This is a genomic window from Burkholderia sp. BCC0419 (assembly GCF_902830285.1).
GTDB lineage: Bacteria > Pseudomonadota > Gammaproteobacteria > Burkholderiales > Burkholderiaceae > Burkholderia.
Genome location: NZ_CADESR010000011.1, coordinates 56,820 through 169,130, shown reverse-complemented (window position 1 = coordinate 169,130; position 112,311 = coordinate 56,820). Strand labels below are relative to the sequence as shown.

Here is a 112,311-nt window from a genome sequence, read left to right as displayed (position 1 = left end):
CATGTCGGGATCAATAACCGCTCTTCTTCTTGCATGCGAAGAGAAGATTTCGCACGGCGTCATCCGTCGATTGCTGGATCACGTCGAAATCTCCGTTGCACATGGCCCGGGCATTGTCCGTGCAATTGCTCCAGTCGCTGCCGGTGCATTGCACCTGAGTGGTCGGGCGCCCGTCCGAAGTGAACAGCGGAGCACTGCCGCCGCACCCGCCGAGCCCTGCAACCAGAGCCAACATCACGGCCGCCCGAGGCCACCGACAGACCGACGCAAGCATGTGTTTCATTGTTGTTCCCGTCAACCTTTTTTTGAATGTCGCGAGTATGCCATGGGTAGCCCTTCGGCCGTCAGTCCGGCGTGCGGTCGGGTTGCCCGCGCGCCTTGTACGGCAAGCGCTTGCGCGGATCGTCGGTGATGCGAACGAATACCTGCTCGACGTCCGGAAGCGCCTCGAATTCGCGTTGCAGCGCCTGGCGATCGAACGTCGTATCCGCGCATCCTTCGACGTAGATGAACCGTCGCTGCACGGTAATCCACAGGCTCGTGCCGCGCAGGTGATCGGAACCGGCGAAGTGCGCCTTCGCCGCATCGGCGATCGACGCGTCATACATATACGAGTTCGGCTTCGTGCAGCGATGGGCGAGCCAGCAGGTCGTGCCGCGTTCGGCGCGGTAGTGCGCATCGTCCGTCATCTCGGCGCGCGTCATCCACGGGCCGAGCGGCAACGGGCATTCGGCCACGTCCTGCGACAGCGCGACGAACGGATCGTTGTACCAGTTGCGCCGCGCCTCGGGCGCAGCGGCGTCGCCGGCCTGCGCGAGTGCGGCGCTCGCCAGCAACAGGGTCAGCCATCCTGCGATGCCGATCCGCTTCATCGTGATCTCCTGTTCGATGCGTTACATCGCGCCGCATCGGCATCGCCGATCGGCCTACCGGTCGATACCGAGCGCCGCCAGTTTCTTGTACAGCGTCGCGCGGCCGATGCCGATACGCGCGGCCGCTTCAACGACCTTCCCGTCACAGGCCGCCAGCGCATCGGTCAGGAACTGGCGCTCCCACACGGCCAGCGCATCGGCATACGAAGCGGCCGGCGCACCGGATGCCGTCAACGCATCGCCCGCGCGCTGCTCGGCCGGCACCGCGGCAACCCGCTGCGCCGGCGCCGCACCGTCCGGCGAGATGCGCACCGGCCCGAGAAACGGCGCGAGCGCGCGCGCATCGATCACCGAACGGTCCGACAGCATCAGCGCGCGTTCGAGCGTATTGCGCAACTCGCGCACGTTGCCGGGCCACGGATACCCGCACAGCATCCGCAGCGCATCGTCGGTCAGCTCGCAGTGCGCGGCGCGCCCGTGCTGCGCCGCCAGCTCCTCGAGCGTCGCGTAGACGAGCGCCGCGATGTCGGATGCGCGCTCGCGCAGCGGCGGCGCGTGGATCGTCAGCACGTTCAGCCGGTAATAGAGATCCGCGCGAAACCGCCCGGCTGCCACGAGCGCCGGCAGGTCGGCCGACGTGGCGGCGATGATGCGCACGTCTGCGCGCACGATCCGGTTCGAGCCAACCGGCTCGAACTCCTTGTCCTGCAGCACACGCAGCAGCTTGCCCTGCAACGGCAGCGGCATGTCGCCGATCTCGTCGAGAAACAGCGTGCCGCGATCGGCCAGCTCGAATTTGCCGACGCGCCCCTTGCGATCGGCACCGGTGTACGCGCCGGGCGCCGCGCCGAAGAATTCGGTTTCGAGCAGCGTGTCGGGAATCGCCGCGACGTTGACGGTCACGAGCGGCTGGAGCGCACGCGCCGACGCCGCGTGAATCGCGTGGGCGAGCAGCTCCTTGCCGGTGCCCGTCTCGCCGAGCAGCAGCACCGGCGAATCGACCTGCGCCGCGCGGCGCGCCTGGCGCTTGGTCTCGAGGCTCGCGGCACTCGTGCCGACGAAGCTCGCGAACGTGTATTTCGCGCGGCGCGCCTGCGCGAGCGAGCGCTGCGTCGCGATCAGTTGCTGCTGAAGCTGCGCGTAGCGGGAAAAAATCGGCGTGAGCGTCTTCAGCTGGTCGAACAGCGCGAAGCCGATCGCGCCGACCGTCTCGCCGGCCTCGTTCTTCAACGGCAGGCGCGTGACGACGAGCGGCTCGCGGCCTGTCTCCATGATGTCGAGCAGGATCGGCTGCCCGGTCGACACGACCTCGCGCATCAGGCTGTTCGGGATCACGGCCTCGCAATCGAGGCCGACGGCCTGCTGCGGATCGGCGAAACCGAAGCGTGCCGCGTAACGCTCGTTCATCCACACGACGCGCGCGTCGCGATCGACGACCACCGTGCCCGCACTCGAATCCTCGAAGGTCCGGAACAGCGACTCGGCGGCGCGCCGCAGCACGTCGCCGTAGTTGACGGGCAGGCGGGCCCAGTCGTTCATCATCGTGTCGTCGTCTCCGTGTATCGTCGGCCGGATGTCTCCGGAACGAGACGGATTATCCCATTCTGGAGACACGCCGCAATGCGTTGTCCGGGAAAGCCCTGCACGATTTCGAGGGTTGACCGGATGGCCAAAACGTCTCCGGATGGAGACGTTTTATGTAGAATCGTCAGACCTACACCGGCGCGGGCCCGCCGGCGGCCGGCGGACCCATGTCCGGCGGCGCAATCCGGCCGATGGCACGAAACCTGCACGAACCTGAGCTGGTCCGCGGCGCGCCGCGCGATCGAACAACAACCAAAGCCATTAGGAGACTCCCTTGTCTTTCGTGATCGTCCTCGCCGCGCTGGCGTTCCTGATGTACGCCGCGTATCGCGGCTACAGCGTGATCCTGTTCGCGCCCATCGCCGCGCTCGGCGCGGTGCTCCTGACCGAACCCGCCGCCGTCGCACCGGTCTTCTCCGGCATCTTCATGGAGAAGATGGTCGGCTTCGTCAAACTGTATTTCCCGGTATTCATGCTCGGCGCGGTGTTCGGCAAGGTGATCGAACTGTCCGGTTTCTCCGAGTCGATCGTCCATGCCGCGATCCGCTACATCGGCCGCTCGCGCGCGAATGCGGTGATCGTCGCGGTGTGCGCGCTGCTCACCTATGGCGGCGTGTCGCTGTTCGTCGTGGTGTTCGCGGTCTATCCGTTCGCGGCCGAACTCTATCGCCAGAGCAACATCCCGAAACGGCTGATGCCCGGCGCGATCGCGCTCGGCGCGTTCTCGTTCACGATGGATTCGCTGCCCGGCACGCCGCAGATCCAGAACATCATCCCGACCACGTTCTTCAAGACGACCGCCTGGGCCGCGCCCGTGCTCGGCACGATCGGCTCGCTGTTCATCGTCGTCGTTGGCCTCACGTATCTGGAATGGCGCCGCCGCTCGGCAATGGCGAAGGGCGAAGGCTACGGCACGTCGCTCGTCAACGAGCCGGAGCGCGTCGAGGCGACGTCGCTGCCGCACCCGGCGCTGGCGATCCTGCCGCTGGTCCTCGTCGGCGTGTCGAACTTCGCGTTCACGAAGCTGGTCCCGCAGTGGTACGGCGCCGCGTCGTACACGGTCGCGCCGGACGTGCTGCCGGGCGTGCACACGCCGGTGACGACGTCGATCAAGACCGTCGTCGCGATCTGGTCGGTCGAGGCCGCGCTGCTGCTCGGCATCGTGCTGGTCGTGCTGACCGCGTTCAAGCGCGTCAGCGACCGCTTCGCGGCCGGCTCGAAAGCCGCCGTCGGCGGCGCGCTGCTCGCCGCGATGAACACCGCGTCGGAATACGGCTTCGGTGGCGTGATCGCAGCACTGCCCGGCTTTCTCGTCGTCGGCGATGCGCTGAAGAGCATCCCGAACCCGCTCGTCAACGCAGCCGTGTCGGTCAGCTCGCTCGCCGGCATCACGGGCTCGGCGTCGGGCGGCATGAGCATCGCGCTCGCCGCGATGTCGGACGTGTTCATCAAGGGCGCGCAGGCCGCCAACATCCCGATGGACGTATTGCACCGGGTCGTCGCGATGGCGAGCGGCGGCATGGATACGCTGCCGCACAACGGCGCGGTCATCACGCTGCTCGCGGTCACGGGCCTCACGCACCGCGAGTCGTATCGCGACATCTTCGCGGTCACCATCATCAAGACGCTCGCAGTGTTCTTCGTGATCGCCGTGTACTACGCGACGGGGCTCGTGTAAGCCTTGGCATCAGGGCGGCGTTTCGTACAAGCCGCCTTCCCGTCTTTCAAGATCGGACCGCATGCGCACCGGAACGGATTCCGGAATGCGCATCCGGTCCGATTTCATTTCCCTGCCCGCCGAATCAAGATCCAATCCACACGGCCGCGCTTGCACGCGCTTGCACGCGCGTGGGCCTGCCCGGGCCATTACGCGGCCTCCGCCCCAACCCATTGTTGCCGGCAGCAAAACACTGCGTTGGGCGCAATCGCATTTTTCGCGCGCCCGCCCCGGCCTACACTGGTTTCAACGTCGCGCGGCGCTTCAACGAACGAAGCGCCGCGATTCACCGGAATCGTGGAGGTCCCGATCATGAAGCGCCTGATCCAAACCGTTGCCATCGCCCTGGCCGTCTCGGCCCCGTTCGCCGCGCAGGCCCAGTCGAACCAGCCGCTTACGCGCGCGCAGGTCCACGCCGAAGTCAAGGCGCTCAAGCAGGCCGGCTTCCAGTCGAGCGACTGGTTCTATCCGGCCAGCATCGTATCCGCCGAAGCGAAGATCGCCGGCCAGCACGACGCCGGATACGGCAGCGAGCGCGGCGCGTCGTCGGAGTCGGGCCGGTAATCCATCGTCGGCCCGCTCGACGATCCCTCCCCGCGTCGTTACGCCTTCACGGGCTGGATCAGCTTCGCGCACGCCGCCGCCTGCGGATCGCCCGCCGGCAGCTTCCCGCACACGCCGTCGAACTGCTTCACGACCGACCTGACTGACGCATCGTGCGCGCCGCTGCCGCGCCAGCGGTTCAGTTGCGTGACGACCTTGGTCAGCGCGCGCAGGTTCGCGCCGTAGAACGCGTCCCGGGTCTTGTCGGCCTGCGCGAGCACGCTGGCGGCAATCCCTTCGATGCGCGCCGAATCGTTCGGCGCCAGTTCAACCGCATTCGCGAAGTAAGTCGCGCCCCAGCGCAGCTTCGTCGCCGGCCCGCTCGCCGAGTCGTATGCCTTGCGATACCAGTCGAGCGCGGCGGCCTTGTCGCCGCGCGCCTTCGCGTTCGCGGCCAGCCCCGACATGAAGTAGTACGGCGTGGACGAACGTGGCAACTCCGCCTTCAGCAACGCATCCGATTCGTCGTACAGCCCCGCGTCGGTCAGCGTGTCCGCGCCTTCGCTGACGAGCGCCTGCCGCTCGTACGCATTCGCCGCACCCTGCACCGACGCGGCGATCTGCTTGCGCGCGGTATCGGCCAGCGCCGGTGCGGCGGGCGGTGCGCCGTTGCGCGCGCCGCCGCGCGCGAGCAGCACGCGGCCATGCAGCGCCATCAGCCTGTCGATCGACGACAGCGTGCCGTCGGTCGACAGGCGCGCCAGCGCCGTGTCGTATGCGCCGCGCAGCTTCGTGCGCTGCGCGTCGTCGCCGCCGAGATACGCGACCACGCGCGCGGGCGCCGCGACCAGCACGTCCGAATCGGCCCGCGACAGCGCGGGATCGTGCAGCACCGTGCGCAGCGAATCGGCAAGCGCGGCCTTGTCGAGCGCACCGGCCTGCGTCGGGTCGTCCGATGCGGCGACCACCGCCGACTTCAGCGCGAAACGCGCCGATTCGGCTTTCGCACCGGCTGCCCGCGCGCGTTGCGCGAGCGACTGCAGCGTCTCGGCGACGCGATCGGCCGGCACCGGCAGCGCGCCGTCGGTATCCCATGAATAGTCGGCCAGCAGGCGCCATTCGTCCGGCGTCAGCGCAGCGCCGTTCTTCAGCGCCGTCGCGAGCGTCTGCCGCACCGGATGCGCGGCCGTCATCCCGAGCGACAGCGCCTGCATGTAGCGGTCGAGATCGGCTTCGCCGGGCAGCCGCGTCACTTCGGTGCCGTCGGGGCGGAACAGGATCATCGTCGGATAGCCGTGCACCTTGAAACGCTCGCCGAGCTTCTGCGCGCTTTCGGTATCGCCGTCGAGATACACGGGCACGAAGAACGACGAACGCGTCTTGAATGCCTGCTGGCTGAAGATCGTCGACTTCACCTGGTTGCACGACGGGCACCATACCGCGCCCCAGTACAGCAGCAGCGGCTTGCCCTCGCGCTTCGCGAGCGCGAACGCGGCATCGACGTCGCCGTGTTGCCACGCGATGCCGGGCGGCAGGTGCGCACCGTCGGGCGATGCGCTCGCCACCGGGGCGCCCGCGGGCGCGGCAGCGGCCAGCGCCGCACCGGCGGCAGCGAACAGGCAGGCGGCGGTGAGATTGCGGAGAACGGTTTTCATCGAAGCGGGTTCCGTTGAAAGAGACGGTTTCAGGGCGATGCCGCGCACGCAACGCGGGCCGTGATGCGATGACGATGAGGCCGGCCGACATGCCGCGTCGCGCATGCATCGATACGGAAAAACGAAGCCGGCCGCGGCGACCGGCAAATCGTTCGACGATACGACGGGTACAGCCGAAGGAAAACGAACGAATTCTCGATTGAATATGACGCGCGGCGGCGCGGGCGGGCGGGCGCGTGTGCCGTCACATCCGCGACGGCCGGCCGTTCACTGCCGCGCCTTGAGCCTGGCCATGTGATACACGGACGCATGCACGCCGTCGCGCAACGCGTAATCCGGCGATTCGCCTTCGATGCGGAAACCGTGTTTCTCGTAGAGCGCGATCGCCGCGCGGTTGTCGGTGAACACGGTCAGCTCGAGACGCGTGATGTTCAGCCAGTTCTCCGCGAGATCGATCGCGGCCGCGAGCAGCCGGCCGCCGATGCCGCGCCCGTGACGGGCCGCGTCGACCATCATGCCGAGCGCCGCCGCGTGGCGCCGGCGCGGATTCGGCTCGGGATGCAGGCCGAGATGGCCGACCACCGTGCCGTCGATTTCGGCGACGAGGCTCACGCCGTGCTCGTGCACGGTGTCGAGCCGCTTCTGCCATTTTTCGAGCGACGGAAACGGCTGCTGCAACGTATTCATGTACACCGCGGGATGCGCGGCGATCTGCCGGATCGCGTCGACGTCGTGCGTCTCGCTGTGCCGGATTCTGATATCGGTCATGGGTGGGCCGGTTCCGAAAAATCGCGCCGAAGGCGCGGACTGCGCAGGCGCGCAGCAATGCATCGAGCTTAGCCGATTTCACGCATTTGAAACACGGGTGTCACGCCGTCGCCCGTCAGGTTGCATCCGCAACGAAACGCGCTCGCGCCATCCACGCAAAATCCGGAAAATTCTGACCGGTCACGCCTGCGACGATCGGTAATTTCTTACCGTTTTCAGCCTCGCATTCGCGCTTGAACGAATCGTTGCGCACGCAACGTCACGCGCGCGACACGCGATGTCATTTCTTCATCACGTCGACGTCATGTCGCCTCCCTAGACTGGGCACCGCCCCAACCCGGCATGCGCCGGGCCGGCGTGTGCTGACACCTGCCCCGCGCATCACGAGCGCGCGGCGCGCGGGATCGCCACGACGAGGCCGCGGTATCCGCGCGACGTCGCGCGTCAGGCGTGTCAGGCGCGATGCGCGCACCGCCGCGATACGCATCCGATGCCCCGAACGTGCACGCATCGCGGACCGTCCGGGAGCGGGACGACGCCCGCGCACCCCCAGACGAATTCACGAACGCTTCCCCCCTCACAGGATCCGAACGCCATGACGTCACGCCGCAAATTCCTTCAGCAGACCGCCGGCTCCGGCCTCGCCGCCGCCGCGCTGTCCGCGTTTCCGCCGAGCATCCGCCGCGCGCTCGCCATTCCCGCCTTCCACGAAACGGGGACCATCCAGGACGTCAAGCACGTCGTGCTGCTGATGATGGAGAACCGTGCGTTCGACAGCTACTTCGGCACGTTCAAGGGCGTGCGCGGCTATGGCGACCGCTTCGCGGTGCCGTCGCCGAACGGCCGCGACGTGTTCTATCAGGCGTACACGAAGGCGACACCCGCCGCGACCGTGACGCCGTATCACCTCGACGCGCGCCAGGGCAACGCGCAGCGCGCGGGCGGCACGCCTCACACGTGGGCCGATTCGCAGGCCGCGTGGGACCACGGCCGGATGAACCGCTGGCCCGACGCGAAGACGCCGCTGTCGATGGGCTATTACGACGCGGCCGAAGTGCCGTTCCAGCGCGCGCTCGCCGATGCGTTCACGCTGTGCGACCACTACCACTGCGGGATGCACACGGGCACGATCGCGAACCGCCTGTTCTACTGGAGCGGCACCAACGGCCCGAACGGCATCAGCCCGGCCGACGGCAACCGCGTGAAGATCGCCGCGCTGAACAACCAGTTCAACGGCGGCAACGACATCGGCCCGTCGAGCCAGGGCTGGACCTGGACGACCTATGCCGACCGGCTGCAACAGGCGGGCGTGAACTGGAAGGTCTACCAGAGCCTGATCGACAACTTCGGCTGCAACGAGATGATGAGCTTCCGCCACTGGCGCGCGGCGATCGAGCAGATGCCGGCCGCGCGCCGGCCCGCGTACGTCGCGTCGACCGACATCACGCAGCCGGTGACGGCGGCCGGCGCGTTCTACGACCCCGCGATCGACGATCCGCTGAGCCCGCTCGCGAAGGGCTTCGGCAACACGATGCCGTACGGCTTTCTCGAAACGTTCCGCGACGACATCCGCAACGGCAAGCTGCCGGAAGTGTCGTGGATCATCCCGCCGTCCGCGTACAGCGAACACCCGGGGCCGTCGAGCCCCGCGCAGGGCGGCTGGTACGTGCAGGCCGTGCTCGACGCGCTGACGGCGAACCCGGAGGTCTGGAGCAAGACCGTGCTGCTGGTCAACTACGACGAGAACGACGGCTTCTTCGACCACATGCCGTCGCCGGCCGTGCCGTCGCGCAACGCCGACGGCACGCTCGCGGGCGGCCATACGCTGTCGGCCGCCGACGTCGCGGTCGAGTACCACGACTTCACGCCGGCCACGTCGAGCCAGCCGGCGGCCGACGGTCGTCCGTACGGCCCGGGCCCGCGCGTGCCGATGTGGATCGTGTCGCCGTGGAGCCGCGGCGGCTGGGTCAACTCGCAGGTGTTCGACCATACGTCGACGCTGCGCTTCCTCGAAAAGCGCTTCGGCGTCGCGGAACCGCAGATCAGCGCGTACCGCCGCGCGGTGTGCGGCGACCTGACGAGCGCGTTCAACTTCCGCACGCCGAACAACGAGCCGCTGCCGACGCTCGCGGGCCGGACGACGAAAAGCCAGGTCGACGCGCTGAGCGCCGCGCAGCAAACCGCGCCGAAGATCGTGCCGCCCGCCACGCCCGCGCTGCCGACGCAGGCCACCGGCGTGCGCCCGTCGCGCGCGTTGCCGTACGAACTGCACGCGAGCGCACGCACCGATGCCGGCGCCGGCACGGTCACGCTGAAGTTCGCGAACACCGGCCGCGCCGCCGCCGTGTTTCACGTCTATGACAAGCTGCACCTCGACCGGCTGCCGCAGCGCTACGTCGTCGAGCCGGGCAAGACGCTGCACGGCGACTGGGCCGCGCGCGCCGACAATGGCGGTAAATATGACCTGTGGGTGCTCGGCCCGAACGGCTATCACCGCCGCTTCACCGGCGACCTGAGCCGGCTGGCCGGCGCTCGTGCGCCGCATCCGGAAGTACGCGTCGGCTATGCGGGCGCGAGCGGCAACCTCCACCTGCGGCTGCGCAACGACGGCGGCGGCACGGTGCGCTTCACGGTGAAGTCGAACCAGGTCTACGGGCCGCTGTCCGGGCGCGGCTCGAACGACGATCGCGGTCATGGCCACGGCAACGAGGACGGCAATAGCCAGGGCCACTATTACGGCAATGGCAACGGCATGGGCACGGGCACGACTTGGACCGTCACGGTGCGCGCCGGCGACCAGTCCGAACTGCACTGGAAGCTCGACTCGACCGGCCACTGGTACGACTTCATCGTCACCGCCGACAGCGACGCGAGCTTCTCGCGCCGCGTGGCCGGCCGCGTGGAAACCGGCCGCCACTCGGTCAGCGACCCGGCGATGGGGCTTGCCGACCGCTTCTGACGCCGCCGCGGCGACGCGCGGCGCAGCGCGTGTCGCCACCCACGCCGGCGTGGCCGCGAACGTCGCTCGGGTACCGGTTTCAGCCGGTGCCCGATCCGGCGGAGACGCCCGCCCGGCGCGGCTCAAACATCAGAAGGATCGGTGGTGCAGCCCTCATTTCACCCTCACGAAAATGCTCCGTGTCGCGGCCCGTTCGCGTTAAACTGCGCCAAGCTGTATTCAACAAAGACATCCTTGCCGCCACGGCTCCACGACACGATACGAGGATAGGTTCGATGCGCACTACCGGCTCATCCGGGGCAATGACCCTGCTCACCGAACACGACGCGACCGACGGCCGCCAACTGCGCTCGCTCCGGCTCGAAGCAACGAGCGACGGCAAGAGCGTGCTGCTGATCGAGATCGACGAACGCAAACCCGGCATCCACCGCGAGGTCCGCTACGAGATCACCCCGGCCGAACTGATCGCGGCGATCCGCTCGCATGGCGCCGAGCTACCCGGCGAAAACCACGGCGCCGCATCGCTCGCCCGTACGTCCTCCTGATGATTCCGAACGGTGAGCCGCGTGCAATGCGCCGGCTCACCCACATCTCCCTGCCGCCGTCAGGCGCTTTGCGTCATTCCCGCCGCTGCATTGAAAAAGGCCGATAATCGGCCCATCTGCCTTTCCCGCCCACGCGTTTCCTTTTCGGCCAGCCGTCATGCTCCTACGTGACCTCGTCGCCCAGTACGGGCCGCTTCTCGTGTTCGCCAACGTGCTCGCGGCGGCCATCGGCCTGCCGGTGCCCGCGATGCCGACGCTCGTGCTGTTCGGCGCGATGTCCGCGATGCATCCGGCGATGATCGGCTCGCAGCTCGTGACGGTCGTGGTGCTGTCGGTGCTCGGCGCGCTGATCGGCGACACGGTCTGGTACGTCGCCGGGCGGCGTTACGGCGGCACGACGCTGAAGACGATCTGCCGGCTGTCGCTGTCGCGCGATACCTGCGTGAAAAAGACCGAACGCTTCTTCGGCCGCTACGGCGTGCGCGTGCTCGCGGTCGCGCGCTTCATTCCGGGGTTGTCGCTGGTGTCGGTGCCGATGGCCGGTGCGCTCGGCACGCGCTATCGCACGTTCGCCGGCTACGACGCACTCGGCGCCGCGCTGTGGACGATCGTCGGGCTGCTGGCCGGCCTCGTGTTCTACCGGCAGATCGACTGGCTGTTCGCCGGCGCGAGCCGTCTCGGCCGCGCGGTGCTGCTGGTGATCGTCGCGCTGCTCGCGGTCTATGCGGCCGTGCGGTGGATGCGCCGCCGCGCGCTGATCCGCCAGCTCGCGAACGCGCGGATCGGCGTCGACGAGCTCGACGTGCTGCTGCGCGACACCACCGCCCCGGTGGTGCTCGACGTCCGCTCGCCCGAGCATCGCAAGCTCGACCCGTTCACGATTCCCGGTGCGCAGTTCGCCGACGAGCGCCAGATCGGCGACATCGTCGCGCGCTATCCGCTCACACAGAAGTTCGTCGTGTTTTGCTCGTGCCCGAACGAGGTGACGGCCGCGCTGATGGCGAAGCGCCTGCTCGATGCAGGCTTCACCGATGCGCTCGCGCTGCGCGGCGGCCTCGACGCATGGCGCGATACGGGCCGCCAGCTCACGTCGCTGGTGGAAGAAACGCCCGCCGCGAACGATCCGGTCGCGGGCTGGCACAAGCCGGCCTGATCGCACCGATCGCAGGCCGGCCGTGCGAGACAGGGGGCGTTGCGCCCCCTTCGCTCAGAACGCGTGCAGCGGCAGGTTCACGACCAGACGATACTCGGTGTTCGTCGCGTCCGAGTAATGCGCCGAACCGGCGTGCCACATCGCGATGAACGTGACCTTCGTGTTCTTCAGCTTGCCGCTCTGGAACGTGTACGACGGGATGAAGCCGAACTCGTGGTGACGGCCCTGCACCGGCGCGCCGTTGCTCCAGTAGATGCTCGACTTGCTCGGGTCGTTCGCCGCGCCGGCGCTGCCGTCCGCACCCCAGCCCGTCACGCCCCACACCATCGCCTTGAAGCCCGGCAGGCCCGCTTCCTTGCCGTAGAACGTGTAACGCAGCTGCAGCGATTTTTCGTGCGGCGCGTTGTAGTCGACGTCCATCGAGTTGGTCAGGAAGATGCCGTTCGTTTCGTTCAGGTAGTCGAAGAACTGGTCGCCGAGCACCTGCTGGAAGCCGAGCAGCAGCTCGTGCGGGCCGTGCTGCGCGGCCAGCGACAGGCTGTACGCGTTGTTGTTGATCTTGCCCTGCAGCGCATCGCCCGTGTCGTGCGTCGAGTAGACGTTGCCGAAGCCGGTCCACTTGATCGTCTGCGGGCTGCCGATGCTGTGCTTCACCGACGCATAGTACTGGTGCCACACGTCGTCGGCCTGGTTCGCGTACAGCGCGACTTCGCCGTTCGGCGAGTAGTCCCACGTGCCGCCGACATACGACAGGCGATTGATGCGCGTGCCGCCATACTGCGTCGTCAGGTTGGTGAGCGTCGTATGGCCGCGTGCGTCGGTCTTCGTGAAGCTGCCGGCCTCGAGCATCACGTTCTTGAATTCATTGCTGACGAGCGTCGCGCCGAGGAACGTCGGCGGCAGCGCGCGGTTGTCGTGCTGCTCCATGAACGGGTTGTCGACGGCCTGCAGACCGTACTTGACCACCGTGTTCGAGATGCGCGCCTTGATGTCGTAGATGCCCGGATAGGCCCACGCCAGTTGGTTACCACCGCCGCCGCCCTTCGCGATGTGCACCATGCTGCCGGCGCCCTGGCCGCCGTCGAGCTTCAGCGCCGCATACAACGACGCATCGAAGCCGATCCCGATCAGGCCGGTCGTATAGCCCGACTCGAAGTTCGCCATCGCGCCCTGGACCCACGCATGGCGATGCGGCCCGCCCTTGTTGTCGAGCACGTCCGCATAGTTGCGGAACAGGAAGTCGAGATGGCTGTCGGCGATGAAGCCGTTCGATTTCGACTGCGCCGACGGCTCGTCGGGCGGCGTGACGGCCTGGGTCGCCTCGGCGTTGACAATGGCGTTCGGGGTCGTTGCCTGCGCAACCGATGTGCCCGATCCGGCAGCCGGTGCGGCCTGCGCGACCGTCAGCGGCGCGGGGGCCGCGTCGTCGGCGTGCGCGACGCCCGTCAGCGAGACGCCGGCGAGCGCCGGTAGTCCCCATGCAAGCAGCATCTTCGATGCCGTCCCGATCGTCTTCTGTTTTTTCATCGTCATTCTCGTCTTGTGTTGATATCGTCCACGCCGGTTGCGATCCGCTTCCAGCCCCCCGGCGAGCCCGGCTAAGGACGCGCCTGTACCCGCGGCGCGAAGATCGTTCGCGCCGCACCTACCCCTGTTGACCTGCCTTGGTTATGTTTGCTGCGTCACGTCACATCACGCCGCGCCCGCGCGGATGCACGCGACGCGCGCCGCCGACCCCTGCCGCACTTCCGGCAGCGGCACGTCCTGCGCGCACGCGTCGATCGCGACCGGGCAGCGCGTGCGGAACGCGCAGCCGGACGGCGGGTTGAGCGGCGAGGGCATCTCGCCCGCCAGCAGCATCGGGCGGCGAGCACGCTCGCGCGCCGGCTCCGGCGTCGGCGCCGCATCGAGCAGCGCCTTCGTGTACGGGTGTTGCGGCACGCCGTACACGTCATGCCGCGTGCCGAACTCCATCACGCGGCCGAGATACATCACGAGCACGCGCTGGCTGATGGCCTTCACCACCGCCAGGTCGTGCGCGACGAACAGATAGGACAACGACAGATCGCGCTGCAGGTCGCGTAGCAGGTTCACGATCTGCGCCTGGATCGACACGTCGAGCGCCGACACAGGCTCGTCGCAGATCACGAGCTTCGGCTCGCTGATCAGCGCACGCGCAATGCCGACGCGCTGGCACTGCCCGCCGGAGAATTCATGCGGATAACGCAGCAGGTGATGCGCGTTCAGGCCGACGCGTTCGAGCATCGAGATCACGCGGCGGCGCACTTCGGTACGGCCGAGGCCCGGCTGGTGCGTGACGAGCGGCTCCGCGACGACCTGCTCGATCGTCATGCGCGGATCGAGCGACGCGAGCGGATCCTGGAAGATCATCTGTACTTCGCGCCGCATCGCGGTGCCGCGCAGGTGATCGGGCGCCACGGCCTGGCCGCGCCATTTCACGGTGCCGGCCGTCATCGGCACGAGGCCGATCAACGCCCGCGCGAGCGTCGATTTCCCGCAGCCCGATTCGCCGACGAGCCCGACCGTCTCGCCGCGCTTGACGTCGAACGACACGCCGTCGACCGCGCGCAGCGTGCCCTTCGGCGACCACGGATAGCCGCCGAGCGGCACGCGGAAATGCACCTTCAGATTGTCGACGGACAGCAGCGTGTCGTCCGTCGCGCCGGCTTGGCGGCGTTCATCGACGCTCATCGCAGACCTCCGATCAAATCGGCCACGGGCCGGTGGCACGCGCGCACCGCGTCCGCGGCGCCATAGGTTTCGAGCGCCGGGCGCTCGGCGCCGCAGCGTTCTTCCGCATACGTGCAGCGCTTCGCGAACGCGCAGCCGGCCGGCGCGCTGCCGGGCATCGGCGGGTTGCCGGGAATCGCGACGAGCGGCGCGTCGACCGCGTCGGTCAGGCGCGGCAGCGCGTTGAGCAGCCCGATCGTGTACGGATGCGACGGCGCCGCGAAGATCGATTCGGCCGGCGCGTATTCGACGGTGCGGCCCGCGTACATGACCATCACGTCGTCGGCGAGGCCGGCGACCACGCCCATGTCGTGCGTGATCAGCACGATCGCGGTGCCGCGCTCGCGATTCAGCTCGCGCAGCAGGTCGATGATCTGCGCCTGCACGGTCACGTCGAGCGCGGTGGTCGGCTCGTCGGCGATCAGGATTTCCGGCTCGGACAAGAGCGCCATCGCGATCATCACGCGCTGGCGCATGCCGCCCGAGAACTCGTGCGGATACATGCGGATGCGGCGCGCCGCATCGGGAATGCGCACCGACTCGAGCGCCTCGATCGCGCGCTTGATGGCTGCCTTGCGCGACAGCTTGCGATGCAGCTGCAGCGTCTCGGTCATCTGCCGCTCGATCGTCAGGAACGGATTGAGCGACGTCATCGGATCCTGGAAGATCATCGCGATCCGGTCGCCGCGCACCGCGTTCAGCGCGCGCGTATTCATGTCGAGCAGGTTGTCGCCGCGGTAGCGCGCCGTGCCGGTCGTCGTGCCGTTGCCGGCCAGCAGGCCGAGCAGCGCCATCACGGTCTGGCTCTTGCCCGAGCCCGATTCGCCGACGATGCCGAGCGTCTTGCCGGCTTCGAGCGAGAACGACACGCCGTTCACGGCGTCGATCGGCGGTGCATCCTTGCGCGTGAAGCGCACGCCGAGGTTGTCAACTTCCAGTAGAGCTGCCATCTTCAGCGATCCTTCGGGTCGAGCGCGTCACGCAGGCCGTCGCCGACGAAGTTCACGCAGTAGAGCGTCACGCACAGCATGACGGCCGGGGCCAGCAGCAGCCACGGCATCGATTCCAGTTTCTGCGCGCCGTCCTGGATCAGCACGCCCCAGCTCGTCATCGGCTCCTGCACGCCGAGACCGAGGAACGACAGCACCGATTCGGTCAGCACGATGTTCGGCACCGAGACCGTCGCGTACACGACGACCACGCCGAGCAGGTTCGGCACGATGTGGCGCCGCACGATCGACGCCGGCGACACGCCGATCGCGCGCGCCGCATCGACGAACTCGCGATTGCGCAGCGACAGCGTCTGGCCACGCACGACGCGCGCCATGTCGATCCACGAGAACGCGCTGATGGTCAGCACGACCAGCATGAACGAGCGGCCGAACAGGGTCATCATCAGGATCGCGATCAGCAGGTACGGGATCGCGTACATCATGTCGACGACGCGCATCATCACGGAGTCGACGCGGCCGCCCGCGAAGCCCGCGGTCGCGCCCCACGCGACGCCGAACAGGCCCGACACGAGCGTGCCGAGCAGGCCGACCTCGATCGATACGCGGCCGCCGATCAGCGTGCGCACGAGCAGGTCGCGGCCGAGTTCGTCGGTGCCGAGCCAGTGCTGGTTCGCCCAGGTCGGCGGCAGGCTGATGGAGCCCCAGTCGCTCGCGGCGGGATCGGCCGCGAGCAGCCACGGGCCGACGAAACATGCGAGCGTGATCAGCACCAGCAGCGCGAGGCTGAACAGCGCCGCGCGGTTGTGAAGGAAGCGCGCGAACGCGAGCTCGAGCGGCGAGCGCGAACGCGGCGGCGAATCGGTCTGCACGGGCAGGCCGACGGCGGGAGTGGTCGGAGTCATCGCTGTGCCTCGCTCAATAACGGATGCGCGGATCGAGCCACGCGTACGCGAGGTCGACCAGCAGGTTGAACAGCACCGCGAAGACGGTCGTCATCACGACGAGGCCGAGCACCAGCGTGTAGTCGCGGTTGATCGCGCCGTTCACGACGAGCTGCCCGACGCCCGGCAGCGCGAACACCGATTCGGTGACGACGGCCGCCGTGATCGACGTGATGCAGACCGTGCCGAACAGCGACACGACCGGCATCAGCGCGGGTTTCAGCGCGTGGCGCAGCACGATCGTCGAGCCCGGCAGGCCCTTGGCACGCGCGGTGCGGATGTAGTTGCTCGACAGCGTCTCGATCATCGAGCCGCGCATCACGCGTGCGAGCAGCGACACGTTGATGAGGGTCAGCAGTGCGATCGGCAGCAGCCGGTACTGCCAGCCGCCGTCGCCCCAGCCGCCGGCCGGCAGCCAGCCGTTGCCGGCCGACGTCTTCAGCAGGATCGCGAAGATCCACACCATGACGGGGCCGAGCACGAACGGCGGCACGACGTTGCCGAAGTTGCCGATCAGCATCACGAAGCGGTCGATCACGCTGTCGCGGCGCACGGCCGCGACGGTGCCGAGCAGCACGCCGAGCACGATCGAGATCGGGATCGACACGCCGCCCACGCCGAGGCTCACGGGCAGCGCCTTCTTCACGAGATCGTTCACCGACCAGTCGACGTAGCGGAACGACGGGCCGAGATCGCCGTGCAGCAGCGAGCCGAGATACAGCAGGTACTGCTTCCACAGCGGCTCGTCGAGGTGGTACTTCGCGTTCAGGTTCGCGAGCGTCGCGGCGGACAGCTGCTTCTCCGTATCGAACGGGCCGCCGGGTGTGAAATGCAGCAGCAGGTAGCAGACGGTGATGACCGCGAGGATCGTCGGCACCGCCCACAACGTGCGCCTCAATGCGTAGGCCAGCATGATCGCTCCGCTCAGTGCTTGATCAGGTACATGTCCTGCGAAGCACGCATGTCGATCACGTTCTTCAGCGAATAGCCGCCCACGTAGGGCTTCACGAGACGGTCGGCCGAGTACTGGAACAGCGGCACCATCGGCGTGTCGTTCAGCGCCATGTCGTGCGCCTGCGTGAGCAGCGCGGCGCGCGCCTTGTCGTCGAGCTTCTGGTTGCCTTCCTCGACGAGCGCGTCGACCTGTTTGTTGCAGTAGCCGACGGTATTCTGCGAGCTGCCGCAGCGGATCAGGTCGAAGAAGGTCATCGCGTCGTTGTAGTCGGCGAACCAGCCGTCGCGCGCGATCTGCACCTTGCCGTCATGCCGCTGCTTCATCAGCACCTTGAACTCGACGTTCTCGAGCTTCGTGGTGATGCCGAGCTTCGTGCGCCATTCCGATGCGGTGAACAGCGCGACCTTCTTGTGCAGGTCGTTGGTGTTGTACGTGAGCGTGAACGACAGCGGCTTCGCGTCCGAATAGCCGGCCTGCTTCAGCAGGTCCTTCGCGGTCGCGATGCGCTTGGCCATCGGCCACGACGCCCATTCCGGCGTGAACGGCTGCACACCCTTCGTGCCGTTCGGCATCAGCCCGTACATCGGCTTCTCGCCGGCCTGCGTGAGCTTCGACGTGAGCACGTCGCGATCGATCACCATCGACAGCGCCTCACGCACGCGCTTGTCCTTCAGCGCCGCGTCGCTGTTGTTCAGGTAGTAGTAGTAGGTCGCGAGCTGCAGGCCCGGGCGCAGTTCGCCGCCGAACTGCTTGCTGACCTGCTGGAAGATGCCCGACGGAATCGAGTAGCTGTAGTCGATCTGGCCGGCCTGGTACATGCGCATCGCGGTTTCGTCGCTTTCGATCGGCAGGTACGTGACCTTGTTGATCACGACCTTCGACGCGTTCCAGTACTTCGCGTCCTTCGTCGCCACGATGCGGTTGTTCGGCTGCCAGTCGACGAGCTGGTACGCGCCGTTGCTGACGAGGTTGCCCGGACGCGTCCATGCGTCGCCGAACTTCGCGACCACGTCCTTGTTCACCGGCACGAGCGGCGCCATCGCGGTCAGTTCGGGGAAGAACGCGACCGGCACGTCGGTCGTCACTTCCAGCGTGTACGGATCGACGGCGCGCACGCCGAGCGTCGTCGGCGCGGCCTTGCCGGCGATGATGTCCTTCGAGTTCTTGATGAACTCGACGAGGATCGTGTACTTCGAGCCCGTCTTCGGATCGACGAGGCGCTGCCACGAATAGACGAAATCGGCGGCCGTCACCGGCTGGCCGTTGCTCCACTTCGCGTTGTGGCGAAGCTTGAAGATCCACGTCTGCGGCGTCTTGCGTTCCCACGACAGCGCGACGCCCGGCACGACCTGGCCGGCCGCATCGATGCGCGCGAGCCCTTCGAACAGGTCGAGGCCGATCGTGTTGCCGGTCCACGATTCGATGTGCGCCGGGTCGAGCGACTCGACTTCGGCCGGCACCTGTCGCGTCAGGTCCTGTTGGGGAGCGAGCGCGACGTTCGACGGAACGGTTACGGCGTGGGCGACGGGCGTCGTCAGGGCGAGCGCGGCCAGCACGGCCGACATGGCATGCAAGGATTTCATCGTGGCAGTCTTGAGAAGGTTGTTCGGTGGGCGTCGCGCGGCGAATGCCGCGGCTTACGCGTGAGACGCTGACGGGGGCAGCGATTGAGGAGGCCCGTGGTTCTCGTATTGCATGTTAGTATTCCTTACATTTCTTTCGACAGGCATTCCGTCGAAGAAACGAAGGAATACCCGTGCGTTAGAACAGTCGCGGCGTACCGACCCAGACCACCACCGACTCGATCTTCGCGGTGTTGACCCAGCTGTGCGGGACCGTCGACTGATAGTGCGAACTGTCGCCGGCCTGCAGGACGAACGTCTTGCCTTCCAGCGTCAGCGACACTTCCCCTTCAATCACGTACAGGAACTCCTCTCCTGCATGTGTCGTCACCTCGGACCGTTTCTGCCCCGGCGGCATCCTCACGAGGATCGCCTCCAGCTGGCGCCCTTCGGACACGTTCGTCAGCCTCGCGAACAGGTTCGCCGAATCGGCAAACCCGAAGAAGCGCAACTGATCGCCTCGGCAAACCGAGCGTTCTTCGCTCGGCGTATCCACGAAGTACTGCACCGTCACACCGAGCGCGTGGGCAATACCGGCCAGCGACGTCAGTGACGGCGACGCGAGCCCGCGCTCGACTTGAGACAGAAACGGCTTCGAAATCCCCGCGGCGGTAGCGGTGTCGTCGAGCGTGCGCTTCAGACGTTGGCGCAACGCGCGAATCTTGCTGCCAAGTGCGACAGCGTCTGCCGATCGCGAGTTTTCAGTGGGGGGAACCATAGCAGGCCGAAAAGTGGTCGTCAAAAAATGTTTGATGGAAAGTAACTAAGTTAATTGGAGATAGCTTAATCTTCAGGTTCGCACACGTCTTCGGCGTTGAGCCCGGTGCACTAAACAGGGCCCGAAGCGAGCGAAACGACGCGCTATCTTGCCAGACTCGCAGGCTTCACAGGCAAGCTGCAAGCGGCTCTCCGGGAATCTGCGGAGAACGGGCGTCAAGCTTACAAGTAGATGATGAGACAAATGTTCCTGAAAGCTGCTGCCATATCGGGAGTTTCCCTAAGTGGCGCGAACCTGACGCACCGGACCGGCGAACGTTACCACTCGCGCGCCGGTCGGGGCCGCGCTCCGCCGTGTCGGGCGGAGTCCGACCCCGGCCCGGGCTAACCGCCCGACTGCTCCATCGCCGACGCAAGCCTACCCGGCCACAGTGCTCCGGCGCCAGTTCGACCCCCAAGGCGACGCGCAATCCGCGCCGTCCGTTTCAAACGAGATTGATGATGCACGCACCTGTTTCACAGACCCGATCGTTTACGACGGTCTTCCTCATCGAAATGTGGGAGCGCTTCGGCTACTACGGCATGGCCGCGCTCCTGGTCCTCTTCATGGTCGACCGGCTCGGCTTCACCGACAGCCACGCGAACCTGACCTGGGGGGCGTTCACCGCACTCGTCTACGCCGCGCCGTCGATCGGCGGCTGGATCGGCGACAAGGTGCTCGGCGCGCGCCGCACGATGATCATCGGCGCGGCCGTGCTGTGCGCCGGCTACCTGATGCTCGCGGTGCCGAACGATCAGCTGACGTACATGTACGCGTCGCTCGGCGTGATCGTCGTCGGCAACGGCCTGTTCAAGGCCAACGCGGCGAACCTCGTGCGCCGCATCTACGAAGGCGACGACGCGCGCATCGACAGCGCGTTCACGATCTACTACATGGCGGTCAACATCGGTTCGACGGTGTCGATGCTCGCCACGCCGTGGATCAAGGATCACTGGGGCTGGCACACCGCGTTCGCGGTCTGCTGCGGCGGCATGCTGCTCGCGATCCTCAACTTCATGCTGATGCACCGCACGCTCGCGCACGTCGGCTCGCAGCCGGACGACCAGCCGATCCGCTGGAAGCGCCTCGGCGCGGTCGCGGCCGGCGGCGTCGCGCTCGCGCTGATCACGCTGTACGTGCTGCAGCACAAGCAGCTCGCGGTCGCCAGCGTGTGGGCGGCGGCGTTCGCGATCCTCGCGATCTTCGCGTACATGATCGCGAAGTCGGAGCGCTCGGAGCGCGCGGGCCTGATCGCGGCGCTCGTGCTGATCGGCCAGGTGATCCTGTTCTTCATCTTCTACGTGCAGATGTCGACGTCGCTGACGCTGTTCGCGCTGCGCAACGTCGACCCGCGCTTCATGCTGTTCGGCACGACGCTGTTCACGTGGAGCGCCGCGCAGTTCCAGGCGCTGAACCCGATCTGGATCATGCTGCTGAGCCCGGTGCTCGTGTGGGTCTACAACGCCGTCGCGAAGGGCGGCCGCGACCTGCCGGTCGCCGCGAAGTACGCGCTCGGTTTCGGCGCGGTCGCCGCGGGCTACCTGGTGTTCACGATCAGCGGGCGCTACGCGGTCGACGGCCGCGTGTCGTCGTGGTTCATGGTGTGGGGCTACGGCCTGTACTCGCTCGGCGAGCTGCTGGTGAGCGGCCTCGGCCTCGCGATGATCGCCCGCTACGTGCCGGCGCGCATGAGCGGCTTCATGATGGGTGCGTATTTCGTCGCGACGGGCGTGTCGCAGTATCTGGGCAGCGTCGTCGCGAACTTCGCGCAGATGCCGTCGCACGAACTGCCGGCTACCGAATCGCTGCCGCTCTACCTGTCGCTGTTCGAGAAGCTCGGCTGGCTCGCCGCGATCGGCATGCTGCTCGCGCTGCTGCTGCTGCCGCTGATGAACCGCCTGTCGCGCCAGCATCAGCGCTGCACGGAAGAGCGCCGCGAAGAAGCGCTGCAGGCGCAGGCTGCTGCCGCCGCGCAGTAAGTACTATCCCTCGGCGTGCGGCGTGCACGCCACATTCTCCCGCGAGGCGCGCGAACGCGTCCTACACTGGTTGCAGACAATGCATCCGCTTCGCGAGATGCGCACTGGCGGGAGAACACGATGAAAAGCAAGACGACGCGGCTTTTGAGGATCCTGTCGGACATCCGGCACGCGCAGCGCTGTACCGCGATGCGCGCCGCCCGGGCCGCGGCCGAAGCCGACGCGGTCCTCGCGGAGCACGACGATCCGGCGCAGGACGAGCGCGACGACGCCGAATCCGACGACCCGACCGCCACGCCCCGTTCCCGTATCGGCTCACCTCACTGATGCGGCGCGGCGCCTGCCGCGCCGCATGCACCCCTCGCGCGCGCCTACGCCGCCGCGGCGCGCCATCGCGCGATCCACGTTCCCGAACCGGCCACCGCCATCATCAGCCCGACCGCGCACGCGTCGGCCACCAGGCCCACGCCGACATGCCGCAGATCGGCGCTGCGCACGACCGGATGCAGCAGCGAATCGATCACGAGCGAGATCGCCGCACCCGCGACGAAGCAGATCAGCCCGCGCTGGCCGACCGCCACGATGGGCCGCACGCCCTGCGCGATCCGCGCGATCCAGCCGAAGCGCACGCAATCGGCCATCAGCCACGCGATGGCCGCGAAGCTCACGACGCGCGGCAGCGCGAGATCGCGCTTGAGCACGCCTTCGGGCACCGGCAGCCCCGAGAACAGCTTGTAGCTCGCGCAACCGAGCACGATCGCGCACGCGAGCCCGGTCGCCGCGGCGCCCCAGCGGCCGAGCGCGACGCGCCGGTAGAACGGCTGGCAGCGCGCGAGCACGCCGGCGACGAACATCAGTTGCCACGCGAACGGGTTGAAGCTCCAGCGGAAGCCGTCGGTGTCCAGCAGCTCCGGGCCGAGCCAGCCCGCCGCGAGCCACGACGCGACGCTGATCGCGACGAGCAGCCACGGATGGCGCCGCGCGAACGGCACCAGCACCGGCGACGCGAGCGCGAACAGCACGTACATCGGCAGCACCGACGCGAGATACGGCTGGCGCTGGAACGTCAGCAGCTCGGCTGCCCCCGTGAGCGGCGACGCGAGCATCACGCTGACGTCGTCGAGCGCGAGGTTCGGCGCATCGATGCCGTAGTGGTCGAGCACGGCCGACACGACGAGCATCAACGTCGACGTCGCGAGAAACGCGCGGTAGATCTGCATCGCGCGCCGCACGAAACGCTGCTGCGCGGCGCGCGCGCCGTGCCGCTCGGCGATCGCGCCGTACGCGCTCGCGGTCGCGAAGCCGCCGAGGAACACGAACACCTCGGCCGCATCGCACAGCGCGAACGCGTGCAGCGTCACGCGCGACAGCACGCTCGCGCCGATGTGATCGACGACGATCATCAACAGCACGAGCCCGCGGAAGAAGTCGATTTCGATCAGGCGGCCGCTGCGCGACGGCTGCACCGTGGCGGAATGCAGCGGGCTCAACGACATGAGCGCACCTGCACGGCGGCGGTGCGACGCGCACCGGGGAAGGGAGCGGAAGAGAGACGGCGAGCGCGATCGGCGGCGATACGCGTATGCCCGCATCGCGCCAACCCGGCCGGCTTGGCACGGAGGTGACCGTTCATCAGTTGCTCCCGAGAACCCCTGTCCTTCAGGACGGGGAGGAAAGGAGCGCCGCTGTTTGACAGCGGCATTCCACCGTTAAAATGGCCGGCATGATCCTTGTCTATCGCTACCGGGTGAAATCGCTCAACGGACTGCTTAACAAGCAGAGCCGCGCGGTGAACTACGTCTGGAACTTCTGCAATGACACGCAGAAGCACGCGCTGAAGTGGAACAAGAAGTGGCCGACGGGATTCGACCTGAACGTGCTGACGACCGGCAGCAGCAAGGAACTCGGCATCCACTCCGGCACGATCAACGCGACGTGCGAGCAATATGCGAAGTCGCGCAGTCAGTACCGTCGGCCCTACCTGCGCTATCGCGGCAGGAAATCGCTGGGCTGGGTGCCGCTGAAGGGGCGTGACCTGAAGCGCGAGGGTGACGCGTTTCGCTTTGCCGGCAACACCTTTCGCGTGTTCAACAGCCGACCGCTTCCCGAAGGCAAGATCAAGGACGGCACCAACTTTGCGCAGGATGCACGCGGCAACTGGTTTCTCAATATCGTGATCGAGATGCCGGATGTTCAGGCTCGCCCGATCCGTTCCGGTGTGGGCATCGATCTCGGCCTGAAAGACTTCGCCACACTTTCGACCGGCGAGAAACTGCCCAATGACCGGTTCGGTCGACGAGCGGCGGAAAAGCTGGCGAAAGCGCAACGAGCGCGAAAGCACGCGCGGCATATCGCGAAGCTGCACGCCAAGGTCGCGAATGCCCGAGCCGACTTCCAACACAAGCTCGCGCTCGATTTGGTGCGGCGTTTCGATTACATCGCGGTCGGCAACGTGTCGGCCGCGACGCTCGCCAGAACCAGGATGGCGAAGAGCGTCTACGACGCATCCTGGTCGTCTTTCCGAAACAAGCTCCGCTACAAAGCGATCGCGCACGGGGCCACGTTCGAGGAAGTCGACGAAAGCGGTTCGACCCAGTCCTGTTCGTCGTGCGGGTCGAAAGACAGCACGACGCGGCCGAAAGGTATCGCGGGACTGCGAATAAGAGAGTGGGCCTGCAGCAGATGTGGTGTCGAGCATGATCGAGATATCAACGCTGCGCTGAACATTCTCCGATACGGACGTGCATCGCCAGGTGTGGGAATCCTCTCCCTTTAGGGGGAGCGGAGGACGTCAATGAAAAGCTGCATACGAAGGGAAGTCGGTCAGATCAGTCTAATGGCCGATCAGGGGAGACCCTAAGTAAAAAAGTGCAACCGAATCTTCTCTTCGATTACAAGCGCGAGCATTGCGCAGCAAGGCAGGCGGCGTCGCCAGATTCGCGTCAGCACGGCGCCAGTTGGTGGTCAGTATCGATGGATTCGGCGAGCACTCGGCAGCGACAAAAGCGCGGTTCGATGATCGACGAAGCACGCGATGCGCGGCACGTTGCGCACGGCCGGCGCATCGCGACGATGCGGTTATCCGCGCGCGGGCAAGCGCCGCATCAGCATCGCGCTGTGCCACGCGGTCAGCGCGACGGCGACCCAGATCGGTCCGTACGTCGCGAGCTGCGTGACGCTGAGCGTCTCGCCGAGCAGCAGCAGCGACACCGCGACGAGCAGCACGGGCTCGACGTAGCCGAGAATCCCGAACAGCGCCATCGGTAGCATCCGGCTCGCCTTCAGGTAGCTCGCGAGCGCGAGCGTGCTGAGGATGCCGAGCCCCGGCAGCAGCGCGGCCCACAGCAGCGGATGGCCGGCGACCCGCGTCGCGCTCGTCGCGACCATCGCCAGCGCGACGGGGCCCAGCAACACGATCTCGATCGCGAAGGCGGCCAATGAATCGGCGTTGATCCGCCGGCGCAGCACGAAATACGGCGGATAGCCGAGCGCGACGACCAGCGTCGGCCATGCGAACGCGCGCGTCGCCCACACCTCGTGCGCGACGCCGAGCGCCGCGCACGCGACCGCCGCCCATTGCAGCGGGTCGAGCCGTTCGTGATAGTAGAAGCGGCCGACGAGCACCATCGTCAGCGGCAGCAGGAAATAGCCGAGCGACACTTCGAGCATGCGGCCGTGCAGCGGCGCCCACAGGAACAGCCACAGCTGCACGCCGAGCAGCGCCGCGCTCACCGGCAGCGCGATCAGCAGGCGCCAGTCGCGCGCACTGCGCCGCGCAAGCTCGACGAGCACCGGCCAGCGGCCGCGCAGCGCGATCAGCGCGAGCGCGCACGGCGCGGTCCACACGATGCGCCACGCGAAGATGTCGAGCCCCGTGAGCGGCGCGAGCAGTTTCGCGTAAGCCGACATCAGCGCGAACAGCGTCGACGCCATCACCGACAGCATGAGGCCGCGCCCGGCTTCCGGATACCCCGTCATGATTGTTTTGCGCCGCTTACTGTTGCTGGAAGCGCTCGAAGCGCCGCTCGGTCAGGCGTTCCTCGAACGTCACCTCGGTCACGCGCGCGGCGGGCGGCCCGTGACGCAGCCACGCGAGCATCCGGTCGATCTGCGCGCCGGGGCCCTGGATCATCGCCTCGACGGTGCCGTCCTCGAGATTCGCGACCCAGCCGCGCAGCTTCAGCGCATGCGCTTCGCGCACCGTCGCATGACGAAAGCCGACGCCCTGCACGACGCCGCGCACCCGCACGTAGTAGGTCTCGATCCGTTCGTCCAGTTCATTGCGGCTCATCGCGTCGCCCTCCCGTTGCATTCAAGCCCGGCATTGTAGTCGCGTCGGCCGCTTCGCACACGCGCCGGCCGGGCGTCGCCGCGCACGCCGACCACGTACAATCTCGCCGATGCCCAACCGCCGCGCCGCCCGCGCGGCCCCGAAGGAAACGCATGACTGATACCTCCCGCGATCTCGTTCTCGTCACCGGTGCGTCCGGTTTCGTCGGCTCGGCCGTCGCGCGCATCGCGCAGCAGAAAGGCTATGCGGTACGCGTGCTCGTGCGCCCGACCAGCCCGCGCACGAACGTCGCGGATCTCGATGCCGAGATCGTCACCGGCGACATGCGCGACGAAGCGTCGATGCGCGCCGCGCTGCGCGGCGTGCGCTACCTGCTGCACGTGGCGGCCGACTACCGGCTGTGGGCGCCCGACCCCGACGAGATCGAACGCGCGAACCTCGAAGGCGCGGTCGCGACGATGCGCGCGGCCCGCGCGGAAGGCGTCGAGCGGATCGTCTACACGAGCAGCGTCGCGACGCTGAAGGTGACGAGCGCCGGCGACCCGTCCGACGAGAACCGGCCGCTCACGGCCGAGCAGGCGATCGGCGTCTACAAGCGCAGCAAGGTGCTCGCGGAGCGCGCGGTCGAACGGATGATCGCCGACGAAGGGCTGCCCGCCGTGATCGTCAACCCGTCGACGCCGATCGGCCCGCGCGATGTGAAGCCGACGCCGACCGGCCGCATCATCGTCGAGGCCGCGCTCGGCAAGATTCCGGCGTTCGTCGACACGGGGCTGAACCTCGTGCACGTCGACGACGTCGCGCACGGCCACTTCCTCGCGCTCGAGCGCGGCCGGATCGGCGAGCGCTACATCCTCGGCGGCGAGAACCTGCCGCTGCAGCAGATGCTCGCGGACATCGCGCAGATGACGGGCCGCAAGGCGCCGACGATCGCGCTGCCGCGCTGGCCGCTGTACCCGCTCGCGGTCGGCGCCGAAGCGGTCGCGAAGTTCACGAAGAAGGAGCCGTTCGTCACCGTCGACGGGCTACGGATGTCGAAGAACAAGATGTATTTCACGTCGGCGAAGGCCGAGCGCGAGCTCGGCTACCGTGCGCGCCCGTATCGCGAAGGGCTGCGCGACGCGCTGGACTGGTTCGGCTCGGCGGGCTACCTGAAGTAACACAAAGCGGCGCCCCTCGCGTCGCTTCGCGCACTTTGTTACACGTCGCGCACGGACCGGTATCGGCGCAGCGGTTAAAATCGCGGGTCTTACGCAGAGAAGACACGCATGAACCTGAACGATCAGATCGCTTCGCTCGCCACGGGCGTCGATCAGCTCCTCCACGATCACCACGCCGCCCAGCAGGCGGCACGCAGCGCGGAAGCCTTCGCGCGCGCCGCGGCAGTGGAAGCCCGGGCCGCGGCCGAGCGTCACGCGGCGGCGGAAGCCGAAGCGCAGGCCGCCGCGCAGCGCCACACGGCCGCGGCCGCCGACGCCGAAGCCGCGCAGCGGCGCCACGCCGACGCCACCGCCGCCGCCGAAGCGGCCGCCCAACGTCATACGGATGCGGCCACGCAAGCCGAAGCCGCTTCGCAACGCCATGCGGAAGCCACCGCGCTGACCGAAGCGCTCGCGCAACGTCACGCGGATGCCGAAGCCGCGTCGCAGCGCCACGCGGCGGCGATCGCCGAAGCCGAGGCCGCCGCGCAGCGTCATCACGCCGCCGCGACCGAAGCCGACGCGGCCGCGCAACGTCATGCCGCGGCGACCGTCGAAGCCGAAGCCGCCGCGAAGCGCCACGCGGAAGCGACCGCCGAAGCCGAAGCCGCCGCGCAGCGCCACCTGGCCGCGATCGCCGAGGCCGAGGCGCTCGCCCAGCGTCACACGCAGGCGCTCGCCGACACGCAGGCCGCCGCCCAGCGTCACGCCGACGCAACCGCCGAGGCCGAAGCCATCACGCGGCGTCACGCCGAGGCGATCGCCCAGGCCGAGGCCGCCGCGCAACGCCACGCCGACGCCACCGCCGAAGCCGAAGCCGTCACGCAGCGCCATGCCGAGGCGATCGCCCAGGCCGAAGCGGCCGCGCAGCACCACGCGAAGGCCATCGCCGACGCCGAAGCGCTGGTCGAGGCCGTCGTCAAGGAAGCCGCGACGAGCGCGGTTGCCGCCTCGGCCGTGACGGCCGAAGTCGTCGAACCGGCACCAGCGGACACGCCGGCATCGGAGCCGGCCGGACACGCAGCCGCACCGGTTGAGGCCGAAGCAGCCGAGGTGTCGACTGCGGCGGCCGCCACCGACACCGCGATCGTCCCGGCGGCGCAAACCGACGCCGCGGTTGAAACCGAAACCGGCACCGCCGCCGCGCCGGCCGACAAGGCGACGCTGCACGTCGCGCGCCCGTCCCAGAACGAACTCACGCTGACCATCAACGGCGAATCGATCACACTGCATCCGGAGCAACTGGGGCAGTTGATCGAGGAACTCGCGCACGCGCGCGCGTCGATGCAGCCGGAGCCGCCGTCCGGCATTCCGGCCGGCTGGCGTTTCGTGACGACGAAGAACCCGATGATGGCCGTGCAGAAGCAGTCGAACGGCGACCGTCTGCTGGTCGCCCGCCATACGGGCTACGGCTGGGTGCCGTTCACGTTCTCGCCGGACGTCGTGATCCAGATGTACATGATGCTGACCCAGCGGTAAGCGCGCGCATCGGCCGGCAACCGTCCGGAAAGCACACAGCCCGAATCGGCTTGCGTCGATCCGGGCTGTGTGTTTTCAGCGTTCCGGTTGATCGGGACGGCCGGCATCCGCCGGCGTGGGTCAGCGCTCCACCGGCGCCTGCACGCGCGCCTTCCACTGGCCGCCCTTGCCGCGCCAGTAACGCCACGCGGACGCGAACGTCGCACCCACATAGAACAGCGCGACGAGCGGCAGCGCGGGCGCCCACAGCGGCGAGCGCCGGTAGTAGCGCAGCATCGGCGCATACGCGGCGCACATCGACGCCCACGCGAGCCAGGCCGGCCACGCACGCGCGCCGTAGACGAGCGCGGCGACGGGCGGCACCAGGTAGATGATCGTCATCCCGAGCAGCGTGCCGACGAGCAGCAGCGGCGAATAGTGCAGTTGCGTGAACGCGGTGCGCGCGATCATGTTCCAGATGTCGCGCCAGCTGTCGTACGGGCGCAGCGACACGCTGCGATCGGCGAGATCGAGCCGGATCGGATGGCGGCCGCTGCCGCGATGCTTGATCTGCGCGGCGAGGCTGCAGTCGTCGATCAGCGCGCCGCGAATCGATTCGATGCCGCCCGCTTCCTCGAGCGCCGTGCGCTTCACGAGCATGCAGCCGCCCGCCGCGCCGGCCGTCCGGTTGCGCGGGTTGTTGATCCACGAGAACGGGTACAGCTTCGCGAAGAAGAACACGAACGCCGGGATCAGCGCCTTTTCCCAGAACGAGTCGCAGCGCAGCCGCACCATCAGCGACACGAGATCGCGATGCTCGGCCTGCGCGCGCGTGACGAGCTGCGCGACGGCGTCGGGCGGATGGCCGATGTCGGCATCCGTCAGCAGCAGGTAGTCGGCCGGCAGGCCGAGCGTCCGCACCGCCGCGATCCCCTGCGACTGCGCCCACACCTTGCCCGACCAGCCGGCCGGCAGCGGCTTCGCGGTCAGCACCGTCAGCCGGTCGGCGCGGTTGATCGCGAGCGCGGCCGCGCGGGCCGCGTCGGCGGTGCCGTCGTCGCTGTGGTCGTCGACGATGATCAGATGGAAGTCGCCCGGATAGTCCTGCTCGAGCAGCGAAGTCGCCGCGCGGGCGATCACGTCGGCTTCGTTGCGCGCCGGCACGACCGCCACGACGGCCGGCCAGCCGGCCTCGGCTGCCGCGCCGCGGGCGTCGGGCGGCAGCGGCCGCGCGGGCTGTGCGCGCCAGAAGCCGCCGCGCGCGACGAGCAGCACGATCCAGATCACCAGCGACAGGCCGGACACCAGGAAAGCGATCGCCAGCATCATCGGCCTGCCTCCTGCCGCGCGCCGACGCGTTCGGCATGAATGAGGGTCTGGAACAAAACACCCAGCACCGCACGGGCGGACGGGCAATACGCGTAAGAATCGACGGTCATCGAATGGCCTTGAAATGAGCGCGATGGCGGGCAGCCGGAGCGGCCGACCGCGAAACCGCGCAGTTTACCGGGTTCCGCGCGCGCCAGCGCCGACGCGGCTCTCCCGCAATTGCAACGGTGCCGACACAGCACCGAAGCACGGACGGCCCGATAGGGTTAAAATGCGCGATTAATTCGGGGTTCCGGGGCCTGGCCGGCCGGTTCGTTCCTGCCTTCATAACATCAAGCCGGGGCGAGCAAGCGTGTGCCAGCGCCTCGAACCCCGGTGTCTGTCGTCGGAGTTCGCTCACTTATGCGAGTCATCCTTGCCCAGCCCCGCGGCTTTTGTGCGGGGGTTGTCCGTGCGATCGAGATCGTCGATCGCGCGCTGCAACAGCACGGCGCGCCGGTCTATGTGCGTCACGAGATCGTGCATAACCGGCATGTCGTCGAAAATCTGCGTAATAAAGGGGCACGATTCGTTGAGGAACTCGACGAGGTGCCGCACGGCGCTGTCGCGATCTTCAGCGCGCACGGTGTCGCCCAGACGGTCGAGCGCGATGCGGAAACGCGCGGGCTCGACGTGCTCGACGCGACCTGCCCGCTCGTCACGAAGGTGCACGTGCAGGGCCGCCAGTACGTCGCGGCGGGCCGCCGGCTGATCCTGATCGGCCATGCGGGCCACCCGGAAGTCGAGGGCACGATCGGCCAGATTCCGGCCGAGGTGATCCTCGTGCAGAGCGAAGCAGAAGTCGATACGCTGACGCTGCCCGTCGATACGCCGGTCGCGTACATCACGCAGACCACGCTGTCGGTCGACGACACGCGCGGCATCATCGAAGCGCTGCAGCGCCGGTTCACCGACCTCGTCGGCCCGGACACGCGCGACATCTGCTATGCCACGCAGAATCGCCAGGCCGCCGTGCGCGAGCTGAGCGAACAGGTTGACGTGCTGCTCGTCGTCGGTGCGACGAACAGCTCGAACTCGAACCGCCTGCGCGAGATCGGCACCGAAAGCGGTGTGCCGAGCTATCTCGTCGCCGACGGCTCGGAAGTGAAGGCCGAATGGTTCGCGGGCGTGCAGACGGTCGGCCTGACCGCCGGCGCGTCGGCGCCCGAGGAAATGGTCGAGGATGTAATTGGCGCGCTGCGCGCGCTGGGGCCCGTCGATGTCGCGACGATGGCGGGCCGTGAAGAAAAAGTCGAATTCAAGTTGCCGGCGAAGCTCACGCAAGCTGTCGCCCGCGAAGTTTAAGGAGGACATCCCTTGTCTATTCCGCTGCTCCAGCAAGTCCGTGTCGGCGCCTACATCGTGCGCCAGCACCTGTCCGGCAACAAACGCTATCCGCTCGCGCTGATGCTCGAGCCGCTGTTCCGCTGCAACCTCGCGTGCAACGGCTGCGGCAAGATCGATTATCCGGACCCGATCCTGAACCAGCGCCTGTCCGTCGAGGAATGCCTGCAGGCCGTCGACGAGTGCGGCGCGCCCGTCGTGTCGATCGCCGGCGGCGAGCCGCTGCTCCACAAGGAGATGCCGGAAATCGTCAAGGGCATCATGAAGCGCAAGAAGTTCGTGTACCTGTGCACGAACGCGCTGCTGATGGAAAAGAAGATGGACGACTACGCGCCGAGCCCGTATTTCGTCTGGTCGGTCCACCTCGACGGCGACAAGGAAGCACACGATCACTCGGTGTCGCAGGAAGGCGTGTACGAGAAGGCCGTCGCGGCGATCAAGGAAGCGAAGCGCCGCGGCTTCCGCGTGAACATCAACTGCACGCTGTTCAACGATGCGGTGCCGGAGCGCGTCGCGAAGTTCTTCGACACGCTGGGCCCGATCGGCGTCGACGGCATCACCGTGTCGCCGGGCTACGCGTACGAGCGCGCGCCGGATCAGCAGCACTTCCTGAACCGCGACAAGACGAAGAACCTGTTCCGCGAAATCCTGAAGCGCGGCGAAGGCGGCAAGCGCTGGTCGTTCAGCCAGTCGTCGCTGTTCCTCGACTTCCTGGCCGGCAACCAGACGTACAAGTGCACGCCGTGGGGCAACCCGGCGCGTACGGTGTTCGGCTGGCAGAAGCCGTGCTACCTGGTCGGCGAAGGTTACGTGAAGACCTTCAAGGAACTGATGGAAACGACGGAGTGGGACAACTACGGCGTCGGCAACTACGAGAAGTGCGCGGACTGCATGGTCCACTGCGGCTTCGAGGCCACGGCCGTGATGGACACGATCTCGAACCCGCTGAAGGCGCTGCGCGTGAGCCGCAAGGGCATCAAGACCGACGGCCCGTTCGCCCCGGACATCTCGATCGCGAAGCAGCGCCCGGCCGAGTACGTGTTCTCGCGCCACGTCGAGATCAAGCTCGAGGAAATCCAGCGCGCCGGCAAGGGCAAGCTGCAGAAGCCGGCGAAGTCGGCAACGGCCGCTTAAGCGCGTTTCGCCGCGCGAAGGTTCACGCCTTCGCAGCGGCCACGCATCGAAAAAGCGCCACGGAGTTCGCTCCGTGGCGCTTTTTGTTTTGACGGACGCCGTGTGACGCATTGCGCTTGCGCGCCTGCGTGCGGGGGCGAACGTCGGTGGCCTAGCTTCGCGACTCCGCCGCGGCGATCAGTTGCCAGGCGGTCGGCCCCGGATCGAGCAGCGGGTCCGACGGCGGATCGAGATCGTGCGGATGCGCTTCCTCGGACGGCAACGTCTGCGATCTCGCAATGCCGATCTCGTCGCCGCACACGGTGCATCGATAGATGCCCGCCACCGTCACCTTGCTGCCCGGCGGCAGGTTCTCGCTGAATGCGCGGCCACTTCCGCACGTGAAGTAGCCGCCGCTCCTGTATAGCGCCATCGCTCCTCCTGACTGAAACGAATGCGTTCGCGTCGACACGCACATTCGTCGCCAACGCGAGGATGGATCGTCGTCGCCCGGCCACGCCGGGTTCCAGTCATGTCATTAGACGGCGCGCGGCCGCGCGATGGAATGGGACGCATACGAAACACGGCCCGCGGCCAGCCATTCAATGCAGAACGGCCGGCGCCCGCATCTTCGCCGCGGCTTGCGCGACCACCCCCGGCTGTTCGGCGGAAGCGAACGTGCAGACATGGCGCCACAGCTCCGCCAGCCGATGCCGCGTAAGCGTCGCGACGCACGCGTCGTTCGCGGCGAGCACGCGTTCGAGCACCGCGCATTCGTCGTCGTGCAGCGTCCACGCGCCGCTTTGCGCGGCGCGCGCCACGCTCGCGTCCAGCACGCGCTCCGCGTCGACGCACAGGTCGATGGTCGCGTCGGGAGAGATCGCATCGTCGAGCGCGAGGAACACCAGATACACGCTCGTGCGCAGCCGCAGCAGCAGCGTTTCGCTACCGTGCTCGCCGCGCAGCGCGACCAGCGCCATGTGGCATTTCAGCGAGATGTCGCGTGCATGCGCGGGCGGCAGCGGCAGCAGCCATTCGCGCGTCAACGGCGGATGGCGCCGGCCTTTTCGGGCAGCCTTCATGATTTGCCCTCGCTCGCGGACGCGTCGTCCTGCGCCGCCCCGGGCCACGCGCCGCGGTACGCGACGACGCTGCGGCCCGCGTCGCGCAGGGTGTGCGCCCGGCGCCGCATGCCGTGCACGTCGGCGCGCCGGCGCGTCGCGCACGCCTCCGGCAGCCTGCGTATCGCCGACGCACGCAACACGCCGGACCATCGGTCGGGGCATGCCATGTTCGTCTCCTGCATCAAAACGTGTTCTCGCCCTTCAGGTAGTACGCGGTTTTCACGAAGAACGCCTTCACCGGATGGCCGCTCTGCGCAGCGCGGGCCGCCCGCGCTTCCATCGCGGCCTTTTCGTCGCGCCACCGGTCGGGCACCGGGTTGTACACGCGATCGAGCGCACGCTGCATCGCAAGCGGATAGTTCTGGTTGCCGGCCGCCGTCGCGCGATAGCCGGCACGCGTCATCTGCATCAGTTGCACATCGGTTTCGGCACGCGCCGCCGACCAGGTCAACGGCGCGGCATACGGCGTGTCGCCGGCGCCGATCGACTGCGCGAAGCTGACGGCCGGCAGCGCAGCGAGTGCGCAGGAAAGAACGGCAACGGGAACGAGGGAACGCATAATGGCCTCCAGATGGTTGTCCCCGCATCGATCCATCATCGATGCGTTGAAATCATCGTATGTCGGGCCGCATGCCGCTTGAATAGCCGAATCCGCAATTGTTATTTTCAGCCGTACATTCGGCATGCGAGCCACGTCATTCGCGAATCCCTTCGAAATGGAATTTCTTTATTTCATTCAACGATCTGATCGGATTTTTACCGGCGCTCCGGTGGGCGCTCACCCCGCTCTTTCAATTTCCGAAATGACGTGTTGCCGGTGCGATTCCAGCCGGTGCGCCTGCCCGCAACGCTCCGGCGTGATATCGCGCACGCGGATACCGCCGACACGATTTCATCGGATCAACCGATTCTTCTGATACAGGACAAATCATCCGCATCGGCTTGCCGGATTGAGACACGACGCAATCGGCAAGGACGCGCGATAATCACTAATCGGCCGTTTCGCACGGCATCCCAGACATTCCCCTTTTTAATCGAGTCTCCCCATGGCTGCTCTCGACACTACCGCCATCGACAGCTGGCACGCGCACGTCTATTTCGATGCGGCGAGCCGCGACGCGGCCTGGGCGTTTCGCCAGGTCGTCGACGCGCGGTTCGGCGCGGTCATCGAACTCGGCCGCTTTCACGAACGCCTCGTCGGCCCGCATCCGGCCTGGTCGTACCAGATCGCATTCGACGCCGCCCGATTCGACGACATCGTGCCGTGGCTCGTGCTGAACCACGGCGCGCTCGACATCTTCCTGCATCCGAATACGCACGACGAACTGCGCGACCATCGCGATTGCGCGGTGTGGATCGGCAAGTCGTATGTGCTGAATCTCGACGCGCTGGCCGGCTAAGGGTCGACGCCCGAGCGCCCTTACCGCGGCGGGGCATCCACGTTTCGGGTCGACGTGAAACGTCTCGCGGCGGCGCGCCCCTACAGTGGTTTCCGTGATCGACTTCCGGAAACCCGCCATGACACCCGCAGACACCGACGCCGACGCCCGGCGCATCCACGAAGACTGGCACGCAGCCGTCGTCGCCCGCGACCTCGACGCGCTGATGTCGCTGTATGCCGACGACGCGGTGCTCGAAACGCCGCTCGTCGTCGCCACGCTGCCCGCGCACGGCTCGGGCGTGCTGCACGGCAAGGCCGCAATCGGCGCGTTCTTCGCGGCCGGCCTGCGCAATCCGGACAACCGGCTCGGGCGCTGGTACCGGACCGGGCTGCTCTTCTCGAACGGGCGCCAGCTCGTCTGGGAATACCCGCGCGAGACGCCGGACGGCGATCAGGTGGATCTCGTCGAGGTGATGGATCTGCGCGACGGGTTGATCGCGCATCATCGCGTGTACTGGGGATGGGTAGGATTCAGCGCACTGCGCGGCGCCGCGTCGGCGCACCCGCGCGCATGACGGCCGCCGTACCGGATCGGGCCGCCGCGCGCCGCGTGCTCGCCGCGACCTGCGTGAGCTACACGCTCGTGCTGCTCGATGCGTCGATCGTCAACGTCGCACTCACCGACATCGCGCACACGTTCGGCAGCCGCGTGGCCGGCCTGCAGTGGATAGTGAACGCTTACACGCTCGCGTTCGCGAGCCTGCTGCTGACGGGCGGCACGCTCGGCGACCGGCTCGGAGACCGCACCGTCTATGTGGCGGGGCTGGCCGTCTTCGTCGTCGCGTCGGCCCTGTGCGGCGTCGCGCCGACCCTGCCGGCGCTAGCGGTCGCCCGCGCGTTGCAAGGCGTCGGCAGCGCGATGCTGGTGCCGTGCTCGCTGGCGCTGATCCATCGTGCGTTCCCCGAGCCGGCCGCGCGCGCGTCGGCGATCAGCGTGTGGATGGGCTGCGGCGGCATCGCGATGGCGTCGGGTCCGCTGATCGGCGGCTTGCTGATCGATCTGTTCGGCTGGCGCAGCCTCTTCTTCGTGAACCTGCCGCTGGGGCTCGCCGGCATCTGGCTCGGCCGGACGGTCGCGCGCGCCGCCGTCGATCGGTCGCGGCAGTTCGACTGGGGCGGCCAGGCGGCAGCCATCGTCGCGATCGCGGCACTGATCGGCACGCTGATCGAAGGCCCGTCGCTCGGCTGGCGTTCGACGCCGATCGTCGGCGGTGCGGTGGCCAGCATCGCTGCATGGATCGCGTTCATCGCGATCGAGGCGCGGCACCGCGAACCGATGCTGCCGCTCGCGTTCTTCCGCAACCGGCTGTTCGCGGGGTCGACGTTCATGTCGATGGCGTCGGCGTTCGTGTTCTACGGCTTGCTGTTCGTGCTCAGCCTGTTCTATCGGCAGGTTCGCGGCGCGAGCCCGCTCGACACCGGGCTCGCGTTCCTGCCGATGACCGCGATGGTCGCGCTCGGCGGGCTCAGCTCGGGGCGGATCGTTGTACGCTTCGGCGCGCGCGGGACGATGTGCGCGGCGTTCGGGCTCTACGCGGCGGGTGCGCTCGGGATGACGGCCATCGGCGCGACGACGCCCGCGTGGCTCGCCGTCGCGCCGATGCTCGCGATCGGCATCGCATCGGGCTTCATCTCGCCGGCCGCGACGTCGCCAGCGCTCGGGACGGTCGACCGGCACCGCGCCGGCGTGGCGGCAGCCGTGCTGAACGCGGCACGGCAAAGCGGATCGGCGCTCGGCGTGGCGATCTGCGGCGCGTGCATCGCGACGCTGCAGCCGTTTCCGGTGGCGATGCGGGTGGTGCTGGCGTTGGCAGCCGGATTGTCGGCGCTCGCCGCGGCGACGTGGTGGCTCACGGTGCAGGCGGCGCCGGCAACCGCCGAAACGACCGCGCCTCCGCGAGCCGCCGCGCGCCGATAGCACCTGCCCCGGCCGGCACGCCGCTCGCCTGGGGTGACCGGCTCAACGCCCGATGCCGCTCACGCGACATACATCGCGACACTGACGAACTGGCACAGGCTGCCGGCCAGCACGAACAGGTGCCAGATACCATGCCCGTGGCGAATGCGTTCGTCGTTGATGAAGAAGTAGATCCCCACGCTGTAGATCACGCCGCCAGCCACGAGCCACGCGGTGCCGATCGGCGGCAGCGCATGGATCAACGGCCGCACGGCGACGAGCGCGAGCCAGCCCATCAGCACGTACAGGATCATCGACAGCAGGCGCGTGCGGCGCCCGAGCGTGAGTTCCTGCACGATGCCGAACACGGCGAGCCCCCAGCTCACGCCGAACAGCGACCAGCCCCACGGGCCGCGCAGCGTGACCAGCGTGAACGGCGTGTAGCTGCCGGCGATCAGCAGGTAGATCGCCGCATGGTCGCATTTCTGCAGGATCGCCTTCAGGCGCGGGTTGCGCACGCTGTGATACGCCGTCGAGATCGCATAGAGCAGGATCAGCATCGCGCCGTACACGCTGAAGCTCACCACCTTGTACGGGTCGCCTTCGAGCGCCCCCATCGTCACGAGCGCGACGAGACCGGCCACCGACAGCACCGCGCCGACGAGATGGGAAATGCTGTTGAAACGCTCACCGACATGCACGACGTGTTCTCCTGCGTCCATCGGGAAAAGAAAGAACCCTAATGATACCGGCGGCTGGATGCCATCGTGCTGCGCCCGGGCAAACGGCACGCGGATGCCGTACGGTGCGCGCCGCCGGCCCGCCAAAGAAAAAAGCGCCGCGACAGCCATCGCGGCGCTTCCGTTTCGATACCGAACCGATTCGTCAGGTCATTGCAACGGCCCGGTTCAGCAACACTTCCCGGCCCCCGACCCGTACCGCGCATTCTGACGCTCGCGGAAGAATTCCTCGTACGTCATCGGCTCGCGGTCCGGATGGGTTTCGCGCATGTGCGCGACGTAGGTGTCGTAGTCGGGCAGGCCGACCATCAGCCGCAACGCCTGCCCGAGGTAACGCCCTGCAGTGCGCAGGTCGCCGCCAAGATCGCTGAACATCGCGGCCTCCCGTTAGCGTCCGCTGCCGAGCGCCTGCGCGGCCGGCATCGCTTCGTACGGCGTCTCGCGCACGGTCGGCTTCGACTCGCGGCGCGCGCGCAGCACGGCGATCACGCCGTACACCGCGATCGCCACGACGACGAAGATGAACAGCCCGGCCAGCGCCGCATCGATGTAGTCGTTGAAGATGATCCGCTGCATCTGCGCGATCGACTTCGCCGGCGCGAGCACCTTGCCTTCGTCCACCGCGGCCTGCAGCTTCGCGGCGTGCGCGAGGAAGCTGACCTTCGGGTTCGCGTCGAAAATCTTCTGCCAGCCGGCCGTCAGCGTGCAGATCAGCAGCCACGCGGTCGGCACCATCGTCACCCATGCGTAGCGCTCGCGCTTCATCTTGAACAGCACGACGGTGCCGAGCACCAGCGCGATCGCGGCGAGCATCTGGTTCGAGATGCCGAACAGCGGCCACAGCGTGTTGATGCCGCCGAGCGGATCGACCACGCCCTGGTACAGGAAGTAACCCCACGCAGCCACGCACAGCGCGGTGGCGACGAGGTTCGCGGGCAGCGACTCGGTGCGCTTGAGCGCCGGGTGGAACGTGCCGAGCAGGTCCTGCAGCATGAAGCGGCCCGCGCGCGTGCCGGCATCGACGGCCGTCAGGATGAACAGCGCCTCGAACAGGATCGCGAAGTGATACCAGAACGCCATCATCGCTTCGCCGCCGATCACCTGGTGCAGGATGTGCGCCATGCCGACGGCCAGCGTCGGCGCGCCGCCCGCGCGCGCGATGATCGTCGTTTCGCCGACGGCCTTCGCGGTTTGCGTGAGCATGTCGGGCGTCAGCACGAAGCCCCATTGCGTGACGGTGTTCGCGACCGCTTCCGGCGTCGAGCCGAGCACGGCCGCCGGCGCGTTCATCGCGAAGTAGATGCCCGGTTCGATCACGCACGCGGCGACCAGCGCCATGATCGCGACGAACGATTCCATCAGCATCGCGCCGTAACCGATGAAGCGCGCGTTGGTTTCGTTGTCGATCAGCTTCGGCGTCGTGCCCGACGAGATCAGCGCGTGGAAGCCCGACACCGCGCCGCACGCGATCGTGATGAACAGGAACGGGAACAGGTTGCCCGACCACACCGGGCCCGTGCCGTCGACGAACTTCGTCAGCGCGGGCATCTTCAGTTCCGGTGCGACGATCAGGATGCCGATCGCGAGACCGAGGATCGTGCCGATCTTCAGGAACGTCGACAGGTAGTCGCGCGGCGCGAGCAAGAGCCACACCGGCAGCACCGACGCGACGAAGCCGTAGCCGATCAGAATCCACGTGAGCTGCGTGCCGCTGAACGTGAACCACGCGGCGAGCGTCGGCGAAGCGCTGACGTTCTGGCCGAACGAGATCGCCGCCATCAGCCCGATGAAGCCGATGATCGACACTTCGCCGATGCGGCCCGGGCGGATGTAGCGCGTGTAGACGCCCATGAACAGCGCGATCGGAATCGTCGCGGCGACGGTGAACGTGCCCCACGGCGAATTCGTCAGCGCCTTCACGACGATCAGCGCGAGCACCGCGAGGATGATCACCATGATCAGGAACGCGCCGAACAGCGCGATCACGCCGGGCACCGTGCCGAGCTCCATCTTGACGAGGTCGCCGAGCGAGCGGCCGTCGCGACGCGTCGAGATGAACAGCACGATGAAGTCCTGCACCGCGCCGGCGAACACGACGCCGGCCAGGATCCACAGCATGCCGGGCGTGTAGCCCATCTGCGCGGCGAGCACGGGGCCGACCAGCGGCCCGGCGCCGGCGATCGCGGCGAAGTGATGGCCGAACAGCACGTACTTGTTGGTCGGTACGTAGTCGAGGCCGTCGTTGTACTTGACCGCCGGCGTCATCCGCAGCCCGTCGAGCTGCATGACCTTGCTGGCGATGAAACGGCTGTAGAAGCGATACGCGATCAGATACACGCAGACTGCGGCGATCACGATCCAGAGCGCACTGACGCGTTCGCCGTGCGCGAGTGCGATCGTGCCGAATGCGAACGCGCCGAGCAGCGCGACCGCGATCCAGAGCAGGGTACTGGAAGCCCGATTCATGGCGTCTCCTGGTCTCCAATGTGTTTTTGAGTGGATGCGGCGAGGGGCCGAACCCGCGTGACGTCGATGCGTCGTGCCGCGTCTCGTGGAAGCCGCGGCTGTGGGCCGTAGTATTCCGCGCGATGGGGGAAGCTTACAAGCGCACAACTACGTATGAGGGTCTACGTAGAATTACGTAGATGCCTGTCGCCCGCCCGCCGTCAGGCCGCGATTGCTCGCGATCGGCGAGCCACGTACAGTATTTGCCTGCCTCCATTCCGGAACCGCCATGCCGATCGGATTTCAGAAGATGAACGCAAACGGCGATGACTTCGTCATCGTCGACCTGCGCGATCGGGAACACGATCCAGCGCAGCGCATCGATCGCGACCTCGTGCGGCGCATGGGCGACCGGCATCGCGGCATCGGCTTCAACCAGCTCGCGGTGATCTCGGACGGCGACGACGCGGCCGCAGCCGCGCGCGTCGCGTTCTGGAACCCCGACGGCTCGGCGCTCGATACCTGCGGCAGCGCGACGCGCGGCGTCGCGTGGAAGCTGATGCGGGAAACCGGCGCGGCGTCGGTCGTGCTGCGCACGAATCGCGGGCGCCTGCACTGTGCGCAGAAGGCGGACGGGCTGATCGAGGTCGAGATGGGTGCGCCGCGGCTCGGCTGGCAGGACGTGCCGGTCTCGGAAGCCGTCGACACGCTCGCACTGCCGCTGCCCGGCGCGCCGGCCGCATGCAGCATGGGCAATCCACACTGCACGTTCTTCGTCGACGATGTCGCTGCGCTCGACATCGAAGCGCTCGGCCCGGCGATCGAAGCGCATCCGCTGTTTCCGCTGAAAACCAACGTGCATTTCGTTCAGGTCATCGACCGCACGCACATTCGCCTGCGTATCTGGGAACGCGGCGGCGGCGTGCCGCTCGGCTCCGGCTCGTGTTCGTGCGGCGCGGTGGTCAACGGCATCCGGCGCGGGCTGCTCGACGACACCGTGCGGGTGACGTGCGATGGCGGCGACGTCACCGTTCGCTGGGACGGCGCCGGCAGCGTGTTCCTGAGTGGGCCCGTGACGTTCGGGTTCAGCGGAGTGTGGCTGTGATGACCGACGACGCCCGAACCTTCCACGCGCTGCGCCCGCGCCTGCAGAAGATCGCGTACCGGATGCTCGGCTCCGTCGCGGATGCCGAGGACATCGTGCAGGACGTGTGGCTGCGCTGGCACGACGCGGCGCGCGACCGCATCGAGAACGCCGAGGCCTGGCTCGTCGCGGTCACGACGCGGACGTCGATCGATCGCCTGCGCGCGGCGAAGCTCCGGCGCGAGCACTACACGGGTATCTGGCTACCCGAACCGGAGCTCGGCGAATCGCCCGCGACGCCCGAGGAAATGACGGAGCGCGCGAACGACGTGTCGGTTGCGTACCTGCTGTTGCTCGAACGGCTGACGCCGGAAGCGCGCGCGGCGTTCCTGCTGCATGAAATCTTCGAGTTCGACTACGACCGGATCGCCGACGCGATCGGCAAGACCGAAGCCGCGTGCCGGCAGCTCGTCAGCCGGGCCCGCGCGCGGCTGCGCGACGATACCCTGCCGCGGCATGCGGTGCCGCACGAAACGCATCGCCGGCTGCTGCAGACGTTCACGCAGGCGCTCGCGCAAGGCGACTTCCCGTCGATCCAGGCGCTGCTCGCCGAAGACGCGATGCTGATCGGCGACGGCGGCGGCCACGTCCAGAGCTTCCCGAAACCGATGGTCGGCGGCCGGCGGATTGCTCAACTGTTCTATGCGACGTGGTTGCGCTGCGGCAGCGGCGTCGAGATGCGGCCGGTCGTGCTGAACGGCCAGTGGGCGATGCTGCGCTTCATCGGCGGGCAACTCGAAGCGGCGATGTCGTTCGAGACCGACGGCACGCGCATCGGCCGGATTCTCGTGCAGCGCAACCCCGACAAGCTCGCGCGCATCGCGGCCGCCAGCGCCGCCGGCTGACGCGTGCAGCGCGCGCCGGCGCCGGCGCCGGCCGCGTCCGCGGCCGCGCGCGGATTGGTGCAGCGCATGCAACACGATGCGTCCCTGTGCGTGGCTACCGCGCACCGACGCACACTCCTAAGATGATTTCGCGCGGCGCCCTGCCGCCCACGACACCCGCGCAACGCGGGCCAGCCTCTTCGTCGCCAGGAGAAATCATGACGCAGCGTATCAACTACATTCAACAGTCGCCCGAGCTGTTCAGGAAATTCCTCGAACTCAGCAACCAGCTGCGCAGCAGCGCGATCGAGGAATCGATCCGGGATCTCGTGTCCGTCCGGGCGTCCCAGATCAACGGCTGCGCGTTCTGCGTCGACATGCACGTGAAGGAAGCACGCATCCACGGCGAGCGCGAGCTGCGCCTGCATCATCTGACGACGTGGCGCGAATCGACGCTGTTCTCGCCGCGCGAGCGGGCCGCGCTCGCATGGACCGAAGCGCTGACGACACTGTCCGCGCACGGCGTGCCGGACGACCTCTACGACCGCGTGCGCGGCCAGTTCTCCGAGAAGGAATTGTCGGACCTGACGTTCGAAGTGATGGCGATCAACGGCTGGAACCGCGCGAATGTCGCGTTCCGGACCGTCCCGGGCTCGTCCGACAAGGCGTTCGGCCTCGACAAGGCGAACCTCGCCTGACGGCCGTCCACCGCCCTCTCCCGCTGCCGGCCGTCGGCCGGCGGCCCACCGGAAGCCACCACCATGATTCGCATGAAACACGTGATCGCGTCCGCGCTCGTCGTCGCGGGCGCCGCGACCGGCGCCGTTCGCGCGGCGCCCTCGGCCATCGTCACGCCGCTGATGACCAGGCCGCTCGACGCATACCCAGGCAAGGAAGCGCAAATGATCTCGGTCGAGTATCCGCCCGGCGCGGTCGACCCGGTCCACCGCCACCACGCCGACGCGTTCGTCTATGTCGTCGAAGGTTCGATCGTGATGCAGGTGAAGGGCGGCGAGCCCGTCACGCTGAAGCCGGGCGAGACCTTCTACGAGGGCCCGAACGACCTGCACACGGTCGGACGCAACGCGAGCCGGACCCGGCCCGCGAAGTTCATCGTGCTGCTGTTGAAGGACAAGGGCGCGCCCGTGCTCGTGCCGGAAAAATAGCCGGCCCGCACGCCGCCGCGCCCTTTTTGAAAAAAATGCGGCGGGCGGTGTCACAGGCGGCAGCGCTGAAACGTCTAGTCGCATACGGACACCACGATTCCAGCGCCTCCATGCCCGACACCTCCATTCGCCGCCCCGACGCCGACGATCCATTCGCGCGCAGCTTCTCGACCTGCTACGCCGGCGTGGTCACCTTCCTCGCCGTCGTCACCGAGGGCAGCTTCGCGCGCGCCGCCGATCGCCTCGGCGTCGGCCGCTCGTCGGTCAGCCGCCACGTGCAGCGGCTCGAAGACCGGCTTGACGCACGCCTGTTCCAGCGCACCACACGCAGCATGTCGCTGACGCGCGAAGGCGAGCTCTTCTACGAAAACTGCCGGCCCGGCATCGAACATCTGGCGCAGGCGCTCGAGGACATGCGCGAGCTGCGCAGCGGGCCGCCGAGCGGGCACCTGCGCATCGGTTCGACGCCGGGCTTCGGCCGCAAGGTCATCGCGCCGCTGCTGCGCGATTTCCATGCGCAGTATCCGGACATCACGCTCGACCTGCTGTTGAACGACCGGCCCGCCGATTTCTCCGCCGACCGCATCGACGTCGCGTTTCGCGACGGCCGCATGGAAGACAGCGCGATCGTCGCGCGCCGGCTGATTCCGATGCAGATGATCGTCTGTGCGTCGCCGTCGTACGCGCACCGGCACGGCTTGCCGCGCCACGTCGACGACCTCGCGCAGCATCGCTGCATCAACCTGTGCACCGCGTCGGGCCGCGTGACGGAATGGGAATTCAGGATCGACGGGGTGACGCAGCAGCGCCAGCTCGCCGCGCATCACACGTTCAACGACATCGATCTCGTCGTGCGCGCGGCGCTCGACGGGCTCGGCATCGCGCAATTGCCCGCGTACCAGGTGTGCGACCTGCTCGCCGACGGCCGGCTGGTGAGCTGTCTCGGCCAGCATGCGCCGGACGACGGCGGCCACTATCTCTGCTACCTGAGCCGCAAGCACCTGCCCACGCGCATCCGCGTGTTCATCGACTACATGATCGAACAGACGCGGGCGCGCGACCTGCAGTGCCTGACCACGATGACGACGATGGCGCCGCTGGAGACGATCGATTGATGCATTCGCAGCAACATGGTGAGGGCTTGCAGGCCCCTACCGGATCGCGCGGCGCATGCCTACGATGCGGGCTGTTCGACAGGCACGCGAATACGTCGGTGCGCCGTTCGGCAAGGTCCCGGTCCGATCGCGCGAACGCGATGGGCGCCGGTTTCGGCAGGTTCAAGCGGCGCGCATGTCGCGCGCCCGTTCAAGGAGAGCAATCGTGAAAATCGTCGTGATTGGTGGTACCGGCCTCATCGGCAGCAAGGTCGTCAGGAACCTGATCGCACGCGGCCACGACGCGGTGGCGGCCGCGCCGTCGACCGGCGTCGATACGATCACGGGCGCGGGACTGGACGACGCACTCGCCGGCGCGGAGGTCGTCGTCGATCTCGCGAATTCGCCGTCGTTCGAGGAAGCGGCCGTGAAGGCGTTCTTCGAGGCGTCGGGGCGCAACCTGTTCGCCGCGGAGCGCGCGGCCGGCGTGCGCCATCACGTCGCGCTGTCGGTGGTCGGCACCGACCGGCTGCAGCAGAGCGCGTATTTCCGCGGCAAGATCATCCAGGAAAACCTGATCCGCGAAGCGGGCGTGCCGTACACGATCGTGCGTTCGACGCAGTTCTTCGAATTCGTCGGGGCGATCGCGCAGGCTGGCGCGCAAGGCGACACGGTCCGGTTGACCACCGCGCACTTCCAGCCGATCGCATCGGGCGACGTCGCGGCCGCCGTGACCGATTTCGCGCTCGACGCGCCGCGCAACGGCATCGCCGAAATCGGCGGCCCCGAGCGCGTGCGGATCGCCGATCTCGTCGAGCGTTTCCTGTCGGCCACGCACGACGCGCGCACGGTGACGCGCGATGCGGGCGCCGACTACTTCGGCGCGGTGCTGCAGGACGACACGCTCGTGCCGGCGCCCGGTGCGCGCCTCGGCGCGACGACCTTCGACGCGTGGTTCCGGCAGAACGCGCTCGCGCGCTGAACGCCGCCGCCGGATCGCACACCATGACGCCGCTGCGCCCGCCGCCGCTGTCGCTGCTCGACCGGTATCGCGGGCGGGAGCCGCAGACGCTGTACTCGACGACGGTGACCGTCACGGGCGGAGCGGCCGAGCACGGCCGCGCATCGGGCGTCGCGCGTTCCGACGACGGGCGCCTGGATGTCGAGCTGCGCCTGCCGTCCGCGCTGGGAGGGCCCGGCGACGGCCCGAACCCGGAGCAGTTGTTCGCCGCCAGCTATGCGGCGTGCTTTCACGGCGCGCTGAGCCTGCTGGCTGCACGGGCGGGCGTGTCGATCGCCGGCGCATCGGTGTCCGCATCGATCGACTTCTGCCGCGATCCGGTGGACGGGCTGTTCATGCTGAACGCGAACATTCGCGTGCGGCTGCCGGGCGTCGAACGCGCGGTGGCGGAAGAACTCGTCCGCAATACGGAGCGTTTCAGTCCGTATACGAAGATGGCGCACGAAGGGATCAGTCACGTCGTGGCACTTGCGCCGGCGGACGAGACATCGAAGCGTTGATCAAAAATGAAAATGCGGCGCCCGCCGCATCGCGCAACGGGCGCCGCATCGATACGACGGATCAGTGCTTTTCGTCGATTTTCTTCGGCTTCGGCGGCGACGGCACCTTCGCGTACTGGAACGCCGGCGTGGCCTTCAGCGCATCCTTGGTCGCACCCGGCAGGTAGATGTTGCCGTTGCGCACGTCGAGCGACGCGATCGGCACCGCGACGTCATGCGCGGCCACGCCGAGGAAGCCGCCGGCCGACACGATCGCGGCCGACACCGAGCCGTCCGGTGCGACGATCAGGTCGCGCACCTTGCCGACTTTCTGGTTCTCGTCGTTGTACACGGTCTTGCCGAGCACGCTCTTCTTCACGCTCCAGCCTTCGAGCAGCGCCTGCGATTGCTCGACGGTCACGCTGATCGGCTGCGCGCCCGCGATCTGCGCGTGCGCGCTGACGCTCGAGGCGAGGACGGTTGCTGCGATGAGGGTCTTGTAGAACTTCATGTGGAATGCACTCCGGTTCGGTTGTTGTTGATTCCGGGAGCGAAGCGACGCGGGCGCAACGGCTGATCGGTGAGCGCCCCGCGGATGGCCGCCCCGCGGATGGCCGCCCCGCGCTTCGTCGGTCGCGTGGCGGCCGGCCGCGCCGCCACGGCGTGTGTGCGTGGCGGACCGGCATGGCCGGGCCGCGGCGAGCAACACGTCTTTCATGGTAGCGGCATTCGCCGGATCGTGCGTTCAAGATGCGATACGGCAGGCGGGGCGAGCCGGATCAGGATCAATGATCGTGCAGACAGATGAGGCGCGCGGCGCAAAAAAAAACGCCGCGGCCTGTCGATCAGGACAACCTCACAGACGAGCCCCCGATCTTCGCGGCGCATCGAACCATGCGGCGGATGCCGCGCCGCCACGCTGCGTCACGCATTCCGCGAATACACCCTGCGATGCCGCACCGCCTCTGCCAACACGTCGAGCACCGGCTCCGTCTGCGTCCAGCTCAGACACGCATCGGTAATCGACACGCCGTATTGCAGCGGCACGCCCGGCTTCAGATCCTGACGCCCCGCTTCGAGATGGCTCTCCACCATCACGCCGACGATCCGATGCTCGCCCTGCGACAGTTGCCGGGCGAGATCCTGCGCCACTTCGATCTGCCGCTCGTGCGACTTGTTCGAGTTCGCATGCGAGCAGTCGACCATCACCTGCTCGCGCAAGCCGGCCTTGCGCAGCACCGCGCAGCTCGCTTCGACATGCTCGGCATCGTAGTTCGGGCCGTTCTTGCCGCCGCGCAGGATCACGTGCGCGTCGTCGTTGCCGCGCGTCTCGAAGATCGCGGCCATCCCCATCTTCGTCATCCCCATGAACGCATGGCTCGCGGCCGCGGCGACGATCGCGTCCGACGCGACCTGCACGCCGCCATCGGTGCCGTTCTTGAAGCCGATCGGGCAGCTCAGGCCCGACGCGAGCTGGCGATGGCTCTGGCTCTCGGTCGTGCGCGCACCGATCGCACCCCACGCGATCAGGTCGGCGATGTACTGCGGGCTCAGCAGATCGAGGAATTCGGTCGACGCCGGCAGGCCGAGCGCGTTGATGTCGAGCAGCAGTTGCCGCGCGGCGCGCAGCCCCTCGTTGATGCGGAAGCTGCCGTCGAGGCGCGGATCGTTGATGTAGCCCTTCCAGCCGACCGTCGTGCGCGGCTTCTCGAAGTACACGCGCATCGTGATCAGCAGGTCGTCCTTCAACGCATCGGCGGCGACCTTCAGGCGGCGTGCGTAATCGAGCGCCTGGTCGTGATCGTGGATCGAGCACGGGCCGACGACGAGCAGCAGCCGGTCGTCGCGGCCGTGCAGGATGTCGCCGATCGCGCGGCGCGTATCCTCGACGAGCGTCTGCGTGGCGGCCGGCACCGGCAGTTCATCGAGCAGCAGCGCCGGCGAAATCAGCGGACGCACGGCACCGATGCGGACGTCGTCGATGCGCGTGGTGTCCTGCGTCGCGTCGGCGCTGCCTACCTCGCGATCGTGGGAAGGATTGTCGAGGTTCTGCATGGTGATTCTCCGGGGGACGTCTGTCTGGAATGATGGGCAGGCTCGATTATGGCACCCGCGCAAGGCGGCAGCGAGGAGCGGCGGGGGGAAGGCGACGATGGTCGCAAAGTTACGGCGATCGGGGTCCGCCGGCCATTCGGCCGAGTGGTCGCGTGTCACCGCAGTGCCGTACGATCGTGGCTGTCCGCTGCCGATGCGGCCCCTCGTTCGACGCCGGCGGCACGATGCACCGCCTGCCTGCGATTGATCGCTCACCCCTTGCCCGACACGCCACGATGACCGTATCCGACCTGCTCAGCGCCATCCGCCAACCCTATGCCGACCTGCTCGCGCAAGCGGCCGCGCAACCGGCGGCCGTCGTCGAACCGGCCTACCGGAAAGCCGACGGTACGCTGGCCACCGAAGGTCCGCTCGCGCTGCCGTGCCGCGCCGACACCATCGCCACCGAAGGCGAGGCGGCCGGCCAGCCGGCGATGGTCGATTCGACCACGCAACTGGATTTCGAACCGTTCGCGTTCGAGCTCGAAACGGCGGCCGTGTCGATCCGACCGTTCGTGTGGGACTGGGCTGCGGTCGAGGCCGACGGTCTCGACGAAAGCACCGCGAACGACGCCTTCAAGACGTGGTTTCTTGCGTGGTTCGACGGGGACGACGAGAACACGCCGGCCGAAGACGGGCTGCACGGCATCGTTCATTACCTGTCGGAACCGGTTCGCACGGAACAGGGCTGGCGCATCCACGCGGATCTCGGCTCCGCGCCGGAGACGGCCGTCGAGGATCTGCTGTTCCGGCTCGTCGATGCGGGTGCGACGCGGATCAGTGTCGGTTGATATGCCTCTTCATCGTTCACGCACCCTGATGAAAACCATTCTGTCATCGCCCGTGATGCGCCCGTTTGAAGTAACGCGGCGGTGCGCGAGCCCCGCCGTCATTGCATCAGAAGGCGATCAGGACGCGTCGCCCGGCGCGTCGACGTCGATGCCGAGTTCGCTCGCCATCCGCTGAACCAGCGCATTCAGGCGCGCCACTTCGTCCGCGAGGCGTTTCTGTTCGGCCTTCAGCGCTTCGAATTCGGAAGGCGGCACCGAATCCGCGCCGCCGCCTGCATCCGCGCTCGCGAAATCGGCGATGTTCACTTCGCCGCACATCAGGTGCATCCAGCGGTTCTCGCGCGCACCCGGTGCACGCGGCAGCCGGACGACGAGCGGCTGCGCGCGCGCCGCGAGTTCGTCGAGGAACGCCTCCACTGACGAGATATCCGCGAAGCCGTGCAGGCGTGCGCTGTTCAGGCGCAGCTCGGCGGCCGTCTGCGGGCCGCGCAGCAACAGGATCGTCAGCAGCGCGATCGCCTGGCTCGGGATGCCGAGCACGCGGTTCATGTTGTGCTCGAAGCGTGGCACGCGGCTGCTGCTGCCCTCCATCACGAGGCTCAGGTGCTTCAGCCCGTCGAGCGCAGTCGTGACTTCGTCCTCGCTGACGTTCATCACCGGCGAGCGCGCGGTTTTCTGGTTGCAGCCCGAGGTCAGCGCGTTCAACGACAGCGGGTAGGTATCCGGCACCGTGTGCTGCTTCTCGACGAGCACGCCGACAATGCGGGCCTCGAGGGGCGTGAGTTCGCGAAGGGCGCGGGGCGTGGGCATATCCGGCGTGGTGTTCATGAGTGGCGTCGCAGCGTACAGCAGGTGAAGGGGAAACGGTCGCGGGCCCGTCCGGCATCGCGCACGGGCGAGCCATATGATAGCTTGCGACGCGCGGCCCGGCGCCGCTCGCCGCAGCAGCGTGCGCACTTGCCGCAGCGGGCTTTCGTCCGACGTAGCGGCATGCTGCGATAGCATGCGATGCCGCGCGGCGATGCAGGTGCGCAGCGCCGCCGATTCATCCTTCACGCACGCCCCGGCGTTTGCGCGATGCGCATGCCGGCGCTACGATAGGCGTTCATCCCGATATCAGCGGCGCCGCGCGCGACCGTCTTCGCACGCCGATACCACACGTCACCCGCGTTGAATGCGCTGCCGCCGTGCGTGCGCGCCGCTCGTCAAATCCGTTCACCCCCTCACCGGTTCACCACCATGACTGCCTCTTCTCCCGCACACGTGCGCGCCATCGTCACCGGACACACCCGCGGCGTCGGCGCGGCGCTCGCCGAACAACTGCTGCAGGAAGGCATTACCGTGCTCGGCGTGTCGCGCAGCCGTCATCCGTCGCTCGCGTCGCAGGCCGGCGAGCGCTTCGCCGAAGTCGAACTCGACCTGTCGGACTCCACGGCCGTCGCGACCTGGCTGGCCGGCGACACGCTGCGCCGCTTCGTCGACGGCGCGTCGCTCGTGCTGCTGTTCAACAACGCGGGCATCGTCGATCCGATCGGCCCGCTCGCCACGCAGGACCCGACGATCGTCGCCCGCGCGGTCGGCCTGAACGTCGCCGCGCCGCTGATGCTGTCGGCCGCGCTCGCGCAAGCCGCGTCGGCCACGACCGAATGCCGGATCGTGCACCTGTCGAGCGGCGCGGCCCGCAACGCGTATGCGGGCTGGAGCATCTACTGCGCGACCAAGGCCGCGCTCGATCACCATGCGCGCGCGGTCGCGCTCGACGCGAACGGCGCGCTGCGCATCTGCAGCGTCGCGCCGGGTGTCGTCGATACAGGCATGCAGGCCACGATCCGCGCGACCGGCGAAGACAATTTCCCGATGCGCGAGAAATTCGACGAGTTGAAGTCGAGCGGCGCGCTCGCCACGCCCGAGGCGACTGCCCGACAGCTGATCGGCTATGCGCTGAGCGACGCATTCGGTACGGAGCCGACGGCCGACGTGCGCAACCTGCCGACAAAGTAAGCGTCGGACGCGGCCCGTCATCCTTCGAGCCGCTTCGTCCAGTCTTCGACCTGCCGCTCCGTCCGGCGCTTTTCAAGCATCTTGCGCCAGCCGGGCGGCAGCAGCGGCACGTCGCACAGCGCATCGAGCGCGGCCATGTCGAGCGTGCGTCGATACAGCACGTCGAGCACCGTCGACAGCGGCCATTGCGGGTAGCGGCGCTCATGCAGCGCGAGCACATCGCCCGCCCCCACCCAGCCTTCCTGCAGCACGCGGTAGTACCAGCCGGTCCGGCCGCTTTGCTGCACGAGCGCCGCCATGCGCGGATGATCGAACCGCGCGTTGAGCTTCCAGCACGGCTGCCGCGACTGCGAGACCTGAAGCAGCGCGCCGCCCAGCGTGAACACGTCGCCGAGGCACACGTCGTGCTCGGTGATGCCGCGCGTCGACAGGTTCTCGCCGAACGCGCCCGGCCGGGCGAGCACGTCGCGCGCGCCGATCTGCCCGGCCCACCACGCATAGTGATCGTGCGCATAGTGGTGAACGGCCTTGTCGGGGCCGCCGTGATGCCGCGCATCGGCCTGCTCGTCGCCGGCAAAGCCGAGCGCGCCCAGCCACAGGCGCGCCTCCACCGGCTGCTTGTCGATCGCGCTCGCGTGCGACGTGCCGGCGAGCGGCCGGCTCGCGCCGATCCGCACCGCGCCGACGGCGGTCGCGATCGCCGGCCGTGCGTCATCGCTCATGCCGCCACACCGTCCGGCAGCGCTGCGAGCAGGCGCTCGAGTTCGCGCGTGCGTGCCTCGCCGAGCGGCAGCAGCGGCCGCCTCGGTTCGCCGGCGTCGAAGCCGCGCAACCTCAGCCCGGCCTTCACGGTCACCGGCAACCCGCCGTCGACGATGAACTGCAGCAACGGCAACTGCGCGTGAAAAACCGACCTGGCGCGCGCGAGGTCGCCGGTGCGCATCGCATCGAACAACGCGAGCGGCAACGCGGCATTCAGGTTCGGCTCGGCGGTGCACCATCCAGCCGCGCCCGCGGCAAGCGCGGCAAGCGCCATCGGATTGCTGCCGTTGTAGAACGGGATCGTCCCGTCGCTCAATTGCGCGAGCCGATGCATCCGGCCGATGTCGCCGGTGCTCTCCTTGACCATCGTCACGTTGTCGACGGTGCGGCAGATCGTCGTGATCAGGTCGGGCGACATGTCGACGCCGCTCGTCGCCGGATTGTTGTACAGCATGATCGGGATGCCAATCGCATCGCCGATCGCGCGGTAGTGCGCGACGATCTCGTCGTTGCCGAGCTTCCAGTACGACACCGGCAGCACCATCACCGCATCGGCGCCGGCCTGTTCGGCGAAGCGGGCACGACGTACCGCGCCCGCCGTGGTGAGATCGGAAATCCCGACGACGGTCGGCACGCGCCGGCGCACCGCGCGAATCGACGCGGTGGCGACGGCCTCCCATTCGGCGTCGGACAGGTACGCGCTTTCGCCGGTACTGCCCAGCGGCGCGATCGCGTGAACGCCGTCGGCGATCAGGCGTTCGATCAGCGCATCGAGCGCTTTCAGGTCGACACCGCCGTCGGCGGAGAACGGCGTGACCGGATAGGCAATGATGCCTTTCAGCAGGATGGACACGATTGGTATTCCTCAATGATTTTCTGACGAGATGGAAACGCTGCGCCGATTCACGCGACGCAGTCCTGATGCGTACGCAACGCGCGACGCGCGTAGTAGTCGAACGTCACCGCATCGCGCTTCGGCTTCGAGATCCAGTCGTGCGCTTCGCGCGCGAGCGCCGGCGGCACCGGCTTGATCTCGCCGGCCGACATCGCGAGCAGTTGCAGTTTCGCCGCGCGTTCGATCAGCAGCGCGAGGATGCACGCCTCCTCGATCGTCTTGCCGACCACGAGCTGGCCGTGATGCGCGAGCAGGATCGCGCGCTTGCTGCCGAGCGCCTTCGAGATAATCTCGCCCTCCTCGTTGCCGACCGGCACGCCCGGCCAGTCCTTCAGGAACGCGCAATCTTCGTACAGCGGGCAGATGTCCATGTGCGACACGACGAGCGGCTGCTCGAGCATCGACAGCGCCGCGACATGCGCCGGATGCGTATGGATGATGCAGTTCACGTCCGGGCGCTCGCGATAGATCCACGTATGGAACCGGTTGGCCGGGTTCGGAATGCCTTCGCCATCGACGACGTCGAGATCCTCGTTGACGCGCAGCAGGTTCGCGGCCGAGATCTCGTCAAAGCCGAGCCCGAGCCGCTGCGTGTAGTACGTGCCGGCCGCGTCCGCGCGGCAGGTGATCTGCCCGGCCAGGCCCGAGTCGTGGCCGGCGTCGAACAGGATCCGGCACGTCAGCGCGAGCTTTTGCCGCGCGGACCAGCCGCTGTCGCCCACTGCGTTTTCAAGGCGCCGCTCCGCCAGCGCGACCAGCGCTTCCTTCGTCAAATTCAGCGTTTCCGCCATGTTTGCCTCCTGAATGAACCGGGTCTGCCGCGCCGTCCGCGGCCGTTTCCCCGAGCACATGTGACACACAATACACTTAATGACACTTTGTGTCATGCGTTACAATCGGTTTTTCGAAGGACACCTGGCGCCCCATGACGATTCGCCTGAAGCTGCTGAGAAAACAGAAAGGCTGGACGCTCGACGTGCTGGCCGACGAGACCGGCCTCACCAAGAGCTACCTGTCGAAGGTCGAGCGCGGCCTGAGCGTGCCGTCGATCGCGGTCGCGCTGAAGCTGTCGAAGGCGCTGAACGTCGACGTCGAGCAACTGTTCTCGGAAAGCCACAACCGCGAGCTGATCGCGGTCACGCGCGCCGGCGAGCGCACCGCGATGGGCGCGGCGGCCGACAGCCACGCGCACCGCTTCGAGAGCATCGCGGCCGGCGTCGCGCCGAAGAAGATGCTGCCGTTCGTCGTGCATCCGCCGCACGAATTCGTCACGTCGACGTTCCGCGAGCACGAAGGCGAGGAATTCCTGTTCGTGCACAAGGGGCGCGTCGAAATCGAATTTCCGAACGAGACGGTGCAACTCAGGGCCGGCGATTCAGTCTATTTCAACGCACTCATCCCGCACCGCACGCGCAGCCTCGGCACCGCGCAGGCGGAGATCCTGGTCATCGTCAGCCACGACGACTAGCCTCGTCACTTCTTCGCGCAAGGATCTTCCGATGGTCACCAAGGCCACCGCACCGTTCCAGCAGATCAAGACGCTCGTTCGCCAGAACGTCGAGTCCGGCGACTGGCGCCCCGGCGACCGCATTCCGTCCGAGCTCGACCTCGCCGCGCAGTTCGGCGTCGCGCGCATGACGGTCAACCGCGCGCTGCGCGAGCTGACCGAGGAAGGCGTGCTGAAGCGCATCGCGGGTGTCGGCACCTTCGTCGCCGAGGTGAAGCCGCAGTCGAATCTGCTGATGATCGCGCATATCCGCGACGAGATTCGCGCGCGCGGCCACGAATACCGCTGCCGCGTGCTCAGCCAGTCGCGCGAGCCTGCGTCGTTCGATGTCGCGGCCGCGTTCGGCCTGCCGGTCAACACGCCGGTCTTTCACGTGGTGTGCGTGCACGAGGAAAACGGCCGGCCGATCCAGCTCGAGGATCGCTACGTGAACCCGGCCGCCGCGCCCGGCTTCATCGATCAGGATTTCCAGACCGAGCCGCCGTCCGAGTACCTGTACAACAACGTGTCGCACTACGAACTGGAAATCGAGCACGTCGTCGACGCGTCGCTGCCCACCGGCGAGCAGGCGCGGCTGCTCGACATGCGCGCCGACGAGCCGTGCCTCACGCTCACGCGCCGCACGTGGACCGACGGGCTGCCCGTCACGTTCGTGCACTTCCTGCATCCGGGCAACCGCTACCGGCTCGGCTCGCGCTTCAAGCCGGGCGCGGGGCGCCACCCGACCTGATCCTTCGTCGCACGCCCCGAAACGCACGGCGGCCGTTTCGTCATGAAACGGCCGCCGTGTTCATTCATTACGCCGGGTCAGATCGCGCCAACCTGCCCGGCGTCGCGCGACCACACGACCGGAAACAGCGGGTGATCGAGCGGCGCGCCTTCCGGCAGTTGCTCCGCGAGCCCGGGGAAATCGGGCGACGTTTTCCAGCGACGCGGCGCGTGACGGATATCGTCGCCGACGAAGCGGATCGAGAACGCGCGCCGGCGGTTCTGCGTGCCGCCCGACGCATGCAGCGTGAGCATCCGGAAGCACACCATGTCGCCGGGTTCGAGCGCCCAGTGGCGGATCGGGAAGGCCGCGCGGTCGGCTTCGATGTCGGGCAGGTCGGCGAGGCTGCCTTCCGGAAACCACTTCGCCTCCTTGTCCATGAACGTGCGCGGCATCAGCCACGGCCCGCGATGCGAGCCGGCGACGAATTCCAGCGTCGATTCGAGCGGCACCGGATCGACCGGAATCCACATGCTGACGTTGTCGTCGCCTTCGATGTCGTAGTACGGCTGGTCCTGGTGCCACGGCGTGCGCTGCCGCGTGCCGGGCTCCTTCACGAGCAGATGGTCGTGATGCAGCCGCACGTGGTCCGTGCCCATCAGCGCGGCGGCGACCGACGGCGCCGGCGAGCGCACGATGAAGTCGCGATACGCGTCGTTGTGCTGCCAGTTGCAGAAATCCTCGAAGAACCAGCCCGGATCGTCGGGCCGGCTCGCGACTTTCGCGCGTTCGCTCGGCTGCGCGAGGTTCGCGTCGATGCCGGCCCGCAACGCGGCCACTTCGTCGGGCAAAAAGATGCCCTTGATGCAGACCGCGCCTTCCTCGCGGAACGCGGCGATCAGTTCGGGCGTCACGGCTTGCGCGACGCGCTGCTGGATACTCGTCATGGTGTGCCTGTCGATCGAATGAGTCACGGGGTCACGGCGCCGAAGTCAGTTGCTTTGCGCCGTAGATGTCGAAGTCGAAGTATTTCGCGGCGATCTTCTGGTACGTGCCGTTCGCGCGGATCGCGACGATCGCGTCGTTCAGCCGCTTCTTCATGTCGGCGTCGCCCTTGCGTATGCCCATCGCGACGCCGTAGCCGGTGATCCGCACGTCGGTCACGTCCGGGCCCGCGAACGCGTAGCCCTTGCCGCGCGGCGTCTTCAGGAACGAGTAGCCGGCCTGCGTCTTGTCCTGGAAGGTCGCGTCGAGGCGGCCGTTGACGAGATCCTGATACACCTGGTCCTGGTTCTGGTACGAGACGATCGTCACGCCCTTGGTCGCCCATTCGGCCTTCGCGTACGCCTCCTGCGTCGTGCCCTGGTCGATCCCGACGCGCTTGCCGGCAAGCGACGCGGCGTTCGGCAGCAGCGTCGAGCCGACCGGCGCGACGAGCGCGCCCGGCGACGCATACAGCTTGTTCGAGAAGTCGATCTGCTTGAGCCGCTCGTCGGTGGCTGTCATCGCGGACATGATCACGTCGAACTTGCGCGCGCGCAGCGCCGGGATCATGCCGTCGAAGCCCTGCTCGACCCACACGCACTTCGCATGCAGTTGCTCGCAGATCGCATTGCGCAGGTCGATGTCGAAGCCGGCGAGCGAGCCGTCGGGCTGCTTCGCCTCGAACGGCGGATAGGTGGGATCGATGCCCCAGCGGATCGTCGCCGTGTCCTGCGCGAACGATGCGAGCGGCGCGAACGCCAGCGCGGTGAGGAGAAGCTTGGCAATGCGGTTCATGGCGGGTCCTTGAAAGTCTCGACGCGGCGGGCGACACCGGCGTCCGGAGGAGGCGCCGCGACGGGAATGCCGGCACGGGGCGCGAAAGACGGGGGACTTCGATGAAACTGCAATGCAGTCTAGACCGCTTGATTTTTGAGCGCAAGCGGGGAGCGCAAGAACAGGAAAGGGTGAAGGCGGACAGGAGCCGGAAGCTTGGCACAGCGCTTGATTTTCGGCCGCAAAGCAGAGATTTTTGTGGGTTTACCCTGCGCGACGCACATCCGCCACAGAGCGTGTTTCCCCGAATATTCGCGGAACGGCGATGTCTATACAGGCGATTGACGCGGCGCTTTTTCCTGGCATGTTTTCAGCGGCATTGGCGGTGCGCCCTATACCGCACGGCAAATCGCTCTAACGCGAGAACGCGCTCGACGATGCAAGATATACCTTACATTCATGGGTTGCTGAATCCGCGCCGGAGGACCCGTATGCAACTCAACGAGATCGGTCAGGCCGTGGCAAAACGGAGAGCCGAGCTGCATCTCACGCAGGCTCAACTTGCCAGGCTCGCCGGGCTGTCTCGCCTCACCGTCAACCAGCTCGAAACGGGGAAACTCAAGGATCTCGGCATCAACAAGCTGATTCCGTTGCTTGCGTTGCTCGGCATCGAGCTCGTGACCCATGCGCGGCCCGCTCAAAGGGGCCTCTACAAGGCCGTCGTGAGTGCGAACGTCAGCTACAAGGGTGAATTGACCGAGCGTCGACTGATCGAGGCATTGGCCACGGGGAAAATCCCTGCGGGATATGAGTCGCAATTCGCCGCCATCCTCGACGAGGTGCCGCTCCCCGTCGTAGTCAAGGCGGCCGAGGAAGCTGCGGAACGCTCTGGCACCCCGCTGCGGTCCATCTGGAAAAACCTTGCCGCATGGTCGCAGGCGCTGCACCTCTATCGGAAAGTCTGGGTCTGACCGCAGCACCTTCCTGCCACCGCTGAACCTACCGCGCCCCCGCCGCCACCAACACCCGCTCGATCGCCCCATACCCCCGCTGCCGCGCATGCTGCAGCGGCGTCACGCCGTTCGAGTCGGCCAGATCGACGTTCGCGTGCCCGTCGACGAGCAACTGCACGATCCGCACGTACCGCTCGCTGCCGTCGCCGAGCATGATCGCCTCCAGCAGCGCAGTCCAGCCGAGGCGGTTCACGTGGTCGACGTTCACGCCCGCATCGATCAGCGTGCGCACCGTATCGACATGCCCGCGCTCCGCCGCCGGAATCAACGCGGTGCCGCGATACCGGTTCGTGCTGCGCAGGTCGGCGCCGTGCGCGAGCGTCATCCGCAGGATGTCGAGATAGCCGCGCGCACCGGCATACAGATACGGGCTGTCCTGGATCGCATCCTTCGCGTTGACGTCCGCGCCCGCCTCGATCAGCACGCGCGCCGCCTCGACGTGATTGCCGTGCGTCGCGATCAGCAACGCGGTGCGGCCCAGCCCGTCGCGCGAATCGATCTGCGCGCCGCGCTCGAGCAGCGTGCGCACTTCGCCCGCGTCGCCGCGGTCGGCCGCGCCGCGCAGCCGGCCTTCCAGCGCGCCGCCATCGGCGGCGGCCACGGCCGACGTGAGCGTGGTCAATGCAAACGAGCCGATGATCGCGATCCGTTTGAAAAACATCCGGTTTCCTCCTGGCGTGCCCGCGCTCGCCGATGCGCGGCCGGTACGATGCGTCAGGCGCTTCGAAGGCGCCGCGAAACGCCGCGCCGGGTCCGGCGAAACCGCGATTGCCCACGGCGTCCGGCCATGTTAAAAGTCGTCGCACGCATTTGGAAATGAAATGTTCGAATCCACAGAAGTGCAAAAATGAATAGACCTCTGTTCGACATCGACCTGCTGCGCGCGCTGGTGATGGTGGCCGACTGCGGCAGTTTCACGACGGCTTCCGCGCGCCTGCATTCGACGCAGTCGACGGTCAGCCAGAAGGTGCGCCGGCTCGAGGAAATCGCCGGCCACCGCCTGCTCGATCGCGGCGCGCGCGACGTGCGGCCGACCGACGCGGGCGTGACGGTGCTCAGCTATGCGCGGCGCATGCTCGCGCTGAACGACGAGATGCTGGAGGCGCTGTCGGGCGCGACGGTCGCGCTGACGATCCGGCTCGGCGTGCCCGACGATTTCGCGGCGGGCCGCACGACGCACGCGCTCGCGGCGTTCAAGCGCGAGCATCCGCAGGTGAAGCTCGAAGTGACGTGCGGGCTGAGCCGCGACATCAGCGCCGCGTACGATCGCGGCGAACTCGACCTCGTGCTGATCAAGCAGCGGCGCGACAGCCGCGAGGCCGTCGTGCGCTGGCCGGAGAAGCTGCGCTGGATCGACAGCGCGAAGCATCCGTCGATCGATCTCGACCCGGTGCCGATCGTCGTGTTCCCGCCACGCGGGCTCTATCGCGACGACATGATCAAGGCGATCGAGGAGCGCGGCCGCCGCTGGCGGATCAGCTTCACGACGTCGAGCCTGAGCGGGATCCAGGCGGCCGTCGCGGACGGGCTCGGCATCAGCGTACTGCCCGCGCGCGTGGTGACGGACGAGCATGTGGTGCTGACCGCGAAGCAGGGCTTCGCGCCGATCGAGCACATGGACATCGCGATCCTGCACCGGCCGACGGCCGACCCGATGGTCAGCGCGCTGACGAAGACGCTCGCGGCGATGCTGGAACTCGAAGGGCGGTAGGTGAAGCGGTCGTGATTCAGGCGCACGGCTTGCGTGGCCCGCCCGCGTCAGAACATCGTGTTGCCGTTCGCCGCCTGCTCGGGCACCGGCTGGTTGACGTCCCAGTGTTCGACGATCTTGCCGTGCTCGAGCCGGAAGACGTCCATGATCGCGCTGCCGCGCGTGCCGGGTTCGCGCACCGCGTGCACGTGCAGGATCACGAAGTCGCCGTCGACGAACGAGCGTTTGATCTCGCTGTGCGACTGCGGATATTTGTCGCGCAGGAACGCGACGAACTTGCGGAACCCTTCGCGGCCGTCGGCCGCGTTCGGGTTGTGCTGCACGTAGCGATCGCCGACATACGCGAGCGCGGCGTCCGCATCCTTCTCGTTCAGCCCTTTCTCGTAGAACGCGAGCACCGTGCGCCGGTTGGCTTCCTGCTGCGCGTCGGCCGGGCCGGCCGCCACCGCATGCGCGGCGGTCACGGCGAACAGGGCCGCCGCCATCCATCGTGCGGCCCGTGCCGCTGTCGTGCGTCGCATCGTCGTCTCCCGGAAATCCGGCTGAAAACCGGATCATACCGGGGCGACGCGACGCTCAGACCAGCGTGCCGTTGCGCGCGACGATCTTCCCGGACGACACGACGAGACGCCGCACCGGCCGCGCGACGACGGCCTCGGCGAACGTCGACGCATCGACGAGCACGACGTCCGCGCGGCCGCCCGGCTGCAGCCCGTAATCCGCGAAACCGCAGCCGCGCGCCGCGCCGTGCGTCACGCAGTCGAGCGCGACCTCGAGCGAATCGTCGCGACGGAAATCGTTGCGTATGCCGATCAGCATCGCGCGTTCGAGCATGTCGGGCGAGCCGTACGGCGTCCACGTGTCGCGCACGCCGTCGTTGCCGCCGATCACGGTCACGCCCGCCGCACGGCACGCAACCACCGACGGCACCGGCACCGCCGCCGGCGCGGTCGTGACGATCGCGACGCCGAGCGCGGCCATCCGCGCGAGCAGCGCATCGCGCTCGCGTTCGGCGATATCGCCAAGACAGAAACCATGGCTGATCGTGACCTTCCCGTGCATGCCGTGCGCCGCGGTGCGCTGCAGGATCAGGTCGAGCGAGTACGCGCCCATCGATCCGCGCTCGTGCAGATGGATGTCGAGCCCGCGGCCGTGGCGTTCGGCGATCGCGAACAGCACGTCCACCGCCTCGACCGGATCGCCTTCGATCGCGCACGGATCGAGCCCGCCGAGCAGGTCGGCGCCGGCGTCGAGCGCGTCGGACAACAGCGCATCGGTGCCCGGCCGCTTGAGCACGCCCGATTGCGGAAACGCGACGATCTGGATCTCGACCTGCCCGCGCAGCGTCTCGCGCGTGGCCAGCACGCCGTGCAGATGGCGCAGCCCGGCTTCGGTATCGACGTCGACGTGCGTGCGGATGCGCGTCGTGCCGGCCGCGAGGAAGGCACGCGCCAGCGCGAGCGATGCGGCGCCCGCGTCATGGCCGCTCGTCGCGCGATAGCGGCGTTCGTTCTCGATGCGGTCGACGAGGCGCGGCCCGACCTGGTTGCGATACCACGGCATCCCCCAGTGGGTCTTGTCGAGGTGCGTATGGCCTTCGATGAGGCCGGGCAGCGCCAACGCGCCCGCGCCGTCCTCGATCGCGCAGCCGGCGGGAGCGTCGAGCGACGGGCCGACGCGCGCGATGCGATCGCCTTCGATCAGGATATCGAGCGCAGCGTCGGCGTTCGTGCGGACATTGCGGATCAGCAGGTTCGTCATGTCGGTTCCGGTCGGGTCGGTCAGTGCCAGGCGGACACGGCGCGTGCCGTGCCGCCGGTCGGGTCGGTCAGCGCGTGAAGCGCAGCGACGGCGCGAACGGTGCGCCCGTATCGCTTTCGCCGCGGCGGAATACCCAGCGTTCGGCCGGCACGCCCGCGACGGCCGCCGCCGCATTCGGCGCGCGTACCGCGACGAAGCTCGCGTCGCAACCGACAGCGATTCCGTAGTTCTCCTTGCCGATCACATGCGCGCCGGCGTGCGTCGCCATGTCGAGTGCGATGCCGAGCGCTTCGTCGGTGTAGAAGCCCGACCGGTAGCCAACCATCATCGCGCGCTGCAGCATGTCGCCGTTGCCGTATGGCCACCACGCGTCGCGGATGTTGTCGTTGCCCGCGAACACGTGCACGCCCGCGTCGCGCAGCCGTTGCACCGGCGGGAACGCGCAGTCGCCCGGCGCATTCGTCAGGATCGACACGCCGGCTTCGGCCAAAGCCGCGGCCGTACGCTGCACGTCGTCGTCGCTCACCTGGCCGAGCGCGTACGCATGGCTCACGTTCACGCGCCCGCCGAGCCCGGCCGCGCGCGTACGCGCCGCGATCCGCCGCAGTTGCGCGATGCCCGTCTCGCCCGGCTCGTGCAGGTGGATGTCGATTTTCGCGGCGCGCTTCTCGGCGATGCCGAACACGATGTCGAGCTGGCCGTCCGCGTCGCCGTCGAGCGTCGTCGGGTCGATCCCGCCGACCACGTCCGCGCCTTCGCGCACGGCTGCATCGAGTATCTCGGCGGTGCCCGGGCACGTGATCACGCCGGCCTGCGGAAACGCGACCAGTTCGATGTCGACGATCCCGCGCCATTGTTCGCGCGCGGCCATCACGGCCTGCAGGTTCGACAGGCCCGTCGTCGCATCGACGTCGACGTGGCTGCGCATCGCGATCGTGCCGAACGCGGCGGCCTGCGCGATCAGCGCGTTCGCACGCTCGACGATCGGCGGCGCGGCCGCGAGCTGGCGCTTCTCGACCGCGAGCCGCTCGCGCAGCGAGCCGACCGGTTCGTGCGGCACCCAGCGATCGCCGACGAAGCTCTTGTCGAGATGGATATGGCCGTCGACGAAACCGGGCAGCACGACGCGGCCGTCGAGGTCGATCGTCTGCGCGCCCGGCGCGGCTGCGCAATCGGCGCCGATCGCGGCGAAGCGGCCGTCACGGACGACGAGGTTGACGGGCTGGCCGCCGGCGTCGACGGCGTTGATGAAGAGTCGTTCGGTCATGGCTTGGAATGTGGGGCGGTCGCGGCGCGACACCCGCGCGGACAGGGGAAGGAACCGCGGCCGGCGCGGCGCGACCGTTGGCAGGGAATCCGGCCACGATATCGGACGCCGCCGCGCGAGGCCAATTAAATGTCGCGATGCCGCGCATTCGATTTCGCGATGCGCGGCGCGCAGGCCCAGCGGGCGGGGTGCGGCGATGGGGCGCGATCGACGTGGAAAGGACTGAAATGTCGCTGGCAGCGCATCGGCCGCGTCGCCGGCACGCGGCCGCCGGGAAGCCGCGTCGCGCCGTTGCCGGCCGGGGCGTCGACACCCCGCCCGACCGGCGATTTACGCGGCAACAGACTTTACACGTTGTTACCCGGCCGCACCGGACGCGCATCCACCCATTCCTTATACTCACGCCGAGTTCGCCACCCGTGTCGGGAATCCATCGGCGGACACGTTGCCGATGCAGGAAACATCATGATGCGCATGCCTTCCACGAAGACCGTTCTGTTCGCCTCGCTCGTCGCCGTGGCGGCGCTTCCGCTCACCGCCTGCGTCGCGCCCGGCTACTACGGCGCGCAGCCGGGCTATCCGCAGCAGCAGCAATACGCGACGCCCGGCTATGCACAGCCCGCGTATTCGCAACCGGGTTACGTGCAGCAGCAACCGGCGTATCCGAACCAGGCGCCGCAACCGTACGATCAATACGGCAACCCGTCGCAATACGGTTCGCAGCCGTATGACCAGTACGGCAATCAGCAACAGCAATACGCGAACCCGTACGGCGCGCAATACGGCACCGTCACGAACATCCAGCCGGTCAACGGCTCGGTCGCTCCGTCGGGGGTCGCCGGCACCGTCGTCGGTGCGCTGGTCGGCGGCCTGGTGGGCAACCAGTTCGGCCGCGGTCATGGCCGCGATGCGGCGACGGTGATCGGCGCGCTCGGCGGTGCGGTGGCGGGCAACCAGATCGGCCAGCAGATGGGCGCCGCGCAAGGCCCCAGCAGCTACCGGATCGACGTGCAGGTCAGCGACGGCTCGATGCGCTCGTTCGACGTGCAGTCGCCGGGCAACCTGCGTCCGGGCGACCGCGTGCAGATCAACGGCAATCAGCTGTCGCGCTATTGATTCCGCCGGCGTGCGCGTGAGTTGATCGCGCGCACGTCGCCTGTTTGACGTCATGCGCCGGACTGGCGCGACGGCGCACGCGCTTGACGCGCGCCCTCCTTGATCGCGGTACGACGCGCCGACATCACCGCCCTCTCCGTTCACGATCGTGCGCGCAGTCCGTGCGACGCACCGCACATCGCCACACGGCATCCGGATTCCTATTAGGATAAGGACGATGCATCCCGCGACCGCAGCAGCGGCGCGTCGGCATGCATGCCCCTCAACCGGAATGCTCCCGATGACGATCACGATTCGCCTGCTCGACGCGGCCGACGCCGCCTGTTTCCGAACCGTCCGCCTGCGTGCGGTCGACACCGCCCCCACGTCCTTCCTGCCGACGCTCGACGAAGAGTCGCAGGTGCCGGTCGACGAATTCGCCAAGCGCCTCACGCCGACCCAAGCACAGGCCGTGTTCGGCGCGTTCGACGGCGATACGCTCGTCGGCATCACCGGCGTGCGCCGCGATGCGCGCACGAAGATCGCGCACAAGGCGACGATCTGGGGCGTGTACGTCGACGCCGCGTATCGCGGGCAACGCATCGCGCAGGCGCTGCTCGACAGCGCGACCGGGCATGCGGCGAATGCGTGGGGATGCAGCCAGCTGATGCTGTGCGTGAACGAGGTCAACCCCACCGCGGAGCGGCTGTATGCGTCGCAGGGGTTCGTGCGGTTCGGCACGGAGCCGCGCTCGATGTGCGTCGATGGCCGCTTCTACGACGAGCACTACATGATCAAGACGCTGGCATAACGCATTCGTATTCGCGTTCGCGTGCGTGCACCGACCGGTTGCACGCACGCGAACGCCGTGGCGTGTTGCCTCATCTCACCGCTTGTCGGTGATCGTCGTGTTGACGACCTGCCCGGCGATCGTCACGTTCGTCAGCGTCATCGCGCTCACGTTGAACGCATAGATCGGCCCCGGCGACGTGACCGTCGGCGCGCCTGACGCCACCGGCGTGCCAAAGTCGCAATTGCTGATCGTCACGCCGGCGATCGGCTGCACGGCAGGCGTGGGCGGCGTGCCGTTGTAGTCGAATGCGACCGGCCCCTGCGCGACGATCGCCTGGAAGCACGACGCGCTCACACCGTTCAGCGTCACGTTGCTCGCCTTCACGTCGGCGATCGTCACGTCCTGCACGACCGGCGCGCGCGTGCGCACCGCATCGTTCGCCGGCTGGTAGTCGCAGTCGAACGTGACGATGCCGCCCTGCGCCGCCGACGGATTGCCGGCCGACGGCGTGACGACGCCGAGCGGCACGCTCGCGTTGACCGGGCTGCCCGCGAGCAGCGCACTGCCGTAGCCGCCGCCCTTCAGCGTCACGCCGTTCGGCAACGTGACGCCCTTCACGTGGAAATCCTTCACGTAGCCGCCGCGGTTCATGTTGGTCTTCACGCGAATTGCGATGTTCAGCGGGTTGGTCTGCCAGTTCGCGTTCAGCATCGACAGGTTCGTCGCATAGATCTGCTCGACGCCGCCGCCCATCTCGCTGCCGAGCGTGATGCCGCCGTGCCCGCTGTTCATCGTGCAGTTGCGGATCAGGTGCCGCTTCGCGGGCCCGTATTCGGTGTCGCGGTCCTTGCCCGACTTGATCGCGATGCAGTCGTCGCCGGTGTTGAACGTGCAGTCCTCGCACAGCACGTCGGTGCACGCGTCCGGATCGAAGCCGTCGTTGTTCGGGCCGATGCTGTTGGTCGTCACGCCGCGGATCACGACGTTGCGGCTGGCGGTCGGATGGTGCTGCCAGAACGGCGTGTTCTGCGTCTGGTAGTTCGCCATCAGCACGTTCGTGCAGCCGATGAATTCGACCATGCACGGCCGCAGGTAGTGGCCGAGGCCGAAGATGCGCTTCTCCACCGGCACGCCGGCCTCGGACAGCGCGGGCAGGTAGTTCTGGTCCTGCTGCCACGGCGTGACGGGCGACGTCAGCAGCGCATAGAGCGCGTCGGGAATCGCGGGCGCGACGATCCGCAGGTCGACGTTGTTCGGGTTCGTGGTGTTCTGGGCCGGCACCGTCGCGCTCGCGCCGTATGCGCCCGACGAGCCCTTGTAGGTCCACCAGCAGACGCTGTTCGCGCCGCTGCCGGAGAACGGCGTCATCGCCTGCCCGTTGAGCACCGACGTCGGGCCTTCGCCGGTCAGCGCGATGTTCGTCGCGTTGCGCGCGTAGACGGGCGCGCCGTAGTTCAGGCAATCGTTCGCCTGCCAGCGGCTGTAGTACAGCCGGCCGTTCGCGCCGCAATCGACCGGGCCGTCCTTCGCGTAGTCGGCCGGGTTCGGGCTGAAGTAGATCGCGCAGTTCGCGCTCAGGTGGAACGTGACATTGCTCTGCAGCACGATCGGCCCCGCGCAGTACCAGGCGCCGGACGGCACGACGACCCGGCCGCCGCCTTCGCGCCGGCATGCGTCGATCGCCGCGAGAAACGCCGGGCGCGAATCGAATGCGCCGGGCGCGGTCGTCAGCTCGGAGCCGGGGCTGACCGGCGATTTCGCGGCCGGGTACGGCGACGTCTGCGCGACCGTCGCGCACGGACGTGCGCCGTAGCGCGTCACGTCGAAGTCGCGCCCGCGTCCGCGCCGCGCGAGCCGCGACACGTGCGCGAGCGATGCGGCGATGCGCGCCGCCGCGCCGTGCTCGCCCCACACGAGATCGACCGCCGACGCATCGGGCGTCGCGCCTGCCGCCAGCGCCCGGGTGGCCGCGAACGGTCCGCCGAGCATCGCGCCGCCGGCGAGCGCGCCGGTCCAGCCGATGAAGGCGCGGCGCGATACCCGTTTCGATGCGGGCGATCGGACGGACGAAGACGAACGGCGGCGATGGGCGGCCATGGGCGGCACTCCTTCGGGGTAACGGGTATCGATGCGCCGTCGGCGGATCGTTATTTATACGTCGTCGTACTACATTGCGCAGTCTAGACGTGATCGGCGCAGGGCACGTATTTGTCGTTTACCCTGTTATTTTCTGACTTCATGTGACGAATGTGTGCGCACACTCACATCGATGAACAAGTCTTTAGAGATATGTTGTCGTATGTTTATGCGCAAAAACTTTTACTGAATCGCCCCGGCCGACGATGTCCGCCGGGGCGATTTTCCTACTCGCCAGCCGCCGCGACCGCCCCCTTCGCCGGCTCGCGCCCCGCCGAAGCTGCCGGCTCGAACACCAGCACCAGATCGCCGCGATAGCGCCCATTGGTCGACGCCGTCCCGCCGACAGCCGGCGCTTGTGCGCTGACCTTGACGTTGCGGGTTTCGTCGTAGCCGTCGAAGCCGTCGTGCCCGGGCTTCACCAGCGTGAGCGTGCGAGCGGCGCCGGGCGCGATTTCCGCGTCTTCGGCCTTGCCCGTCAGCACGACCTTCGCATTGGCGAGGTCGTCGCGACCGTTCGACAGGCGCAGCGGCTGCAGCAGCGTGACGTTGATATCGGGCGTCGTCGTGCGCACGCGGATCGGCAGCGTCGTCGCGAATGCCTGCCGCGTGCCGTCGGTCACGTTCAGTTCGACCACGTCGTACGCGGAGTCGTCCGGCTTCGATACGAACAGGCTGTCGCCGATATGCGCGACCAACGTGATGGTCTTGACGACCGCTTGCGGCGACGTCGAGCCCGCATGGGCGATGCCGGTCAAGGCGCCACATGCGACGAGTGCGGTGAGAGAAGTTCGGATTTTCATTGTGTAGTCCCGCATTCCGGAGGGTTGGGATTCGGGCGCCCACGCCTTCCTTTGCCGGAAAATCCGGAACCTGCTTATCCCGAAATTAACCGGCACGATCCCCGTGGCATTCGATGCGCCCAGCCGCGACGCGTACGATCGAGTCGGCTGGATTCGATCGCAAACAGGTAACAGATTCGCGCAACAACCAATACTAGCCTTGTTGTGCGAACCCTCCTCGCCACGGCATGCAACAACGATAGGTTGCGAGAAGTCCGTTAAAAATCCATGGAAACCTTCACGGGTTTTTACGGCTTTCATTTACCAGTGCCATCTTGAAATCAAATAGGACGCACGCGCGAATTCCCCCGGCCTAATCCGCGTCGGTCATTCCGCCTCTGGTCAGCCCCGCGCCAACCGCGCTATCGTTTCCCTATCCGCACAGCCCAGGAGCTGCCTTTGCCTACCCGCCACGGAGTCGACCTCATCCGCGCCGGCGCGCTGTTCGATCGCGAGCGCCACGCGTTCACCGAAGCCATGCCGGTCTCCCGCGCGCTGTCCGCGGAAGCGTCCGAGCACTTGCTGTTCGGCGTGCCGTTGCACTGGATGCAGGACTGGTCGACCCCGTTCTCGCTCTACGTGAAGGAAGCGCGCGGCGCGACCTTCACCGATGTCGACGGCCATCGCTACGTCGATTTCTGCCTCGGCGATACGGGCGCGATGTTCGGCCATGCGCCCGAACCGGTCGCGCGCGCGCTCGTCGAGCAGGCCACGCGCGGCTACACGACGATGCTGCCGAGCGAGGACGCCGCGTGGGTGTCGCGCGAACTCGCGCGCCGCTTCAGGTTGCCGGTCTGGCAATTCGCGCTGAGCGCGAGCGACGCGAACCGCTTCGTGCTGCGCTGGGCGCGCGCGGCCACCGGCCGCAACACGATCGTCGTGTTCAACGGCTGCTATCACGGCACGGTCGACGACGTGTTCGTCGATCTCGTCGACGGCCGCCCGGTGCAGCGCGACAGCCTGCTCGGGCAGTCGTACGACCTGCTCGCGAACACGCGCGTCGTCGAATTCAACGATCTGGCCGCGCTCGAAGCGGCGCTGAAGGGCGGCGATGTCGCGTGCGTGCTCGCCGAGCCCGCGATGACGAACATCGGCATGGTGCTGCCCGACCCCGGCTTCTGGGAGGCCGCGCGCGAACTGACGCGCCGCCACGGCACGCTGCTGGTGATCGACGAGACGCACACGATCAGCAGCGGCCCCGGCGGTTACGCGGTCGCGCACGGTCTCGAACCGGACATGCTGGTGGTCGGCAAGCCGATCGCGGGCGGCGTGCCGTGCGCGGTGTACGGGTTCAGCGCCGAATTCGCGGAACGCGCGAAAGCGGCGAAGCTGAACGCACCGCCCGGCCATTCGGGCATCGGCACGACGCTCACCGCGAACATGCTCGCGATGCATGCGATGCGCGCGACGCTCGCCGAAGTCGCGACCGACGCCGCGTATGCGCACATGTTCGCACTCGCTGGGCGGCTCGCGACGGGCCTCGAACACGCGATCGCGACACACCGGCTGCCGTGGTGCGTGACGCGCATCGGCGCACGCACCGAGTTTCAGTTCGCGTCGGTGCCCCCGCGCAACGGCACGCTGGCCGACGCGCAGCTCGACAGCGAACTCGAGCACATCGTGCACCTGTACCTGCTGAATCGCGGTGTGCTGATCACGCCGTTCCACAACATGATGCTCGTGTGCCCGCAAACGACGGCCGACGATGTCGACCGGCTCGTTGAGCAATTCGATGCGTGCCTGGGGGAACTGGCCGGTTGATCGAATGCGACGACGGATGATCCTCGACGCGCCGGCAACCCGGTGCGGTCGAGCATCGATGAGTCGTCGATGACGAAGGTGCACCGCACGCGCAGCGAACCGAATACGCAGCGACCCGCACCCGCCCCGCTACACTCCCTTCAACGCGCGCCGCGCGACTTCCGCGAAATAGCGCGCGCCGATCGGCAAAATCTCGTCGTTGAAATCATACGTCGCGTTGTGCAGCGGCACGCCGCCCTGCCCGGCCGCTTCGCCGTTGCCGATGAACACGAAATTGCCCGGCACCGCCTGCAGGAACGCGCCGAAATCCTCCGAGATCATCATCGGCTGCACGTCGGCGTTCACCGCGTCGGCGCCCGCGACATGCGCGGCGGCCTGCACGGCCGTGTCGACCCATTCCGGTGAATTCACCGTCGGCGCGAACTCGTGCGTGTAGTCGAACGTGCAGGTCGCGCCGTGCGTGCGGCAGATCCCTTCGCTGATCTCGCGCATCCGCGTTGCCAGCAGCGCCTGCACGTCGCGCGAATAGCTGCGCGTGTCGCCCTTGATCGTCACGGTCGACGGCAGCACGTTGCGCAGCCCGTCGGTGATGAATTCCGTGCACGAGATCACCGCCTGCTGGCCCGGGTCGAGATTGCGCGACACGATCGTCTGCAACGCGAGCACGATCTGCGCGCCGATCACGATCGGATCGATGCCCATGTGCGGCCGCGCCGCGTGCGTGCCGCGCCCGTCGATCCGGATCACGAAATTGTCTTCGCTCGCCATGATGCCGCCCGCACGCGTCGAGAACGTGCCCGCGCGCATGCCCGGCATGTTGTGCGCACCGAAGATCGCGTCGACCGGAAAGCGCTCGAACAGCCCGTCGGCCATCATCGCCTTCGCGCCTCGGCCGTGTTCCTCGGCCGGCTGGAAGATGAAGCGCACCGTGCCGTCGAAATCCTTGCGCTCGGCGAGCAGCTGCGCGGCGCCGAGCACCATCGACATGTGGCCGTCGTGCCCGCACGCATGCATCTTGCCCGGCGTGCGCGACACGTGTTCGCGGCCCGGCGCGTGCTCGGCGATGTTCAGTGCATCCATGTCCGCGCGAATGCCGATCGCGCGCGTGCCGGTGCCGGCCGACAGGTTCGCGACGAGCCCGGTGCCGCCGATGCCGCGATGCACGTCGAGCCCGAGCGTCGTCAGGATCCGCGCGACGTAGTCCGACGTGTTCACCTCTTCGAAACCCGTCTCCGGATACTGGTGCAGATGGCGGCGCCAGTTCTTCAGTTGCCCGTGCAGCGTGCTTCCTTCAATTGCGTCGGTTTCATCCATCGCGTTCGCCTCGTCGGTCGTCATGTCGTTCAGGCCGCCACCACCGCGCGGCTCAACCAGTCGCGCTGGCGCGCGAGCACCGCGTCGGCCGTCTCGCCGATGCAATTCCGGTACACGGACGGCGCGGTCGCCCCTTCCGTGTTGATCGCCAGCACGCGCGCATTTGCGTCGAGCCCGACCTGCCGCGCGAGCGCCGGGTCGCGCATCAGCACGTCCAGCCCCGCCACGCCGGCCGCGCCCGATTCGCCGACGACGAGCGGCACGTCGCGTTCGCTGCCGGCTGCAAGGCCGCGCATCGCCTGCACCGCGTCTTCGTCGTCGATCAGCATGAAGTGATCGATGCACATCTCGAGGAAATCCCACGCGAGCGGCGACGCCTCGCCGCACGCGAGCCCGGCCATCACCGAATCGACGCTGCCGGTGGCCTTCGTCGCGCGCCCGGCCAGCGCGCTCTGGTACAGGCAATCGGCCTGGCGCGGCTCGACGACGATGAAGCGCGGCCGCTGCACGCCGTCGCGCTCCCACAGGTAGCTCGCGATGCCTGCGGCGAGGCCGCCCACGCCGCCCTGCAGGAACACGTGCGTAAACGGCCGCCCGTCGTCCTCTGCGGCCTGCGCGACCGCTTCGGCGGCGATCACGCCGTAGCCTTGCATCACGTCGCGCGGAATCGCTTCGTAGCCGTCGTACGACGTATCCGACACGACGTACCAGCCGTTCGCCTGCGCGAGCTGCGCCGCGCAGACGACCGATTCGTCGTAGTTCCCCGCGATGCGCACGATCCGCGCGCCGTACGCCGAGATCGCGCGTTCGCGCTCGGCGTCGACGTTCGCGTGCAGCACGATCACGCAGCCGCAGCCGATCGCGCGCGCGGCGGCGGCCAGCGCGCGCCCGTGATTGCCGTCGGTCGCGCTGATCACCGTCAGGTCGGCCAGCTCCGACGCGTAGCGGCCGGTGACGAGCCCTTGCGGATCGAAATCCTGCGTGCGCCGCAGCCGCTTCACGAGCCGCACCAGCGCGATCGGCGCACCGAGCGCCTTGAAGCTGCCGAGCGGCGAGCGGCACGACTCGTCCTTCACGCTGACGCTCGCGACGCCGAGCCGCGCGGCGAGATCGGGCAGCGCCCGCAGCGGCGTGCGCGCGTTGCCGACGAGCGGCCAGTGCGCGAGCCATGCGCCGCTTTCGTCGGCCGACGCGATGTTCATCACGCGGCGCAGCGCGTGGGGGTAGGTGGTGCGCGACGCGCGCGGGTTGGCGATCAGCATGGCGAAAGGCTCGGGATCGGGACCGCGCGGGCGGTCCATCAGGTGGGTCGGATCGGGCAGGCGCCGGTTGCGCTCGCCGTCGGTGGGAAAATAATATTGCGCATGCCGGTCAATAAAATCGCCAAATCGACGGCTCCGACGCAAAAATTTCTCATTCTTTCGAGGTTTGACCCGCCATCATGACGCCCCCTCTCGATGCGTTCGATCGCAAGCTGCTGATGGAAGTCCAGCGCGACGCGCAGACGCCGCAGGCCGAGCTCGGCGCGCGCGTCAACCTGTCGACCGCCGCGGTGAACCGGCGGCTGCGGCGCCTCGCGGAAGACGGCGTGATCGAGCGCTATACGGCGGTCGTCGCGCCGGAGAAGGTCGATCATCCGCTGACGATCGTCGTGAACGTCGAGGTCGAAAGTGAGCAGATCGACCAGCTCGACGCGATGAAGCGCGCGTTCGAGCGCTGCCCGCAGATCCAGCAGTGCTACTACGTGACGGGGGAATGGGATTTCGTGCTGATCCTCGCGGTGCGCAACATGGATCAGTACAACGCGCTCACGCGCGAGCTGTTCTTCGCGAACAACAACGTGAAGCGGTTCAAGACGCTGGTGAGCATGAGCCGCGTGAAGGTCGGGCTCGAGGTGCCGGTCGATATCGATCCCGGCGAATGAAGGCGGCAACGAAACGGCCGGCGCGCGATAGCGTGCGCCGGCCGTTTCTCATCGACGGCTACGTCAACGACAACTGAAGCTCGCCGCCGAATTCACGTCGCCCGAGCCGTTGTAGCGCGCGACCTGCGGATACGGGCACAGCGGGCGGGTACGCCCAGCGCCCCACGACGTCGGCACGTCAGCGTTCGGCACCGCGTTCGTCGAGTCGCGCGCGGTAGCAACGACCGCCGCGGGCGCCTGCCCCTGTTCGACCCACGCGACGAGCGGCGTCAGCATGTCGAACTGGTCGGCGGCCGGCCCGCCCGCGCAGTGGTTCATCCCCGGCACCGGATAGAAGCGTGCGAAGCTCGACGCATCGCCGCCATTCGCCTGCGCGACCTGCGCGTACCAGTCGCGCGTGTCGTTGAACGAGAACACCGGGTCGCCGGTGCCGTGATAGACGAGCAGCTTCGCGCCGCGCGCCTTCAGCGCGGACAGGTTCGTCTCGTCGGGCGGCGTCATGAACGACCACGCGGATTGCGTGTACACGCCGTTCGTCGCGAAGATCGCCGGCGCATCGTTGTCCATGTCGAAGCCGAGCGCGAAGCCGGGCAGGTTCGCGAGCGCCGCGGCGGTTTTCGGCGGCGTCATGAACGTGAACGCCATCGCGGCCGGATCGAGCGTGATCGACGCCGATTGCTTCCACGACGCCCAGCCGCCGGCAGCCACGCCCGGATCGTACGGAAAGCTCGCGTACAGCGCCGTGCCCGCGCTGTTGCGCGCACCGGCGAACACGTTCTCGAGTGCGGTTTTCTGCGCAGGCGTCAGGCAGGCGCCCGTGCGCGTGCCGTTCGCGCAGGTCGGGATATCGGCATCGACGCTGAAGTGCGCCTGGCACGCGGCGACGTCCTGCACCATCCCGTCCGTCGCGCCGTCGAGCGCATCGCATTTGTCGAGGATCTTCGCGCCGACGAACTGGCGTTCCGCATCGTTGAAACCGCTGCGGATATCCGGCAAACCGTTCGATCCGGTGGCCGACGCGATCTTCGCGAACTGCTGCGCGCCATACATCTCGCCGATCGCCGCCTTCGGCAGATGGAAGCCCGGATCGCCCGCGATGATGCCGTCGTAGTCGGCCGGGTTGCGCACCGCCGTGACCATCGCGTGACGGCCGCCGTTCGAGCAGCCGCCGAAGTAGCTGCGATCGGGCGCCTTGCCGTACGCGAGCCGGATCACCTGCTTCGCCATCGGCGTCAGCGCATCGACGGCGCCGTAGCCGTAGTCGATCCGCGCCTGCGGATCGAGGCCGAACAGCGGATTCTGCGCGGCGCTGTGCCCGGAATCCGAGCTGATCACCGCGAAGCCCTGGCTCAGTGCGTTCGTCAGCGGGCCGCCGCCGCCGATCTCGCCGGTCGCGGTCACGACGTTGCCGTCGAGCCCACCGTTCGCCTGGTAGAAGAAGCGGCCGTTCCACGCTTTCGGCAAGCGCATCTCGAAGCCGATCGCATAGGTCTTGCCGTCCACTGCGCTCACGCGCTCGTTCATCTTCCCTGCGATCACGCAGTGCTCGGCGACCGGCTTGCCGGCCACCGTCAGCGCGCCGGCAGCCGCGGTCGTCACCGACGTGAACGACGTGTTCGCATACGCGAGCTTCGCGGCGAGCGCGTCGCAGGTCTGCGCCATCGCGGCCGGCGTCGCGGCGCTCAGGTGCGTGGGCGCGGCGCCGATCGAATCGTCGCCGCCGCAACCGGCGAGCACGGCCGCGGCGGACAACGGCGCAATACAGAGGAATGCAGATTTCCTGTTCAAGATAACTCCCGTTCGGTTCGTCACGCCGGTGAATCAGAACATGTGCCGCACGCCGACCATCGCGCCGAGCTGCCCCATCCCTGCGCCGGGCGTCGTGCCGGGCCCGCCGCCGCTGACCGAGTAGCGCGCGTGCGCGCTGTTCCACAGATACGACGACTGCGCATAGACGGCCGTGCGCTTGGTCAGCAGATAGGTCGCACGCAGCGTCGCCATCGTCGCGCGCGTGTCGTGCGCGCTGTTGACGATCCGGTAGCCTTCGCCGTCGACGACGAAATCGGGTTTCACTGCATACGACGCGCCGACGAAGAACAGGTCCGAATGCGCGCCGGCCGCGGCCGGCGAACCGGTCGACACGCGCCGCCCGATCCAGCCCGCGCCGATCTTCGCGCCGGCCGCCTGCGCATACGCGCTCACGTGCGTGCGGGCATCCTTGCCGCCGCTGCTCGTGAACGGGACGGGCGCGACGCCGTCGAAGAAGTTCGCGGCCGCGCCGGTGCCGCCGCGCTGCTCCTCGTACGACGCCGCCGCACCGAAATACGCGCTGTCGTACTTGAGCATCACCGACCAGTTGCGGCACTGGACGGCGTCGCCCGGCACCTGGCCCGCGCACGTGCCCTGCCCCGGCGAGTTGCCGGTGCCCGCGCCGTCGCGGCCGAACGAATACGCGGCGCCGAGCGTCACGCCGCGATACGTGCCGACGTAGGTCATCGCGTTGTCGGCGCGCCCGTTCGGCACGTACGCGTCGAACGAGCCGAGCCCGTAGATGTCGGGACCGATGATGTCCGCGCCCTGCAGCGCGAGGTAGGTCATCGTGTACTGGCGGCCGAACGCGAGCGTGCCGAAGCCGCTCTTCAGCCCGACGAACGCCTGCCGCCCGAACAGCCGGCCGCCCTGCCCGAGATCGCCTCCGCGCACGTTGAAGCCGCTTTCGAGCGTGAACACCGCCTGGTAGCCGCCGCCAAGATCCTCGGTGCCGCGCAGCCCCCAGCGCGACGGCAGCTCGCCCGTCACGCCCGGCATGCGCACCACGTGGTCGCCGGCCGCGTTCGCGTGCGACACGAATTCGACGCCCGTATCGATGATCCCGTATAGCGTCACGCTCGACTGCGCATGCGCGCCCGGCGCGGCGAGCGCGCAGCACGCGCCGGCGGCCAGCAGGCCGTTCCTTGTCTTCGTCTTCATCGTTGCGTCTCCAGACCTTGAGTAAGCGCGCTCTGACGGCGCGCATTGAAAAATCGAAACCTCAGTCGCCGGCTTGCGGGCGGCGAATCAGCACGAACGCAGCGAAGGCCGCGACGAGCGTGACGGGGATGCTCGCGCCGATCACGACGGGCGCGCTGCGGCCCGCGGCCAGCAGCGTCGCGGCCGCAAGCGGCCCGACGACGGAGCCGAGCCGGCCGACCGCCACCGCCGCGCCGACGCCGGTGCCGCGCATCGCGGTCGGGTAGTAGATCGCCGCGAGCGCATACAGCACCGACTGCCCGCCGACCACGAACATCCCGGCCGCGAACGCGGCCGCCGCGAGCGACGCGAAACCGGGCGCGGCCGCGAGCGTGGCGAGCGACAGCACGATCCCGACATACATGCCGCCGACCACGCGCGACGCGCGCATCCGGTCGAGCGCCGCACCGATGCCGAGTGCGCCGAGCCCCGCGCCGACGTTGAACGCGATCTGCACGAGGCCGACGTGGGCGCGATCGAGCCCGCGCGAGGCCATCAGCGACGGCAGCCAGTTCAGCAGGAAGTAGAGGACGATCAGCGTGCAGAAGTAGCTGACCCACAGCGCGACCGTCGACGTCGTACGGCCGTCGCCGAACAGCGTGCGTGCGACGCTGGTGCGTGCGGCCTGCGTGCCCGCGACGTCGAGATACGCGCGCGATTCCGGCAGGAACCACACGAGCAGCGGCACGAGCAGCAGCGGGCCCACGCCGCCGACGTAGAAGATGTGCCGCCATTCGGTGTCGCCCGCGAGCAGCACGCCGATCACCGATGCGATCACGCCGCCGAACGGGATCCCGCAGTACATCGTCGCGACCGCGCTGCTGCGCGAGCGCGGCTCGACCGCTTCGGACGACAGCGCGATCAGGTTCGGCATCGCGCCGCCGAGGCCGATGCCGGTCAGCACGCGCACGACGACCAGCATCGCGAAGGTCGATACCTGCGCGGTCGCGATCGACAGCAGCCCGAACAGCACGACCGACGCGATCAGCACGCGCTTGCGGCCGATCCGGTCGGCGAGCCGCCCGCCGAGCATCGCGCCCGGCAGCAGCCCGAAGGTGCCCGCGCTGAACGCGATGCCCATCTGCGATACGGACAGCCCGAATTCGCGCGCCATTCGCGGCGCGGCGACGCCGACCGACTGCAGGTCGAGCCCTTCGAGGAGAGCGATCGCGAAACACAGCGCGAGCGTGGTCGCGACCGTGGATTTTTCGGCAACGTAGGTGTTCATTCTGTCTCCAATCCCATGTCTTGTAGTCGGTCGGCCGTGCAACGACCGCCGCGCGCCGCCGCCGGCCAGTGGCGGATCGGCGCGCGAGGTGGTGTCGTATGAACGGCTGCCTTTATCAGGCAACCTGATTCACTGGCCGCAAGCGTGCCTGCCGGTGTCGTGGCCGGCCGGTCGTTGTGCCTGCTTGTTGCTGCTTACTACTGCTTGCTGTTCGTGCGTGCTGCTTACGCGTAAATCACGTCGGGATCGCGCCGCGCCGGGTCGTACAGCGCGTCGATCATCGCCGCGCGATGCTTCTGCACGGCCGCCTGGTTCAGCGAACCCTTGTCGGTCACTTCGCCGAGATCGAGCGACGGCGGCGTGTCGACCAGCCGGATCCGCGCGACGAACGTCGAGCCGCCGCTCGCGTTCCGGTTCAGCGCGGCGAGCCACGCCGCGAACGCCGCACGCACGGCCGGCGCGCGCAGCACGTCGGTCACGGACGCATCGGCGGCGAGCCCCGCCAGCGCACGGCATGCATCGACGCGCGGGAACACCAGCAAGCCGATGTCGTCGCGATCGATCCCGGTGACGACCACGTCCTGCACGTACGGCGCGCCGGTCGACACCGCGTTCGCGCGCAACGGCCCGACGCTGACGAACGTGCCGCTGCTCAGCTTGAAATCCTCGGTCAACCGGCCGTCGAACAGCAGCCCGAGTTCCGGCCGCGCCGGATCGGCAAAGACGCCCGCGTCGCCGCTGCGGTAATAGCCTTCTTCGTCGAACACGTCGCGCGGATCGACCTCCGCGTGCCAGTAGCCGCGCATCACGTTCGGCCCCTTGAAGCGCAGTTCGTGCTTGCCGCCGCACGGTACGAGCTTCGCGTCGCAGCCGGGCGCGGGCAGCCCGATATAGCCGGCGCGCATCAGCGGCCCCGTCGTGAACAGGCACGACGGCGACGCCTCCGTCATCCCGAGGCCGGCCATGATCCGGATGCGCTCGCCGCAATGCGCTTCGGTCACGCGGTCGAGCCGGTCCCACGCGGCCTGCGACAGCCCCGCGCCGCCGAAGAAATACAGCTTCACGCGCGAGAAGAACGTGTCGCGCAGCGCGGCATCGCGTTCGAGCGCGGCGGTCAGCTCCTCCCAGCCTTTCGGCACGTTGAAGTAGATCGTCGGCGCGATCTCGCGCAGGTTGCGCACGGTTTCGTCGAAGCGGCCGGGCATCGGGCGGCCGTCGTCGATATACAGCGTGCCGCCGTTGTACAGCGCGATGCCGAGGTTGTGACTGCCGCCGAACGTGTGATTCCACGGCAGCCAGTCGACCAGCACCGGCGGTTCGCGCGTGAGTTCCGGCATCGTCTGGCGCAGCATCTGCTGGTTGCTGCACAGCATCCGGTGCGTGGTCGGCACGGCCTTCGGCTGCTTCGTCGAACCGGACGTGAACAGGATCTTCGCGAGATGGTCGGGGCCGACCGCCGCGTGGATCGCGTCGATCGTGCGCGGGACGGTGGCGAGCAGGCGCGACAGCGGTAGCGCGCGGGCCTCGGCATCGGCATCCGCATCCGCATCGCGCGCGACGATCAGCGCCGCATCGGCCGGCAACGTCGCGTCGAGCGCACGCGCGAACGGCGCGCGTTCGGCGACGAACACCGCGCCCGGCCGCAGCACGCCGAGCGTGTGACGCAGCTTGCCGTAGTCGGTCGACACCAGCGAATACGCGGGCGAGATCGGCGAGTACGGCACGCCGGCCAGCATCGCCGCGAACATCAGCTGCAGGTGCTCGAGATCGTTGCCGGACAGCACCGCGAGCGGACGTTCGGCCGACAGCCCGAGATCGACGAGCCCCTGGCCGAGCGCGCGGGCGCGTTCGAGCATCTGCGCGTAGGTGATCTCGATCCAGTGCCCGCCGGCGCCGCGCCGCGCGGCCAGCACGCGGTCCGGATGCGCTTGCGCGCCGCGCACGAGGCAGTCGGTGATGCGTGTCGGGTAATCGCCGAGCGGCTCGCGCGAGCGCAGGTACCAGGTACCGTCGTCGTCGCGGCGAATCTCGGCCGCACCGACCGCGACGGCGGCCGCGCGATAGCGCACGCCGCCCGTGTCGGTCACCGGCCCGCTGGCGGGCGTCGCAACATTCATCGTCGTCTCGCTCATATTGGGTAGTGCCGCGGCGTGGTCTGCACCGTGATCCAGCGCAGCTCGGTGAATTCGGCGATCGACGCGCGGCTGCCGAAGCGGCCGTAGCCGCTCGCCTTCGTGCCGCCGAACGGCATCTGCGCTTCGTCGTGCACGGTCGGCCCGTTGATATGGCAGATCCCCGATTCGATCCGCCGTGCGACCGCCATTGCACGCGCGATATCGCGGCTGAACACGCTCGCCGACAGCCCGAACTCGCTGTCGTTCGCGAGCGCGACCGCTTCGTCGTCGCTATCCGCACGCAGGATCGCGACGACCGGCGCGAAGGACTCCTCGCGATAGAGCCGCATGTCGCGCGTGACGCCGTCGACGATCGCGGGCTGCATCGTCGCGCCTTCCACACGGCAGCCGAGCGGCAGTTGCGCGCCATGCGCACGCGCATCGTCGACCAGCGACGCCGCGCGCGCGGCGGCCGACGCATCGACCATCGTGCCGAGCGGATGGCCGGCCAGCGGATCGCCCGCGACCAGCGTGCGCGCCTTCGCGGCGAGCCGCTCGACGAGCGCATCGGCGATCGGTCGCGCGGCGATCACGCGCTCGGTCGACATGCAGATCTGCCCCTGGTTGAAGAATGCGCCGAACGCGATCGCGTCGACGGCCGCGTCGAGATCCGCATCGTCGAGCACGAGCACCGGCGCCTTGCCGCCGAGTTCGAGCAGCACGGGCTTCAGGTGCGTGGCCGCGTGGCGCGCGATGATGCGGCCGACGTGCGTCGACCCGGTGAAGTTGATCCGCTTCACGTGCGGATGCGCGATCATCCGCTCGACGAGTTCGGGTGCATCGGCCGCCGCGTGCGTGATCACGTTCACCACGCCGGCGCCGAGCCCCGCTTCGTCCAGCACCGCGCCGATCAGCGCGTGCACGCCCGGGCACGCTTCCGACGCCTTCAGCACGACCGTGTTGCCGCAGGCGAGCGGCATCGCCAGCGCACGCGTGCCGAGGATCACCGGCGCGTTCCACGGCGCGATGCCGAGCACCACGCCGCACGGCACGCGCATCGCGAGCGCGAGATTGCCCGGTACGTCGGACGGGATCACGTCGCCGGCGATCTGCGTCGTCATCGACGCGGCCTCGCGCAGCATGTTCGCCGCGAGCGTCACGTTGAAGCCGAGCCAGCCGGGCGTCGCGCCCGTTTCGGCCACGCCGGTCGCGATGATCTCGTCGATGCGCGCGTCCATCAGGTCGGCCGCCTTCAGCAGCCAGCGGCGCCGCTCGGTCGGCGCAAGCGCCGCCCATGCGGGGAACGCGCGGTGCGCGGCGTCGATGGCCGCGTCGGCGTCGGCCACGCCGGCCGCCGGCGCGTGCGACGCGAGCGCGCCCGTCGCGGGGTTGAAGCGGTCGAAGGTGCGGCCGTCGCGGGCGTTGCACCACTCGCCGCCGATCAGCATCCGTCTGTCGGTCATGTCGTCTCCTGCCTTGCCTGTCTCTTGCGATTACGCCGGCGGTGATGCCGGCGGCTGCGTCGGCGCTTGTCTCAGCGCTTGTATGCCTGCAGGCCCGGCTTGATCGTCTTGTCGTCGAGGAACTGCTTCAGCCCCTGCTCGCGGCCGCGCTCCGGGTCGCGCAGTTGCGCCTGGTCGAGCTTCGCATACAAGTAATCCTCGCACTGTTCCCACGTGAGTTCGCGCGAACGCTTGAATCCATGCTTCGCCGCGCGCAGCACGACCGGGTTCTTGTCCATCAGCCGCGCGGCGAGCGCGATCGTCGCGTCACGCAGGTCGGCGAGCGGCACGCTGCTGTTCACGAGGCCCATCTCGGCCGCTTCCGCGCCGGTGAACGTGTCGCCGGTCATGATGTAGTGCAGCGCGCGGCGATGCCCGACCGTGTCCGCCATCGCCTTGCTGACGAGGTTGCCCGGCGGGATGCCCCAGTTGATCTCCGACAGCCCGAACACTGCGTCTTCCGCCGCGATCGCGAGGTCGCACGCGACGAGCGGCGAGAACCCGCCGCCGAAACACCAGCCGTTCACCATCGCGATCGTCGGCTTGTTGTACATCCGCAGGCGGCGCCACTGCCAGTCCGATGCGTCGCGGCGCACCTTTTCCTGCAGCGCGTCGGAGCCGCCGTCGATCTCGCGGAAATATTCCTTCAGATCCATGCCGGCCGTCCACGCGGCGCCCGCGCCGGTCAGCACCAGCACCTTCGCCTCGTCGTCGAACTCGACCGCGTCGAGGACTTCCAGCATTTCCCGGTTCAGCGTCGGGCTCATTGCGTTGCGCTTCTCGGGGCGATTCAGCGTGACCCACGCGATGCCGGCCTCCACTTTCACTTCAACGGTCTGCCAGCGGTTGTCGTACTTGCTCATGTCTGTTCCTGTCGTTCGTTCCTGTGCGATTCGGTGCGCAGCATGCCTGCTGCGGACGACTTCATTTAATATCAGGCTACCTGATATTGCAAGCGGCACGAGCGCCGGTGTAAACCCGGAGCGGAAAGCGGAGAAAGCGTTGGGGAAATCGGGGAGCGGTCGGGCAACCGTCGATGGCGCGTACGAAGCGAGCGGGGCCCGGCGGGCTCGCGTCGTGAAAATCGGGGAAGCGGTCAGCCGCGCAGGTTGCGCGAGAACAGTTCGAGCGCGTGCTGCACGTGCGCGGCGTCGTCGGCCGCGATGTCGCCGAGCATGCGTGCCTCGAGCGGACGCAGCACGGCTTCGCATTCGCGCAGCATCGTCGCGCCTGCATCGGTCAGCGTCAGCAGGATGATGCGGCCATGTGACGGATCGGCTTCGCGCGTGACGAAACCGCGGGCGGCCATCACGCTCATCACCTCGTTCGCCGATTGCGGCGTGATCCACGAGCGCTCGGCCAGCTGCGCGTTCGACGATGCGCCGCGCGCCTCGAGCACCGACAGCGCCGTGTATTGCGCGAGCGTGATGCCGAGCGGCGCGAGTGCGTCGGTCATGTGACGGCGCAGCAGCCGGTCGAGGCCGCCGATCACGTAGGTCAGGCGTTGTTGCACGCGCGCCTTCGGCTTGTCGGCCGTCGCGCGGGCGGCGTTCTTGGCGGCGTTTTTCTGATTCGCGGGCTTGGTCGGGGCGGAACTCATGGTGCGGGCAGGATGGAATTGCGGGCCATCTTACCAGCAGGTCCGGGTGGAATCGCGTAGTCGCGACGCCAATCTCAACGCGCATCCATGTCCGCAGCGGGATCGTATAAGTACGAATTTATCGGTCGATCTACTAATCAAATTATCGAAAACGGTCGATTTCCATCTTGAAAATTGTGCATCACATCGTGGCGAGGTAAAAGAACGGCTTCATTCCTCGCACGAGTCATCGATGAAGAACGCACAAGGCCGCGACATGGTTCGCCTAGGAGACGCCACCGATCATGGCGGCACCGTCATCGAAGCCGCCGATGATCTCAAGCATCTCGGCATTGGCGTGGCACTGGACGGACACGGCGTGGCTTGCTCGAAATGCGGCGGCGTCTTTCCGCTGCTTGCAAGCGGCCCGCGTACGCACCGTGGCCGCCTGGTCGGATATCTAGACGACAAGACCGGGTGCGGCGCCACGGTCGTCGGTGCCTGACGCAAGAGGATCAAAATCATGTCGATCCTGAACCAGACCCGTACGCTGTCCATCTCCGGTGCCGCGTTACCCACTTACGGGATGGATGCGCTCCCGGTATTTGTTCCGGTGCGATTGAAAGGCACCGAAGCAATCGGTCGTATTGAAGCATGCCGTTATCTCGTTACGCTGCGAACCGATGATGCTTACGCGTTTTCTCCGAGCGTCACGGCCAATCTCGATCTGGATAAAGTGGTTGGCACCGAAGTCACCGTTTCCATCCAACTCGACGGCAAAGGCCGTTTTATTCCCGGTTTGGCGGGCAACAACGGACTCGGCAATATCGGCGCCGGCACGCGCGAAATCACAGGGCTGGTCGAAGCGGCACGGATTGTGGGCCAGGACCGAGATTCGATCCTGTACGAACTCGAATTGCGCCCGTGGCTCTGGCGCGCGACGCTGACGCAGGACAGCCGACTCTTTCAGGAGATGAACGTCGTCGAGATCACCGACGCCGTGCTGTCGAAGTATCCGTACACGGTCGACAAGCGTCTGGCGGGCGCATTCCGCGGGGGTTATCCGAAACGCGACGTGCAGCGTCAGGCGTTCGAGTCGGACTGGGCGTTCCTGCAACGACTGTGGGAAGAATGGGGCATCTGGTGGTGGTTCGAGCACGATGACGGCTATCACCGCCTGGTCTTGTGCGACACGACCGGCGGCCATCACCCCCACGGTCCTGCTTATGAGACGCTGCGCTATCTGCCGCCGGACAGCAAGCACATTGACGAAGAGCACATTCATGCGCTGTCGGTAACAAGCCGACTCACGGCAGGCCGCGTGACCGTGACGGACTATGACTACACACGCCCGCGCGCGAGGCTGGCGGTTACCGAGGAAGACCCGCGCAACACGGCGAGCGCCGACGGGGAAATCTACGCATGGGGCGACTACAGCCAACCGCTGGCGGGCGCACAAGGTCTCGCGGGCCAGCCGAAAGATACGGATCTGGAAGCGCGCCACCTGGCTCGCGTACAGCTTGAGGCGCAACGCTGTGCGGGGCTGCGTGCCAAGGGAGCCGGCAATCTGCGCGGGCTGATCGTCGGCCACACCTTCACGCTGACGGGATATCCACAGCAGGCCGCAAACCGTGAATATCTCGTCGTGTCCTGCGCGCTCGACATCGAGGAAATCGGAGGCCGCGCCGGCGTCGCGCAAACGTACCGCGTCGAAACGCAGTTCGAGCTGCTGCCGGCGAATGAGCCGTTCCGCCTGGAGCGCAGTGTCAGCAAGCCCGTATTGAGCGGCCCCGAAAAGGCCGTCGTGGTCGGACCCGCCGGACAGGAGGTCTGGACGGACCAATACGGTCGGGTCAAGGTGCAGTTCGAATGGGACCGTCAAGGCCCGCACGACGAGCGCTCTGGAATCTGGCTGCGCGTGTTGTCACCATGGCAAGGCATCGACATGGGCGCGACGTTCATCCCTCGGATCGGCCATGAGGTTGCCGTCATGCACTACTACGGCGATCCCGATTTGCCGGTCATTGCGGGCAGCCTCGTGAATGCGTTCCGTCAGCCGGCGCTGGACATGCCGCACAACCAGGGCGTGTCGATACTGCGTGGCCGCGAGCACCAAGGCACGGCATCCGGCCACGTCGCAATCGACGACACGCAGGGGCAAATTCATACGCAGATTGCGAGCGATGCCGGCACATCGCAGCTTAGTCTCGGCAACCTGCGGCGCATGCTGAAGAAAAAGGGGCGTGCCGAGGCGCGCGGCAAGGGCTTCGATCTGCGTACCGACGATTGGGGCGTGATGCGGGCGTTGAAAGGCCTGTTCGTTACGACAGATGGTCAACCGGGCGGTGCGGGCCAAGCGAAGGACGCGAAGGAGGCCATTGGACGGCTGACTGGCGCGCGCGAGCTGCAAGAGAGTCTGTCCGGGCTGGCGCAACGGCACGACGCGCAACGACACGGTGCGGACCAGAGCGAAGTCGTCAAGGCGATCAACGCGCGCAACGATGCGATCAAGGGAAATCCATCGGGGGATCCGGACCACTTTCCCGAACTCACCGAAGCCGACATCGTGCTGGCCGGACCAGCGGGCATCAGCCTCGCCGCCGAGCGCGGTGTCCACATCGCCAGCAACGAGGATGTCGCCGTGACGAGCGGCCGGCATGTCGGGATTGCCGTGGGGCGTTCTCTGCTCGCGAGTGTGTCGAACGCGTTCTCGCTATTTGTTCACAAGGCAGGTATGGCGCTGATCGCCGCTGGCGGCAAGGTGCGTGTCGAAGCGCAGACCGACGGCATCGACATGAAGGCCAAACAATCGATCCAGATCACCAGCACGACCGACAGCATTCATCTGCACGCGGCTGAGGAAATCGTGCTGCACGCCGGCAGTACGGAGGTCCGCATCAGCGAACGGGGCTATGTCGTCAAGACGGCCGGCGAGCACACGATCCACGCGGGCAGTCATCAGACTGACGCTGCGCAGGTGCGGCCGATGCGCCTGCCGGTCACGCCCGAGCATCCAGGGCAGTTCGCGGCGCACTTTGTGCTGCTGGAACACGACAGTGGGTTCGCGCTACCGAACCAGCCGTACCGCGTCACACTCGATAACGGTCGCGTGATCGAGGGGGTGAGTAACGAACTGGGCGAAACGGACGTGATAACGAGCCATGACATCGCGTTCGGTACAGTGGAACTGCTGGCGGCGAGCGATCCGGACAAGGTGATTGCGGTCAACCGGGCGGCCATCGTGCGCGATAACGCGACGCCCTACACCGCCAAGGCACCGAATGCCGACAAGCGCACCGCGACGATCAAGGGCAAGAAGGTCAGCACCCCGGAGCAGGGGGTCACGTCCGAGAGTCAGCCGGCGGCGTTCGCGACCTGCGATCCGCTCAACTTCGGATTGCGCTTCCATCACTTCGTTGACGGGGCTAAACAGGGCGATACGCCTCCGGACATGCCAGTGCGCCGGGATGTTGAGTATCCGGTGACGAAGGCCTATACAGCGGCGATCAAGAAAGCGCTCACCGGGATCGAGTGGAGCAAGTTCAAAACGTTGAGTGGCGAGGTATCGAACGATCTGAAGGAAAGTATCGCGCTTGCGGTTGGCAATGTATTGAATACCGCCCTTGCGACGGGGCCATTTGGGTTGCCCAGGGGGGCGTCGGGTGACCCGCTTAGATCAAATGGCGTGACTCCAACGATCGATATTGTTAATGAAAAGGAAGGCAGAGCCAGATACAACATGCGCCCGGATGTTAGCGCATCATTTATTGGAAGCCGCTGGTCAATAGCTATCCAAGAGAGAGAAATCACGAAGATCATTTCGTCATCGAATAATGCGACCGCTTTGGATGGGTCCCTGCAGGCTTTCGCGGATTTGCTTTATCACGAAGCGCGACATTGCCAACAAACATTCTGGATGATGGCCCTGCTTCAACAACATCCGATCGACTATGCGATGTTCTCGAAAGCAATTAATATTTATAAAACAAATATTCGCAAGGATGTCTTTGAAGTAGCCGAAAAGACGCGACTTCCAGATGACACGAGGGTAATGACGGGGCTGCATCGCATGTTGGTTTTCCACTATTACTGGACTATTTCCTACATGCAAAATCAGACAGGCGGAGCTGATGTGAAGCCTGATGTACAAATTGCACAGGCCGAAGTGTGCAAGCTGTTGAGGGTGTCGCCAGAAACGGCGGCCAAGATGGTGAGTTTCGAAGAGGGTTACCGGAGCCAGTTACATGAAGAAGATGCCTATGCGTGTGCGGAAGTGGTGCAAACCTATTGGGACCGTCCTGATCGTGCTTTCGTGCGTAATCCCGGTACATGCACAGGAGAATACGATGCTTCACTTAAAACCATTGGGGGAGGGATTTAGAATGCAGACGACCGACGAAGAACAGCGCGTCATGCTGCGAACCATCCTTAAAACCTCAATGGAAATCCTGCGGGATGATGCGGCATACGATCCGGAGCACATTGTCTTCGGAACAAACTACACAACGTGGACACACCCCCCTGCGAAAGGGTTTCTCTACAAGTATGCAAATCGCTCGCTATATGGGACGAAGATTGAGTTTTCCACAGGTGACGATCCGGAGGACTACAGCGATGATCGAAATAAGGTGAAGATTGTTCCGGCTGGGGTCAGAATAGTCGTTGACGCAAGGGTTGCCAATCTGCCTGATACGGAAATCAAATCGCTTCTCCAGTTAGAAGACTTTTGGATTGACTCTCGCGGGAATCGTGAATATGGAAATGAAATGAGAGGGCGCACCCCCGATGCTCCCAATTTACAGTCCTTTCGCTACCGCTCGAAAGATATTCCGGGCAGTAAATTTCCGATCGATGTCGATCTTGCTTACATAAATCCGCTAGATGGATCATCTCCGCAGCAATTGTGGATAGTCGAAATACGCCGCACATACAAAATCCTGGCACCAGAGGAGCGCAAGCAGCGCCGCTTGGAAGAGCAACAAGCGAAGCGCCATAAATACGGGTTGATGAATCTGTGTACGGGCATGCTATGCCCTGAAACGGGGATATGGCAGGGATACACGAAAACATCGGATTCGGATCAGTTATTGGTCAGGAAAGGGCAAAAATTTCCCGATGTTCGCAAGTTGACCCCTCGGGAGCAAGCAGAACGAGGGCAATACACGAACCTCTTCGAACCCGGGCGATGGATGTGGTTGGAGGAATATGAGAAGCCGCGGTGGGCGGAGGAAGGGTGACTTGTCGTCGCATCGACGTTAGTCATTCCCACGGTGCGATCGCGTTTGCCGCGCGGCGGTTGATGCCTCGGATGTGCCGCGCCCACGCCTCCTTCATCGGGGCGCGTTGACCTAGCGGGTCCGTGTGGCGATACGCAGCTTCAGTTTCGAAGAGAGCTGCCGGAGCGACTTACATGAAGAAGATACAGAGGTGCTGCAAGCCTATTGGGGCCGTCCTGATCGTGCTTTCGTTCGTAATCCCGGCACATGCACAGGAGCCTATAGTGAGTCACTACGAACCATTGGGGGAGGGGTTCAAAATAACAGTAACCGCTGATGAACAGCGAGCCACGGTACGGAGCATCCTCAAAACAGCGATGGCGATCCTGCGCGATGACCAGCCATTTGACCCACGGGATATGACCTTTGGGAAGCTCTTTTCGACATGGACTCAAAAATCCGCCTACGGCGCTCTTTATCATTACGCCAATCGTTCCTTAGCATCAACGACAATTCAACTTTTAACGCGCACCGACCCGGAAGATTATAATGATGATCGCTCATCAGTGAAAATCGTTCCGGCCAAAATAACGATTCGTCTTAGTCCGATGATCGAGGGTTTGCCTGATACGGAAATCAAGGCCGATCTTCAATTGGAAGATTTTTGGATTGATTCGGATGGAAATCGAGAGTACGGCAATGAGACATTACTGCGCCATCCGAGCATGCCAAATGCGCAAGATTTTCGTTATCGATCAAAAAACATTCCGGGCAGTAAATTCCCCGTCGATGTCGCTCTCGGTTACGCCAATCCCCTGGACGGCTCGTTTCCGCAGATGCTATCCGTCGTCACAATAAGCCGAGCATACAAGATTTTGACGCCCGAAGAACGCAAGCAACGTCGTCTCGAAGAGCAACAAGCGAAGCGTCACAAATACGGGTTGGTGAACTTGTGCACCAGCATGCTGTGCCCCTGAAACGCGGATATGACAGGGATATACCAAGACTTCCGATTCGGATATCCATCTGATCCGAAAGGGACAAAAAATTCCCCGATGTTCGCAAGCTGACTCCTCGGGAACAGGCGGAACGAGGCCAGTACACGAACCTCTTTGAGCCTGGACAGTGGATGTGGGTGGAGGAATACCAGAGCAGATCATAAGCAAGGAGTGACCTGAAACAGCCAGGATTCCTATTCGCCTGCTAATGGGTTCTTCCCGTCAACATCCACCATTCAGGCGGGCGTACCTGCGAATCGTGCAGTCGGCAGCCCCGCGTAGCGCGTTTGCGCGACGAACACACCGCCCGCGTGCGTGTCGCCGGCCAGCACGTCGTCGCCCAAGCCGTCACGCGCACTCGTCACATACAACCGGCCGTCACCGTCGATCGCGACGCAGCTCGGCTGCGCGGTCGGCACCTCAACACGATCCGTCTCGACCCCGTCCGGCCCATAACGCACCACCCGCCGCCCGCCCCACTGCGCATTCCACAGCCCGCCGTCGCGATCGACGATCGAACCGTCCGGGTCGCCATCGGCATCGGTCAGCCGCGCGAACGGCCGCACGTTCGCGACGTCACCACCTGCGCGGTAATCGCACACGAAAATCTCGCGCACCATCGAATCGCAGAAAACCATCTTCGACCCATCCGGCGAAAACCCGATGCTGTTCGCGATCGCGGCCGCAGGCAACGCAAGCCGTTCGAGCGTGAGATCGGGATTGAGCCGATAGAACCCACCGATCGCGCGCGGCGGGTCGGCGCCTTCGTCCTTCATCCCGAACACGAACGCGCCGAACGGATCGCAGCGCCCGTCGTTCAGCCGCGTCGGCAGATCGGGCTCGACGTCGACGATCCGCGTGAACGCGCCACTGCGCAGGTCGAAGAACGCGAGATGCGTCGCGAGCCCGACGAGCAGCACGTCCGGATCGTCGGTCAGCGCGAAGCACGCGAGCCGTTCGGGCATCGCCCACTGCGCGAGGTCCGAGCCGTCCGCGCGGCAGCGCCACAGTTGCGCGCCTTCGATGTCCACCCAGTACAGCGCGTGCGTCCTGTCGCACCACGTCGCGCCTTCGCCGAGCGTGTTGCGGCTGTCGGCCAGCAGCGTCGCCGACGCGGCCGGATGAGTCTGTTGCATGCCGTCTCCCGATATTCGTCGTATGTGCAGGCGGCCGCGCGTGGTCGAAATCAGATCTTCATCGCGCGCCGCTGGTTGCGACGATACTGGTCGAACAGCACCGCGAGCAACAGAATTCCGCCGCGTATCAGATATTGGTAAAAGGTCGGCACGTTCAGCAGGCTCATCGCGTCCTGCACGGAGCCCATGATCAGCACGCCGACCAGCACGCCGGAGATCGTCGCGACGCCGCCCGTCAGCGACACGCCGCCGAGCACGCACGCGGAAATCACGCCGAGTTCGAGACCGACCGACGTCTTCGGATCGCCGAGGCTCATCCGCGACGCAAGCATCACGCCGGCAAACCCCGTCACGAGCCCCTGCAGCACGAACACCGCGATCTTGATGCGCATCACCGGCAGCCCCGCGAGCAGCGCGGCCTCGCCGTTACCGCCGACGGCCAGCACGTTCTTGCCGAACACCGTCTTGCGCAGCAGGAAGCCGAACACGACGAAGCCGACGATGTTGCTCCAGATCGGATACGAGATGCCGAGGAACGAGCCGCCGCCGAGATCGAAGAAGCGTTCCTCGGAGATCATCACCGCGTCGCCGTTCGACGTGATGAACGCGAGCCCGCGCACGACTTCCATCATCGCGAGCGTGACGATCAGCGAGTTGATCCGGTAGCGCGCGATCAGCACGCCGTTCACGAGCCCGACCGCGCCGCCCGCGAGCACGCCGGCCGCGATGCCGAGCACGACGCTGTGCGTCGCGGTGATCAGCGTCGACGCGACGACGCCCGAGAACGCGACGATCGACGCGACCGACAGGTCGACCTCGCCGAGCGCGAGCACGAACATCATCGTCACCGAGATCGAACCGATTAGCGTGACCGACAGCAGCAGGCCCTGGATGTTGCGCGGCGTGAGGAAGTCCGGCACCGTCAGCGACAGCGTCGCGAACAGCACGAGAAACACCATCACGATGCCGGAGCGGTTGATCAGTTGCCATACGCCGCCGCGCGCTCGCGCGGGCACGGCGGGGGTATCCGGGGAGGGGGAAGTACGTTGGGGTTGCATTGCCTGGCTCATAACATTTGCTTTCCGGTTGACTGCGGGCCGCTAGCGCGGCAGCGCGAGCTTGATCAGCGCGTCGGGCGTCGCATGCGCCTTCGCGACCTCGCCCGCGATCCGTCCTTCCTTCATCACGATGATGCGATCCGACACGCCGATCACCTCGGCCAGATCGCTCGACACGAGGATCACCGTGCGGCCCGCTTCCGCGAGTTCGTAGAACAGGTTGTAGATTTCCGCGCGCGCGCCGACGTCGATGCCGCGCGTCGGCTCGTCCATCAGAAACACGTCGATGCGCTCGGCCAGCCAGCGCGCGAGCACGACCTTCTGCTGGTTGCCGCCCGACAGCGCACCGATCGGCGTTTCGCCGTCGCGGGTCTTGATCGCGAGCCGCTCGATGTATTTCTGCGCGAGCGCGCGTTCGCGTCGCCCGTCGAGCAGCACGCGCGCCGGGCTGAAATGACGGCGCGCGCTGATGTTCAGGTTGTCGGCCACCGACGCGATCGCGACAATGCCTTCCTGCTTGCGGTCTTCCGGGCACAGCGCGATGCCGGCGCGCACCGCGTCGCGCGGGCTGCCGAACGCGACCCGCTTGCCGTTCAGCTCGACGTGCCCGGCGCTCGCTCGCACCGCGCCGTACAGCAGCTTCATCAGTTCCGAGCGGCCCGCGCCGACGAGCCCGAAGAAGCCGACGATCTCGCCGCGCCGCGCGGTGAACGACACAGGCTCGGCCAGCCCCGGCCCCGTCAGCCCCTTCGCTTCGATCAGCACGTCGCCGGCCGGGCGCGGCCGATAGCCGTACACGTCCTCGATCGAACGGCCGACCATGCAGCCGATCAGCCGGTCGCGGTCGAGATCGGCGACGGAATCGAACGTGTCGATGCGGCGGCCGTCGCGAAACACCGTCACGCGGTCGCACAGTTCGTAGACTTCCTCCATCCGGTGCGTGACGTAGATGATCGCGCGGCCTTCCGCGCGCAGCGCGCGGATGATCCGGAACAGTTGCGTGGTTTCGCGCGCGGACAGCGAGCTCGTCGGTTCGTCGAACGCGATCACGCGCGTGTCGCGCATCAGCGCCTTGCCGATCTCGATCATCTGGCGCTGGCCGATCGACAGATACTTCACCGGGATGCCCGGATCGATGTGCTCGCCGAGCCGCTCCAGCGCATCGAGCGCGCGCGCGGCGAGCGTACGCTCGTCGACCACGCCGAGCCGGCTCGGCAATTGCCCGAGCATCAGGTTTTCCGCGACCGTCAGCTCGGGCACCAGATGCAGCTCCTGGTAGATGATCGCGATGCCGGCCTCGAGCGCCGCGCGCGTCGACGCGAAGCGCTGCACCGTGCCGTTCAGCGTCAGCGTGCCGGCCTGCGGCTGGTTCACGCCGGACAGCACCTTCAGCAGCGTCGATTTCCCCGCGCCGTTCTCGCCCATCAGCCCGTGCACTTCGCCCGCGCGCACCGACAGCGACACCGCGTCGAGCGCACGCACGCCCGGAAACGTCACGGTGATGCCATCGAGCGCGAGCAGCGGGCCGTCCGGCGGCGTGAGCACTTCGGCGTCGTGGCCGGACACGGCCGTCATCGTCTGCATCGTCATCGCGTTCTCGCCTCGCCCCGCTCAGATACCGAGTTCGGCGCGCACGGCCTGCCAGTTCGCGCGCGTCATCAGCTTGCCGCTCGTCTGCGTGTCGGCCGGCGGCGTCTTGCCGTTGCGAATCCAGTCGACGAGGTTCTGCGTGCTGTCCTTGCCGTGGTTCGTCGAGCTGACCGCGATCGTCCCGTAGAAGCCGGTCGGCTCCTTCTTCTGGAACTCGGCGAACGCCTCGCCCGCGCCGTTGATGCCGACGCCGATCACGTCGGCCGCCGGGATGTGCAGCTGTTCGGTCGCGCGCACCGCGCCGAGCACGGTTTCCTCGTTCAGCGCGTAGACCACCCACTTCTTCACGTTCGGATGGCGCGCGAGCACCGGTGCGGCCGCGCTGAAGCCGCCTTCGTCGTCGGTCGTCTTTTGCGGCGCGTCGAAGATGTTCTCCTTGCGGAAGCCGTTCGCGAGCAGCGCCTGCGTCGCGCCGTCGGTGCGCAGCTTCGCGGTCGGCAGCTCGTAGTTGGTGATGCGCAGCGCGCCGACTTCCTCCGGCTTCCAGCCGCGCCGCTTCATCTCGTCGGCGATCGCCTGGCCGACCTGGTTGCCGATCTTGATCGCCGACATCCCGAGGTGCGGCACGTTCGACAGCGGCTTGCCGGTCGAGTCGACGAGCTGGTCGTCGACCGTCACGAACTTCATGTTGTAGCGCTTCGCGCGCGACGCGATCGCCGGCCCGAGGCGCACGTCCGGCGCGCAGATCACGAAGCCCTGCGCGCCCTGCGAGCCGAGGTTGTCGATCGCGGCCAGCACCTTCTCGCCGTCCGGCGTGCCGATCTTCACGACCGAGAAGTTCTCCTTCTGGCCGAGCGCGGACGCCGCGTTCTGCTCGTTGATGAACCACGCCTGCTCCGGCATCTTCACGAGGAAGCCGATCTTCAGCGGCGCGTCGGCGCGCGCGGCGCCCTGCATGCCGAGCGGTGCGATGCACAGCGCGGCCAGCAGAGCGCGCAGGGTGTGTCGACGGATCGTGTGAGTCGTGCGGTTCATGGGTGTCTCCTTTGTATCGGCTGATGCCGTGATGTGTGTCGAAATCAATCACGCGTCGCGCGCTTCGAGCCGAAGCGCGCACGCAGGTTCAGCGGCCGAACGCGTCGGTCTGCACGCGCCGGCCGAACAGGAAGGCATCGGCGACGAGCCGCAGCGGCCGCACGTCGACGTCGCTTTCGCCACGCGCGATCAGCGCATGGAAGTGCGCATACAGCGCCGGGTACTCGCGTTCGGGCCCGATCTCGACCGGCTCGCCCGCGATCGACAGTTGCGCGCCGCCGCGGCTGATCGCGAGCACGCCGTCGGCCGTGTCGACCGCGATCTCCCATTGCTCGACCGGGCCGTGCCGCCAGTCGAATTCCGCGCGCACCGGCACGCCATCGGTATCCGCGCAATCGAGTTCGGCCGCGATCGGCATCTGTGCGTCGCTCGGTACGATGAGCGTCGCCTCGCGCAGCACGAGCTCGCGCGGCAGGATCCGCGTGACGATCGACAGCGCGTTGATGCCCGGATCGAACACGCCGAGGCCGCCCGGCTCCCAGATCCACTGCTGCCCCGGATGCCAGCGCCGCACGTCTTCCTTCCAGCGCACCTGCACCGCGCGGATCGTGCGCGTTGCGAGCCACGCGCGCGCCGGTTCCACCGCACTCGCGCAACGCGAATGCCAGGTCGCGAACAGCGTGAGGCCGCGCTCGCGCGCCAGCGCGTCCAGCGCGGCGACTTCGCCGAGCGTCGCGCCCGGCGGCTTCTCGAGCATCACGTGCTTGCCGGCTTCGAGCGCCGCGCGCGCCTGCGCGTAGCGCACCTGCGGTGGCGCGCACAGCGATACCGCGTCGAGTTCGCGCTCGGCAACCAGCAGCGCGTTCAGATCCGGATAATTGCGCACGCCGCTGACTTCCGCGTGACGGCTCGCACAGGCAGTCAATGCGAAGCCCGGTTCGGCGGCGATCGCCGGCAAATGCTGGTCGCGCGCGATCTTGCCGATCCCGACGACGCCCAACGAAATCACATCGCTCATCTGCGTTTCTCCTTCGTCACCCGCTCAGCGCGCCCAGCGCAGCACGAGCGGATCGAGCCGGCGCGCGATCGCGAGCAATTCCGCGCGCGTGTCCGGGTGCAGTTCCGGCATCGGATGCCGCGGCCGCTCGCACGCGATCACGCCGCCTTCGCGCATCAGCGCCTTCGCGGTGAGGATCCCGGACTGGCGGTTCTCGTGATTGATCAGCGGCAGCCACGTCTGGTAATGCGCGAACGCATCGTCGTGGCGGCCTTCGCGGAACGCTTCGAGGATCGGCCGGATGCCGTCCGGAAAGCCGCCGCCCGTCATTGCGCCGGTCGCGCCCGCATGGAGATCGGCGAGCAGCGTGATCGCCTCCTCACCATCCCACGGCCCCTCGATCGCGTCGCCGCCGAGCCGGATCAGCTCGCGCAACTTGTTCGCGGCGCCCGGCGTCTCGATCTTGAAGTACGCGACCTGCTCGATCTCGCGCGCCATCCGCGCGAGGAACGGCGCGGACAGCGGCGTGCCGCTCGCGGGCGCGTCCTGGATCATGATCGGGATGTCGATCGCATCCGACACGCGCGCAAAGAAATCGAAGATCTGCGCTTCCGGCACGCGGAACGTCGCGCCGTGATACGGCGGCATCGCCATCACCATCGCCGCGCCAAGCTGCTGCGCGCGCAGGCTGCGCGCCGCGCACACCTGCGTGCTGTAGTGCGACGTCGTGACGATCACCGGCACGCGGCCGGCGACGTGTTCGAGGATCGTGCGCGTGAGCACGTCGCGTTCGTCGTCGGTGATCGCGAATTGCTCGGAGAAGTTCGCGAGGATGCACAGCCCGTCCGAGCCGGCGTCGATCATGAAATCGACCGCGCGCTTCTGGCTCGCGAGGTCGAGCTCGCCGGTGTCGGAAAACGTCGTCGGGACGACGGGGAAAATGCCGCGATGGCGCGGTGTGCTGCTCGATGTCATGATGGGTCCTGCGTCAGTCGAATCGGCGTTCAGCCGGAAAACAAGCGTTCATGATTCGCCGGCGAATGCGCCCGCGGCCGGCTCGGGCGCGCGCAGCGCGGCCCGGACCACGAACGTCATCAGCACCGCGAACAGCAGCGTCGCCGCGAGGAAATACAGGCCCGCCGCGAGGCTGCCGGTCGATGCCTTGATCAGGCCGATCCCGTACGGCCCGGCGTAGCCGCCGAGATTCGCGAGCGAATTGATTGCGGCGATGCCGACCGCGGCGCTCGCGCCGGTCAGGAATTCACCGGGCAGCGCCCACACGACGGCCTGGATCGAATAGAGCGAAAACGCGGTGAGGCAGATGAACATGAATTGCAGCGCGGGCTGCCGCACCCACGCGCTCGCGGCCATCGTCACGGCGGCCGCCGCCGATACGACGACGATGTGCCAGTAGCGCTCGCGCTTGCGGTCCGAATGGCGCGGCACGACGAGCAGGCCGACCACCGCGAACAGGTAGGGCACGGCGGACAGCAGACCGGTCATCGCATCGCCGGTGCCGAACGCGTGAATGATCGTCGGCAGCCACAGCGACAGCCCGTAGATGCACAGCGGGAACGGCAGGAACAGCGCGGCGAGCAGCAGCACGCGGCGGTCGCGCAGCGCGGCGAGCGGATTGCCGTGCGAATCGGGGCGATAGGTGTCGCGGTCGGCGGCGAGCTGCCGTGCGATCCAGCGGCGTTGGCCGTCGTTCAGCCAGCGCGCATGCGCGGGCGACTCGGGCAACAGCCGCAGCGTCGGCCACGCAAGCAGCACGGCCGGCAAGCCGCTGACGACGAACAGCGTCTGCCAGTCCGACAGGCCGAACCACCCGTGCGTCGACAGCAGCCATCCGGCGAGCGGCCCGGTCACGATACCGGCGAGCGGTTGCGCGAGCACGAGCAGGCCGATCACGCGGGCGCGGTCGCGCATCGGGAACCATTGCGTGAGGAAATACAGGATGCCGGGATAGAGGCCGGCTTCGGCCGCGCCGAGCAGGAAGCGCAGCACGTAGAAGCTGGTCGGCCCCTGCACGAGCGCCATCGCCATCGTGATCGCGCCCCAGGTCGCGAGGATGCGCGCGAACCACACGCGTGCGCCGAAGCGTCCGAGCGCGAGGTTGCTCGGCACCTCGCACAGGAAGTAGCCGATGAAGAACAGTCCCGCGCCGAGCCCGTATGCAGCGTCGCCGAGACCGATCGCCGCGTTCATGTGCAGCTTCGCGAAGCCGACGACGGTCCGGTCGACGTAGGCGACCACGTAGATCAATGCGAGGAACGGCACCAGCTTGCGCGTGAGCAGGCGGGACAGTTGCCGCTCGTCGACGGCTGCCGTCGAATCGGACTGTTCCGCCGCGGCGTGCACGGGCGTGTACTGCGTCGTCATCTTGTCTCCTGTCGGCCGCCGTTAGCGCTTTAGCGCTTACGGCGGCCCCATGCTTCGCGGTCGGTGTGCGTTAGCGCTTCAGCGCTTACGCACACCCCATGCTTCGCGGTCGGTCGGCGTTGCCGCTTTAGCGCTTACACCGCCCCCATCTCTCGCGCCCGGCCCGCAGCCGGCGCTTCGCCGTGTTTCCCTCAGGCCCCGTCGCGGCCAGCACCTCTGCACGACCACCCGTCACCGCCCGCCGCTCAATGCGAATGGCTCGGCACGTCCGCGCCGCGCATGCCGACCAGGAAGTCGAGGTCGCACCCCTCGTCGGCCTGCAGCACGTGATCGATATACAGCCGCGCATAGCCGCCCTTGCCGAGCTGGCCGGCCACGCCCGGCGCCGCGGTCGGATCGACGTCCGACAGGCGGCGCTGCAGCTCTTCATCCGTAATGTCGAGGTGCAGCGTGCCGGCCTCGCAGTCGAGCTCGATCCAGTCGCCGTTGCGCACGGCCGCGAGCGGCCCGCCGGCCGCGGCTTCCGGCGCGACGTGCAGCACGACCGTGCCATACGCGGTGCCGCTCATCCGCGCATCGGAAATCCGCACCATGTCCTTCACGCCCTGGCGCAGCAACTTCGGCGGCAGCCCCATGTTGCCGACCTCGGCCATGCCCGGATACCCGCGCGGCCCGCAGTTCTTCAGCACCATCACCGAACTGGCGTCGATATCGAGCGCCTCGTCGTTGATCGTCGCCTTGTAGTGGTCGAGGTTCTCGAACACCACCGCGCGGCCGCGATGCTTGAGCAGTTCGGGGCTCGCCGCCGACGGTTTCAGCACCGCGCCGCGCGGCGCGAGATTGCCGCGCAGGATGCAAATCCCGCCGTCCGCGATCAGCGGCCGGTCGAGCGGACGGATGACTTCGTCGTCGTAGTTCGGCGCTTCGCGCACGTTGTCCCACAGCGATTTACCGTTGACCGTCAGCGCATCCGGGTGCGGCAGCAGCCCGCCTTCGCCGAGCCGGCGCAGCACGGCCGGCAGCCCGCCCGCGTAATAGAACTCCTCCATCAGGAAGCGCCCCGACGGCATCAGGTCGACGATCGTCGGCGTGTCGCGGCCGATGCGCATCCAGTCTTCCAGTTCGAGCGGCACGCCGATGCGGCCGGCGATCGCCTTCAGGTGAATCACCGCGTTGGTCGAGCCGCCGATCGCCGCGTTCGCGCGGATCGCGTTCTCGAACGCCGCGCGCGTCAGGATCTTCGACAGCACGAGCCCTTCGAGCGCCATCTCGACGATCCGGATGCCGGACATGTGCGCGAGCACGTAGCGGCGCGAATCGACGGCCGGAATCGCCGCGTTGTGCGGCAGCGCGACGCCGAGCGCCTCGGCCATGCACGCCATCGTCGACGCGGTGCCCATCGTGTTGCAGGTGCCGGCCGAGCGCGACATGCCGGCTTCGGCCGACAGGAAGTGATGCACGTCGATCTCGCCGGCCTTCAGCGCTTCGTGCAGCTGCCACACGGCCGTGCCCGAACCGATGTTCTTGCCTTCGAGCTTGCCGTTCAGCATCGGGCCGCCCGACACGACGATCGCCGGCACGTCGCAGCTTGCCGCGCCCATCAGCAGCGCGGGCGTCGTCTTGTCGCAGCCGGCGAGCAGCACGACCGCGTCGATCGGGTTGCCGCGGATCGCTTCCTCGACGTCCATCGACGCAAGATTGCGCGTGAGCATCGCGGACGGCCGCAGGTTCGATTCGCCGTTCGAGAACACCGGGAACTCGACCGGGAAGCCGCCCGCCTCGGAGATCCCGCGCTTCACGTGCTCGGCGAGCTTGCGGAAGTGCGCGTTGCACGGCGTCAGTTCGGACCACGTGTTGCAGATGCCGATGATCGGCCGGCCGTCGAATTCGTGATCGGGAATGCCCTGATTCTTCATCCAGCTCCGGTACATGAAGCCGTTCTTGTCGTTCGTGCCGAACCATTGGGCGGAGCGCAGCCTGGGTTTTGTTGCCGACATCGTCAGTCCTGTGGTGACGGGATACCGGCGCAGTCTAGGCAGAATTTTGATAACTGGCTAATGACGATTTAGGCGATTACGATATCGATTCCGATATCGATATAAACCCGTACGATGACCGAAGCCAGCCCGTGGGGAAACCGCGCCCGCCTGAAGACGCGCCAGTTGCTGCTGCTCGTCGCGCTCGCCGACGAAGGCAGCATCCACCGCGCGGCGGCCGCGCTGAACATGACGCAGCCGGCCGCGTCGAAGCTGCTGCGCGAACTCGAGGAATCGATCGGCGCGGTGCTGTTCGAGCGCCTGCCGCGCGGGATGCGGCCGACGCTGTACGGCGACGCGCTGATTCGCCACGCGCGCGCGGCGCTCGGCAGCCTCGACCAGGCGCGCGAGGAGCTGGCCGCGCTGAAGGCCGGCCATCTCGGCCACGTGGCGGTGGGGGCGATCACGTCGCCGGGCCTGCGGCTCGTGCCGCCGGCCGTCGCCGCGGTGAAGGGCACGCATGCGGGCCTGCACGTGTCGGTCGAGATCGACACCAGCAACGTGCTGCTCGAACACCTCGCGCAGGAAAAAATCGACATCGTGCTCGGCCGGCTGTCCGCCGAACACGACAAGCTGCGCCTGCGCTACGAGCCGCTGACCGGAGAATCGGTGGCCGCCGTCGTGCGCCCCGGCCACCCGCTGCTCGCGCACGCGCCGCTGTCGCTCGCGGACGTGCAGCGCGCCGCCTGGGTCGTGCCGCCGGCCGGCAGCGTGCTGCGCCACCGCTTCGATCTCGTGTTCCAGCGCGCGAGCCTCGCGCCGCCGGCGAACGTCGTCGAGACGGCCGCACTGCTGTTCATCACGCAATTGATCGAGCAGAGCGACATGATCGCGGTGCTCGCCGAGGACGTCGCGCATTACTACGCGCGGCACGGCATCGTCACGGTGCTGCCGCTGGAGATGGATTGCCGGATGGACGATTTCGGGATCATCACGCGCACCGACCGGCTGCATTCGCCGGCGGTGACGGTGATGGTCGATGCGATTCGGGCGGCGGCAACGGACGTTTACGGCGTCGCGCCGTGACGACGCAGCCGCGGTTACTTACTCCGCAGCAAACTCGATCACCGGTTCGCAGCGGATCGGGAAATTGACCGAGTTCGCGATATAGCACTTCGCGTGCGCGTCGTGATGCAGATGCGCGGCCCGTTCACGATCGTCGCCGGCCTGAATGGTCACCTGCGGACGCAGCACGATTTCGGTGAAGCGCCCCGCTTCGGCGCCGTCGAGCATCGTGCCTTCCGCGTGGTCGACGTAGGCCAGCACGCGAATGCCGGCCTCCGAACACAGGTGCAGATACCAGAGCTTGTGGCATGCCGACGCCGACGCGAGCAGCAGGTCTTCGGGGTTCCAGCGCGCCGCGTCGCCGCGGAACGCCGGGTCCGACGAACCGGGGATATCCGGCTTGGAACCGGCCCGGATCACGTGATCGCGGCCGTACTCGCGATACCCCGACGTGCCGGTGCCGCGATTGCCCGTCCACTCCACTGCGACGCGATACGTGTGTTCGCCCGATGCCATCTCGCTCTCCATTGATGTCGGTGTCTCGACCGGCCCGGACGCCGTTGCGTGACGCCCGCCGGTGGTCGCCATTGTGGCACCGGATTATTGTTTGGTATACCATTATTCCAAAATGACGGAACAGGCAGGCATGGAAGCCAAACTCGACTCCACGGCGGACGCGGTCGCCGCATCGCTGCGCGACATGATCATCAACGGCGAGCTGGCGGCCGGCGAGCGGCTCGTCGAGCGCGATCTGGCCGAGCGGTTCGGCATCAGCCGGATTCCGATGCGCGAGGCGATCCAGCGGCTGGAACGCGAAGGCTTGCTCGATATCTTCAGGAATCGCGGCGCCGTCGTGCGCATGCTGAGCGCGTCGGACGTGCAGGAAATCTACGATCTGCGCGTGCTGCTCGAAGGCGATGCGATCTACCGCAGCGTGAAGCGGCTCGATGACGAAACGCTCGCGCGTGCCGAACTCGTGCATCGGCTGCTCGGCGACGCAACCGTGCCGCGCCGGCAAGGCGAGCTGAACCGCGAATTCCACGCGCTGCTGTATTCGTGCTGCGGCAACGCGCGGCAGTTGAAGTCGATCGCCGAACTGCGCAGCCAGGTCGAACGTTACGAGCGCCTGCAGGCCACGCTGCTCGCGGATACGCCGTCGTTCCAGGTCGAGCACGACGATATCCTCCAGGCGTGCCGCGAACGCAATGCACGCGGCGCCCGCGCGATGACCGTCGCGCATCTCGATTCGGCCCGGCGCATCGTGCTGCGGCTCGTCGACGGCGGCTGAGGCCGGCGCGCGGAGCGTGGGCTTCGCGCACGCCGGCCGGCGCGGCGCTGACGGCGAGATCGCTGTAGCTCAGGTAGAGACGAGGCGGGCCGGCCGTCACGCATGGGAAACGCGCGCTAGCGACGCGCGTCGGGCTGCGGGAACGGGTCATCGAGCGTCGCGGCCGTCAAGCCGATCCGCATCGCGTTGACGTGCAGTACCTCACCGGAACGCAACGCAATCACGCCGCCGCCCTCGTACACGGACCCTGCGCGGGCGAGCCGCTCGACGTCCGGCCTCAGGTTTCGATGCCGTGTCACGCCACCGCGTTCTGCGCGATGCATCGCGCGAAGTACGCGAGGCTTCGTTTCGGTGTGCGAACCTGCGTATCGGTATCGACGTGCACGAGGCCGAACTTCTTCGAAAAACCCTGCCCCCATTCCCAGTTGTCGGTGGCGGACCAGTAGAACAGTCCCTTCAGCCGGACGCCTTGCCGATAGGCGTCGTGTGCCGCGCGCAGATAGCGCGACAGGTAATCGATGCGCGGGCCGTCGTCGACGGCGCCGTCGTGCGGCGCCGGATCGTCGAGCGCAAACCCCGTTTCGGTGACGTAGATGTCCGGCGCGCCGTAGTCGCGATGCAGGCGCAGCAGCATCTCGGTCATCCCGTCCGGCTCGACCTGGAAGTACGCGGTGCGCGGCAGATCGGCCGGCGGCTCGCCCTGTTCGACGCCCAGCGGTACGGACGGATTGGCGCGAACGTAGATGCGCGAGTAGTAGTTCATGCCGAGAAAGTCCGGCTTCGCGGCGATGACGTCCATGTCGCCGGGCCGGACGAGACCGGCGAGCGGGTGCACGAGCGGCTCGGGGTAACCGTGCCCGTACAACGGATCGAGGAACGCGCGATTCCACAGCACGTCGACGAGGCCGGCCGCCTTACGGTCTTCGTCGCGCGACCCGGCCGGGCGGATCGGTTGCAGGTTGATCGTCGTGCCGATCCGCGCGTCATGCAGGTTGGCACGCAGCGCCTGGAATGCGAGGCCCTGCGCCAGATTCTGGTGATGCATCGCGGCGAACACGCCTTCCGGCGAACGCAGCCCCGGCGCATGCACGCCCATCCCGTAGCCGCGCAGCGCGAGGCTGTTGGGCTCGTTCAGCACGATCCAGCGCTTCACGCGGTCGCCGAGCCGACGCGTCACACGGTCCGCGTAATCGGCCAGCCGATAGGCGATGTCGCGTTTCCGGAAATCGCCGGCCCAGACCGGCGTATCCCAGTGAAACAGCGTGGGAAACGGCTCGATGCCGTGCGCCAGCATCGCATCGATCATCCTGTCATAGGTGCCGAGGCCCGCTTCGCTCGGCGCGCCGGGCTCCTGCGGCTGGACGCGCGGCCATGCGATCGAGAAGCGGAATGCGCGAATCCCGGCTGCCGCCATCCATGCGATATCGGCCGGATAGCGCCGCTCGAATTCGGTGCAGCGCACATTCGTCGAGCCGTCGGCGATCGTGCCGGCCCGCTCCGCGAATTCGTCCCAGTTGCTGCGTCCGCGGCCTTCCCGGCTTTCCGTTTGCGCAGCCGATGCCGCGACGCCCCAGACGAAGTCGTCGGCAAAGCGGGCACCGTCATCGCGTGCGAATGCGGGCGCACCGGCAAGGCCGGCCGCGGCTGCGCCGCCGGCGCGCAGGAACAGGCGACGCGCCGGCGAGTGCGGCGTGGAAGTATCGACAGGCATTCGGATCTCCATGTGATGACGGGCCGGCTGCGTCATTTGCGGTGCAGCCCCAGCACGCATGCGCTGCAACATACAAGTAGGCCATATTGCTTGTCAACGACGCGCGTCGAGCGTTGTCTCGAAATGCGGCTTGGGTCCCTGCAATACGTTGCGCACCCGGATCGACCGGTGATCCTGGCGTTGCCGAACCCGTCGCCGCGGAGTGCAGCGCCGTCAGCCGCCCACCGACGGCCAGCGGCCTATGAAAATCGTCAGCGGAATATCAGCGCGAGGCGCGGCGCTTGGCGGTTTTCGCTTTCGCCGCAGCGGGTGGAGGCGTCACGTCCGCGATTTGCCGAAGCGCGATGTCGCGCCAGAGCGCGAACGCGGCGCGCGCGGTGGCCGGCTCGCCGCCGGTCACGACGTCGATGGTGAGCCCCCGGATCATCGACCCGGCCAGCACCTGAAATTGCTTGATCGTCGCAGCGGTCGCGGTGTCGAAATCCGCGACGACATCGTCCATCAATGCGCGAAAGCCCTGGTCGAACGGTTCGAGGACGCGCGCCACCGCGTCGTCGAGTTCCTTGTCGGCGCGCCGCGCCAACTGGATCTCCATGCTGGCGGCGAACAACGACGTACCGATGAGCGCGCCCGCGACGTCGAGCATCCGGTCGATCCGTTCGAGCGGCGTCGTCGCGCCGTGCGATGCGCTTTTGAACTGCGCGAAACGATCGCCGGTGAGCCGCTCCTGCACCGCGGCCATCAGTTCCGCCTTGGTCGGAAACTGGTGCTGCAACGCGCCCATGCTGACGTCGGCTTCGCGCCGGATCGCGAGCGTCGTCGCGCCCGAATAGCCTTCCTTGTGGAGCAACGATATCGCGGCGGCGATGACGCGCTCACGGGTCGCCTGGCTGCGCTCCGCCTGCGTCGGCCGGCGTGTGCGCGCGGGGCCGGAAGTCGTTGCCGCGCCTGTCTTGACGGTTTTCTTCATTCACGTGTTGGGTCGGGTGCCGGAACGGGCGTGGGTCGGCGCGCCTGGCGCGGCCGCCGTTCGACGATGGCGATCGATAACCGGTCGCCGCGCTCGATGCGTCACTGCGCAAAAACGCGCGGCACACACCGCGGACGACGGCATAGGAGAGCGCGGCGCAAGCCGTCGACGGAATCGATCGCGATCGGCGGCGGTCTACGGAGGCGAATTCTACCAACGAACCTCGCACCGGCACATGACTGGCACGTGTTCGATATTCGGCCGGCACGCGGCTTCAGGTACGCGGCGATCGCGCGGCACGGTGCGTGGCGCGGTCGCTGGCCGGCCCGGTCGTGCCGCGCACCGTCAGCGTCGGCAGCGACGCGACCCGCACGCGCGACGCGTCGTCGCCCTGCCCGCCCGCCTCGCGCAGCGTATTGAGCAATTCGACCGCGATGCCGGCCGCTTCGGCGGTCGGGATCGCGACGGTCGTCAGCGTGGGCCGCGTGTCGCGGGCGAGATGAATGTCGGTGATGCCGACGATCGACAGATCGTCGGGCACGCGCCGGCCGCGATCGGCCGCCGCATGCATGGCACCGATCGCCGGCAGGTCGTTGGTCGCGACCAGCGCGGTCAACTGCGGGTGCGCATCGAGCAGCCGGCCGGCCGCGCGCAGGCCGCCTTCGATCGAATCGTGCTCGGCCGCGACGATCGACGCGTCGAGCCCCGCGTCGCGCATCACGTCGACGAAGCCGTCGTAGCGCGCCGCCTGCACGCCGCTCGCCGCGCCGCCGACGATCACGCCGATTTTCTCGTGACCGAGTTCGAGCAGATGCCGCGTCGCGATCCGTCCCGCCTCGCGGAAATCGATCGCCACGCACGGCAGCCCGTCGGGCGGCGCCTCGGGCCGCTCCCACAGGCACAGCACGACCGGCACGCCGCGCCGCGCGACGTCGAGCAGATCCGGCAGGTGCAGGTTCGCATTGGTCACGAGAATCCCCTCGGAGATCGTGCCGGCGATCTGGTCGAGATACGCGCGCCCCTGCAACGGATCTTCGTTCGTATTGCAGACGATCAGGAACTGCCCGTTGCGGCGCACCGCACGCTCGACCGCCAGCGCGAACTCCGGATAGAACGGGTTCGCGATGCTCGACACCATCAGCGCGACCGTCGGCGCACGCCCTTCCGCCAGCGCCCGCGCAGCGAGATGCGGCCGATACCCGAGCGCGTCGACCGCTTCGAGCACCCGCGCCCGCGTCGCGTCGCCCACCCGGCCGCGGTCGCGCAGCACGTTCGATACCGTCGCGGCCGTCACGCCGGCGCGGCGCGCCACTTCATCCAGAGTTGCCATCGCTTGCTCACTATATGAGACGTCGATCCAGTATTTGCTTCGCTCACCGAAGCGGCGCACTATCGCCGCACACCTTGCCGCCCGTCCGACGGGCGCGACTCGGCCGCGATCGCATCGCCCCTTTTTTTGATCGCGATGATTAAGCGCTTAATCAAGCAGTATGGCGCATTAAAACATGGAGCGGAGACAATGGCGAGCATCTCGATGCGACGCGTGCAGAAAGCCTACGGCGAGCACGCGCCGGTCATTCGCGACGTCGATCTGGAGATCGGCGCGCACGAGTTCTGCGTGTTTCTCGGGCCGTCCGGATGCGGGAAATCGACGCTGTTGCGCATGATCGCCGGGCTCGAGGATCTGAGCGCGGGCGAGCTGTCGATCGACGGCCGCCGCGTCGACGACGTGCCGGCAGCCGAGCGCGGCGTCGCGATGGTGTTCCAGAGCTACGCGCTGTTTCCGCACATGACGGTGTACGAGAACATGGCGTTCGGGCTGAAGCTCGCGCGCGTGCCGAAGGCCGAGATCGACCGGAAGGTGCGCGACGCCGCGCGCATCCTGCAGCTCGACACGCTGCTCGAACGCAAGCCGAAGGCGCTGTCGGGCGGCCAGCGGCAGCGCGTCGCGATCGGCCGCGCGATCGTGCGCGAGCCCGGCGTGTTCCTGTTCGACGAACCGCTGTCGAATCTCGACGCGGCCTTGCGCGGCCAGACCCGCATCGAGATCGCGCGGCTGCACCGGCAGTTCGAACGCGCGAGCGTCGTCTACGTGACGCACGACCAGACCGAGGCGATGACGCTCGCCGACAAGATCGTGCTGCTGCACGCCGGCGCGGATACCGCGCAGCACGGCAGCATCGCGCAGGTCGGCGCGCCGCTCGACCTCTACCACCACCCGGCCAGCCGCTTCGTCGCGGGCTTCATCGGCTCGCCGCGCATGAACTTCCTGCCGGCCGTCGCGACCGCGTGCGACGCGCATCGCACGACCGTCACGCTCGTGCCGTCCGGCGAAACCTTCGTGCTGCCGCGCGACGGCTCGGCGCTGGGCGCCGGCGCCGCCGTGACGCTCGGCATCCGCCCCGAACACCTGACGCTCGGCGCCGCGCCCGACGCGACGACGCTCGCGCGCGACGTCGCGCTCGTCGAACGCCTGGGCGAGCAGACCTACGTGCACCTCGATCCGTCCGGCCAGCCCAACGCGACACCGCTGATCGCGAAGGTGCCCGGCGACGCGCAGGTGCGCACCGGCGAACGCGTGCACGTGCACGCGCCGGCCGCGGCCTGCCATCTGTTCACCGAAGACGGCCGCGCGGTGCCCGCGTGCGCCGACGTCCACGTTCACCACTACGCATAAGGATCGGCATGCGCCTCGGAGTCTGCTACTACCCGGAACACTGGCCGGAATCGATGTGGGCCGACGACGCCCACCGGATGAAAGCGCTCGGCATCGAGCAGGTGCGGATCGCCGAATTCGCGTGGAGCCGCATCGAGCCGTCACCGGGCGAATATGACTGGGGCTGGCTCGACCGTGCGGTCGACGTGCTCGGCGCGGCCGGCCTCGAGATCGTGATGTGCACGCCGACCGCCACGCCGCCGAAATGGCTGGTCGACCGTCATCCCGACATCCTCGCGATCGGCGCGGACGGCCGCCCGCGCGCGTTCGGCTCACGCCGCCACTACGATTTCTCGTCGCCGACCTATCTCGAAGCGTCGCGCCAGATCTGCACGGCGGTCGCCGAACGCTACGGCCGCCACCCGGCCGTGCGCTACTGGCAGACCGACAACGAGCTGGGCTGCCACCAGACCGTCGTCAGCTACTCGCCGGCCGCGCTCGTACGCTTCCGCGAATGGCTGAAAGCGCGCTACGGCACGATCGACGCGCTGAACCGCGCGTGGGGCACCGTGTTCTGGAGCATGGAGTATCGCCATTTCGACGAAGTGGACGCGCCCGTGGGCACCGTGACCGAAGCCCATCCGTCGCATCGCCTCGACTACCGGCGCTTCGCGTCCGACGAGCTCGCGCGCTATCACCGGATGCAGGTCGACGTGATCCGCGCGCACTCGCCGGGCCGGCCGGTCGCGCACAACTTCATGCAACTGTTCACCGAATTCGATCACTATGAAGTCGCGCGCGACCTCGACGTCGCGACGTGGGACAGCTACCCGCTCGGCGCGCTCGAGGAGCTGTGGTTCGCGCCCGACGTGAAGGCGCGCTGGCTGCGCACCGGCCATCCCGATTTCGCATCGTTCAATCACGACCTGTACCGCGGCATGTCGAAGCTGCCGTTCTGGGTGATGGAACAGCAGCCGGGCCCCGTGAACTGGGCGCACTGGAACCCCGCGCCGCTGCCGGGCATGGTGCGGCTGTGGAGCTGGGAAGCGTTCGCGCACGGCGCCGGCTGCGTGTCGTACTTCCGCTGGCGACAGGCGCCGTTCGCGCAGGAACAGATGCACGCGGGCCTGCACACGCCCGACGACAAGCTCGACGAAGGCGGCCGCGAAGCGCAGCGCGTCGCGCGCGAGATCGCGGCCGTGCACGACGTCGGCGCGGACGCGGACGCAGACGGCCCGGTGCGCGCGCCGGTCGCGCTGGTCTTCGACTACGAGGCGAAGTGGCTGTTCGAAGTGCAGCCGCAGGGCGCCGATTTCCACTACCCGCGTTTCGCGTTCGAGTACTACTCGGCGCTGCGCTCGCTCGGCCTCGATGTCGACATCGTGTCGGCGCACGCGCCGCTCGACGGCTACCGCCTCGTGGTCGTGCCGCCGATGCCGGTCGTGCCCGACGATTTCGCGTCACGGCTCGCCGCATCGGGTGCGCACGCGGTGTTCGGGCCGCGCACCGGCTCGAAGACCGCCGACCTGCAGATTCCGCCGGCGCTGCCGCCCGGCCCGCTCGCGTCGATCCTGCCGGTACGCGTGTGGCGCGTCGAATCGCTGCGGCCGAACGTGACGGAGCGGATCGACGGCACGCTGCGCGACGGTTCGCCGCTCGCGGGCGAAGCGCGTCACTGGCGCGATCTCGTCGAGCTGAACGACGACACGCGCAGCGTCGTGCACGCGCGCTTCGCCGATGGTCATCCGGCCTGCGTGTCGCACGGCGCGCTGCACTACTGGGCCGCGCTGTTCGACGAGGCGACCACCACGCGCCTGTTCGCCGATGTCGCGGCCGAAGCGGGCCTCACGCCGACGCCGCTCGGCGACGCCGTGCGCGTGAGCCGGCGCGGCGGCCTGACCTACGTATTCAACTACGCGCGCACACCGTACACGATCGACGCGGTGCCGCCGTCCGCGTTCGTGTTCGGCGCCGCGCAGGTCGAGCCGCAAGGCGTCGCCGTGTATCGAAGCCGTTCGTAGCAACCGCCCCCGGCGCCATGACGCGCCGGTCATGCACAACGACACACAGGACTGGAGACACTCATGACCCATCGCCCCCTTCGCATCGCCGCCCGGCTTGCGACCGCCGCCGCGATCGCGTTCGCCTCGTTCGGCGCCGCGGCGCCCGCCGATGCCGGCACGCTGACGATCAACATCGCGTTCAAGGGCGCGAGCCAGCGCGCGGTGTGGCAGTCGACGATCGAAGCGTTCCACAAGGCGCATCCCGACATCGACGTGAAGCCGACCTTCGTCGACGAGGAAGCGTACAAGGTACAGCTCCCCGCATGGCTCACGACCGTCGCGCCGGACGTCGTGAACTGGCACGCGGGCGAGCGGATGGCGTACTACGCGAAGCGCGGGCTGTTCGAGGACCTGAGCGCCGACTGGGCGAAGAACGGCTGGGATGCGATGTATGCGTCGACGCGCAGCGCGTCGTCCTATAACGGCAAGCAGTACGCGGCGCCGACCGTCTACTACTCGTGGGGGCTGTTCTACCGCAAGGACCTGTTCCGCAAGGTCGGCATCGCCGACGAGCCGAAGACCTGGGAGCAGTTTCTCGATGCGTGCAAGAAGCTGAAGGCCGCCGGCATCACGCCGGTCGCGATCGGCGGCCGCGACGCGTGGACGCTCGCCGGCTGGTTCGACTATCTCGACCTGCGCCTGAACGGCAACGCATTCCACCAGCAGCTGATGGCCGGCGACGTGCCGTACACCGACCCGCGCGTGAAGAAGGTCTACACGACGTGGAAATCGCTGATCGACTCGGGCTACTTCATCGACAACGCACTGTCCTACGATCTCGACGGCGCGCAGCCGTTCCTGTTCCAGGGCAAGGCCGCGATGATGCTGATGGGCACCTTCATCGCGGCGGGCTTCCCGCCGAACGTGAAGCCCGAAATGGGCTACTACCGCTTCCCGATCATCGACCCGAAGGTGCCGACCGCCGAGGACGGCCCGGTCGAATCGCTGCACATCCCGACCAAGGCGAAGAACAAGGCCGACGCACACACGTTCCTCGCGTTCGTCGAAACGCCGGAGATCGGCGCGAAGCTCGCCGAAGGGCTCGGCTCGCTGTCGGCCAACAGCAAGTCGCCGGAGCCGGCCGATCCGATCTCGCGCATCGGCTTCCGGATCCTCGCCGACACGAAGGGCGGCGTCGCGCAGTTCTACGATCGCGACATGACCAAGGAAATGGCCGACGAAGGGATGAAGGGCATGCAGCAGTTCCTCGCGAATCCCGCGCAGCTCGATACGGTGCTCGCGCAGCTCGAACAGACCCGCAAGCGGATCTACAAGAAGTGACCGCGTGACCCAACCGGCGGCCGCGCGCCGCCGTGTCCGTTCAGGAGGCTTGCCGTGTCCAGTCCGATCACGTCCCCCCCGCCCGCCGGCACCGCGCCGCCGCCGCGCGGCCCGTCCGCCACCGCGTTGCCCGCGCGCCGCCCGTCGCCCGCCGTGCGGCGGCAACGGCGCGCCGCGTGGCTCTTTCTCGCGCCGGCCTGCGCGATGGTTGCCGTCTATGTGATCTGGCCGATCCTGTCGACGCTGTGGCTGAGCCTGTACAACTGGGACGGGATGACCGAGCGCACCTTCGTCGGTCTCGCGAACTACGCGGAGCTGCTGCATGCGCCGACGTTCTACACGGCGCTGCGCAACAACGTGATCTGGCTCGTGCTGTTCATGCTCGCGCCGCCGCTCGGCCTCGCGCTCGCGCTGTACCTGAACCAGGCGGTCGGCGGCATCCGGCTCGTGAAGTCGCTGTTCTTCGCGCCGTTCGTGCTGTCGGGCGTGGTCGTCGGGCTGATCTTCTCGTGGTTCTACGATCCGACCTTCGGACTGCTCGCGCTCATCGCCGGGCACGGCATCCCGGTGCTCGGCGATGCGCGCTACGCGACCTTCGGCATCGTGTTCGCCGCGCTGTGGCCGCAGACGGCGTACTGCATGATCCTGTACCTGACCGGCCTCACGTCGGTCAACCCGGAACAGATCGAAGCCGCGCGGATGGAAGGCGCGCGCGGCTTCGCGCTGCTGTGGCACGTCGTGCTGCCGCAACTGCGGCCGACCACCTTCATGGCGATCGTCGTCACCGTGATCGGCGCGCTGCGCAGCTTCGACCTGATCTCGGTGATGACGGGCGGCGGCCCGTTCGAAAGCTCGACCGTGCTCGCGTATTACATGTACGACCAGGCGATCAAGTACTACCGGCTCGGCTATTCCGCGTCGATCGCGGTCGTGCTGTTCGCGATCATGCTCGTCTACATCGCGTTCCAGTTGCGCCGCATGCTGCGCAACGAACAGTGACCTTTCGGGAGTTCACTCATCATGTTTCCGACACCCGTTGCCCACTGGAAGCCGGTATCGCGCCGGCTGTACAAGCTGTCGCTGCCGGTCGCGCTCGTGATCTGGCTGCTGCCGATGATCGCGGTGTTCGTCACGTCGGTGCGCTCGACCGAGGAGCTGGTCGAAGGCCACTACTGGGGCTGGCCGCGCCGCTTCGCGATGATCGAGAACTATCGTGATGCGCTGACCACGTCGCCGATGCTGCATTACTTCTGGAACAGCGTGCAGATCACGGTGCCGTCGGTCATCGGCTCGATCGCGCTCGCGGCGATGGCCGGCTTCGCACTCGCGACCTACCGGTTTCGCGGCAATACCGCGCTGTTCGGCACGTTCGTCGCCGGCAACTTCGTGCCGGTGCAGGTGCTGATGATTCCGGTGCGCGACCTGTCGCTGCGGCTCGGCGTGTTCAATACCGTCGAAGCGCTGATCCTGTTTCACGTTGCGTTCCAGACGGGGTTCTGCACGCTGTTCCTGCGCAACTTCATCAAGCAGTTGCCGTTCGAGCTGATCGAGGCGGCGCGCATCGAAGGCGCGGGTGAATGGACGGTGTTCTGGCGAATCGTGCTGCCGCTGATCCGGCCGGCGCTGGCCGCGCTCGCGATTCTCGTGTTCACGTTCGTGTGGAACGACTACTTCTGGGCGCTGTGTCTCACGCAAGGCGACGAGGCAGCGCCGATCACGGCGGGTGTCGCGGCGTTGAAGGGGCAATGGACGACGTCGTGGAATCTTGTCTCGGCCGGGTCGATTCTCGCCGCGCTGCCGTCGGTCGCGATGTTCTTCGCGATGCAGAAGCATTTCGTCGCGGGGCTCACGTTCGGCGCGACGAAAGGCTGAACGCGTGCCGGCTGCGTTTTCGTATCTCCCCCTCCGCATCGTGAGGTTGCCCGCTTCGGCGGGCTTTTTTTATGCTTTGCGGGGGTGGGTGGATGGCGGTTGGCGACGGCGGCACCCTTGGCTTTTCTGCGGATCCAAGGCGAACGTATGAAACTGGGGATAGACGGGTGCGGTCCGGCCGACGAAGCAGAACTCTTGCTTGTCGCGAAAGCCCACAGTCCCCGCCAACTGCTGGAGCGCATGAAAATCATCCTGCATCCCCGGCCCAATCGAGACGATCGCGAACCCTCGGTCGACAATCTGGCTAGCTCACTCCTGCCAAGGCGCCGTGTTGTCGAGCCTTCGGTCAATCACGATAAGCTCACTGGATTCTTTCTGGACTTGATCGAAAGCAGCGCGCATGAGTTTCTCCACAAAATAAAAGGTTGAAGGGACACGCACAAGCACCGATTGCCTCTCCGCAATCGGGACATCAATTCGTGACCACGCGCAAGCGAGGGTGATACTCCGTGACGATCATCGCGACGATGATGAGCGCTGCGCCGGCGAAGTTCACGGGACTCAGGCGATCACCGCCGAGGACGTATCCGAAGAGCCCGCCGAAAACAGGCTCCAGCACAAGAATCAGCGCGATTCGACTTGGTGCGGATTCGACCTGTGCACGGGTCTGCACGAAGTAGCCGATCGCGGTTCCCCCGATTCCAACGATGATCGCCGTCCAGATGGGCTGAGGTGAGGTAGGAACTGAGAACTCGCGGAATGCCAGCGACCACAACAGCGACAGGACGCCTACGACCAATACCTGGATGAATGCAAGCAGTTCGACGTCGGCCCCCTTGCTTCGCTTAGATAGGACTACGATGTGCAGCGCCGTGAAAACTGCACACCCAAGGACAAGTGCATCACCGACGTGTATCGAAAGGTCCCGCATCGTCAACATGGCAAGACCGGCGGCGGCAATCGCCGCGCCGATCATCTGTTGCCGGCTCGGCCGAATCTTGAGCATCCAGTAGCCAAATGCCGGAGCGAATATGACCGCGAGCCCCGTAATGAAGCTCGCGTTCGATGCAGTCGTGTAAACGATGCCGGCTGTCTGGAGCGCGAATGCGATGAAAAGGACAACGCCGGGCAATATGGCACGCCGCACCGCGCGCCATTCGACGTGTCGCCAGCGGCGCATCAATACGATGAACATCGCCGCTGCGCCGATCAGGAAGCGATATGCGTTGAACGTCGATGCACTGACGAACCCTAGAGATTGATGGATTGCGACAAATGACCAGCCCCAGAGTATGGTCACGCAAACAAGCGCGAATGCCCAAATATTCTCAGACTTCATCTCATATCCCGGTATGAAAATTTATAAACGATTTACCATCGCGAATAAAATAAATACTTTCGCGGCTTCGCCAAGTATCGGCTCAGACGAGGAGAGAGATATTGCTATGGAGGGCCATCACCAAGATTCAGCAGAACGAGGCTACCTGCAGCCATTGCGAGGCCACAGAGCTTCAATACCGAAACAGACTCGCCGAAGAGCAATATTCCG

106 protein-coding genes (1 of these 106 cut by a window edge) are annotated in these 112,311 nt (G+C 67.3%); 44 read left to right on the top strand and 62 right to left on the bottom strand.

Annotated elements, in window-relative coordinates:
* Window positions 1-10: 10 nt before the first annotated feature.
* The 3 genes from HWW87_RS32600 to HWW87_RS32590 form a co-directional block, all read right to left on the bottom strand.
* Window positions 11-283 (bottom strand): hypothetical protein, encoded by a 273-nt coding sequence (locus HWW87_RS32600; protein ID WP_082741903.1) that lies wholly within the window; start codon window positions 281-283, stop codon window positions 11-13.
* 61 nt (window positions 284-344) lie between these two features.
* A complete protein-coding gene (locus HWW87_RS32595; protein ID WP_175823748.1) occupies window positions 345-872 on the bottom strand; it encodes a BON domain-containing protein in 528 nt (175 codons plus the stop codon).
* 54 nt (window positions 873-926) lie between these two features.
* Complete coding sequence (locus tag HWW87_RS32590; RefSeq protein ID WP_175823747.1) at window positions 927-2,414, bottom strand: sigma 54-interacting transcriptional regulator; 1,488 nt, start codon at window positions 2,412-2,414, stop codon at window positions 927-929.
* A gap of 316 nt (window positions 2,415-2,730) precedes the next feature.
* Here HWW87_RS32590 and HWW87_RS32585 point away from each other — a divergent pair, with 316 nt between their 5' ends.
* Together HWW87_RS32585 and HWW87_RS32580 are read left to right on the top strand one after the other, a co-directional pair.
* Complete coding sequence (locus HWW87_RS32585) at window positions 2,731-4,134, top strand: GntP family permease (protein WP_174434517.1); 1,404 nt, start codon at window positions 2,731-2,733, stop codon at window positions 4,132-4,134.
* A gap of 351 nt (window positions 4,135-4,485) precedes the next feature.
* Entirely contained in the window at window positions 4,486-4,737 is a 252-nt protein-coding gene (locus HWW87_RS32580) for a DUF4148 domain-containing protein (protein WP_175823746.1), read from the top strand.
* A gap of 38 nt (window positions 4,738-4,775) precedes the next feature.
* Here the strand turns inward: HWW87_RS32580 and HWW87_RS32575 are convergent, their stop codons facing one another.
* The 3 genes from HWW87_RS32575 to HWW87_RS32565 all read right to left on the bottom strand — a co-directional run bounded on the left by HWW87_RS32575 (window position 4,776) and on the right by HWW87_RS32565 (window position 7,392).
* Window positions 4,776-6,371, bottom strand: a complete 1,596-nt coding sequence (locus HWW87_RS32575; protein ID WP_175823745.1) for a thioredoxin family protein — start codon at window positions 6,369-6,371, stop codon at window positions 4,776-4,778.
* Between the two features lie 267 nt (window positions 6,372-6,638).
* On the bottom strand, window positions 6,639-7,139 hold the full coding sequence (locus tag HWW87_RS32570) for a GNAT family N-acetyltransferase (protein ID WP_175823744.1): 501 nt from the start codon (window positions 7,137-7,139) through the stop codon (window positions 6,639-6,641).
* A 115-nt stretch (window positions 7,140-7,254) separates the two neighbouring features.
* A complete protein-coding gene (locus tag HWW87_RS32565; RefSeq protein ID WP_244107380.1) occupies window positions 7,255-7,392 on the bottom strand; it encodes a hypothetical protein in 138 nt (45 codons plus the stop codon).
* Window positions 7,393-7,734: 342 nt separating this feature from the next.
* Between HWW87_RS32565 and HWW87_RS32560 the strand changes: the two genes are divergently transcribed.
* From HWW87_RS32560 to HWW87_RS32550, 3 genes are all read left to right on the top strand, one after another.
* Window positions 7,735-10,098 carry a phospholipase C, phosphocholine-specific gene (locus tag HWW87_RS32560; protein ID WP_175823743.1) on the top strand — a complete coding sequence of 788 codons (2,364 nt, stop codon included), beginning with the start codon at window positions 7,735-7,737 and terminating at the stop codon, window positions 10,096-10,098.
* 275 nt (window positions 10,099-10,373) lie between these two features.
* Window positions 10,374-10,643: a hypothetical protein gene (locus tag HWW87_RS32555; RefSeq protein WP_174432843.1), complete on the top strand. Its 270-nt coding sequence runs from the start codon at window positions 10,374-10,376 to the stop codon at window positions 10,641-10,643.
* A gap of 157 nt (window positions 10,644-10,800) precedes the next feature.
* Window positions 10,801-11,796, top strand: a complete 996-nt coding sequence (locus HWW87_RS32550) for a DedA family protein/thiosulfate sulfurtransferase GlpE (RefSeq protein WP_174432844.1) — start codon at window positions 10,801-10,803, stop codon at window positions 11,794-11,796.
* A 54-nt stretch (window positions 11,797-11,850) separates the two neighbouring features.
* Here HWW87_RS32550 and HWW87_RS32545 read toward each other — a convergent pair whose 3' ends face one another.
* From HWW87_RS32545 to HWW87_RS32515, 7 genes are all read right to left on the bottom strand, one after another.
* The gene (locus HWW87_RS32545; RefSeq protein WP_175823742.1) at window positions 11,851-13,323 is read right to left on the bottom strand and encodes an OprD family outer membrane porin; all 1,473 of its coding nucleotides are present in this window, start codon (window positions 13,321-13,323) and stop codon (window positions 11,851-11,853) included.
* A 165-nt stretch (window positions 13,324-13,488) separates the two neighbouring features.
* Window positions 13,489-14,508, bottom strand: coding sequence for an oligopeptide/dipeptide ABC transporter ATP-binding protein (locus tag HWW87_RS32540; RefSeq protein WP_175823741.1), 1,020 nt, complete (start codon window positions 14,506-14,508; stop codon window positions 13,489-13,491).
* The gene (locus HWW87_RS32535; RefSeq protein ID WP_175823740.1) at window positions 14,505-15,497 is read right to left on the bottom strand and encodes an ABC transporter ATP-binding protein; all 993 of its coding nucleotides are present in this window, start codon (window positions 15,495-15,497) and stop codon (window positions 14,505-14,507) included. Before HWW87_RS32535 ends, HWW87_RS32540 begins: the two co-directional genes overlap by 4 nt.
* Window positions 15,498-15,499: 2 nt before the next feature.
* Window positions 15,500-16,402, bottom strand: a complete 903-nt coding sequence (locus HWW87_RS32530) for an ABC transporter permease subunit (RefSeq protein ID WP_174432848.1) — start codon at window positions 16,400-16,402, stop codon at window positions 15,500-15,502.
* 13 nt (window positions 16,403-16,415) lie between these two features.
* Window positions 16,416-17,354, bottom strand: a complete 939-nt coding sequence (locus HWW87_RS32525; protein WP_050013372.1) for an ABC transporter permease subunit — start codon at window positions 17,352-17,354, stop codon at window positions 16,416-16,418.
* Window positions 17,355-17,365: 11 nt separating this feature from the next.
* Window positions 17,366-18,979 (bottom strand): peptide ABC transporter substrate-binding protein, encoded by a 1,614-nt coding sequence (locus HWW87_RS32520; RefSeq protein ID WP_175823739.1) that lies wholly within the window; start codon window positions 18,977-18,979, stop codon window positions 17,366-17,368.
* Window positions 18,980-19,157: 178 nt separating this feature from the next.
* Window positions 19,158-19,736 carry a cupin domain-containing protein gene (locus tag HWW87_RS32515; protein WP_011548888.1) on the bottom strand — a complete coding sequence of 193 codons (579 nt, stop codon included), beginning with the start codon at window positions 19,734-19,736 and terminating at the stop codon, window positions 19,158-19,160.
* 497 nt (window positions 19,737-20,233) lie between these two features.
* Between HWW87_RS32515 and HWW87_RS32510 the strand changes: the two genes are divergently transcribed.
* Window positions 20,234-21,754, top strand: coding sequence for a peptide MFS transporter (locus HWW87_RS32510; protein WP_175823738.1), 1,521 nt, complete (start codon window positions 20,234-20,236; stop codon window positions 21,752-21,754).
* 120 nt (window positions 21,755-21,874) lie between these two features.
* A complete protein-coding gene (locus tag HWW87_RS32505) occupies window positions 21,875-22,081 on the top strand; it encodes a hypothetical protein (RefSeq protein WP_174432851.1) in 207 nt (68 codons plus the stop codon).
* A 44-nt stretch (window positions 22,082-22,125) separates the two neighbouring features.
* Here the strand turns inward: HWW87_RS32505 and HWW87_RS32500 are convergent, their stop codons facing one another.
* Complete coding sequence (locus tag HWW87_RS32500; RefSeq protein WP_175823737.1) at window positions 22,126-23,250, bottom strand: OpgC domain-containing protein; 1,125 nt, start codon at window positions 23,248-23,250, stop codon at window positions 22,126-22,128.
* Between the two features lie 227 nt (window positions 23,251-23,477).
* Between HWW87_RS32500 and HWW87_RS32495 the strand changes: the two genes are divergently transcribed.
* Window positions 23,478-24,530: an RNA-guided endonuclease TnpB family protein gene (locus tag HWW87_RS32495; protein WP_175823736.1), complete on the top strand. Its 1,053-nt coding sequence runs from the start codon at window positions 23,478-23,480 to the stop codon at window positions 24,528-24,530.
* A 302-nt stretch (window positions 24,531-24,832) separates the two neighbouring features.
* On the opposite strand, the gene rarD is transcribed toward HWW87_RS32495, so the two are convergent.
* Window positions 24,833-25,732 carry an EamA family transporter RarD gene (rarD, locus tag HWW87_RS32490; RefSeq protein ID WP_175823735.1) on the bottom strand — a complete coding sequence of 300 codons (900 nt, stop codon included), beginning with the start codon at window positions 25,730-25,732 and terminating at the stop codon, window positions 24,833-24,835.
* Window positions 25,733-25,748: 16 nt separating this feature from the next.
* Complete coding sequence (locus HWW87_RS32485; RefSeq protein WP_166956050.1) at window positions 25,749-26,045, bottom strand: acylphosphatase; 297 nt, start codon at window positions 26,043-26,045, stop codon at window positions 25,749-25,751.
* 152 nt (window positions 26,046-26,197) lie between these two features.
* Here HWW87_RS32485 and hpnA point away from each other — a divergent pair, with 152 nt between their 5' ends.
* Both hpnA and HWW87_RS32475 read left to right on the top strand, forming a co-directional pair.
* A complete protein-coding gene (hpnA, locus tag HWW87_RS32480; RefSeq protein ID WP_011353724.1) occupies window positions 26,198-27,205 on the top strand; it encodes a hopanoid-associated sugar epimerase in 1,008 nt (335 codons plus the stop codon).
* 108 nt (window positions 27,206-27,313) lie between these two features.
* Complete coding sequence (locus HWW87_RS32475; RefSeq protein ID WP_175823734.1) at window positions 27,314-28,723, top strand: phage tail protein; 1,410 nt, start codon at window positions 27,314-27,316, stop codon at window positions 28,721-28,723.
* Between the two features lie 120 nt (window positions 28,724-28,843).
* Here HWW87_RS32475 and HWW87_RS32470 read toward each other — a convergent pair whose 3' ends face one another.
* Window positions 28,844-30,031, bottom strand: coding sequence for a glycosyltransferase (locus tag HWW87_RS32470; protein ID WP_175823733.1), 1,188 nt, complete (start codon window positions 30,029-30,031; stop codon window positions 28,844-28,846).
* Window positions 30,032-30,433: 402 nt separating this feature from the next.
* Between HWW87_RS32470 and ispH the strand changes: the two genes are divergently transcribed.
* The gene (ispH, locus tag HWW87_RS32465; protein ID WP_114181392.1) at window positions 30,434-31,375 is read left to right on the top strand and encodes a 4-hydroxy-3-methylbut-2-enyl diphosphate reductase; all 942 of its coding nucleotides are present in this window, start codon (window positions 30,434-30,436) and stop codon (window positions 31,373-31,375) included.
* A 12-nt stretch (window positions 31,376-31,387) separates the two neighbouring features.
* Window positions 31,388-32,548, top strand: a complete 1,161-nt coding sequence (gene hpnH, locus HWW87_RS32460; RefSeq protein WP_174389981.1) for an adenosyl-hopene transferase HpnH — start codon at window positions 31,388-31,390, stop codon at window positions 32,546-32,548.
* 151 nt (window positions 32,549-32,699) lie between these two features.
* On the opposite strand, the gene HWW87_RS32455 is transcribed toward hpnH, so the two are convergent.
* The 4 genes from HWW87_RS32455 to HWW87_RS32440 form a co-directional block, all read right to left on the bottom strand.
* On the bottom strand, window positions 32,700-32,960 hold the full coding sequence (locus HWW87_RS32455) for a hypothetical protein (RefSeq protein ID WP_174389982.1): 261 nt from the start codon (window positions 32,958-32,960) through the stop codon (window positions 32,700-32,702).
* Window positions 32,961-33,129: 169 nt separating this feature from the next.
* The gene (locus HWW87_RS32450; protein WP_175823732.1) at window positions 33,130-33,609 is read right to left on the bottom strand and encodes a hypothetical protein; all 480 of its coding nucleotides are present in this window, start codon (window positions 33,607-33,609) and stop codon (window positions 33,130-33,132) included.
* Window positions 33,606-33,818, bottom strand: coding sequence for a hypothetical protein (locus HWW87_RS32445; RefSeq protein ID WP_175823731.1), 213 nt, complete (start codon window positions 33,816-33,818; stop codon window positions 33,606-33,608). The genes HWW87_RS32450 and HWW87_RS32445 overlap by 4 nt, the downstream gene beginning before the upstream one ends.
* A gap of 14 nt (window positions 33,819-33,832) precedes the next feature.
* Entirely contained in the window at window positions 33,833-34,210 is a 378-nt protein-coding gene (locus HWW87_RS32440; RefSeq protein WP_175823730.1) for a hypothetical protein, read from the bottom strand.
* Window positions 34,211-34,697: 487 nt separating this feature from the next.
* Between HWW87_RS32440 and HWW87_RS32435 the strand changes: the two genes are divergently transcribed.
* The 3 genes from HWW87_RS32435 (at window position 34,698) to HWW87_RS32425 (ending at window position 37,010) form a co-directional block, all read left to right on the top strand.
* Complete coding sequence (locus HWW87_RS32435) at window positions 34,698-35,051, top strand: DOPA 4,5-dioxygenase family protein (protein WP_006480283.1); 354 nt, start codon at window positions 34,698-34,700, stop codon at window positions 35,049-35,051.
* Between the two features lie 118 nt (window positions 35,052-35,169).
* The gene (locus tag HWW87_RS32430; protein ID WP_175823729.1) at window positions 35,170-35,607 is read left to right on the top strand and encodes a nuclear transport factor 2 family protein; all 438 of its coding nucleotides are present in this window, start codon (window positions 35,170-35,172) and stop codon (window positions 35,605-35,607) included.
* The gene (locus HWW87_RS32425; protein ID WP_175823728.1) at window positions 35,604-37,010 is read left to right on the top strand and encodes an MFS transporter; all 1,407 of its coding nucleotides are present in this window, start codon (window positions 35,604-35,606) and stop codon (window positions 37,008-37,010) included. The genes HWW87_RS32430 and HWW87_RS32425 overlap by 4 nt, the downstream gene beginning before the upstream one ends.
* A 59-nt stretch (window positions 37,011-37,069) precedes the next feature.
* Here the strand turns inward: HWW87_RS32425 and HWW87_RS32420 are convergent, their stop codons facing one another.
* The 3 genes from HWW87_RS32420 to HWW87_RS32410 all read right to left on the bottom strand — a co-directional run bounded on the left by HWW87_RS32420 (window position 37,070) and on the right by HWW87_RS32410 (window position 40,195).
* A complete protein-coding gene (locus tag HWW87_RS32420; protein ID WP_175823727.1) occupies window positions 37,070-37,690 on the bottom strand; it encodes a hemolysin III family protein in 621 nt (206 codons plus the stop codon).
* A gap of 207 nt (window positions 37,691-37,897) precedes the next feature.
* A complete protein-coding gene (locus HWW87_RS32415) occupies window positions 37,898-38,104 on the bottom strand; it encodes a YbdD/YjiX family protein (RefSeq protein ID WP_174389987.1) in 207 nt (68 codons plus the stop codon).
* Between the two features lie 12 nt (window positions 38,105-38,116).
* On the bottom strand, window positions 38,117-40,195 hold the full coding sequence (locus tag HWW87_RS32410) for a carbon starvation CstA family protein (RefSeq protein ID WP_175823726.1): 2,079 nt from the start codon (window positions 40,193-40,195) through the stop codon (window positions 38,117-38,119).
* Between the two features lie 268 nt (window positions 40,196-40,463).
* On the opposite strand from HWW87_RS32410, the gene dapF reads away from it, so the two are divergent.
* The 7 genes from dapF (at window position 40,464) to HWW87_RS32375 (ending at window position 45,923) form a co-directional block, all read left to right on the top strand.
* On the top strand, window positions 40,464-41,279 hold the full coding sequence (dapF, locus tag HWW87_RS32405) for a diaminopimelate epimerase (protein ID WP_175823725.1): 816 nt from the start codon (window positions 40,464-40,466) through the stop codon (window positions 41,277-41,279).
* On the top strand, window positions 41,279-42,163 hold the full coding sequence (locus HWW87_RS32400) for an RNA polymerase sigma-70 factor (protein ID WP_175823724.1): 885 nt from the start codon (window positions 41,279-41,281) through the stop codon (window positions 42,161-42,163). Before dapF ends, HWW87_RS32400 begins: the two co-directional genes overlap by 1 nt.
* 197 nt (window positions 42,164-42,360) lie before the next feature.
* The gene (locus HWW87_RS32395; protein ID WP_175823723.1) at window positions 42,361-42,840 is read left to right on the top strand and encodes a carboxymuconolactone decarboxylase family protein; all 480 of its coding nucleotides are present in this window, start codon (window positions 42,361-42,363) and stop codon (window positions 42,838-42,840) included.
* Between the two features lie 63 nt (window positions 42,841-42,903).
* Window positions 42,904-43,308: a cupin domain-containing protein gene (locus HWW87_RS32390; protein WP_175823722.1), complete on the top strand. Its 405-nt coding sequence runs from the start codon at window positions 42,904-42,906 to the stop codon at window positions 43,306-43,308.
* 110 nt (window positions 43,309-43,418) lie between these two features.
* Window positions 43,419-44,423, top strand: a complete 1,005-nt coding sequence (locus HWW87_RS32385; RefSeq protein WP_174432866.1) for a LysR family transcriptional regulator — start codon at window positions 43,419-43,421, stop codon at window positions 44,421-44,423.
* A gap of 205 nt (window positions 44,424-44,628) precedes the next feature.
* Window positions 44,629-45,384, top strand: a complete 756-nt coding sequence (locus tag HWW87_RS32380) for an SDR family oxidoreductase (RefSeq protein ID WP_175823721.1) — start codon at window positions 44,629-44,631, stop codon at window positions 45,382-45,384.
* Between the two features lie 23 nt (window positions 45,385-45,407).
* A complete protein-coding gene (locus HWW87_RS32375; RefSeq protein ID WP_175823720.1) occupies window positions 45,408-45,923 on the top strand; it encodes an Ohr family peroxiredoxin in 516 nt (171 codons plus the stop codon).
* A gap of 61 nt (window positions 45,924-45,984) precedes the next feature.
* On the opposite strand, the gene HWW87_RS32370 is transcribed toward HWW87_RS32375, so the two are convergent.
* Window positions 45,985-46,413: a PRC-barrel domain-containing protein gene (locus HWW87_RS32370; protein ID WP_175823719.1), complete on the bottom strand. Its 429-nt coding sequence runs from the start codon at window positions 46,411-46,413 to the stop codon at window positions 45,985-45,987.
* Window positions 46,414-46,826: 413 nt separating this feature from the next.
* A complete protein-coding gene (locus HWW87_RS32365; protein ID WP_089500803.1) occupies window positions 46,827-47,957 on the bottom strand; it encodes a 3-deoxy-7-phosphoheptulonate synthase in 1,131 nt (376 codons plus the stop codon).
* 275 nt (window positions 47,958-48,232) lie between these two features.
* Between HWW87_RS32365 and HWW87_RS32360 the strand changes: the two genes are divergently transcribed.
* Complete coding sequence (locus tag HWW87_RS32360) at window positions 48,233-48,787, top strand: hypothetical protein (protein ID WP_174432869.1); 555 nt, start codon at window positions 48,233-48,235, stop codon at window positions 48,785-48,787.
* 117 nt (window positions 48,788-48,904) lie between these two features.
* On the opposite strand, the gene HWW87_RS32355 is transcribed toward HWW87_RS32360, so the two are convergent.
* Window positions 48,905-49,615: a YceH family protein gene (locus HWW87_RS32355; RefSeq protein ID WP_175823718.1), complete on the bottom strand. Its 711-nt coding sequence runs from the start codon at window positions 49,613-49,615 to the stop codon at window positions 48,905-48,907.
* A 411-nt stretch (window positions 49,616-50,026) separates the two neighbouring features.
* Between HWW87_RS32355 and HWW87_RS32350 the strand changes: the two genes are divergently transcribed.
* Window positions 50,027-50,788, top strand: a complete 762-nt coding sequence (locus HWW87_RS32350) for an SDR family oxidoreductase (protein ID WP_175823717.1) — start codon at window positions 50,027-50,029, stop codon at window positions 50,786-50,788.
* A gap of 17 nt (window positions 50,789-50,805) precedes the next feature.
* Here the strand turns inward: HWW87_RS32350 and HWW87_RS32345 are convergent, their stop codons facing one another.
* The 3 genes from HWW87_RS32345 to HWW87_RS32335 are packed head-to-tail and all read right to left on the bottom strand — an operon-like array spanning window position 50,806 to window position 53,236.
* Window positions 50,806-51,510 (bottom strand): MOSC domain-containing protein, encoded by a 705-nt coding sequence (locus HWW87_RS32345; RefSeq protein WP_175823716.1) that lies wholly within the window; start codon window positions 51,508-51,510, stop codon window positions 50,806-50,808.
* Window positions 51,507-52,403 carry a dihydrodipicolinate synthase family protein gene (locus HWW87_RS32340; protein ID WP_175823715.1) on the bottom strand — a complete coding sequence of 299 codons (897 nt, stop codon included), beginning with the start codon at window positions 52,401-52,403 and terminating at the stop codon, window positions 51,507-51,509. The genes HWW87_RS32345 and HWW87_RS32340 overlap by 4 nt, the downstream gene beginning before the upstream one ends.
* 50 nt (window positions 52,404-52,453) lie before the next feature.
* On the bottom strand, window positions 52,454-53,236 hold the full coding sequence (locus HWW87_RS32335; protein ID WP_175823714.1) for an aldolase: 783 nt from the start codon (window positions 53,234-53,236) through the stop codon (window positions 52,454-52,456).
* A 134-nt stretch (window positions 53,237-53,370) separates the two neighbouring features.
* On the opposite strand from HWW87_RS32335, the gene HWW87_RS32330 reads away from it, so the two are divergent.
* Both HWW87_RS32330 and hutC read left to right on the top strand, forming a co-directional pair.
* The gene (locus HWW87_RS32330) at window positions 53,371-53,913 is read left to right on the top strand and encodes an XRE family transcriptional regulator (protein ID WP_175823713.1); all 543 of its coding nucleotides are present in this window, start codon (window positions 53,371-53,373) and stop codon (window positions 53,911-53,913) included.
* Between the two features lie 31 nt (window positions 53,914-53,944).
* On the top strand, window positions 53,945-54,682 hold the full coding sequence (gene hutC, locus HWW87_RS32325; RefSeq protein ID WP_174390610.1) for a histidine utilization repressor: 738 nt from the start codon (window positions 53,945-53,947) through the stop codon (window positions 54,680-54,682).
* 77 nt (window positions 54,683-54,759) lie between these two features.
* Here the strand turns inward: hutC and HWW87_RS32320 are convergent, their stop codons facing one another.
* Both HWW87_RS32320 and HWW87_RS32315 read right to left on the bottom strand, forming a co-directional pair.
* Window positions 54,760-55,608 carry a phytanoyl-CoA dioxygenase family protein gene (locus tag HWW87_RS32320; protein WP_175823712.1) on the bottom strand — a complete coding sequence of 283 codons (849 nt, stop codon included), beginning with the start codon at window positions 55,606-55,608 and terminating at the stop codon, window positions 54,760-54,762.
* 31 nt (window positions 55,609-55,639) lie between these two features.
* Entirely contained in the window at window positions 55,640-56,440 is an 801-nt protein-coding gene (locus HWW87_RS32315) for an ABC transporter substrate-binding protein (RefSeq protein ID WP_175823711.1), read from the bottom strand.
* A gap of 470 nt (window positions 56,441-56,910) precedes the next feature.
* Here HWW87_RS32315 and HWW87_RS32310 point away from each other — a divergent pair, with 470 nt between their 5' ends.
* The gene (locus HWW87_RS32310; RefSeq protein WP_175823710.1) at window positions 56,911-57,390 is read left to right on the top strand and encodes a helix-turn-helix domain-containing protein; all 480 of its coding nucleotides are present in this window, start codon (window positions 56,911-56,913) and stop codon (window positions 57,388-57,390) included.
* Between the two features lie 28 nt (window positions 57,391-57,418).
* On the opposite strand, the gene HWW87_RS32305 is transcribed toward HWW87_RS32310, so the two are convergent.
* Window positions 57,419-58,093, bottom strand: coding sequence for an ankyrin repeat domain-containing protein (locus HWW87_RS32305; protein ID WP_175823709.1), 675 nt, complete (start codon window positions 58,091-58,093; stop codon window positions 57,419-57,421).
* Window positions 58,094-58,279: 186 nt separating this feature from the next.
* Here HWW87_RS32305 and HWW87_RS32300 point away from each other — a divergent pair, with 186 nt between their 5' ends.
* Window positions 58,280-59,143: a LysR family transcriptional regulator gene (locus HWW87_RS32300; protein ID WP_069621693.1), complete on the top strand. Its 864-nt coding sequence runs from the start codon at window positions 58,280-58,282 to the stop codon at window positions 59,141-59,143.
* Between the two features lie 47 nt (window positions 59,144-59,190).
* Here the strand turns inward: HWW87_RS32300 and HWW87_RS32295 are convergent, their stop codons facing one another.
* From HWW87_RS32295 to HWW87_RS32285, 3 genes are all read right to left on the bottom strand, one after another.
* The gene (locus HWW87_RS32295) at window positions 59,191-59,664 is read right to left on the bottom strand and encodes a nuclear transport factor 2 family protein (RefSeq protein ID WP_175823708.1); all 474 of its coding nucleotides are present in this window, start codon (window positions 59,662-59,664) and stop codon (window positions 59,191-59,193) included.
* Between the two features lie 55 nt (window positions 59,665-59,719).
* Window positions 59,720-60,904 (bottom strand): amidohydrolase family protein, encoded by a 1,185-nt coding sequence (locus HWW87_RS32290; RefSeq protein ID WP_175823707.1) that lies wholly within the window; start codon window positions 60,902-60,904, stop codon window positions 59,720-59,722.
* 67 nt (window positions 60,905-60,971) lie between these two features.
* A complete protein-coding gene (locus tag HWW87_RS32285) occupies window positions 60,972-62,171 on the bottom strand; it encodes an amidohydrolase family protein (protein ID WP_175823706.1) in 1,200 nt (399 codons plus the stop codon).
* A 465-nt stretch (window positions 62,172-62,636) separates the two neighbouring features.
* On the opposite strand from HWW87_RS32285, the gene HWW87_RS32280 reads away from it, so the two are divergent.
* Window positions 62,637-63,287: a glycine zipper 2TM domain-containing protein gene (locus HWW87_RS32280; protein WP_175823705.1), complete on the top strand. Its 651-nt coding sequence runs from the start codon at window positions 62,637-62,639 to the stop codon at window positions 63,285-63,287.
* 280 nt (window positions 63,288-63,567) lie between these two features.
* Window positions 63,568-64,077 (top strand): GNAT family N-acetyltransferase, encoded by a 510-nt coding sequence (locus tag HWW87_RS32275; RefSeq protein ID WP_175823704.1) that lies wholly within the window; start codon window positions 63,568-63,570, stop codon window positions 64,075-64,077.
* Window positions 64,078-64,152: 75 nt separating this feature from the next.
* Here HWW87_RS32275 and HWW87_RS32270 read toward each other — a convergent pair whose 3' ends face one another.
* Window positions 64,153-66,156, bottom strand: a complete 2,004-nt coding sequence (locus tag HWW87_RS32270) for a glycoside hydrolase family 28 protein (protein ID WP_175823703.1) — start codon at window positions 66,154-66,156, stop codon at window positions 64,153-64,155.
* A 266-nt stretch (window positions 66,157-66,422) separates the two neighbouring features.
* A complete protein-coding gene (locus HWW87_RS32265; RefSeq protein ID WP_175823702.1) occupies window positions 66,423-66,998 on the bottom strand; it encodes a CS1 type fimbrial major subunit in 576 nt (191 codons plus the stop codon).
* Between the two features lie 438 nt (window positions 66,999-67,436).
* On the opposite strand from HWW87_RS32265, the gene HWW87_RS32260 reads away from it, so the two are divergent.
* The gene (locus tag HWW87_RS32260) at window positions 67,437-68,798 is read left to right on the top strand and encodes an aspartate aminotransferase family protein (protein WP_175823701.1); all 1,362 of its coding nucleotides are present in this window, start codon (window positions 67,437-67,439) and stop codon (window positions 68,796-68,798) included.
* Between the two features lie 129 nt (window positions 68,799-68,927).
* On the opposite strand, the gene HWW87_RS32255 is transcribed toward HWW87_RS32260, so the two are convergent.
* Together HWW87_RS32255 and HWW87_RS32250 are read right to left on the bottom strand one after the other, a co-directional pair.
* Window positions 68,928-70,112: a M20 aminoacylase family protein gene (locus HWW87_RS32255; RefSeq protein WP_175823777.1), complete on the bottom strand. Its 1,185-nt coding sequence runs from the start codon at window positions 70,110-70,112 to the stop codon at window positions 68,928-68,930.
* Between the two features lie 29 nt (window positions 70,113-70,141).
* Entirely contained in the window at window positions 70,142-71,374 is a 1,233-nt protein-coding gene (locus HWW87_RS32250) for a diaminopropionate ammonia-lyase (RefSeq protein ID WP_175823700.1), read from the bottom strand.
* Window positions 71,375-71,553: 179 nt separating this feature from the next.
* Here HWW87_RS32250 and HWW87_RS32245 point away from each other — a divergent pair, with 179 nt between their 5' ends.
* Entirely contained in the window at window positions 71,554-72,036 is a 483-nt protein-coding gene (locus HWW87_RS32245) for an Lrp/AsnC family transcriptional regulator (RefSeq protein ID WP_175823699.1), read from the top strand.
* A 63-nt stretch (window positions 72,037-72,099) separates the two neighbouring features.
* Here the strand turns inward: HWW87_RS32245 and HWW87_RS32240 are convergent, their stop codons facing one another.
* The 7 genes from HWW87_RS32240 to HWW87_RS32210 form a co-directional block, all read right to left on the bottom strand.
* Window positions 72,100-73,824: a tannase/feruloyl esterase family alpha/beta hydrolase gene (locus tag HWW87_RS32240; RefSeq protein ID WP_175823698.1), complete on the bottom strand. Its 1,725-nt coding sequence runs from the start codon at window positions 73,822-73,824 to the stop codon at window positions 72,100-72,102.
* A 33-nt stretch (window positions 73,825-73,857) separates the two neighbouring features.
* Window positions 73,858-75,006 (bottom strand): porin, encoded by a 1,149-nt coding sequence (locus HWW87_RS32235; protein ID WP_175823697.1) that lies wholly within the window; start codon window positions 75,004-75,006, stop codon window positions 73,858-73,860.
* 61 nt (window positions 75,007-75,067) lie between these two features.
* Window positions 75,068-76,273: a 3-(3-hydroxy-phenyl)propionate transporter MhpT gene (gene mhpT, locus HWW87_RS32230; protein ID WP_175823696.1), complete on the bottom strand. Its 1,206-nt coding sequence runs from the start codon at window positions 76,271-76,273 to the stop codon at window positions 75,068-75,070.
* A 224-nt stretch (window positions 76,274-76,497) separates the two neighbouring features.
* Window positions 76,498-78,405 carry a feruloyl-CoA synthase gene (locus tag HWW87_RS32225; RefSeq protein WP_175823695.1) on the bottom strand — a complete coding sequence of 636 codons (1,908 nt, stop codon included), beginning with the start codon at window positions 78,403-78,405 and terminating at the stop codon, window positions 76,498-76,500.
* On the bottom strand, window positions 78,402-79,850 hold the full coding sequence (locus tag HWW87_RS32220; RefSeq protein ID WP_175823694.1) for an aldehyde dehydrogenase: 1,449 nt from the start codon (window positions 79,848-79,850) through the stop codon (window positions 78,402-78,404). The genes HWW87_RS32225 and HWW87_RS32220 overlap by 4 nt, the downstream gene beginning before the upstream one ends.
* A gap of 71 nt (window positions 79,851-79,921) precedes the next feature.
* Window positions 79,922-80,752: a p-hydroxycinnamoyl CoA hydratase/lyase gene (locus HWW87_RS32215; protein WP_174432568.1), complete on the bottom strand. Its 831-nt coding sequence runs from the start codon at window positions 80,750-80,752 to the stop codon at window positions 79,922-79,924.
* Between the two features lie 233 nt (window positions 80,753-80,985).
* A complete protein-coding gene (locus tag HWW87_RS32210; protein WP_175823693.1) occupies window positions 80,986-81,489 on the bottom strand; it encodes a MarR family winged helix-turn-helix transcriptional regulator in 504 nt (167 codons plus the stop codon).
* Between the two features lie 232 nt (window positions 81,490-81,721).
* On the opposite strand from HWW87_RS32210, the gene HWW87_RS32205 reads away from it, so the two are divergent.
* The 4 genes from HWW87_RS32205 to HWW87_RS32190 all read left to right on the top strand — a co-directional run bounded on the left by HWW87_RS32205 (window position 81,722) and on the right by HWW87_RS32190 (window position 87,661).
* Complete coding sequence (locus HWW87_RS32205; RefSeq protein ID WP_175823692.1) at window positions 81,722-81,973, top strand: PAAR domain-containing protein; 252 nt, start codon at window positions 81,722-81,724, stop codon at window positions 81,971-81,973.
* Between the two features lie 18 nt (window positions 81,974-81,991).
* Window positions 81,992-85,849 carry a type VI secretion system Vgr family protein gene (gene tssI / locus HWW87_RS32200; protein WP_175823691.1) on the top strand — a complete coding sequence of 1,286 codons (3,858 nt, stop codon included), beginning with the start codon at window positions 81,992-81,994 and terminating at the stop codon, window positions 85,847-85,849.
* Window position 85,850: 1 nt separating this feature from the next.
* Window positions 85,851-86,705 (top strand): hypothetical protein, encoded by an 855-nt coding sequence (locus HWW87_RS32195; protein ID WP_175823690.1) that lies wholly within the window; start codon window positions 85,851-85,853, stop codon window positions 86,703-86,705.
* A gap of 173 nt (window positions 86,706-86,878) precedes the next feature.
* On the top strand, window positions 86,879-87,661 hold the full coding sequence (locus HWW87_RS32190; protein ID WP_244107379.1) for a hypothetical protein: 783 nt from the start codon (window positions 86,879-86,881) through the stop codon (window positions 87,659-87,661).
* 257 nt (window positions 87,662-87,918) lie between these two features.
* Here the strand turns inward: HWW87_RS32190 and HWW87_RS32185 are convergent, their stop codons facing one another.
* The 8 genes from HWW87_RS32185 to HWW87_RS32150 all read right to left on the bottom strand — a co-directional run bounded on the left by HWW87_RS32185 (window position 87,919) and on the right by HWW87_RS32150 (window position 97,877).
* The gene (locus tag HWW87_RS32185; RefSeq protein ID WP_175823689.1) at window positions 87,919-88,818 is read right to left on the bottom strand and encodes an SMP-30/gluconolactonase/LRE family protein; all 900 of its coding nucleotides are present in this window, start codon (window positions 88,816-88,818) and stop codon (window positions 87,919-87,921) included.
* A 50-nt stretch (window positions 88,819-88,868) separates the two neighbouring features.
* Window positions 88,869-89,888 carry an L-arabinose ABC transporter permease AraH gene (araH, locus tag HWW87_RS32180; RefSeq protein WP_175823688.1) on the bottom strand — a complete coding sequence of 340 codons (1,020 nt, stop codon included), beginning with the start codon at window positions 89,886-89,888 and terminating at the stop codon, window positions 88,869-88,871.
* 30 nt (window positions 89,889-89,918) lie between these two features.
* Window positions 89,919-91,466, bottom strand: coding sequence for an L-arabinose ABC transporter ATP-binding protein AraG (gene araG, locus HWW87_RS32175; RefSeq protein WP_175823687.1), 1,548 nt, complete (start codon window positions 91,464-91,466; stop codon window positions 89,919-89,921).
* 21 nt (window positions 91,467-91,487) lie between these two features.
* A complete protein-coding gene (locus tag HWW87_RS32170; protein WP_175823686.1) occupies window positions 91,488-92,501 on the bottom strand; it encodes an arabinose ABC transporter substrate-binding protein in 1,014 nt (337 codons plus the stop codon).
* Between the two features lie 88 nt (window positions 92,502-92,589).
* Window positions 92,590-93,519, bottom strand: a complete 930-nt coding sequence (locus HWW87_RS32165) for a Gfo/Idh/MocA family oxidoreductase (RefSeq protein WP_175823685.1) — start codon at window positions 93,517-93,519, stop codon at window positions 92,590-92,592.
* A gap of 24 nt (window positions 93,520-93,543) precedes the next feature.
* Window positions 93,544-94,473: a dihydrodipicolinate synthase family protein gene (locus tag HWW87_RS32160; protein ID WP_175823684.1), complete on the bottom strand. Its 930-nt coding sequence runs from the start codon at window positions 94,471-94,473 to the stop codon at window positions 93,544-93,546.
* 48 nt (window positions 94,474-94,521) lie between these two features.
* Window positions 94,522-95,880, bottom strand: coding sequence for an MFS transporter (locus tag HWW87_RS32155; RefSeq protein ID WP_175823683.1), 1,359 nt, complete (start codon window positions 95,878-95,880; stop codon window positions 94,522-94,524).
* 245 nt (window positions 95,881-96,125) lie between these two features.
* Entirely contained in the window at window positions 96,126-97,877 is a 1,752-nt protein-coding gene (locus HWW87_RS32150; protein WP_089489919.1) for an IlvD/Edd family dehydratase, read from the bottom strand.
* Window positions 97,878-97,991: 114 nt separating this feature from the next.
* Between HWW87_RS32150 and HWW87_RS32145 the strand changes: the two genes are divergently transcribed.
* Entirely contained in the window at window positions 97,992-98,942 is a 951-nt protein-coding gene (locus HWW87_RS32145; protein ID WP_175823682.1) for a LysR family transcriptional regulator, read from the top strand.
* A gap of 18 nt (window positions 98,943-98,960) precedes the next feature.
* On the opposite strand, the gene HWW87_RS32140 is transcribed toward HWW87_RS32145, so the two are convergent.
* Window positions 98,961-99,437 (bottom strand): OsmC family protein, encoded by a 477-nt coding sequence (locus HWW87_RS32140; RefSeq protein WP_175823681.1) that lies wholly within the window; start codon window positions 99,435-99,437, stop codon window positions 98,961-98,963.
* A 130-nt stretch (window positions 99,438-99,567) separates the two neighbouring features.
* Between HWW87_RS32140 and HWW87_RS32135 the strand changes: the two genes are divergently transcribed.
* Window positions 99,568-100,209 carry a GntR family transcriptional regulator gene (locus HWW87_RS32135; RefSeq protein ID WP_175823680.1) on the top strand — a complete coding sequence of 214 codons (642 nt, stop codon included), beginning with the start codon at window positions 99,568-99,570 and terminating at the stop codon, window positions 100,207-100,209.
* 116 nt (window positions 100,210-100,325) lie between these two features.
* Here the strand turns inward: HWW87_RS32135 and HWW87_RS32130 are convergent, their stop codons facing one another.
* From HWW87_RS32130 to HWW87_RS32115, 4 genes are all read right to left on the bottom strand, one after another.
* Window positions 100,326-100,508 (bottom strand): hypothetical protein, encoded by a 183-nt coding sequence (locus tag HWW87_RS32130; RefSeq protein WP_175823631.1) that lies wholly within the window; start codon window positions 100,506-100,508, stop codon window positions 100,326-100,328.
* Complete coding sequence (locus HWW87_RS32125) at window positions 100,505-101,920, bottom strand: family 1 glycosylhydrolase (protein WP_175823679.1); 1,416 nt, start codon at window positions 101,918-101,920, stop codon at window positions 100,505-100,507. The genes HWW87_RS32130 and HWW87_RS32125 overlap by 4 nt, the downstream gene beginning before the upstream one ends.
* Window positions 101,921-102,182: 262 nt before the next feature.
* Window positions 102,183-102,890 (bottom strand): TetR/AcrR family transcriptional regulator, encoded by a 708-nt coding sequence (locus HWW87_RS32120; protein WP_175823678.1) that lies wholly within the window; start codon window positions 102,888-102,890, stop codon window positions 102,183-102,185.
* Between the two features lie 274 nt (window positions 102,891-103,164).
* On the bottom strand, window positions 103,165-104,220 hold the full coding sequence (locus tag HWW87_RS32115; RefSeq protein WP_175823677.1) for a LacI family DNA-binding transcriptional regulator: 1,056 nt from the start codon (window positions 104,218-104,220) through the stop codon (window positions 103,165-103,167).
* A 189-nt stretch (window positions 104,221-104,409) separates the two neighbouring features.
* Here HWW87_RS32115 and ugpC point away from each other — a divergent pair, with 189 nt between their 5' ends.
* The 6 genes from ugpC to HWW87_RS32085 all read left to right on the top strand — a co-directional run bounded on the left by ugpC (window position 104,410) and on the right by HWW87_RS32085 (window position 111,191).
* The gene (ugpC, locus tag HWW87_RS32110; RefSeq protein ID WP_175823676.1) at window positions 104,410-105,567 is read left to right on the top strand and encodes a sn-glycerol-3-phosphate ABC transporter ATP-binding protein UgpC; all 1,158 of its coding nucleotides are present in this window, start codon (window positions 104,410-104,412) and stop codon (window positions 105,565-105,567) included.
* An 8-nt stretch (window positions 105,568-105,575) separates the two neighbouring features.
* Entirely contained in the window at window positions 105,576-107,567 is a 1,992-nt protein-coding gene (locus tag HWW87_RS32105) for a beta-galactosidase (RefSeq protein WP_175823675.1), read from the top strand.
* A gap of 63 nt (window positions 107,568-107,630) precedes the next feature.
* The gene (locus HWW87_RS32100) at window positions 107,631-108,890 is read left to right on the top strand and encodes an extracellular solute-binding protein (RefSeq protein ID WP_175823674.1); all 1,260 of its coding nucleotides are present in this window, start codon (window positions 107,631-107,633) and stop codon (window positions 108,888-108,890) included.
* Window positions 108,891-108,944: 54 nt separating this feature from the next.
* A complete protein-coding gene (locus HWW87_RS32095) occupies window positions 108,945-109,889 on the top strand; it encodes a sugar ABC transporter permease (protein ID WP_175823673.1) in 945 nt (314 codons plus the stop codon).
* A gap of 21 nt (window positions 109,890-109,910) precedes the next feature.
* The gene (locus HWW87_RS32090) at window positions 109,911-110,762 is read left to right on the top strand and encodes a carbohydrate ABC transporter permease (protein WP_006482683.1); all 852 of its coding nucleotides are present in this window, start codon (window positions 109,911-109,913) and stop codon (window positions 110,760-110,762) included.
* Window positions 110,763-110,909: 147 nt separating this feature from the next.
* Entirely contained in the window at window positions 110,910-111,191 is a 282-nt protein-coding gene (locus tag HWW87_RS32085) for a hypothetical protein (RefSeq protein ID WP_175823672.1), read from the top strand.
* 43 nt (window positions 111,192-111,234) lie between these two features.
* Here the strand turns inward: HWW87_RS32085 and HWW87_RS32080 are convergent, their stop codons facing one another.
* Together HWW87_RS32080 and HWW87_RS32075 are read right to left on the bottom strand one after the other, a co-directional pair.
* The gene (locus HWW87_RS32080) at window positions 111,235-112,101 is read right to left on the bottom strand and encodes a DMT family transporter (protein ID WP_175823671.1); all 867 of its coding nucleotides are present in this window, start codon (window positions 112,099-112,101) and stop codon (window positions 111,235-111,237) included.
* 104 nt (window positions 112,102-112,205) lie between these two features.
* Window positions 112,206-112,311 carry the 3' end of a multidrug efflux SMR transporter gene (locus HWW87_RS32075; RefSeq protein WP_175823670.1) on the bottom strand. The gene runs 233 nt beyond the window's last position, so only the last 106 of its 339 coding nucleotides appear in the window; the start codon falls outside the window, past its right edge; it ends in the stop codon at window positions 112,206-112,208.

Excerpts from the sequence above, each read along its gene's own strand:
- HWW87_RS32600 (WP_082741903.1), bottom strand. The coding sequence starts at position 283 with ATGAAACACATGCTTGCGTCGGTCTGTCGGTGGCCTCGGGCGGCCGTG.
- HWW87_RS32595 (WP_175823748.1), bottom strand. The coding sequence starts at position 872 with ATGAAGCGGATCGGCATCGCAGGATGGCTGACCCTGTTGCTGGCGAGC.
- HWW87_RS32590 (WP_175823747.1), bottom strand. The coding sequence starts at position 2,414 with ATGATGAACGACTGGGCCCGCCTGCCCGTCAACTACGGCGACGTGCTG.
- HWW87_RS32580 (WP_175823746.1), top strand. The coding sequence starts at position 4,486 with ATGAAGCGCCTGATCCAAACCGTTGCCATCGCCCTGGCCGTCTCGGCC.
- HWW87_RS32575 (WP_175823745.1), bottom strand. The coding sequence starts at position 6,371 with ATGAAAACCGTTCTCCGCAATCTCACCGCCGCCTGCCTGTTCGCTGCC.
- HWW87_RS32570 (WP_175823744.1), bottom strand. The coding sequence starts at position 7,139 with ATGACCGATATCAGAATCCGGCACAGCGAGACGCACGACGTCGACGCG.
- HWW87_RS32560 (WP_175823743.1), top strand. The coding sequence starts at position 7,735 with ATGACGTCACGCCGCAAATTCCTTCAGCAGACCGCCGGCTCCGGCCTC.
- HWW87_RS32555 (WP_174432843.1), top strand. The coding sequence starts at position 10,374 with ATGCGCACTACCGGCTCATCCGGGGCAATGACCCTGCTCACCGAACAC.
- HWW87_RS32550 (WP_174432844.1), top strand. The coding sequence starts at position 10,801 with ATGCTCCTACGTGACCTCGTCGCCCAGTACGGGCCGCTTCTCGTGTTC.
- HWW87_RS32545 (WP_175823742.1), bottom strand. The coding sequence starts at position 13,323 with ATGAAAAAACAGAAGACGATCGGGACGGCATCGAAGATGCTGCTTGCA.
- HWW87_RS32540 (WP_175823741.1), bottom strand. The coding sequence starts at position 14,508 with ATGAGCGTCGATGAACGCCGCCAAGCCGGCGCGACGGACGACACGCTG.
- HWW87_RS32535 (WP_175823740.1), bottom strand. The coding sequence starts at position 15,497 with ATGGCAGCTCTACTGGAAGTTGACAACCTCGGCGTGCGCTTCACGCGC.
- HWW87_RS32530 (WP_174432848.1), bottom strand. The coding sequence starts at position 16,402 with ATGACTCCGACCACTCCCGCCGTCGGCCTGCCCGTGCAGACCGATTCG.
- HWW87_RS32525 (WP_050013372.1), bottom strand. The coding sequence starts at position 17,354 with ATGCTGGCCTACGCATTGAGGCGCACGTTGTGGGCGGTGCCGACGATC.
- HWW87_RS32520 (WP_175823739.1), bottom strand. The coding sequence starts at position 18,979 with ATGAAATCCTTGCATGCCATGTCGGCCGTGCTGGCCGCGCTCGCCCTG.
- HWW87_RS32515 (WP_011548888.1), bottom strand. The coding sequence starts at position 19,736 with ATGGTTCCCCCCACTGAAAACTCGCGATCGGCAGACGCTGTCGCACTT.
- HWW87_RS32510 (WP_175823738.1), top strand. The coding sequence starts at position 20,234 with ATGATGCACGCACCTGTTTCACAGACCCGATCGTTTACGACGGTCTTC.
- HWW87_RS32505 (WP_174432851.1), top strand. The coding sequence starts at position 21,875 with ATGAAAAGCAAGACGACGCGGCTTTTGAGGATCCTGTCGGACATCCGG.
- HWW87_RS32500 (WP_175823737.1), bottom strand. The coding sequence starts at position 23,250 with ATGTCGTTGAGCCCGCTGCATTCCGCCACGGTGCAGCCGTCGCGCAGC.
- HWW87_RS32495 (WP_175823736.1), top strand. The coding sequence starts at position 23,478 with ATGATCCTTGTCTATCGCTACCGGGTGAAATCGCTCAACGGACTGCTT.
- rarD (WP_175823735.1), bottom strand. The coding sequence starts at position 25,732 with ATGACGGGGTATCCGGAAGCCGGGCGCGGCCTCATGCTGTCGGTGATG.
- HWW87_RS32485 (WP_166956050.1), bottom strand. The coding sequence starts at position 26,045 with ATGAGCCGCAATGAACTGGACGAACGGATCGAGACCTACTACGTGCGG.
- hpnA (WP_011353724.1), top strand. The coding sequence starts at position 26,198 with ATGACTGATACCTCCCGCGATCTCGTTCTCGTCACCGGTGCGTCCGGT.
- HWW87_RS32475 (WP_175823734.1), top strand. The coding sequence starts at position 27,314 with ATGAACCTGAACGATCAGATCGCTTCGCTCGCCACGGGCGTCGATCAG.
- HWW87_RS32470 (WP_175823733.1), bottom strand. The coding sequence starts at position 30,031 with ATGATGCTGGCGATCGCTTTCCTGGTGTCCGGCCTGTCGCTGGTGATC.
- ispH (WP_114181392.1), top strand. The coding sequence starts at position 30,434 with ATGCGAGTCATCCTTGCCCAGCCCCGCGGCTTTTGTGCGGGGGTTGTC.
- HWW87_RS32455 (WP_174389982.1), bottom strand. The coding sequence starts at position 32,960 with ATGGCGCTATACAGGAGCGGCGGCTACTTCACGTGCGGAAGTGGCCGC.
- HWW87_RS32450 (WP_175823732.1), bottom strand. The coding sequence starts at position 33,609 with ATGAAGGCTGCCCGAAAAGGCCGGCGCCATCCGCCGTTGACGCGCGAA.
- HWW87_RS32445 (WP_175823731.1), bottom strand. The coding sequence starts at position 33,818 with ATGGCATGCCCCGACCGATGGTCCGGCGTGTTGCGTGCGTCGGCGATA.
- HWW87_RS32440 (WP_175823730.1), bottom strand. The coding sequence starts at position 34,210 with ATGCGTTCCCTCGTTCCCGTTGCCGTTCTTTCCTGCGCACTCGCTGCG.
- HWW87_RS32435 (WP_006480283.1), top strand. The coding sequence starts at position 34,698 with ATGGCTGCTCTCGACACTACCGCCATCGACAGCTGGCACGCGCACGTC.
- HWW87_RS32430 (WP_175823729.1), top strand. The coding sequence starts at position 35,170 with ATGACACCCGCAGACACCGACGCCGACGCCCGGCGCATCCACGAAGAC.
- HWW87_RS32425 (WP_175823728.1), top strand. The coding sequence starts at position 35,604 with ATGACGGCCGCCGTACCGGATCGGGCCGCCGCGCGCCGCGTGCTCGCC.
- HWW87_RS32415 (WP_174389987.1), bottom strand. The coding sequence starts at position 38,104 with ATGTTCAGCGATCTTGGCGGCGACCTGCGCACTGCAGGGCGTTACCTC.
- HWW87_RS32410 (WP_175823726.1), bottom strand. The coding sequence starts at position 40,195 with ATGAATCGGGCTTCCAGTACCCTGCTCTGGATCGCGGTCGCGCTGCTC.
- dapF (WP_175823725.1), top strand. The coding sequence starts at position 40,464 with ATGCCGATCGGATTTCAGAAGATGAACGCAAACGGCGATGACTTCGTC.
- HWW87_RS32400 (WP_175823724.1), top strand. The coding sequence starts at position 41,279 with ATGACCGACGACGCCCGAACCTTCCACGCGCTGCGCCCGCGCCTGCAG.
- HWW87_RS32395 (WP_175823723.1), top strand. The coding sequence starts at position 42,361 with ATGACGCAGCGTATCAACTACATTCAACAGTCGCCCGAGCTGTTCAGG.
- HWW87_RS32390 (WP_175823722.1), top strand. The coding sequence starts at position 42,904 with ATGATTCGCATGAAACACGTGATCGCGTCCGCGCTCGTCGTCGCGGGC.
- HWW87_RS32385 (WP_174432866.1), top strand. The coding sequence starts at position 43,419 with ATGCCCGACACCTCCATTCGCCGCCCCGACGCCGACGATCCATTCGCG.
- HWW87_RS32375 (WP_175823720.1), top strand. The coding sequence starts at position 45,408 with ATGACGCCGCTGCGCCCGCCGCCGCTGTCGCTGCTCGACCGGTATCGC.
- HWW87_RS32370 (WP_175823719.1), bottom strand. The coding sequence starts at position 46,413 with ATGAAGTTCTACAAGACCCTCATCGCAGCAACCGTCCTCGCCTCGAGC.
- HWW87_RS32365 (WP_089500803.1), bottom strand. The coding sequence starts at position 47,957 with ATGCAGAACCTCGACAATCCTTCCCACGATCGCGAGGTAGGCAGCGCC.
- HWW87_RS32360 (WP_174432869.1), top strand. The coding sequence starts at position 48,233 with ATGACCGTATCCGACCTGCTCAGCGCCATCCGCCAACCCTATGCCGAC.
- HWW87_RS32355 (WP_175823718.1), bottom strand. The coding sequence starts at position 49,615 with ATGAACACCACGCCGGATATGCCCACGCCCCGCGCCCTTCGCGAACTC.
- HWW87_RS32350 (WP_175823717.1), top strand. The coding sequence starts at position 50,027 with ATGACTGCCTCTTCTCCCGCACACGTGCGCGCCATCGTCACCGGACAC.
- HWW87_RS32345 (WP_175823716.1), bottom strand. The coding sequence starts at position 51,510 with ATGAGCGATGACGCACGGCCGGCGATCGCGACCGCCGTCGGCGCGGTG.
- HWW87_RS32335 (WP_175823714.1), bottom strand. The coding sequence starts at position 53,236 with ATGGCGGAAACGCTGAATTTGACGAAGGAAGCGCTGGTCGCGCTGGCG.
- HWW87_RS32330 (WP_175823713.1), top strand. The coding sequence starts at position 53,371 with ATGACGATTCGCCTGAAGCTGCTGAGAAAACAGAAAGGCTGGACGCTC.
- hutC (WP_174390610.1), top strand. The coding sequence starts at position 53,945 with ATGGTCACCAAGGCCACCGCACCGTTCCAGCAGATCAAGACGCTCGTT.
- HWW87_RS32320 (WP_175823712.1), bottom strand. The coding sequence starts at position 55,608 with ATGACGAGTATCCAGCAGCGCGTCGCGCAAGCCGTGACGCCCGAACTG.
- HWW87_RS32315 (WP_175823711.1), bottom strand. The coding sequence starts at position 56,440 with ATGAACCGCATTGCCAAGCTTCTCCTCACCGCGCTGGCGTTCGCGCCG.
- HWW87_RS32310 (WP_175823710.1), top strand. The coding sequence starts at position 56,911 with ATGCAACTCAACGAGATCGGTCAGGCCGTGGCAAAACGGAGAGCCGAG.
- HWW87_RS32305 (WP_175823709.1), bottom strand. The coding sequence starts at position 58,093 with ATGTTTTTCAAACGGATCGCGATCATCGGCTCGTTTGCATTGACCACG.
- HWW87_RS32300 (WP_069621693.1), top strand. The coding sequence starts at position 58,280 with ATGAATAGACCTCTGTTCGACATCGACCTGCTGCGCGCGCTGGTGATG.
- HWW87_RS32295 (WP_175823708.1), bottom strand. The coding sequence starts at position 59,664 with ATGCGACGCACGACAGCGGCACGGGCCGCACGATGGATGGCGGCGGCC.
- HWW87_RS32290 (WP_175823707.1), bottom strand. The coding sequence starts at position 60,904 with ATGACGAACCTGCTGATCCGCAATGTCCGCACGAACGCCGACGCTGCG.
- HWW87_RS32285 (WP_175823706.1), bottom strand. The coding sequence starts at position 62,171 with ATGACCGAACGACTCTTCATCAACGCCGTCGACGCCGGCGGCCAGCCC.
- HWW87_RS32280 (WP_175823705.1), top strand. The coding sequence starts at position 62,637 with ATGATGCGCATGCCTTCCACGAAGACCGTTCTGTTCGCCTCGCTCGTC.
- HWW87_RS32275 (WP_175823704.1), top strand. The coding sequence starts at position 63,568 with ATGACGATCACGATTCGCCTGCTCGACGCGGCCGACGCCGCCTGTTTC.
- HWW87_RS32270 (WP_175823703.1), bottom strand. The coding sequence starts at position 66,156 with ATGGCCGCCCATCGCCGCCGTTCGTCTTCGTCCGTCCGATCGCCCGCA.
- HWW87_RS32265 (WP_175823702.1), bottom strand. The coding sequence starts at position 66,998 with ATGAAAATCCGAACTTCTCTCACCGCACTCGTCGCATGTGGCGCCTTG.
- HWW87_RS32255 (WP_175823777.1), bottom strand. The coding sequence starts at position 70,112 with ATGGATGAAACCGACGCAATTGAAGGAAGCACGCTGCACGGGCAACTG.
- HWW87_RS32250 (WP_175823700.1), bottom strand. The coding sequence starts at position 71,374 with ATGCTGATCGCCAACCCGCGCGCGTCGCGCACCACCTACCCCCACGCG.
- HWW87_RS32245 (WP_175823699.1), top strand. The coding sequence starts at position 71,554 with ATGACGCCCCCTCTCGATGCGTTCGATCGCAAGCTGCTGATGGAAGTC.
- HWW87_RS32235 (WP_175823697.1), bottom strand. The coding sequence starts at position 75,006 with ATGAAGACGAAGACAAGGAACGGCCTGCTGGCCGCCGGCGCGTGCTGC.
- mhpT (WP_175823696.1), bottom strand. The coding sequence starts at position 76,273 with ATGAACACCTACGTTGCCGAAAAATCCACGGTCGCGACCACGCTCGCG.
- HWW87_RS32225 (WP_175823695.1), bottom strand. The coding sequence starts at position 78,405 with ATGAGCGAGACGACGATGAATGTTGCGACGCCCGCCAGCGGGCCGGTG.
- HWW87_RS32220 (WP_175823694.1), bottom strand. The coding sequence starts at position 79,850 with ATGACCGACAGACGGATGCTGATCGGCGGCGAGTGGTGCAACGCCCGC.
- HWW87_RS32215 (WP_174432568.1), bottom strand. The coding sequence starts at position 80,752 with ATGAGCAAGTACGACAACCGCTGGCAGACCGTTGAAGTGAAAGTGGAG.
- HWW87_RS32210 (WP_175823693.1), bottom strand. The coding sequence starts at position 81,489 with ATGAGTTCCGCCCCGACCAAGCCCGCGAATCAGAAAAACGCCGCCAAG.
- HWW87_RS32205 (WP_175823692.1), top strand. The coding sequence starts at position 81,722 with ATGAAGAACGCACAAGGCCGCGACATGGTTCGCCTAGGAGACGCCACC.
- tssI (WP_175823691.1), top strand. The coding sequence starts at position 81,992 with ATGTCGATCCTGAACCAGACCCGTACGCTGTCCATCTCCGGTGCCGCG.
- HWW87_RS32195 (WP_175823690.1), top strand. The coding sequence starts at position 85,851 with ATGCAGACGACCGACGAAGAACAGCGCGTCATGCTGCGAACCATCCTT.
- HWW87_RS32190 (WP_244107379.1), top strand. The coding sequence starts at position 86,879 with ATGAAGAAGATACAGAGGTGCTGCAAGCCTATTGGGGCCGTCCTGATC.
- HWW87_RS32185 (WP_175823689.1), bottom strand. The coding sequence starts at position 88,818 with ATGCAACAGACTCATCCGGCCGCGTCGGCGACGCTGCTGGCCGACAGC.
- araH (WP_175823688.1), bottom strand. The coding sequence starts at position 89,888 with ATGAGCCAGGCAATGCAACCCCAACGTACTTCCCCCTCCCCGGATACC.
- araG (WP_175823687.1), bottom strand. The coding sequence starts at position 91,466 with ATGACGATGCAGACGATGACGGCCGTGTCCGGCCACGACGCCGAAGTG.
- HWW87_RS32170 (WP_175823686.1), bottom strand. The coding sequence starts at position 92,501 with ATGAACCGCACGACTCACACGATCCGTCGACACACCCTGCGCGCTCTG.
- HWW87_RS32165 (WP_175823685.1), bottom strand. The coding sequence starts at position 93,519 with ATGAGCGATGTGATTTCGTTGGGCGTCGTCGGGATCGGCAAGATCGCG.
- HWW87_RS32160 (WP_175823684.1), bottom strand. The coding sequence starts at position 94,473 with ATGACATCGAGCAGCACACCGCGCCATCGCGGCATTTTCCCCGTCGTC.
- HWW87_RS32155 (WP_175823683.1), bottom strand. The coding sequence starts at position 95,880 with ATGACGACGCAGTACACGCCCGTGCACGCCGCGGCGGAACAGTCCGAT.
- HWW87_RS32150 (WP_089489919.1), bottom strand. The coding sequence starts at position 97,877 with ATGTCGGCAACAAAACCCAGGCTGCGCTCCGCCCAATGGTTCGGCACG.
- HWW87_RS32145 (WP_175823682.1), top strand. The coding sequence starts at position 97,992 with ATGACCGAAGCCAGCCCGTGGGGAAACCGCGCCCGCCTGAAGACGCGC.
- HWW87_RS32140 (WP_175823681.1), bottom strand. The coding sequence starts at position 99,437 with ATGGCATCGGGCGAACACACGTATCGCGTCGCAGTGGAGTGGACGGGC.
- HWW87_RS32135 (WP_175823680.1), top strand. The coding sequence starts at position 99,568 with ATGGAAGCCAAACTCGACTCCACGGCGGACGCGGTCGCCGCATCGCTG.
- HWW87_RS32125 (WP_175823679.1), bottom strand. The coding sequence starts at position 101,920 with ATGCCTGTCGATACTTCCACGCCGCACTCGCCGGCGCGTCGCCTGTTC.
- HWW87_RS32120 (WP_175823678.1), bottom strand. The coding sequence starts at position 102,890 with ATGAAGAAAACCGTCAAGACAGGCGCGGCAACGACTTCCGGCCCCGCG.
- HWW87_RS32115 (WP_175823677.1), bottom strand. The coding sequence starts at position 104,220 with ATGGCAACTCTGGATGAAGTGGCGCGCCGCGCCGGCGTGACGGCCGCG.
- ugpC (WP_175823676.1), top strand. The coding sequence starts at position 104,410 with ATGGCGAGCATCTCGATGCGACGCGTGCAGAAAGCCTACGGCGAGCAC.
- HWW87_RS32105 (WP_175823675.1), top strand. The coding sequence starts at position 105,576 with ATGCGCCTCGGAGTCTGCTACTACCCGGAACACTGGCCGGAATCGATG.
- HWW87_RS32100 (WP_175823674.1), top strand. The coding sequence starts at position 107,631 with ATGACCCATCGCCCCCTTCGCATCGCCGCCCGGCTTGCGACCGCCGCC.
- HWW87_RS32090 (WP_006482683.1), top strand. The coding sequence starts at position 109,911 with ATGTTTCCGACACCCGTTGCCCACTGGAAGCCGGTATCGCGCCGGCTG.
- HWW87_RS32085 (WP_175823672.1), top strand. The coding sequence starts at position 110,910 with ATGAAACTGGGGATAGACGGGTGCGGTCCGGCCGACGAAGCAGAACTC.
- HWW87_RS32080 (WP_175823671.1), bottom strand. The coding sequence starts at position 112,101 with ATGAAGTCTGAGAATATTTGGGCATTCGCGCTTGTTTGCGTGACCATA.